This window comes from Myxococcus eversor, from assembly GCF_010894455.1.
GTDB classification, from domain to species: domain Bacteria; phylum Myxococcota; class Myxococcia; order Myxococcales; family Myxococcaceae; genus Myxococcus; species Myxococcus eversor.
In genome coordinates, this window is sequence record NZ_JAAIXY010000020.1 from 114,807 (window position 1) to 213,022 (window position 98,216).

Sequence of the window (98,216 nt, forward strand, 5' to 3'; positions counted from 1 at the left end):
ATCCGGCGTCCGCGTCGCGAGCCGGAGTTCGTCTTCCGGCGGCGGGCGCATGACATGGAGGCCAAGCAGGTGCTCGGACAGGTCATCCCCGCGCGCGGTGGCGAGGCGGATGGAGAGAAGGTGTTGGACCTGCTCGCGCGGCACCCGGCGACCGCGCGTCACCTCGCGACGAAGCTGGCGCGGCGCTTCGTCTCGGACACGCCGCCGCCGGCGCTGGTGGACCGGTTGGCGAAGGTGTTCCTCTCCTCGGATGGGGACCTGCCCACGATGTACCGCGCGCTCATCGACTCGCCGGAGTTCTGGGCGCCCGAGGCACGCGGGGCGAAGGTGAAGACACCGTTCGAGTTCGTCGTGTCGGCGTTGCGCGCGACGGGGGCGCAGGTGGAGGTGCGTCCCAGGTTGGTGCAGGCGCTGGCGAGGATGGGGGAGCCGCTCTACCGCGCGCCCGCGCCCACGGGCTTTCCGGAAGTGGCGGCGCCGTGGGTGAACAGTGGCGCGCTGGTGGCCCGGCTCAACTTCAGTCTGGATTTGGTGTCGGGGCGAGTGCCAGGAGCGCGCGTGTCACTGGCGTCACTGGCCACGCCGTCGACGCCCACGGCGGAGGCCTGGGTGGACACGCTGGGGCGCGCGCTGTTGGGGACGACGCCCTCGGAGGAGACACGGGCCACGGTGCTCGCGGCGCTGTCCAAGCGCACCGAGGCCGCCAGCGCCGAAGGAGAGCCGAGCCCCGTGGATGTGCAACTCGTTGCCGGGTTGTTGCTCGGCTCGCCGGAGTTCCAGCGACAATAGATTGCTAAAGACACACGCTCATGAGCCGTGCCCTCGTGCGTTATCGAGACAGAAGGCACAGGGCGTCTGGACGGACCCGGGAGTCAGTCCTGGTGGAATGAGGTTAGACTTCCAGACATGGACAGAGTCGCCCTCTTCTTCTGGCTGTGGGTGCTGTTCCTCGCGGTCAACGTGATGTGGGCGCTGGCGCAAGCGGTGGTGGCGAGTGCCTTCGGGGCGCGCCCTCTCGCGGTGCGCATCGGCTACGGGCCCCAGTTGGTGGCGTGGCGCATGGCCGGCATCGGTTGGAGCCTGCACCCCATCACCCTGGGCAGCTCCGCGTCGTTCGTGCCTGAGGCGGAGGAAGGTTCGACGGAGACGCTCAAGAGCCGGCTGCTCGCGCTGCCACCCCCGCTGCATGCCCTGGCCCTGGCCGTGCCCTGGTACGTGCAGATTGGCGTCGCCATGGCGTGCCTGGGGCCCGCGGAGGGTTTCCATCAGTTCACCGAGGGCTTCCCCGCGGTGTTCAACCTCCCCGCGCTGCCGGGGCGCGTGGAGCGCTTCGTCGGGTTGCTCCGTGACGGAGAGCTGGTGCGGGCGTGGGGCATCATGAGCGCGCGGATGGCGTCCCTGAACCTGCTCCCCATTCCCTCGCTGGCGGGCGGCTACCTGATGCTCTTGCCCTGGCGCGAAAAGTCGCCGACGCCGACGTGGGTGCGCCCGGTCGCCGCCGTCCTGCTCGCCATTTCACTCCTCTGGGCCGTGTGGGTCTCATCTCTCTTCGTCAGGGCCATTCTCTAGGCAGCCATCTGGAGGGGACATGGCGCTCGACCTGAAGCTGCGCGTCACCGAGTCCGGCGGAAGAGCCGGGCCGAAGGGTGCGGAGCCTGTTCCCGCCCGGAACCGGACGATGCAGGTCAGGCTGGAGCGGGACTGGCTTCGCTATCGCGAAGCTTCAGGGACGGACGTCCTCCTGGATTTCGCGCGCCGCCGTCGCATCGTGCTGGATGAGGCCGCGAGGACGTACCGGGAGGAGTCGCTGTTCGCGACCGTGGGCTTTCGTCACATGGAGCTGGCCAACCGTGAGCTGGGTCGGTCCGTGATTGCCGCCGGAAAGGGCGACACGGCGGAGCTCGAGCCCGTCATGGTGGAACATCACCTCTCGGCGCTCGACAAGTCGCGAGGGCGGACGATTGACAGCGAGACTCCTTGGAGCGGCGGGCTCCGTGGCTTCTTCCGGTCCGTCATCGGTGGGTCGACGCGGAGCGATATCTCGGTCGTGTCGGAGCGGGGGCACACCGTGTTCGCCACCGCCGCGGGACGTCGGCTGTTCTCGTTCTCCGACGAAGGGACGGATGCTCCGCCCGAGCAGGTCCGACAGTTCGTCCAGTTCCTGCGGTACGTCTATCAGGGCCACCCACTTGTCCTGGAGCGACTGGCCTCTGGGGACCGCATTCCTCGCGACATCCATTATTTCGCGCGGCAGCCATTCGAGTCCCCGGCACATGAAGTCTCGCTGCGCGTCCACGCTGTCGACGTCGTGCCCGATGTCGCGCTTCCGCTCATAGGACTTCGCCGGGTGCTTCGCCCCCATGAGGACAGCCCCGTCAACGCCTCTATCGAGCGTGTGCTCCTGGGGGAGGTGCCTGACAACCAGGAGGTGGTGACGCGACGGATGGCGGAGGCGAAGCAATCCCTCCAGGCCGGTCGCGGGCTCGAAGGGACGCTCGCGCTGATGGAGCTGAGCCTGGAGACCGATGTGTCGCCGTCGGAACTCGGGGCCCTCCTTCAGCAGGAGACCGACGTGCACGTGCGGAGGCTGCGAGAGGCCCTCACGCAGCCTCCTCGCAACGAAGCGGAGGCCCGGGCCGTGGTCGCCACTTATGTCGAGCTGAGAGGGCCCGCCGGAAACAAGGCACACGTCCTCAATACGTTCCAGGCCAGCACCCACCGCGCGCTCCAGGAGGATGAGGAGGCACGCGGACTGCTGCTCGACGCCATCGAGGTCAACCCGTTCCTCGCGGGGGCCTACAAGGACCTGGGTGACATCTACTTGAGCGAATACGCGACGGGGGATGCCTGGATGTGCTGGGAGGCGGCCCGGAAGCTCGCGCCGGACCATCGGTTGTTGAAGGACGTCAACGAGTGGGAAGCCACGCTGGTGGCCGACCATCCGGAGTATTTTGAAGGGGGACGGGCGCTCGGCTTCGACACGCGCCTGCACTGAGCCCTCCGCGAGTGTCTGGAAGAGGGGGACAGGGCCCCCTGAATCGCGGTTCGTAACTTCCGGCGGGGTCCGGTGTTGTGTCGCTGGACGGAGCCTGTCTCCACTCGCCGGAGCTTCACGGAAACCATGAGCCTGCTGCTGTCCCGACGCCTCCTGCTGCGCGCCCTGGGCCTCTCCGGTGTGGGGCTGGCCTTCGCCCCCTCGCTCTCCAACCGGGCACTCGCTTCACCTGCCTCGCGTCGCACCCTGGTGACGGTGTTCCTGCGGGGAGGCGTGGATGGCCTCTCCCTGGTTCCTCCCGTGGAGGACGCGGCCTACCACCGCGCGCGGCCCACGCTGGCGCTGCGAGCGACGGGCGAAGGCGCCGCGCTGAAGCTGTCGGGTCCGTTCGGCCTGCATCCCCAGCTGGCTCCCTTGATGTCACTGTGGAACGAGGGCCACCTCGCGGTGCTGCACGGCGTCGGGCTGCCCACGCCGGTGCGCTCGCACTTCGACGCACAGGACTTCGTGGAGTCGGGGACGCCGGGCCGCAAGTCGACGCCGGACGGTTGGCTCAACCGCGCCCTCTCCGCCGAGGAGTCCGCCGCGCCGCTGCGCGCCGTGGCCCTGCAAGCCACGCTGCCTCGCGCGCTGTTCGGTGACGCGGGCGCGCTGGCGATGGGTCGCCTGGAGGAGTTCCGCCTCCGCGCGGGAAAGCGGGGCGCCGAGGCGACGCGGGGCTTCGCGGCGCTCTACGCGGGTGCGGTGGACCAGGCATTGCGCACCACGGGCCAGGGCGCCTTCGATGCGCTCTCCCAGTTGGACGAGCAGCACCTGGCGCGGCTGCCTCCCACCTCGGGCGTGGAGTATCCGCGCGGCCCGCTGGGGCAGCGGCTCGCCGATATCGCTCGGCTCATCCGCGGCGACGTGGGCCTGGAAGTAGCGGCGACGGAGATGGGCGGCTGGGACACGCACGCGGCGCAGGGCGCGGCCACGGGCACCTTCGCCAACCGGTGCACGGAGCTCGCGGGCGCGCTGTCCGCCTTCGCGCGGGACGTGGGTCCGCTCCTGGGGCGGGTGACGGTGGTGGTGCTGACGGAGTTCGGCCGCACGGTGCGGGAGAACGGCAGCCGGGGAACGGACCACGGCGTGGGCAGCGCGATGCTGGTGCTCGGCGGCGGAGTGAAGGGTGGCCGCGTCTACGGGCGCTTCGAGTCGCTCACCCCGGACCGGCTCCAGGACGGCCGGGACGTGCCCGCGTGGACGGACGTGCGCGCGCCACTGGCCGAGGTGCTGAGTGCCTGCCGTCCTGGCGTGGACCTGACGCGGGTGTTCCCAGGCTTCACCCCGGGCCCGTCGCTGGGCCTCTTCGCGTAGCGCGGGCCAGGATGGGGCAGACTGGAGGGACTCTCATGGTCCGGCCACGTCGCGTGCTCCTCATCGTCCTCTCCGTCTTCGCGGTGGTGTACCTGGGCCTGTGTGTCGCGGCCTTCGCGCTCCAGCGTCCGTTGCTCTACCCGGCGCCCAAGGCGCCCATACCGCTGCCAGCGCAGCTCGGCTTCCGGCGCCTGCCGTTGACGGGTGAGGCATACGTGGACGTGCTCCAGCTCCCAGGGCCTCCTGGGGCGCCGACAGTGGTGCACTTCCATGGCAACGGAGAGCAGCTGCTGGACCAGCTCGACCTGGGCACGGTGATGAACCAGAACGGCCTGGGCTTCCTGGCCGTCGAGTACCCGGGTTATGGCGCGTCGCCCGGACAACCCTCGGAGCAGGGCATCTACGCGGCTGCCGAGGCGGCGCTGGCGATGCTGCGAGGGCAGGGCGTGCCGTCGGAGCGCACCGTGCTCAGTGGCCGCAGTCTGGGCACGGGCGTGGCGGTGGAGATGGCGCGTCGGGGCCACGGCGCGCGCATCATGTTGGTGGCGCCCTACACCTCCATCTGGGAGGTGGCGGGGCTGGCCTTTCCATTCCTCCCCGCGTCCCTGCTGATGAGGGACCGCTTCGACTCCACGTCGAAGGCGCCGGATATCACCCTGCCGGTGCTCATCATCCATGGGGAGCAGGACACGCTCATTCCGGTGGAGATGGGGCGCAGGCTGGGCGCGCGCTTCCCTCACGCCACCGTGGAGACGGTGCCCGGAGCGGGCCACAACGATGTGCTGGAGCAGTCGGGGCTGGAACGCGTGCGCCGCATGGCCGTGTTCGCCCTGGGCGGAAGCTGAAGCGGGCCCCGGGGCGCGGGTGTCGTTGTCGCGCGCCCCGAGGGGGTGTCTTCGATTCAGTGGACCTGCGAGGGGGACTCGGAGTCGACGGACACCTCGCGCATCAGCTCCGCGGTCTCCTCCGCGCCCAACTGCTTCACCAGGTCCGCCTGCGCCACCATGCCGCAGACGGAGCCTTCGTCATCGAGCACCACCATGCGACGGACCTGGCTCTGCTCCATCAACTCCAGGCAGTCCTCCAGGCTGGTGTCGCGATACACGGTGGCCGCGGGAGTGGACATCGCATCGCTCACGTTGAGCATGTAGGGGTCCTTCCCCTTGGCGATGATGCGACAGGTGATGTCCCTGTCAGTGATGACGCCGATGGGCCTGTTGTCCACGTCGATGATGGGCAGGGCCCCGCAGTCGCATTCCACCATCCACCGCGCCGCCTGCTCGATGCCGGTGTCCGGCAGGCAGGTGACGGGGTTCTCGGACATGACTTCTTCGACGTTCATGGCGGCCTCCCGGGGCGTATGACTCTCCCCGGGAAGGTGGACCTCTTCGCGGAAGGCGACAGGGTGAGTCCAGAGCGTCCGCCGTTCGGTCGGCCCGGGATGCGGGGGCGTGGTTCGAGGACTGGCCAGCGACGGGGCGAGGGGCGTCAGTCGTGGGGAAGTCGCTGCTCGTACTCGGCTTCGAGTCGGGCATGCGTGGACCAGAAGCCCCGAGGCTCCCGACCGGAGAGACGGTCGTCGAGGATGCCCAGGTGCGTGTCCCAGCCGCTGGCGACGTTGACCCGGTCGGCGCGAGTGACGAGCCGGCGGTGCGTGAGGACGAGCAGCACCTCGGTGCCGCGCTCGCTCAGCTCGAACGTCACCTCGGAGGGAGCGCCCGTCTGCTCGGCCCAGGTGTAGCTCAGCGCGTGGGGAGGCTCGTAGCGGGTGACGTGACCGATGTGCCGGTGGCCATCGCGCATGACCTCGTAGCGCTTGGGCACGGGCTCGTGGGAGAGCGTGGAGTGGAGGAAGCGCAGCTCGACGCGGCCTCCCTCGCGCGGCTCCAGCGCTCCTGCCGCCAGCCACTGACCGCGCTTCTCCGAGTCCGTGAGGAACTCCCAGACGCGTTCGATGGGCCCGGGCAACACGCGCTCCAGGCGCACCGTCTGCGGCTCGGTGACGGCTCCGTACTCAGCCATGGTGCGACTCCTGAGGGACGAGCGCGCGGGTGAGGGCGGTGAGCATGGTGGCCCAGCCCGCCTGCGTGCGGTCGGCGTACTCGGCCCACTTGGAGGACATGACGTGGGTCAGCGTCAGCTCGCAGCCCGTGCCCTGGGGACGGAAGTCCAGACTCACTCGGCTGATGTCCTCTTCCGTCATGACGTCCTCGCGAATGGCCCAGGTGAAGACGAGGCGGCGCGGACGGTCGACCTCCAGGTACGTGCCGATGTGGTCGATGTCCGTCTCCCCTCGACGCACGAGGAAGGAGAACGTGCCGCCCACGCGAGCGTCGACGTGGAGGTGGAGGACCTGCTCGGTGCGGACGCGCGGGCCGAACATCCACTGGCCCAGGAGCTTCGCGTCGACCCAGGCGTCGAAGACGCGCTCGGCGGGCGTGTCGAAGTGGCGGACGAGCTGGACCTGGATGGAGGTGTCGGTGCTCATCGCGAGCGTCCTTTCTTGCGAGGGGATGCAGCGGGGGAAGGTGTGTCTGCTCGAAGGAGCGCCTCCAGGGCGTCCAGGCTCTCGCTCCAGAAGCGCTCGTAGTAGTGGAGCCAGTCGCGCACCTCCGACAGGGGTTTCGCGTCCAGTCGGCACACGTGCGTGCGGCCCTTCACCTCGCGGCGCACCAGCCCCGCGCGCTCCAGCACCTTGATGTGCTTGGAGGCGGCGGCCAGGGACATCCGGAAGGGGGCCGCCAACTCGCCCACGCTGCGCTCGTGCGAGGACAGGCTGCGCAGCATCGCCCGTCGGGTCGGGTCCGACAGCGCGTGGAAGGTATTGTCGAGCTGGGTGGCATGTTGTTCAACCATAAGGTTGAATATAAACCCGCGCTCGGGACTGTCAACCGGCGAAGCTGGGGCCCCGGGTGGGGAGGCTGGTACGCTGGGCGCGCCTTTCATTATCGGGAGACGCGCCCATGTCCCATGCCTCGACACCCGTCATCGGCATCATCGGTGGCAGCGGCCTGTACCAGATTGACGGTTTGAAGGACGTCACCTGGAAGAAGGTGGCCTCTCCGTTTGGCGAGCCGTCCGACGAGCTGTGCTTCGGCACGCTGGAGGGGCAGCGCGTCGTCTTCCTGCCGCGCCATGGCCGGGGCCACCGAATCGCCCCGAGCGACATCAACTTCCGGGCGAACGTCGACGCGCTCAAGCGCAGCGGGGTGACGGACCTGCTCTCGCTGTCCGCCGTGGGCAGCCTGCGCGAGGACCTGCCGCCGGGCGTCTTCGTGGTGGTGGACCAGTTCATCGACCGGACCTTCGCGCGGGAGAAGAGCTTCTTCGGCACGGGGCTCGTGGCGCACGTGTCCATGGCGAAGCCGGTGTGCTCGCGGCTGGGAGACGCGGTGATGTCCGCGTGCGAGACGCTGGGCGTGGCCGCTCGGCGGGGCGGCACCTACCTGGCGATGGAGGGGCCGCAGTTCTCCTCGCTGGCGGAGAGCCGGCTGTACCGGACGTGGGGCTGTGACGTCATCGGCATGACGAACATGCCGGAGGCGAAGCTCGCCCGGGAAGCGGAGCTCTGTTACGCGACGGTGGCCATGGTGACGGACTTCGATTGCTGGCATCCGGACCATGACGCCGTCACCGTGGACCAGGTGGTGTCCGTACTGCTGGGCAACGCGGGCAAGGCGCGCGGGCTGGTGAAGCAGGTGGCCCCGCTGCTCGGCGGGCACGAGGGGCCCTGTCGCCAGGGTTGCCAGCGCGCCCTGGACCACGCGCTCATCACCGCGCCCGAGGCTCGGGATTCCGCGCTCGTACAGAAGCTGTCCGCCGTGGCCGGCCGGGTGCTGAGCCGATGAAGGTCCAGGGCAAGCCCACGCGCTCCCTCTGGCTGGAGCCCGACGGGCAGGCGGTGGGCATCATCGACCAGACGCGCCTGCCCCATGCCTTCGTCACCGCGCGACTCGTCACGTTGGAAGAGGCCGCGCACGCCATCCGCGAGATGCGGGTGCGAGGCGCTCCGCTCATCGGCGCCACCGCCGCGTATGGCGTCTGGCTGGCGCTGCGCGAGGACGCGTCGGACGCGGCGCTGAGCCGGGCCCTCTCCGTCCTGGGCGCGACGCGTCCCACCGCCGTCAACCTGCACTGGGCGCTGGAGCAGATGCGCCGGCTGCTGGAGCCGCTGCCCGTCTCCGAGCGAGAGGGCGCCGCGAAGAAGCGCGCGGCCGAGCTGTGCGACGAGGACGTGGCCATCAACCGCGCCATGGGCGGGCACGGCCTGAAGCTGCTGGAGGCCGCCTGGGCGCGGAAGGGCCGTCGGGGACGGCTGGACGTGCTCACGCACTGCAACGCCGGGTGGCTGGCGACGGTGGACTGGGGCACGGCGCTGTCGCCCATCTACCTGGCGCACGACGCGGGGCTGCCCGTGCATGTCTGGGTGGACGAGACGCGTCCTCGCAACCAGGGCGCGGGGCTGACGGCCTGGGAGCTGGGCCAGCACGGCGTCCCGCACACCGTCATCGCCGACAACGTGGGAGGCCACCTGATGCAGCACGGACAGGTGGACCTCTGCATCGTCGGCACGGACCGCACCACGGCGCACGGGGACGTGGCGAACAAGATTGGCACCTACCTGAAGGCGCTGGCGGCGAAGGACAACGGCGTGCCCTTCTACGTGGCGCTGCCCTCGCCCACCATCGACTGGAGCCTGAGGGACGGCGTGCGGGAGATTCCGATTGAGCAGCGCGACGGCCGGGAGCTGAGCGACGTCACCGGGCGGCTGGCGTCGGGTGAAGTGGCCACGGTGCGGGTGACGCCGGAGGGCAGCCCTTCCGCCAACTACGCGTTCGACGTGACTCCAGCGCGGCTGGTGACGGCGCTCATCACCGAGCGGGGCGTGTGTCCCGCCACCGAGGAGGGGCTGCGCTCGCTCTTCCCGGAGCGCGCGAGGGGTGTGTCGTGAGCGGCCGGGATGACCGCGCCTCGCGCGAGGCGATGATTGCCACCTGCCGGAAGATGAACGCGTCGGGGCTCAACCAGGGGACATCCGGCAACCTGAGCCTGCGCGTGGAGGAGGGCTTCCTGCTGACGCCCACCGGCATGGACTACGACGCACTGACGCCGGAAGACATCGTCCTCATGCGCATGGACGGGAGCCACGAGGGACGCAGGCGCCCCTCGTCGGAGTGGCAGCTCCACCGGGACATCCTGGTGGCGCGTCCGGAGGTGGGCGCGGTGCTGCACGCGCACTCCATGTTCTGCACCACGCTGGCGTGTCTGCGCCGGGGCATTCCCGCCTTCCACTACATGGTCTGCGCGGCGGGAGGCGTGGACGTGCGCTGCGCGGCCTATGCGACGTTCGGCACCGATGCGCTGGCGCGTCACGTGCTGGAGGCGCTGGAGGGCCGCAAGGCCTGCCTGATGGCGAACCACGGCATGCTCGCGCTGGGGAGCAATCTGGCCGGAGCCTTCAAGCTGGCGGTGGAGGTGGAGACGCTCGCGGCCATGTACTGGCGGGCGCTTCAAGTGGGCGAGCCCGTGCTGCTCGACGACGCGGAGATGGCGCGGGTGCTGGAGAAGTTCAAGACGTACGGGCAGCAGTCGCCGCCCGTGGCGTCCTGAAAAAAGCCTACGCCGCGCGCAGCGTGAGCACCGTCACCTCGGGCGGGACGCCCAATCGGAAGGGCAGCCAGTGGCCGGTGCCGCCGGACACATAGAGCTGATGGTCCCCTCGGCGATAGCGGCCGAGCATGTACTGGAAGGCGAACCAGAACGCGGGCACGCCGAAGAACGCCACCTGGCCGCCGTGGGTGTGGCCGGCGAGGGTGAGCCGCGCACCGCGCTCCGCGGCGTTGTTGAAGAAGTCGGGGTGGTGGGACAGGCAGAGGATGACTTCGTCGGGGGAGGTGCCCTGGAAGGCCTTCTCGGCGGACTGGAGCATGCGCTCGGCCTTCACGCGGTGGCTGCGGCCGGACATGGGGTAGTCCACGCCGACGACGCGCACGCGCTGACCGCCGTGCTCGATGACGTGTGACGAGTCCACCAGCAGCCGCACCGGGCCGCCGCGCGCCTGGGACTGCGCATAGGCCCGCACGACTTCGTCGAGGCCGCGCCAGTGCTCGTGGTTGCCGAGCACCGCCAGCATGCCGTGACGGGCCTTGCACGACTCCAGCGCGGCCATGGTGCCGTCGAGCTGGTCCAGGTCGTCGATGAGGTCCCCCGTCATCACCTGGAGGTCCACCTGGGCCTCGTTCATCGCCGCCACGGTGTCCCGGAGGTACTGGGTGTCGATGAAGGTGCCGACGTGTACGTCGGTAATCTGGCCGATGCGAAACCCGTCCAGCGCGGGGGGCAGCCCAGGCAGGCGCACCTCCACCGACTTCACGGTGAAGCCCGAGGAGCCGCCCGCGACTCCCATCGTGCTCGTTCCCGCCGCGAACACCGGCACCGCGCGCCCCGCGTGGGTCAGCAGGGTGCGGCGGCTCATCCCACCCAGGGCGGGGGGCGGGGTGATGGGGGCAATCACGTCGGAGTCGAGCGGGACGGAGGGCGCGAGCACCGCGTTCTTCCGGTCCACCCACTTTCGCAGCAGGGCGAGGGGTGAGCCGATGAGCAGGACGATGATGGCGGAGACGGACCACCCCACGGTGAACATCCGGAGCGCGGCGGGCACCTCGACCTGGGGTCCCGCCAGCAGGGGGACCAGCCACACGACGAGCGAGCCCACCGAGCCGCCCAGCAGCACCCACCGCCGCCATCCACGCAGCAGGTCGGGCCAGAGCGCCCGCAGCACGCCCCAGGCGCCCACATAGACCAAGAGGAGAAGCAACGGCCTGCCCATCCACACACTCCCACGCGCTGGAGAGCCCGAGTCATAGCGGCGAATCGTCGGCCCCGCCGCACGAAGTGGCTCGATGTAGGAGAGAGCAGGGCCCTGGGGCTCGGCCAGGAGCGGCGGAGCGCCGGGCCGTCCTCCCTACGCTGGAGCCCGACGCGACATTCCCGCCGAGGGCGAATCAGCCCCGGGCGCCGGGGCTGGCCATGCGCAGGTGCGCGTGCAGCGTCTCCGTGCGCAGGTAGAGGAACTGGGCATCGCCGAAACCCAGCGCGTCTCCATCCGTGAGGAGGACCTCCTGCTCCGGGGTGAGCGACGCGGTGTTGACCCACGTCCCGTTCATCGAGCCCACGTCCTTCACGGAGCAGTCCCCGCGTGACGCGTGCCACTTCAGCGTGGCGTGGTGCTTGGAGACCGACGGGTCCGGGACGAGCAGCGTGCAGCCCTCAATCCTCCCCACCGTCAGCTCCTGGCCATCGACGACCGGACGCAGGAAGTGGACCTCCAGCGCATCGAAGCCGCGGAGCATGACGAAGAGGCGGTCCACCAGCCGGCTGCGATGGGCCATGCCCACGGTGCGCGCCTCGCCCAGCCGCATCGCCACCTGCTGGAAGACGGGTTCGGGCGGCTGCTGGACGAGGACCACGGGCCCGGAAGCATCGAGGAAGGCTTCCAGGGTTGCCAGGGCGAACGGGCGAAGTTGCTTCACGGACGGCATGGTGGCCGCAACTTAACCCGGAGCCGCTGGCGGACGCTCGCGACGTCGGCGCGCCCCCGGCTGTCGTCCACCAGATGACGCTCCCATGCGAGCACACGAGGACGCCCGGGCCCAGGATGGACGGAAGGTTTCATGTCGAGCGTTCCAGGGCTCAATCCATGCGCAGTGGTTGCGGCGGACTGTAATCCCAGACTTGAGACGGGCCTGAAAACATTTCAGATAGTGGCAATCAACGATAGAGGCGAAAAGACAATCATTGCATATGGGTAGCGGGGCTCAGGTCGGTGAGTCCCATCACCCAGGAGAACCATATGAAGGCGCTGTCATTCATGGTGGTCGCGGGGCTCGCTGTCGGAATGCTCACGGGGTGTGGACCCGAGGCGTCCTCGCCCGAGGCTGTCTCTGGAGAGCTGGGCCCGCGCTACGAGGCCACGCGCAGCGACGGCACGCCCGTGACGGTGCGGGATGCCTCGGGAGAGAGCAGCGTGAGCGCGCAGGCCATCGAGGGAGACCGGACTGTCACCCAGGCCGCGTGCTGGGTGACGCTCCAGTGGTGTAGCGAGCCGGGGACCGGCGACATCGTCTGCACCCAGAACGGCGGCTGCACCACCGCGCAGTTCATCTCGGCGTGCATCTCGCTGGCCGAGGATATCTGCGGAATCTGAAACATCCGTGGATAGACAGCGTCAGCCTGGAGCTCGGGCTGACGCTGTCGCACTGCTTGCCTGATTCCTCTCACTCTCCGTGGAGCCCGAGCCGGCTCCGGGGAGACGTGGGTGTGCGACATTGGACAACCATGCGCGGGGCCTCGCACGCGGGGCGTGTCGTGGCTGTGCGTGGTGCGCCGCGTCGTGAGACAAGGCTTTGTTCAGGTGACGTCGCAGGTTACATCCTCGTGACACAAACATCTGTGTTCGCACGAGGAGTCCTCGGACCATGTGGGAGCGAATGAAGAAGCGCGGCGCGTGGGTGCTGGCGTTGTCGTTGCTGGCGATGACCGCGTGCTCGGATTCAGAGGATGACGCGTCGCCGGACGCAGGGCAGGAGCAGCCCGACGGCGGAGGTACGCCCGACGCGGGGCCTCCGGACGCGGGGCCTCCACTGCCCGCGCTGGAGGTGCCGGAGGGCTGCAACCCGCTGGCGTCGGAGCATGACTGTCTGTTGCCGTATCCGTCGAACTACTTCCTGCAGGAGGATGCGGCGCTGCCCTCGGGCCACCGCGTGAAGCTGAGCACGGCGGCGAAGTTGAAGATGAAGGACGGGACGCCCTTCGACTTCACGGACCTGCATCCCGCGGATGGCTATTCGCATGGGACGCAGATGCTCGCGCTCTTCCCGGGGGGCGTGGACGCGACGAACCTGCCGACGGTGACGCAGCCCATGGCGGCGACGTCGGGGACCACGGTGGTGCTGGACGCGGAGGCGCGCACGGGGGTGCTGCACTTCGCGGAGTTGGATCCACGCGCGCCGGACGACGCGCACCGGGCGTTGCTGCTGCGGCCGGTGGTGCGGCTGCGCGGTGGGGCTCGCTACATCGTCGCGTTGCGCGGGCTGAAGGCGAAGGACGGGACGGCGGTGCCCGTGCCGGAGGGCTTCCGCCGCATCCGGGATGGACAGACGGCGGGAGACCCGCTGCTGGCGCCCCTGGCCGCGCGGTACGAGGCGGACATCTTCCCGGCGCTGGAGGCCGCGGGCGTGGCGCGCTCCGAGTTGCAGCTCGCGTGGGACTTCACCACGGAGACGGAGGAGAACGTCACCCGGGACATGCTGGAGGTGCGCCGACTGGCGATGGAGGCCATGGAGGCCACGCCGCCCGTCGTCACGGTGACGGAGGTGAAGGACGAGGTGGACGCGAACATCTTCCGCCGCATCAAGGGGACGTTGCGGGTGCCGCTCTTCATGGAGACTGCGCAGGCGGGTGCGCTGCTGGCGCGTGACGAGCAGGGCCGGGTGCGGCGCAATGGCGAGGCGGAGGTGCCCTTCACGCTCCAGATTCCCCGGAGTGTCTGGGGGCAGGCGGTGGCGCCGGTGCGCTTCCTCCAGTTCGGGCATGGCTTCTTCGGCAGTCAGGGGGAGTCGGATGGCTCGTTCGTCCGGCCCTTCGTGCAGGCGACGAAGATGGTGGTGATGACGGTGGACTGGTGGGGAATGTCGCAGGCGGATGCGCCGGGGGTGATTGGCGCGATGTCGCAGCAGCCCGCGCAGACGCTGCGCTTCACCGACCGGGTGCACCAGGGCATGGTGAACCAGATGGCTGTCACCTACGCGGCGCGGACGACGCTGAAGGAGGTGGCGGAGCTGAAGGACAACGGGGTGCTCGTGTATGACCCGGACCAGACGTACTTCTACGGCATCAGCCAGGGGCACATCCTGGGTGGGACGTACGTGGCGCTGTCGCCGCACATCTCCCGGGCGGTGTTCAGCGTGGGTGGAGCGGACTTCTCGCTGATGATGTTCCGCGCGAAGCCGTTCGCGATGTTCCTCCAGGCGATCGCGGCGGCGGTGCCGGATGCGTTGGACCAGCAGAAGTTCGCGGCGCTGACGCAGACGAGCTTCGACCGCATCGACCCGATTACCTACGCGCCACACGTGCTGACGACGCCGTACACGGGTGGACCGGCGTCGCGTCGGGTGCTGGTGCAGTACGGGCTGGGGGATGCGCAGGTGCCCAACGTGGCCACGGAGCTTCACGCGCGGGCGATGGGCCTGACGCAGCAGCTCCCGGCGACGTGGAGGGTGCCGGAGCTGCCGGTGTTCGAGGGCGCCATCGAAGGCGCGGCGCTGGTGCAGTTCGACTTCGGGCTGCCCTCGCCGCTTCCGGGCACGGTGGCGGACCTGCCCGCGCAGGACAACCCGGTGCACGAGGGCGTGCGGCGCAACGTGAAGGGCCGCGAGCAGGTGGACCTCTTCCTGCAACCGGATGGCAAGGTGGAGACCACCTGCGGCGGCGTCTGCCTCGGCGCCAACTGACGTCAGGACCCGCCTGAGAAGGGCGTGTTGCTTGCAGGAATCGCGGTCCGCGCCCACTCGACGGGCGCGGACCGTCCAACCTGTGAGACTGCATGCGCCCCTCTATCGAAGCGACTTCCCCGGCCCGTCCTCCTCCGATTCCACGAACTCCGGTAGGCAGTAGACGCCGCGACCTGGAGGGTGAGAAACAGGGCTCGGACCTCGCGCCTGTGCGGGCCCCCGTTCGTCGGGGTGGTGCACGGCCTCGTCAGGGAGGATGCATGACACGGTACTGGCTCTCGTTCGACCTGGGGCTTCGAGGCAACTACGACGACCTCTACAGGTGGCTGGCGAAGCTGGAAGCGCGCGAGTGCGGTGATGGCATGGCGACCTTCACGACGGCGCTGACGCCCACGCAGCTCAAGCGCGCCCTCAAGCCCATCATCGGGAAGAAGGGTCGGGCCTATCTGATTGGGCCCGACAAGGATGGGAAGTGGAGCGGGAAGTGGCTGTTCGGCAGCCGGCGTCCGGCCTCCTGGGTCGGCTACACCGAGGTCGCTGGAGAGGAGCAGGACGACGCATGAAGGTCTGCGTCGATGCTTGTTTCCTCATCGCGATGTACGACTCGCGGGACGGGTCTGCACGGTGTCGCGGAGGCCCTCTTCGAGAAGCTCTTCGACTCGGCCACGCATGAGCTCGTCGTCCCCTGGCCCATCCTCTATGAAACGGTGTCGACCCGGATGGCCCGGCGCAGTGACTCGCTGGGGCTGATGGAGCGGGACTTGAAACGCCTGCGGCAGCGCAACCGGCTGTCGATGTTGTTCGACCGCAAGATGCGGGAGCAGGCGCTGGGCGAGTGCTTCGAGGAGCTGAAGAGGCAAGGAGGCAGCTACCGCGCCTTGAGTCTGGTGGACCGGGTGGTGCGGCTGATGCTGCTCAACCCGAAGAACCGGTTGCACGGTCTCATCACCTTCAACCGGGGTGACTTCGAGGATGTGTGCCGGAGCCGGAAGATTCAGCTCATCGACCAGTACGGTTGACGCCCGGACCCACCGCCTCACCACGAGGACGACGGGCCCGGATGTCCGATGGACTCACCCAGCGGCGCTGGGCGCGCTCTTGAGCAGGTGGTCGCCGTAATCCTCGCGCAGCTTCGTCTTGAGGAACTTGCCCGTGGACGTGCGCGGAATCTGGCCGATGAAGAGGTAGTCGTCCGGCAGCCAGAATTTGGCGAACTGCTTCGCCAGGTGCTCGGCCAGCTCCTCCTTCGTCGCCGTCTGTCCCGGCTTCAGCACCACCGCCGCCAGTGGACGCTCGTCCCAGCGCGCGTGCCGCCCGGCGAACACCGCCGCCTCCAGCACCGCCGGGTGACTCATCAGCGCGTTCTCCAACGCCACCGACGAAATCCACTCGCCACCCGACTTGATGACGTCCTTGCTCCGGTCGCAGATGCGGACATACCCATCCGCGTCCAGCGTCACCACGTCACCCGTCTTGAACCAGCCGTCCGCCGTGAAGCGGTCCTGCCCCTCGCCGCCGTAGTACGAGCCCGCCACCCACGGCCCGCGCACCTCCAGCTCGCCCATCGTCGAGCCATCCCACGGCAACGGCTTGCCCTCCTCGCTCATCACCCGCGTCTCCACGAACGGAAGCGCGAAGCCCTGCGAGCCCTGCGCCGCGAGCTGCGTCTTCGCGTCCGCGTGGCGAAGCTCCTGCTTCACCTTCGCCATGGTGCCCACCGGGTTCATCTCCGTCATGCCCCACGCGTGCGTCACCTCCAGCCCGTGCCGCTGACGGAAGCCATCAATCATCGCCGGAGGCGCCGCCGAGCCACCAATCAACATGGTGCGCACCGCGCTCAGGTCCCACTTCTTCGGGTCCTGGTCCAACAGCGCCAGAATCCCCAGCCAGATGGTCGGCACCCCGCCCGCAATCGTCACCTTCTCCGCCGCCATCAAGTCCAACAGCGACGGCGGGTCCAGGTGCGGCCCCGGCATCACCATGCGCGCGCCCGTGAGCAGCGCGTCGAACGGCAGGCCCCACGCCGCCGCGTGGAACATGGGCACCACCGGCAGCACCGAGTCCGCCTCGCCAATGCCCGTCAAATCCTTCATGCAACACACCAGCGTGTGCAACACGATGGAGCGGTGGCTGAACAGCACCCCCTTCGGGTTGCCCGTCGTCCCCGACGTGTAGCAGAGCATCGCCGCGCTGTTCTCATCCAGCGTCGGGAAGTCGAAGTCCACCGACTCCTTCGCCAGCAACTGCTCGTAGTCCAGCATCCCCTCGGGCGCCGGCCCCGCGTCCGGGATGACGATGACGTGGCGGATGCTCGGCACCTGCGCCGCGAACTTCTCGAACAGCGGCAACAACGAGCGGTCCACCAGCACCACCGTGTCCTCCGCGTGCCGCGCGATGTACGCCAAATCATTCGGGTGCAGGCGCAGGTTCAGCGTGTGCACCACCGCGCCCATCGCCGGAATGCCGAAGTACGCCTCCAGGTGCCGGTAGTGGTTCCAGCTCAGCGTCGCCACCCGGTCGCCTGCCTTCACCCCCAGCCGCGTCAGCGCATTCATCAGCTGACACGTGCGCCGGTGGAAGTCCGCATAGGTATAGCGGTGCGTCGTCTTGTCCGGATTGCGGCTGACGATTTCCGAGCGCGGGAAGTACGTCCGCGCGCGCTCCAGGAAATGCGTCAGGGTGAGCGGGAAGTCCATCATGCGTCCTGGAAGCATCGGCACCGTCCCTTCACGGCGAGGGTAGGCCACCGATGCTACCGGATGCGCACACGAGCCAGCGCCCCGCGTCATGTGGCTCGTTTGTTATCGCACTGCGTCAGCCGAAGAAGACCTGGGCGACCTCGAAGAACTCCTTGGGCACCTTCTTGAGTTCCTTCGTCGCGGCGGACAGGTCCACGCTGATGATTTCGTTGCCCTTGAGCGCGGCCATCATCCCGAACTCGCCGCGGGCCACCATGTCGCAGGCGTGGACGCCGTAGCGGGTGGCGAGCACGCGGTCATGCGCGGTGGGCGCGCCGCCGCGCTGGATGTGGCCCAGCACGGACACGCGCGTCTCGAAGCCAGTGCGTCGCTCGATTTCGTGCGCGACGATGTTGCCCACGCCGCCCAGGCGCGGCCGGCCTGCCTCGTCCAGCGAGCCGCTGGTGACGAGCTGCTCGTTCTGGTCCGCCGCCAGCTTGATGCGCGTGCCCTCGGCGACGACGACGATGGAGAAGGTGCGCCCGCCCGCGTGGCGGCGCTGGATGTGCTCGGCCACGCGCTCCAGGTCGGCCGGAATCTCCGGGACGAGGATGACGTCCGCGCCGCCGGCGATGCCCGCGTAGGTGGCAATCCAGCCCACGTGTCGGCCCATGACCTCGCAGACGATGACGCGCTTGTGGGACTCGGCGGTGGAGTGCAGCCGGTCCACGGCCTCCGTCGCAATCGACACGGCGGTGTCGAAGCCGAAGGTGAAGTCCGTGCCGTTGAGGTCGTTGTCGATGGTCTTCGGCACGCCGACGATGCGCAGGCCCTCTTGCGACATGCGCGTGGCGGCGGACAGCGTGCCCTCGCCGCCGATGGCGATGACGGCGTGGATGCCATTGCGCTCAATGGCGCGCTTGACCTTCTCCAGCCCGTTCTCGACCTTGAAGGGGTTGACGCGCGAGGTGCCGAGGATGGTGCCGCCCCGGTGGAGGATGCCGGAGGTGGTCTCCCGCGTGAGGCGGAAGTGGTTGTCCTCGAGCAGGCCCTTCCACCCGTCTCGAAGGCCCATCATCTCGAAACCGTGGGCGTTGGCGCGGCGGACGATGGCGCGGATGACGGCGTTCAGGCCGGGGCAGTCACCCCCGCCGGTGAGCACGGCGACTTTCATGGGGAGGGTTCTATCGCGCCCGGCGGCACGCGTGCTCGCGAAGTTTGCCCGAGCGCTCTCCGACGGACGTGGCGACCCCTAGCCGAACACCGCGGGGCGCCTGTGAGTCCAGGGGTGCGCCGACTCGAGCTGAGAGGCCAGTCGGAAGAGGGTGGCCTCGTCGCCGTGGCGGGCGATGAACTGGACGCCCACGGGCAGCCCCTCCGGGCTCCAGTGGAGGGGGACGCTCATGGCCGGGTTGCCCGCCATGTTGGCCATGGGGCAGTAGGGCGTGAAGGCCGCCGCGCGGAACAGCGGCCCGAGCGGCTCGTCGGGCGGGGCGGCGAACGTGCCGAGCAGGGGCGCGGGCTCGGTGACGGTGGGCAAGAGCCACACGTCCACGTCGGTGAAGCGCCGGGCGAAGGCGCGGCCGAAGCGCAGACCCTCGGCCTGGGCGTGCAGGTAGGCCGACAGGCCCTGGCTCAGGCCGAACTGGTAGAGCGCCCAGGTGAAGGGCTCGAAGTCCTCGGGTGACGGGGCGCGGCGCATGCGCCGGCCCAGGCCCTCGATGCTGTTCACCACGCTGGCGGCCCAGGCGGTCATGAAGTGCTGCCCCAGCTCCTCGTCGCCCGGTATCTGCAAGCTGCCTTCGAGGACGGAGTGGCCCAGGCCCTCCAGCAATCGCGCGGTGGCGACGACGGCGGCCAGGCACTCGGGGTGGACGGGGGCGCCCACGGCGTTGCGCAGCGTCAGGCCGACGCGCAGGCGGCCAGGCGGTGCGCCGACCTCCATGAGGTAAGGCCGCGTCTTCGGCGGGGCGACGTAGGGCGCGCCCACGTCGGGGCCCTCGGTGGCGTCCAGCAGGGCGGCGCTGTCCCTCACCGTGCGGGTGAGTGCATGCTCGCCCACCAGCCAGTGGACGCCGTCCGCCAGCTCCGGGCCCGTGGGGTTGCGGCCCCGGCTGGGCTTGAGGCCGAACAGGCCGCAGGCCGACGCGGGGATGCGGATGGAGCCGCCGCCGTCCGACGCGTGCGCGAAGGGCACCATGCCGCTGGCCACCGCCGCCGCCGCGCCGCCACTGGAGCCTCCTGGAGAGCGCGTCACGTCCCACGGGTTGCGACAGGGGCCGTGCAGCGTGCCCTCCGTCGTCGGCAACAGGCCCAGCTCCGGCGTGTTCGTGGTGCCCAGCATGACGAGCCCCGCGCGCAGGTGGCGCTTGACGAGCTCGCTGTCGTGCTCGGGGATGAAGTCCTTCGTGAAGCGCGAGCCGAAGCGCAGCGGGGAGCCCTCCTGCGCGGCGAGCAGGTCCTTGAGCAGGAAGGGCACGCCGGTGAAGGGGCCCTGGGGCAGGGGCGTCTTCGCCCGCGCGCGCGCCGTGTCGAACTGCGTGTGCACGACGGCGTTGAGCTTCGGGTTGTGGCGCTCGATGCGAGCGATGGCCGCGTCCACCAGCTCCAGTGGCGTGACTTCCCCACCGCGGACGAGCTCGGCCTGGGCGGTGGCGTCGAGGCTGACGAAGGGGTCCATCCGTCGACTCTACCGCCGTTCCGCGCTGACGCCCGCGCGCGCGAAGCCCGCGGCATGACGCGTTGCGTTTGTGCATTATCGGAAAGTGACAGTTGCCACATCTGTCACAGACGTGCCGCACGGTGAACGCGTTCCCGACTCGGGGCTCGTGTTGAAGGTGTGGCTTCTATGCTCGTGTGCGCGCCTTCTTCGCGAGCGGGAGCCTCCTTGAACCTTCGAGTCTTCGAGTCCGAGCAGGAAGCGGCCATCGCCTGCGCCGCGCGCGTCGCGGAGGCGGTGACGTCTCATCCGTCGCTGGTGTTGGGGCTGCCCACGGGGCGCTCGCCGCTCAACGTGTACCGGGAGCTGGTGGCGTTGCACGAGCGAAGGGCGCTGGACTGGTCTCGTGCGCGGACGTTCAACCTGGACGAGCTGCTCGGGGTGTCGGGCGAGGACGGAGGCAGCTTTCGCGCGTACATGGAGCGGCACTTCTTCCGGAAGGTGAACCTGTCGGAGGAGCGCATCCACTTCCTCGACGGCGCGGCGCCGGACGCGGAGGTCGAGTGCGCACGCTACGAGGCGGAGCTTGTCGCCGAGGGTGGGCTGGGATTGGTGTTGCTGGGCATTGGCGCCAACGGGCACCTGGCCTTCAACGAGCCGGCCGACCACCTGTTGGCGCGGTGTCACCGGACGCGGCTGAGTCGGGCGACGCGCGAGGCGAATGCGATGCTCTTCGGCGATGACCCGAGCCGCGTGCCGCTGGAGGCGCTGACCCTGGGCATGGGAGCGCTCATCCAGTCGCGGCGCGCGATGTTGCTGGCGTTTGGCGAGGGCAAGGCGGAGGCGGTGAAGGCCATGGCGGAGGGCCCCGTGACTCCGCGCTGCCCCGCCTCCTTCCTGCAACTGCACCGCGACGTGGAGGTGTGGTTGGACCGGGACGCGGCGAGCGCGCTGTCGTCGCGGACTCAGTAGGTGTTCGAGTTGGCGACGCGGGGTGACATCAGCGCGCGCAGCTTGCCGAGCAGGGTGAGGAACTCCGCGCGGTCTTCCTGACCGTCCACCGCGTCCTCCGCGAGCGAGTGGATGCGCGAGAAGCCCCGGTCATCGGTGGGCGCGGTGCCGCGCAGAAGGTCCGCGGTGCCAGCGACGGCGACGGCGAAGCGCAGGTCGGAGGATGCCCTCGTCAGGGATTCACGCACCCGGTTGCGCGGGAGGGCGAAGCGCTGCTCGGAGACCTCGGAGTCGCCGGGCTTCTTGGCGCGCACGCGGACGGTGGCGACGGTGGAGCCTTCGCCCGTCAAGTCGAGTTCGTACAGCGCGGTGACGGTGTGGCCCGCGCCGATTTCGCCCGCGTCGACGGCGTCCTCGCGGAAGTCCTTGTCGGCGATGGCGCGGTTCTCGTAGCCGAGCAGCCGGTAGCCGCGCACGGCGGCCGGGTCGAACTCCACCTGGATTTTGACGTCCTGGGCGATGACCTCCATGGTGCCGCCGAGCTGCTCCTGGAAGACGCGGCGGGCCTCGCGCTCGGAGTCGATGTAGAAACAGTTGCCGTTGCCCTTGTTGGCCAGACGCTCCATCAGGTCATCGCGGTAGTTGCCCATGCCGAAGCCGATGGTGGAGAGGGTGACGCCTTCCTTCACGTAGCGGCTGATGCTCTCCAGCATGGAGTCCGCCGTCTGATTGCGGCCGAGGTTGGTGTCGCCGTCGGTGAGGACGACGACGCGCGAGACGCGGTTGGCGCCGGCCATGCGCACGGCGTGCTGATAGGCCAGCTCCAGGCCGCTGCCCATGGCGGTGCCGCCGCCCGAGGAGAGCTCGTCGATGACGGACTCGATGTGCTTGCGTTGGCTCGCGGGGGTGGTGTCGAGCACGGTGCGCACGTCGCCCGCGTAGGTGGAGATGGTGACGGTGTCGGTGGGGTTGAGGCCGGCGACGGCGAGCTTCATCGACGTCTTGGCGAGCTCCAGTCGGTCCGTGCCGGACATGGAGCCGCTGGTGTCCACGAGGAACACGAGGTGCGTGGACTTGCGCTGGGCCTGGGCGACGTGGCGGCCCTGGAGGCTCACCTTGAGGATGTGCTGGCTCGGGGTGAAGGGGGAGGGCGCGGCCTCCAGCGCGACGTGGAAGGCGCCTTCGCCGGGGGCGGGCTCGGGGACGCGGTAGCGGAAGTAGTTGACCCATTCCTCGACGCGGACGGTGTGGGCGGAGGGCAGCCGGTTGTTTTGCACGGCGCGGCGGAAGAGGGCGTAGGAGGCGGTGTCCACGTCCACGGCGAAGGTGGAGAGCGCGTCATCTGCGGTGCGGGTGTAGGCGTTGGGGGCGAGGCGCTCCACGGGATAGGATGGGGAGATCGCCGGCTCCGAGGCGCCCGGGTTGAAGTGCTGCATCGACTTGCGGGGCAGGGATGGCGAGGAGGACGCGCCGTCATATTCGGAGTTCGCTCCGAAGCTGCGCAGGGTCTTCTGGCGCGCCACCACGTCCGGGCTGCCGGCGAGCGCCCCGCAGGTCGCGCCGAAGTGCTTGCGGATGTTGTCGCCGAACAGCGTGACTCCGGCCACAAAGGCGAGCGCCGCCGACAGCAGGGTGAAGGTGACCTTCAAGGACTTGCTCATGGAGCCTCGGGGCGTGGAAGGAGTCGTCATGCGTGAGCTACTCGTCGCACGAGTGCTTCACGCCGCGCGTCCGTCATTCGCCCGAGGTCGGTCAACGGGAGGAGGTCGGTCATCCGCCCGATGCGGCCTCGCGCTCACGCCGAGTTCACCTTCGTCTTGGCTCCTCGGGTGGGAGGCGGCGCAGGCGCCACACGTTCCAGGCCTCCAGGGCCGTCGTGGCCGTGAAGAAGAGAGCCAGGGCCCCTGTGATTTTCGCGGCCCATGTCACGCTGAAGAGCATCGCGCACAGCCACAGGGCCAACATGAACAGGACCAGTCGGGTGCCGCTGCGGAAGGCGACCTCGGACTGACGGATGCGGGTGGCTCGCTTCATGGTCGACCCGGGACTCGTTTCATTGCACCTCGGGTTGTCGAGCCTGTCACGAAACCAGGGCTCGCCTACGATGCCATCGAGCAGTTGGTTCCCGTCGACGAATGACGTTGGTGGAATCTCGAATGGCCAAGGCCACCTGTTCGAGGGCCTTGATGGTGGGGCTCTCCCGCGACAACTCGGGAGGCCTCAACCCGGGCGCGTGTTCACCGTGACGGAGGGCTTCGCCTGCGTCGCACGAGTCGGCGCCTTCGCGGGAGCAGCCTCTGTCTTCGGCTTCGCCTTGGGGGCCACCGGCTTGGCGACGACCGTGGTGCGCGCTGGCGCCGCCACTGGCTTCGCAACGGCCTTGGGCCACACAGGCGCCACGGGCTTCGCCGCCACCTTGGCCACCGTCTTCTTGCTCACAGCCGCCACGGCGGGCCGCACAGGCGCCACGGGCTTCGCCACCGCAGCCACCACGGGCCGAGCACGGGCCGCAACCACCGGCACAGGACGCGGCGGCTCCGGCGGCCTCGTCTGCACCCACGCCGTGAGCACCTTGGGCACGTAGTACTCCGTCTCCCCGTTCCTCGGCACGCGCCCATTCACGGAACCGGGCCCCGCGTTGTACGCGGCCACCGCGAGCTTCACGTCCCGAAACCTTCGAAGCTGCTCGGCCAGATACCGCGCGCTTCCATCCAACGCCGGCTCCGGGTCGAACGGGTCAGCCACCCCCAGCATCACCGCCGTGGTGGGCATCAACTGCCCGGGCCCCATCGCTCCCGCCGGAGAGATGCGGTGCACCCGCCCCTCCGACTCCACCAGCACCAGCGCCTGCAACAACCCCGGAGGCAGCCCGTGCCGCCGCTCCGCCCGCGCGATGAGCGGCTCCAGCGGCTCGTGCCCATCCCACAGACACGACGGCCGGTGCGCCACATACGTGCCCAGCGCGTTCACCTTCATCTCCAGGAACGACAGCGACAACGGCGACACATGCGTGTCACCCAGCCACGAGATGGCCCCGTTGATGAGGACCACCGGCACGACGGCCGCCAGCCCCACCCACGCCCACCACGGAATGCTGAAGCCACCCAGGGCCCGCTTGCGCGCCACACTCCACCCTTAAGTGCGCCTGGCCCCTCCGTCCAACTTCCGGCGCCCCTCCCGTGTCCCAGGCGGCACTCGCAGCCCATCCAACACCAGCGTCGTCAGCGCATCCGGCAACTCCAGCGGATTGCCGATGTCCTCCTCACTCAACACCGCGAGCAACAACCGCTCCACCGCCCCCACCACCGCGAGCCCGCTCACCGCCGGCCGTATCGGCCGCAACAGCCCATGCGTGTGCGCCTTCTGGGTGATGTCCACCGCGTGCCGCGACACCTCCCGCGCCAGCTCCGCCACCTTCTGCCGCGCCCCCACCGCCGGCCCCCGACTCTCCTGGAGGTACAGCCGCACCACCCCCGGGTACTGCAACAACGCGCTCGCGATGACAGCCGCCATCGCCCGGTACGCCTCGAACATCGCCTCCACGCCGCGCGCCTTCCCGAGCGCCTGGCCGCACGCCTCCAACCCCGAGAGCAGCTCGCCCCGCACCGGCTCCAACAGCGCCTCCACCAGCCCCGCCTTGTCGACGAAGTACCGGTAGAACGTCCCCTTGGCCACGCCCGCCGCCTGGGTGATGTCGTCGATGGTCACCGCGTCCAGCCCCCGCTCCACGAAGAGCTTCAGCGCCGCGTCCTCCAACTCCTTCGTCCGCTCCCGCCGCGCAGTCTCCCTCGGGCCACCCGGCCTCCCCGGCCGCTTGTCCGCCTCCACGCCCCTGTCTCTCGTGCCGTCGCGGCTCACCATCGTGCGCTCCGACTCATTGCGTGATAGATAAAGAGTGACCAAATAGTCATGATATTGAGGGTGGGGTGTCGGCCGGGCGCCCCCCTGGAGAGCGACGATGATCGGCATCCCTCTGGGCTGGGCGTACTCCAATTTCGGTGAATGGGCGCTGCACAAGTACGTGCTGCATGGCCTGGGACGACGCCGGGGAAGCTTCTGGGGCTTCCACTGGCACGAGCACCACCAGGCGTCCCGCAAGCACGACATGCTGGATGACCAGTACCTGCGTTCGCTGTGGACGTGGTCCGCGCAGACGAAGGAGCTGCTCGGGCTGGCCGCCGTGGCCCTGGCGCACGCGCCGCTGTTCCCGGTGGCGCCCTTCTTCGTGGGCACCGTGTGGGCCTGCGCGGTGAACTACTACCGAGTCCACCGCCGCGCGCACCTGGAGCCCCAGTGGGCCCGGGAGCACCTGCCCTGGCACTATGACCACCACCTGGGCTCGGACCAGAACGCGAACTGGTGCGTGACGCACCCGTTCTTCGACAACGTGCTGGGCACTCGGCGCGAGTACCTGGGCGTGCAGCCCTCGGCCTCCGCGGTACCGGTGGTGCCCATTGGCACGGGGGAGCGCCTGACGTCCGCGTCCCCCGCGCACCCGTGACGCGGGTCTAGAAGACCAGGTCGAAGTAGTTCGCCTTGGCGCGCACGCCCGCGCACGCCTCCAGCCGCGCGTTCCAGTCCCGCGTGGGCAGCGAGCCGCGGGCATCGAAGACCAGCTCCAGCGAGTCCTCGCGGGCCATGTCCAGCAGGTTCACCGCGCCGCTGCCGGTGAGCCGGATGGACTGCGTGGGCGACGTGTTGGCGCGGCGGTACTCGCCGATGAGGATGCTCTCGCTGGTGCCCGGACGGACCACCGAGACGCTCGCGCGCTCGATTCCGCTCAGGTCCGTGCTGGACGTCACCTCGAAGACCTTGAGGCGCAGCTCCGTCTCCACGTCGGTGTCCTGCGGGAGCACCTCGTCGAAGTCACCCAGGGGGAAGTCGAGCGAGTACTGGAGGCTGAGGGTGCCGGGGAGGGCGGCGGGGAAGTCGACGTCGGGCTCGGCCTTGCAGATCTCCTCGGCCTCCGCCTCGATGAAGAAGAGGGAGTCGCAGCCGGTGGCGGCCAGCGCACAGGTGGAGAGCACCAGGGCGCGGAAGGTATTCGTTCGCATGGTGTGTCTCCAGACTCAGAAGAAATAGAAGAGGAAGCCCACCTTCACGGAGGGGATGGTGGCGCGCACGGTGAGGTTGCGCGCGGTGATGTCCGACTCGCCCGTGGCGTCTTCGATGAGCGCGCTCGCGTCGTCCACGCCCATGCGCACGTAGCTCAGGCCCAGGTGCAGGAAGAAGTTGAAGCGGCTGGAGGCGCCGATTTCGAGCCCCACGCTGCCGGCGACGTAGTCGTAGCTGATGTCGCGGATGGAGGACGTGGCCGACGTGGGCGTGGCCCCCAGCCAGTCCACCACGTCGTTGTAGTCGGAGCCGAGGTAGTGCCCGCCCTCCACGTTGATGGAAGGGGAGATGAACGTCTGCATCGGCAGGATGCTGAGGCCGCCGCGCAGGCCCAGGCTCAGCGTGTTGGTGGTGGGGCCCGCCTGCAGTCGCAGCCAGGGCAAGGGCTTGAAGACCGCGGACACGCCGATGCCATGGGGCGCGCCCGCATCCACCAGCAGTCCCAGGCGGTAGTGCTCCGAGCCCCCCGTCTCCTGTGCGTGCGCGGCGCCGCCGGTGGCGACCGCCACGAGGCCAGCCAGGGCCGCGCCATGTCGTCGGAGGAATGCCGCACGTCGTCTCGTCGAAGGTGTTGCCGTCGTCATGTGCTGTTCCACGAAGGATGTCCGGCCCGGCGACCATCATTCGGCGGCACGCGCTGAAACGGAAGTCGCGTGGACGAAAATGATGTGCCCTCGTGTCCGAGGCGGGGAAAGCCCTGGCTTTCCCGCGCGGGTTTTCCCGGCGGAGCGGAGCGCTGCCGTGACATGCGGGGCAGGCGGGCGCGAGCCACCCACGCGCTCCGACTTCTCAACGCGGAGACTCGCACGCGCGGTGAAGAAGCGGTTAGAGTTCAGCTTCCAACAGAGCTCCAGGGGGCGAGGATGTCTCACAACAAGGTCACCGCGCGGAAGCTCACGTCGGGCCTCGGGTTGCCGACGGGTGAGGCCCACACCCTGGTCCTCAAGCGCCGCGCGGCCGTCGTGGTGGAGCTGGACGACCTCAACTTCCACTCCGGCAGCGCCGTGCTCCTACCCGCGCCCCATGCGCGCGAGAACTGGCGCGAGGGCCACACGGGGGGACTGACGTGTGTCATCCGCGCGCTCGAGTACGCGCTGGAGAAGAAGCAGACGCTGCTCGTCGCCGGGCACACCGACAGCGTCGGAGGGGATGGCTCCAACCGCGCCCTGTCGAAGGCCCGCGCCGAGAACGTCCACCACTTCCTCACGGGCGACAAGGCGGGCTGGGCGGCCTCCTGCGCCGAGCACACCGTGCAGGACTATCAGACGGTCCTCACCTGGGTGGCGGACGAGTACGGCTGGAGCTGCGACCCGGGTGGCATCGATGGGCGGCACGGCTCGCGCACCACGGCGGCGCTCACCGCGTTCCGCAAGGGCGTGGAGGCCGCGCACGGCTCGAAGCCGCCGGACTCCCGTGCGCCGGGCGTGGAGGACTGGAAGGCCGTCTTCCAGCTCTATGAGACGTATGTCGCCGGCCGCGTGGACCTGAAGGCCGCGAGGGGCGCGCTGAGCTTCGCCACGCCCGCGGTGCTCGGGTGCGGCGAGGACTGGCCCATCGAAGGGCAGGGCCAGGACAACCTGCGCTCGCAGGTCAACCGACGCGTGGAGCTGGTCTTCTTCGAGGAGCCGCCGCCGGACTTCTCCCGCCAGAGTCCTCCGGGCGCGCAGCTCTACGGTGCCCAGGCCGGCTACCAGCGCAGCTATCTGCCCATCACCCCGCGCCACACCTTCTTCTTCTCCGTCTGAGGCGCTTGTCGCGCCGTCACCTCGCGTGGAGCCACCATGCCCGTTCCGGAAGTCCTGAGACTCTACGGACGTACCGACGTGTTGACCGCGGTGGGAGACCAGCAGCCGCCCACCAGCGCCCCGGCGTGGAACGCGGCGACGCGCCACCGCGACGTCACGCGGACCATCACCCTGCACTACACCCACGGCTGGGTGGCGGGGAACTGGCAGGCGCCCTCCACGGACTGGTACGGCGCCACCTTCAACATCGACCTGGATGGGACGCTGTTCCAGTGCGAGGAGATGATTGTCCGCACCAACCACGTGGGCGGTGCGCCCGACTTCTCCGGGCAGTACAGCTTCGTCAACCTCACGTCCATCGGCGTGGAGCTGGCGCGCTTCGGCAAGATTCAGCAGGGCCCCGCGCTCTACAGCGTCAATGGCTATCCTGGCATCGACTTCCAGACGGTGGCCACCTTCCCGGACGAGTGCGACTACAGCATGCATCCGGGCTCGAAGACGGGCGGCACGCGCCGCTTCAAGCTGGGCAAAATCAATGGCGGGACGGTGCTCCAGAGCACCAGCGCCAACCGCGCCTACTACTACATCAAAGTCGCCACGTTCGACGACGCGCGCAATGACAACCGCGCCACGTACCCGCTGGACGTGCTCTTCACCGAGGAGCAGTACCAGACGCTGGTGAAGTGGGCGAAGTGCATGTGCGAGATGAATCGCATCCCCAAGGCCTTCCTGCTGCATCCGGCCACCGGCGTCGAGCAGCCCTGGATTGACGTCCAGGACCTCATCGAGCTCAACACTCCCGCGGTGCTCCAGAACAAGGAGCGGGTGCGCTCCTTCCAGGGAATCATCGGGCACAACAACATCCAGGCGGACCGCTCGGACCCGGGCGCGTCCATGGACTTCTACCGGCTCAAGCGCGGCGTCAGCGACGAGTGGTGGTACCCCGTCAACCTGGACGACACGACGCGGGCGCTGAACTACCTGGAGACGGCGCGCTCCGCCGACTACATCGCGATGACGGCGTACAACGTCGCCAGCCGTCGCGAGGACTACTTCACCGCCTGCGAGGGCACGGGCGGCGGCTACTTCCCGGTGGGCCTCAATCGCCTGTGGCACGGCGGCGTCCACCTGGCTTCGGGGGAGAACGCGCGGCCCGTCTACGCCATGGCCAATGGCCGCATCGTCGCCGCGCGCGTCGCCAACGGGCTGGTGCAGGGAGTCGAGCCTCGCTACAGCCGCTGCTTCGTGCTCGTGCGCCACGAGGTGCACGTGCGCGAGGACGCGAACCGCGCGGGGGAAATCGACTACGGGGCCGACTCCACCGAGACGGTCTATTCGCTCTACATGCACCTGCGGCCGAACGTGATTGCGCGGAGCGATGTGGGGGCGCCGGTGGTGGACTACGCGGCGCATCCGGACTGGCTCAATCACTACCTCATCGACCATCCGACGGACCGGGCGCCCGACAACGGCGACATCTTCTATCCCGACCAGACCGTGCTGCTCAGTGACCTGGTGGGCCACTCGGGCACGTACATCACCGGACTGGATGCCACCGGGCCCGTGTATGGGCCCACGGTGCACGTGGAGGTCTTCACCACCGCGGACGTGTCCCGGTTCGCCGACAGCCCGTGGGTGGAAGCCGCCAACCGGATGGAGGACACCACCGAGGACCTGGTCTGTGATTTGCCCGCGTTGGATGACTGGCTCCAGGGGCGGGGCTATCCGCCCATCACCCAGGTCGATGTCCGCACCGCGGTGAGCGACTTGCGCCAGGTGGCCGTGCGCTTCCGCAGCGAGTGGAGCCTGGAGACGCGGGAGCAGCTCACGCAGACCATCGTCGTGGGGCAGCCGGCCGTCGAGGTGGCGCTGACGCAGGCGCTCACCAACGAGCAGTGGGAGGCGAACATCCGTCCCCTGTGCTTCCACACGGACATGCAGGCAGCCGCCACCGAGGCCGTCATCGGGCCCTTCCTGGGCGACTCGCACGTCTGGCACCTGCACCCGCTCGTATTCATGCAGTGGATGAACGAGCGCGTCGCGCGGCACGAGCAGATTCTGCGCTCCCAGGACAAGACGCGCGGACAGGTGGCGAGCACCATCGCCGTGGAGAACGGGTACGTGGTGCGCTTCGTGAATCCCGTGCCCTCCGTGGCGCCGGCGCAGGGGTACGCGGAGGTCCGGTGGAATGACAACCTCTATGAAGTCACGGTGGACCGTCTCTGTGATTTGACGGCGCTGGCCGCGGCGCCGCAGCAGACGACGCGCTTCCGGATGCGCCTGTTGGATGCGCTGGAGATGATCAACGACCGTCAGCACGGCGTCACGGTGCTGCTGAGCCATGTGGCGGTGGAGGTCAACGCGCTGAGTGCCCGGGCGGGACAGCACCTCGCGGGGAACGCCGTGGATGTGCGCCCCGGCAATGGCACCACGGTGGCGAACTGGTTCGAGTTCTTCCAGACGGTGCAGCGCGTGGTGACGTACCTGAACAACCGCGAGGGCGCGGGCTCCGTCGTGCTGGAGATGTTGCAGGACGCCGACGGGACGGTTCGAGCCCAGGTGGACGCGACGGCGAACAGCCGGGAGTGGCTGACGCGGCTGCGCGCGGCGACGGCCGCCACGGATGCGCTCCTGACGGCCGTCACCCCCGAGTCCGCCACGCTCCAGGCCGAGCTGGGACAGATGCGCCTCCACCTGCACGCACCCTGAGGTCGGTGCCAAGATGGTCCCCATGCGCGCGAGCGACGAACGTCAACGGTCCAAGTGGTGTCCGCCTGGGAGGCTCGTCATGGCGAGCGGATTCGTGACGGAGGGCCGACGCAATCCCGCGCTGCTCGGGAGTCGCGGGAGGTCGTCCATGGGGCGTCGGGTGAGCGTGGTTCCTTCGCGAGGGGCCGGAGCCCGAGGCGGGGCAGTGTCGTCCTGGCGAACGTCGGAGGGCGTGGTGTGGCGTCTGGCGCTCGGGTGGATGGTGGTGGTGCTTCCGCTGCTGACCGGTGCCTGTCGGCAGGCGGTCGCCGCCGAGTCGTCCCCGCCCGCGCCTGTCCTCCAACAGCGGTCCTCGGTGGCGACGCCTGGCACCCCACCGTCCTCGACCGGACCCGTTCCTCCGCCACAGGCCGTGGGGACGCCACCCGCCACCGCGTCCGCTCAAGTCCCGCTGTTGCTCGGCGTGGACCCCACCCAGGCCATCCAGGACACGGAGTCGGCGTTGCAGTCCGTGCGCGCCGCCGTCGGACGCAAGGACTTCGCCTCGGCGGCACGGGACATCGAAGCACTCCTCCAGGCCGACCTCCCGCGCTTCGCCTCCCTCTGGACGAATGACGCCGGGCTCGCGCCGCTGCGTGACAGCGAGCCCGGACGGGCGTTGGCGGCGCGACTGCCTCGGCTCGAGGCCTCCTGGCGCACGGCGCTGAACCAGGGCCTTCCCCTGGTGTGGTGGAAGCCCGCCGCGCCACGGAGCGAGGAGGGCGACGACTCGGAGGCGTTCACGACGCCGCCTCCCGCGTTGCTCCGCGCGGGTGTCTATCTGCCCAAGCAGCGTCGCTTCCTGCCGGCGGGGCCCCAGGAACCCGGCGTCATCCTCGCGCGTCTGTCGGTCGACCGCGCGAGTGTGCTGCTCGTCCGGGGAACCCTGGGGTTGGGCCTGACGTCGATGCTCACGGACCTGGAGGTGAGCATCCGTGATGCCGTGACAGGCAACCCGATGACTCCCGTGCGGAGCCCCGCTCCGGACTATCGCGGCCCGGAGGCGCTCCAGTGGAGCGAGGCCCGAGGCAAGTGGGCCTTCCGCGTCCAGAACGGCGACCAGACGAATCCCACGCTGCCCCAGTTCAGTGGATGGCGCGACGTGGCCACCGACGGCAAGTGGAGCATTCGCTCGGTGTCGGCCCACGGAGAGCTCATCTCCGAGGGCTCGGTGCTGCTCGGGCTCCCCGATGGCTGGGTGAGGGATGGGAAGATGCTCGTCGAGGAGTCGACGCGTCGGAGCATTCCGCACAACACCGAGCCGGCGAAGCACCGCTTCCTCCAGGCCGTGATGGTGGGCGACACGCTCTGGTTGTCGGCCGTGGAGTCCTGGTGCGACGCCTCGACGCCGGAGCCGACGAGCATCCTCCGCCATGTTGTGGAGCGCATCACCCGCGACAACAAGCGCGTGCGCGTCCATGAAGGGCCCGGCGGCGCTTCGCTCATGTCGCTGGGGGAAGGAGGCCTCATCGTGCAGGTCGACAAGGAGGCCCGGCGGTTTCTCGCGAGCGTGACGACATGGAAGGAAGCGACGGCCCTGCCGGAGGGCGTGCTGCTGACCACGCCCCTCCAGCCCAAGGTCTGTCACTCGCTCTGACGCTGTCCATCCTCCACGCGAGTCCCTGGCTCAGGGCCGCGTGGGTGCTGTCGGCTCGCGCCACAGGGGCAGGGTGATGCGGCTGCCTCCGAGCCAGGTGATGTCGAGCGGCACTTTCGCGTCGGCGATGGACTCGCTGCTGACGTCCTTGCCGGTGCCGTCATTGAGTTGCGCCTGCTTGTTGATGGCGAGCATGTCGGGGCATGGAGGCTCGGCGAGAGGGTCGCGAAGATGACGCTCGAGCGGGCGCTTCTTGTGGCTTCGTGTGCGGAGAGCGCTTCACGGACATGCGCGTCCACCGGAGCCGCGCGCGGTGGAGGTGTGCGGGGGGCGCACCCGTTCGGTTCACGAGTTCGCGTTGGCTCTGTGCTCCGTCCGACGAAGCACGTGTCACGCGCGCCAGCGTGTTGAGCCCGCGACGGCGGCTCCGTCCTTCGGACCAATTACCGCGGCCCGCAGCCGATGCCACCTTGCCTGCCCGGACGTCACTGGCGATGCAGGCACGTGAGCACCGGCCCAGGACCTCGGGGGACCGGATGATCGACGAAGTCGATCTGCGTTTGAAGTCGTGGGCAGGCCGAATCGCTGGCGATGCACCCGTGCATCTGGGGGCACCGGACCGTGAGGCCGTTGAGCGCGGCGTGTGTCTGTACCTGCTGGAGCTGGGGCCCGCGCCTCCCGCTCGAGGCGGGCGCCGGGTGCCGCTGCAGATCTCCGTCTGCTACCTGGTCACCGCGGGCGCGGAGTCACCCGAGCTCGCCCACCGCCTGTTGGGGGAGCTGGTCTTCTCGGCCATGGAGGAGTCGGAGTTCGAGGTGGACCTCACGCCCGTGCCCGCCACCGTCTGGGCGGGGCTGCGCATCCCTCCGCGTCCCGGCTTCCGGGTGCGCCTGCCCGTGCGCCGCGAGCGTCCGCAGCCCATCGTCCACCGCGTGCGCTTCCCCGTCATCACCCAGGCGGTGCCCGCCGAGGCGCTGCTCGGCTGTGTCGTCGGGCCCGGTGACGTGCCCATCCCCGGTGCGTTGGTGGAATTGCCCGGGCTGAGCCTGGTCACTCGCACCGACGACAAGGGCTGCTTTCGTTTTCCCCGCGTGCCGCCAGTGGCCACGCTGGGGCGGCTGGAGGTGCGAGCGAAGGGGGAGTTGCTCGCGCTGGGGCCGGAGGCGCTCGCCTCCGAGCCTCAACCACTGCTCATTCGCCTGCCGCTGAAGGAGGACTGACGTGCCGACGAGCTACCTGACGCCTGGCGTCTATGTGGAGGAGGTTCCCAGCGGAACACGCTCCATCCAGGGCGTGGGCACCACCACCGCCGCCTTCGTGGGCCGGGCGCCCGCTCACGGCGCCCGGCTGAATCAGGCGGTGCCCGTCAATGGCTGGGCGCAGTTCGTGAAGGAGTTCGCGCCTCCCGGCACGCCAGGCACGGCCCTGGCCCGCGCGGTGTATGGCTTCTTCGAGAACGGTGGCCGGCGCTGCTTCATCGTCAACATCGGCGACAGCGAGAGCATCGTCGGCGACGCGCGCAAGCGGCAGGGCGTGGCGGTGTTGGAAGAGGTCAGCGAGGTGGCCATGGTGGCCGCGCCCGGCTTCACGAACCCCGCGGCGTGGGACGCGCTCCTGTCCCACTGCGAAAAGATGAGAGACCGCATCGCCATCCTCGACGCGCCCGAGGACGTCGAGGAGGTGGAGCGCCTCACGAAAATCTACTCGGGCGACGAGGGCGCCGGCATCCGCTGCCGCATGTCCGACCAGGGCTACGGCGCCTTCTACTACCCGTGGTTCTCCACGCCGGACCCGCTCGGCGACGGGAAGACCATGGTCAACGTGCCGCCGTCCGGGCACATCGCGGGCATCTACGCGCGCACGGACGTCACCCGGGGCGTGCACAAGGCGCCCGCCAACGAGGTGGTGCGCGGGGCGATGCGGCTGGTGCGCGACGTGACGCCGGAGGAGCAGGGCGAGCTGAACCAGATGGGCGTCAACTGCATCCGCTACTTCCCGCGCGGCGGCATCCGCGTGTGGGGCGCGCGCACGGTGGCGGACGCCGCCAGCGAGTGGCGCTACGTCAACGTGCGCAGGCTCTTCAACTTCGTGGAGGAGTCCATCGCGCTGGGCACCAACTGGACGGTGTTCGAGCCGAACGACCCCACGCTGTGGAAGTCCATCCACCGCGACGTGAGCGCGTTCCTGCTGCGGCTGTGGCGCGACGGCGCGCTGATGGGCCGCACCAAGGAAGAGGCGTTCTTCGTGCAGTGCGACGAGCAGACGAACACGCAGGAGACCATCGACGAGGGCCAGGTCATCGCCGTCATCGGCCTGGCACCGGTGAAGCCCGCGGAGTTCATCATCTTCCGAATCGGCCAGCATGCGGGCGGGGCGGAAGTGGAGGAGGTGTCCAATGGCTGAAGCCAAGGCTCCCGAGGCGGCCCCGCCGGAGCAGGAGGCGGGCGCGCAGCCCGGCGCGCGCGCGGACCCGTTCCGCGCGTACAACTTCAAGCTGCTCATCGACGGGGTGAACGAGGGGCACTTCACCCAGTGCACCGGCCTGGAGGTCGAAGTCGCCGCGCTGCACTACCGCGAGGGCGGCGCGGGACCGGTGACGCGCAGGCTGGCGGGGCCCGTCACGCACGGCGACATGACGCTGCGCTATGGCGTCACCCAGTCGCCGGAGCTGTGGAACTGGTTCCTCGCGTCGATGAACGGCGTGCCGCAGTGCAAGAACGTGTCGGTGCTGCTCTTGGACATGGATGGGGTGACGGAGAGGCTGCGCTGGAACCTCAACGATGCCTGGCCGAAGAAGTGGCGGGCGGCGCCGCTGGATGCGCTCGGCCAGCAGATCGCCATCGACTCACTCACCCTCGTCTTCGAGTCCATCACCCGTGGCTGAGCCCGCGCGCGGACCCGTGCCCGGCGCGTGGCTGCGCGCCGTTGCCCGGAAGATGAAGGCGTGGGCGGAGTCCGTCCTCTCCGAGGAGGAGAGCGACTTCGCCGCCGCGCTCGCCCAGGCGCGCGTGCCGCCCGAGCTCGCGAGCCCCTCTTCCATCGACGGTGCCTCCACCGCCTCCACGCCCGTCACGGTGACGGCGCCTCCCACGGGGCTGAGTCCGCCGGAGCACTGGATCCGCGATGTCCAGGGGCGGCGCACCCAGACGCCTCCCGCGGACTGGGTGGCCCGGGTGCGCAAGGTCGCGCCCCATCTCGTGGAGGGACTGGCGGAGCCGGAGGCGCCGCTCCCGGTGAGTGAGTCCCACCAGTCGTTCCGGGCGCGGATGCTGCGCGCGAGCGAGCCCGACAAGTCCGCCTCCGCGCGGCCCGCGCCGGTTCGCGACGCCTCGCGGCCCGCCGTGCTCCCCGCGCCCTCCTCCCGCCGCGTCGCGCCGGGTGCTCCCGTGGAGCCTGTTGCCCCGGTGTCGATGCGGCGCGAGGTCAGCGGCCAGGGCCCCGTGAGCGCTCATCACGAAGAGCCGTCGCGGGCCTCGAAGCTGAAGCCCCTGGCGCCGGCGCATCCCTTCTCATCGCCTCCCGCGACACCTGCTCCCGTGGTGTCGGGGCGGTCCTCCAGTGAGGGGCCCGTCACTCCCGTCCCCACGCCGATGATGGGAGGGCCGCCCTTCGCCAATCCGGTGATGGTGGCCGCCTCGCCCGCGTCTCCCTGCGAGGTGTGCGTGCCTCCGCTGGGTGAAGAGGACCGAGAGCGGAGCCTGTGCGCCTCCGGATTTCACCAGGGCATCTCCGCGTCCCAGGCGCTGGAGTTGCAACGCGAGGGCACGAGCGGAATGTCCTTGCCTCCGCCGCGTGCCTTGCCCCGGTCCACGGGCGAGCCGTGGCGTGTGCGTCGAGGCCCGGACGAAGTCCAGGCGCGGGAGGCCGAGGCGGTGCGCCGGGATGTGTCCCACGAACCCACGCCTCCGTTCGCGCCACGCACCTGGACGGATGCGGAGGAGCACTCCGCCTCGCGCTTCGCCACCCCGGTGGGAGATGAGCCACATGGAGCCTCCGAGGATGCCGCCCCGTCCGAGCACGCCTCCTGGCCGGAGCTCCCCACCGCCCTGACTCCGGAGTCTCCGGACGTCGCCGAGGAGATTCGGCTGTGGACGCGGCTGCGCCGGCTCGAGCGCGAGCAGCGGGGTGACTGATGGAGCGCGTGGCCTTCCTCATCGAGCCGAGCGGTGAGCGCATCGGGTGTCTGCTCAACCCGGAGACGCTCGTCCTGCGCCGGGAGGCGGGCCTGCGTCCGAGGCGCGCGCTGGGCGGCTCGTTGCCATGGGGTGGGCCCGGGGATGACCCGCTGCTCTTCACCGGAGGAGGCACCACCGAGCTGACGTTGGACCTGCTCTTCGACGTCTCGCTGTCCGGCTCCACGTTGGAGACGGCGGACGTGCGTGACTTGACCGAGCCCTTGTGGCGGCTGGCGGAGAACGGCCTGCGCGAGGACGGTGGCATGCGGCCGTCGCTGGCGCGGGTGGTGTGGGGCAAGCGGACCCAGTTCCTGGGCGTGGTGGCCGCGATCGCCGAACGCCTGGAGCACTTCACCGCGACGGGAGCACCGCGTCGCTCGTGGCTGCGCCTGCGAATGGTGCGCGTGGAGGACGAGACAGGTGTGCGGCAGCCGGTGACGAGCGGCGAGCCTCCGGACCCGGACGTGGTGGCCGCGGCCCTGACACCGGAGGACTACGAGGCGCACACGGTGCTCGGGGCCCAGGAGGGCGAGGACGGCACGCCCGCCTCGGGACAGCGCCTGGATGAAATCGCATACCAACGCTACGGCGACCCGTCGATGTGGCGCCTCATCGCCGGGCTCAATGGCATCGCCGACCCCTCGCGCGTTCCTCCTGGACAGGTGCTGCGCCTGCCCACTCCAGAGGCGCTCCGGAGGGTGCTGTGAGCCAGGTGCGGGGGCTGCCCGAGCTGCGCATCGAGGTGGGCGGCGCGCCGCTGCCGACGGGGGACTTGCGCTCCCTCGCGTCCATCCAGGTGTCGCAGCGACTGGCGCTGCCCACGCAGTGCGAGCTGACCTTCACCGACCCGCGCGGCGTGCTCGCCACGTCGGGCCTTCCTCCGGGAACCTCGCTGCGCGTGGCGGCCTCGTCCTCGCTGGAGGACCTCTTCCTGGGAGAGGTGACGGCCGTCGAGTTCTCCCATGCGCGGGGCGGAGCGCGCGAGGTGCGGGTGCGCGGCTATGACGTCCTGCACCGCCTGCGCAAGCGGCAGCCGGTGCGCGCGCACGTGCAGGTGACGTTGGAGGACCTGGCGAAAGAACTCGTCTCGGGGCTGGGCCTCTCCGTGAAGGCGGCGTCACCCGGGCCGCTGTGGCGCTACCTCATCCAGCATGGCCAATCCGATTTGGAATTGCTGGTGGAGTACGCGGACCGCTGTGGCCTGTTCCCGGTGCTCCATGGCGACACGCTGCGGTTGATGACGCTGGAGGGCGAGGGCGCGCCCGTGTCGCTGCTCCTGGGCGAGTCGCTGCTGGAGGCGTCCATCGAGATGAATGGCGACGCGGCCTGCCGCGAGGTGTCCGCCGAGGGTTGGGACGTGCTGCGCGCGGAGGCGCACGCGGGGCGCGCGGATGTACCTCGCGTGGGGCGGGACGTGGAGGCGGGAGTCTCGCCAGAGTGCGTGGGCGGAGAGTCGCGTCGCTCGCTGGTGGACGAGGCGGCGGAGGGTATCCCCCACGTCGAGGCCGCGGCGCAGGCGGAGCTGGACCACCGGGGCGCACGCGAGGTGGTGCTCACCGCCCTGGCCGAGGGCGACGCTCGGCTGCGGCCGGGCACGCGGGTGGACGTGGCGGGTGTGGCCGCGCTGGTGGCGGGCCGCTACGTGCTCACCAGCGTCATGCATCGCATCGACGCGCGGCAGGGCTTCGTCTCGGAGCTGTCCTCCGCGCCGCCTCCGCGAAGGCCTCGGGCTCGCGCCTCCGCGGTGACGCTGGGCGTGGTGAGCCGGGTGGATGACCCGGATGGACGGGGCCGCGTGCGCGCGACGCTGCCCGCATACGGAGGCGTGGAGACGGACTGGATGCAGGTGCTGGCGGCGGGCGGCGGCTCCGGCAAGGGGCTGATGCTGCTGCCCGACGTGGGAGACACGGTGCTGCTCGCCTTGGGCGGCGAGGACCCGGCGCGCGGCGTGGTGGTGGGCGGGCTGTACGGAGGCGGGGGGCCTCCGGACGCGGGCGTCGAGGGCGGTTCGGTGAGGCGCTACACGCTGCTGACGACGGGCGGGCACCGGCTGAAGCTGGACGACGAGAGCCGCACGCTGCGCCTGGAGGACGGCACCGGCAGCTACCTGGAGTTGTCACCGAAGGGGGTGCGGCTGCACTCGAAGGTGGCGATGGAGTTGGAGGCACCCGGGCAGGACGTGGTCATCCGTGGACGGTCCATTGACTTCCGGAGGGGCTGAATGCGCCTGCTGACCGTGGACGCGCTGGTGGTGTGTGCCCATGAGCTGGGGCGCGTGGGGCTGGTGAACTCGCAGCCCTGGGTGACGGTGGAGCGCCGGCCGCTGCTCGTGCGCGCGGACCCGGAGGGCCGTCCCATTGGCGGGTGTCCCAACATCGGCCCCACCATCAAGCCCTGCACCACCACGTTGAAGGTGCAACAGGGTTACTCAACGCTCGTCACCATCGACGGCAAGCCCGTCTGCCTGGACACGTTGATGGGGCTGACGGACGGCACCCCGCCCGGCATCGTGAAGTACAAGGTCAACGCGCCCGGCCAGACGCTGGTGACGGAGGAGCGATGAGCGGGCCTCGCTTCCGCACCTGGCGCTTCGCGCACCCGGACTTCGAGATGGCGGAGAAGTCCGGCCTGCGCGTGGCTCCCACCGGCCGCGTGGAGATGGTGGAGGAGCACGCCTCCATCCGTCAGGCCGTGCTGCTGCTGCTCACCACGGTGCCAGGGGAGCGGGTGATGCGCCCGGACTATGGCTGTGAGCTGCACAAGCTGCTCTTCGCCAACAACGACGACACCACGGCGGGGCTCGCCATCCACTACGTGCGCCGCGCCCTGGACCGGTGGGAGCCGCGCATCCAGGTGCTGCACCTGGACGCCACCCGGAGCGCGGAGGACGGCTTCCGCCTGGACGTGTCCGTGGAGTACCGCGTGCGCTCCACCGGCCGCACGGAGCGGCTGGCGTATCCCTACTCGCTCTCGGGAGGCCCGACATGACGTCGTTGCCGACACCCCGGCTCGACGACCGGAGCTTCGCGCAGCTCGTGGAGCAGGCGCGCTCGCGCATCCTCGCCCTGTGTCCCGAGTGGACGGACCTCACGCCGCACGACCCGGGCATGGTGCTGGTGGAGGTCTTCTCCCACCTCACCGAGACGATGCTCTACCGGCTCAACCGGCTGCCGGAGAAGGCGTACGTGGAGTTCCTCCGGCTGCTCGGCGTGCGCCTCCAGCCGCCCGCCGCCGCGTCGGTGCGCCTGCGCTTCTCCCTGGCCCGCGCCTCCGAGCGCCCCACGGAGATTCCGCGCAACACGCCCGTCACCCTGTCGCGCGCCGGCGCGGGCGTGGAGCCCGTCGTCTTCCACACGGCGGACGCGGTGACGATTCCGCCCGGTGCCACCCAGGTGGAGGTGCTCGCCTACCACTGCGACCCGGTGGACGGAGAGAAGGTGGGCGTGGGCACGGGCCTGCCGGGCCTCACCGTGCAGGTGAAGCGTCCGCCCATCGTCGCGCCCACTGGGGACTCGCTGGACCTCGTCGTGGGCGTGGAGGCGGGACCCGGCGAGCTGGATGCGCGAGCGCCGGCCCGTCGCCATGACGGCCGCACCTTCCGCATCTGGCGCGAGGTGGAGAACTTCGCGGCGCTGGGCCCGGACGAGCCGGCCTATGTCGCGGACCGGATGACGGGCACCCTCACCTTCGCGTCCTCGGTGCGACTGGCGAACGAGGCGGGCGAGCTGAACGAGCCGCGCACGCTGGCGGCGGTGCCCGGCGTGGGGCGGGAGATTCGCGTCTGGTACCGGCGCGGGGGTGGCGCCTCGGGCAACGTGGCGGCGGGCACGCTGGAGGTGCTCAAGGCGCCCCTTCCGGGCTTGAAGGTCACCAACCCCCGCCCCGCCACGGGCGGTCGGGTGGCGGAGACGCTGGAGAACGCGCTCCTGCGCGGGCCCCAGGAATTGCACTCGCTGCGGCGCGCCGTCACCGCCGGGGACTTCGAGCTGCTGGCGCTGCGCAGCTCCGGCGCGGTGGCGCGCGCCAGGGCCGTCACGCTGGCGCAGCTCTGGTCGCATGCCCCCGCGGGCACGGTGGAGGTGTTGCTCGTCCCGCATCTGCCGCCGGAGGTGCGCGGCGCTTCGGGCGAGGGAATCACCGAGGCGGCGCTGCGCGAGCACGAGACGGAGGAGGCCCGCGCGCGCATCCACACGGAGCTCGATTTGCGCCGTCCGCTGGGCACCACCTGCCATGTGGAGTGGGCGCGCTACAAGACGGTGCGCGTGCAGGCGCGAGTGGTGGCGCACCGCGAGGAGGACACGGCGGCGCTGCGCTCGCGCCTCACCGAGCGGCTCCACCAGGTGCTCACGCCGCTGCCCTCGGCGCTGCAGCCGGAGGGCTGGCGCTTCGGCCAGGCTCTGCGGGCCTCGCACGTATACGACGCGCTCCTGGCCGAGCCGGGCGTCAGCTACCTCGACAAGGTGCGCCTGCTGGTGGACGAGGTGCCCCGCGAGGTGCGCACGCTCGCCGCCGACAGCTTCCAGCCGGGCACCTTCTACGCGGGCGGCGGCGAGACGTTGTTCCGCACGGTGAACGACGCGGACGGCTGGGAGCGGGCGGGCCTCTTCCCCGGCGAGGACGTGGACGCGGTGGAGGCGCATCCCCAGCGCGCGGGCCTCGTCGCCGCGTGCGCGCGGCTCGTCTCCGACTCGAAGCGCTCCCGCATCCACATGTCCTACGACTGCGGCGAGACGTGGGACGACACCACGCACACGCTGGACGCGGTGGAGGACCTGACGTGGGCGGAGCGCGACGGCGTGCCGGTGCTGCTGCTGGCCACGCGCGTGGGTCTGTTCGAGCTGGTGTCGCGTCCGGGGGCCACGCCCATCCAGGTGCTGGTGGACCCCGCCAATCAAGACCTGGGCTTCTACGCGGTGGCCGCGACGACGGACGTGCGCGGCGCGGTGAACGTCGCGGTGGCGGCCATGGGCACGCGGGGCGTCTTCCTGTCGAGCGGCGGTGGACGCGGAGGCACCTTCCGTCCCATCGGCCCCAAGGGCCAGGACGTGCGCGTGCTGGAGGTCCAGAAGGACGGGCCTCGCTCCTTCCTCTGGGCGGGCCTGGCCGCGGCCAGTGGCGCGGACCCGGGCAAGGGCGCGCTCTGCTGGGAGCTGATGGGCAGCGCGGACCCTCCGGATGGGTGGCGCCCCTTCGACAGGAACTGGGATGGCGGAAGCTGTCTGGCGCTCGCGTTCAGCGGCTCCACGGTGTACGCGGGCAGCCACCGCGTGGGCGTGTTGTGGGTGGACTCGAGTCGCCCGGGCGCTTCCTGGCGGCGTCCCGACGTGGGCTGCGGCCTGCCGCTGCGCGAGGCGGAGCGCCTGTTCCAGCCCGTGTTCGCGCTGGCGGCCTCGCCCACGGGTGCGCCGCTGCTCGCGGGAGGACCGGACGGCGTCTTCCGGCGTCCCCGGGGCAGCGAGCGCTATGAGCCCGTCTCCACGCGCGAGTTCACCGAGAAGGTGACGCTGCCGCCCACGTGGCTCCTCAGCTCCGGCGCGCATACGCTGGAAGTGGTGACGGACGATGCGGAGCCCTGACATCCAGCGGCTCCTGCCGGGCGTCTTCCAGCGCACCGTGCTTTCGGGCTCGCCGCTCACCGCGCTCCTGGCGGTGATGGAGGCGCTGCACGCGCCCAGCGAGGACGTGCTCATGCGGTTGGAGTCCCACTTCGACCCGCGTCGGGCGCCGGACCGCTTCGTGCCGTTCCTCGCCCGTTGGGTGGGCATGGACCTGCCCGTGTCGACGGGCCTGGGGCGGCTGCGCGAGCTGGTGGCGCAGGCGGTGGAGATATCGCGCTGGCGCGGCACCGCGCGCGGCCTGCGGTTGTTCCTCACCACCGCCACCGGCCGCACCGACTTCCAGGTGGACGACGCGGTGCCCGGCGCCGACGGCAGGCCCCGGCCCTTCCACGTGCTGGTGCTCGCGCCCTCGGCGGTGGCCACCCACCGGCTGCTGCTGGAACGAATCATCGAGCGGGAGAAGCCCGCGTACGTCACCTATGAGCTGCGCTTCGCGCAGCCGCCTCAAGGAGCCCGTTGATGCCCCGCGCCTTCGACATCACCGCCGTGACGGACTCCGTCCGTCTGAACGCGACGGGACAAGGGGAGGTGGCCTTCACGGTGTCCAACGCGCTGCGTGCCCCCGTCCGCGCGCGGGCGTCCGTCGTCCCAGGCCCCGGCGCGAAGGCGGAGTGGGCCACCATCGCGAACGGCGACGAGCGGGACTTCGCGCCGGACGGCACCCAGCAGCTCAACGTGCAGCTGCGCGTCCCGCCAGGGACACCGCCGGGCCGCTTCACCTTCCACCTGCTGGTGGTGGACGTGACGAACCCGGACGAGCGCTACGCGGAGGGGCCCGCCACCGCCTTCGAAGTCGTCGCCGCGCCACCGCCCAAGAAGCCCTTCCCGTGGATGTGGGTCGCGCTGGCGGCGGGCGTCATCCTGATTCTGGGGACGGTGATTGGCCTCCTCTCGGGGGGCGGCGCGAAGCTGAACGAGCCCTGCCCGGATGGGGAATGCGACAAGGGGCTCACGTGCACGAGTCCGGATGGCGGCGCGTGCCTGGTGTCCGCGGGCAAGGCCTGTGACGGCGGCGCGATGTGCTCCACCGGCTTCTGCGACAGGCGGGGCGAGTGCCAGCTGGCGCTGGGCCAGACGTGCGCGAGTCAGGGTGACTGCCCGGGACCGCTGAAGTGCACGGAGGTGCCCGGCTCCCGGCTGTGTCTGCTCGAGTCCCAGCAGGACTGCGAGCGCGACAGCGACTGCTCCAGCTTCTACTGCCGCGCCGACGGCAAGTGCAGTCGGGATGACGGGCGCTGCGAGAGCAACGTGGACTGCCGCCAACCGGCGATTTGCGGCACCACGAAGCTCTGCCAGCTCCCGGATGGCCAGCCGTGCCGGTCCAACGAGGTCTGCCTCTCCGGCTTCTGCGCGGGCACCTGCCAGGTCGCCCCGCTGGGCTTCCAATGCCCGGGCCCGTGCCCCAACTTCACCGTCTGCAGCAATGGCCAGTGTGTCTTCATCCGAGGCCAGGTCCTCAACCAGGAGATGCTGCAGGTGTCCCCCCAGAATGCGGAAATCATGCGGCAGATGCAGCGACAACAGCGTCTGCAACAGGAGCTGCGCCAGCCGCAGGTCCAATAAGCCCGCGCCATGCCCGAGCTGAAGCCCATCCATGTCGTGCTCATCCTGGCCATCGTCGCCATCGTCGCGCTCTATGTCCTGGGTGTGGGCCTGGGCGCGAGGGATGAGTCCGCGAGCCGCGAGAGTCCCACGAAGAGCGCGCAGGAGCTCCGGGCTCGGTTCATCAAGCCCAAGCCCGTGGACGCCGCGGAGCTGGCCGCGACGTGTCCCCTCCAGGAGGGCGTGTTGACGCTGCCAAGCGGCGGCGGCTGTCGGGTGGACGTGAAGGCGTCCGACACGCGGCTGCGCACCCTGGAGCTGGTGCTCCGGCCTCCCGGCGTGGTCAGGGTGGAGCTGGTGTCCCGGGGCAAGCCGTCCGTGCCGGCGAAGTTCGATCCGCTCAAGGAGTCGAAGAAGCTGGATGTCATGCAGGAGGGCGCGGACCTCCAGGTGACGTGCCTGGGGGCTCCGCCACAGCGCCCCATCTGCGAGCTGGGCCTGCGGTGAGCCTCGGGTGCTTCAGGCCGGCGCCGCGCGCTTGAGGCGCAGCACCTTGACGATGGACACCAGCGCGCCCACCAGCAGCAGCACGGCCCAGATGAGGCCGAGGATGGCGACGATGATGGCGCCCACCGCGTCGGTGATGCTGACGAGGATGATGGGCACCAGCCCGTGGAGGAAGGACACCACGGCGTTGGCCAGGAGCGACGTGAGGTAGAGCAGCACCAGGCCCTTGTTCTGGAGGAAGCGCTGGTGCGCGAGCACCAGGCACACGCCCGCGGCGAGCTTGAGGAACATCAAGAATCCCAGCGTGCCGGCCGCGCCTCCCCGGTTGAAGAATCCCCACACGGCCAGATAGGCCAGCGTGCCGAAGGGCACCGAGGCCACGAGCGTTATCATCGTGAGCGTCAGCGCGATGGCGGCCAGCAGCAGGCCGAAGCCGGTGAGCAGCGCCACGACTGCGCCGATGAGCGTGGCCAGGCCCTGCACGCGTCCCTGCACCCGCTCGGGGATGATGAGGCTCGCGCCCATGAGGGCGAGCGTGAGCAAGAGGAGCGCGTCCACCAGGGCCAGATAGGGAATGCCCAGGCCCGGCGTGGGCGGGTTCTCCTTCTGCGTGCGCACCACGTCGGAGGGGTCCACGTCCTCGCCGTCGCAGATGGCGGCGTGCAGGGGACGGCAGTCCTCCGGGAGCCCGGGAATGGAAGCGCAGGGCTTCGTGCCGCTCAGCGCCGAGCAGTCCGGCGACTTCTGGGGCAGCAGGATGGGCGAGCCCACTTCCACGAGCACGCAGAGCGCCAGCAACACCAGCGAGGCGATGAGGAAGGGTCTTCGCATGCGGTCCATGCCGCGCCCCCCGGCAAGGCGCGCCCCGAGCGGCGCGTGAGCGCGAGCCTAGGCATGGTGGATGGGGATTCCCTCGTGTCGCCGTCGGGACTGTCCTGGGTCGCACGGGCCCTGCTCCCGGGGGGAGGGCCCGGCGGGCTATGCTGCGAGGGCAATGTCCGAACGCAACCGAATCGGCGCGGTGACGACCGAGTCGCGCCCGTCCGAGGGGGACCTGCGCCGCCGCCTGGAGGGGCGCGTGGAGTTGATTGAGTCCGCCCTCCACCGCTATCGCCTGCTCCACGGGACACTGGCCTCGCGCGGCTGGTGGCGGACGCTGCGGGAAGACCCCTCGCTGATTCAGGGCGTCCTGGATGTGGAGCCGACGCTGCTGGAGGCGCTGGAGCGCACCGAGCGGCGCGGCGGACAGGAGGGCTGGCTGGAGGGCTCGTCGATTCCGAGGACCGTGGGTCAGGTGCGCGAGGTCCGCGAGCGACTGACGCTGCGCGTGCGGAGCGTGCTGTTGCGCCGGAGCCTCGCGCCGGAGTCCCTGTCGCTGGAGGATGGGCTGCGAAAGCTGGAGGAGGTCAGCTCCCAGGAGGTCTCCCTCAAGCGGATGCCGGGAGAGCCCTTCTCGCTGCGCATCGGCGCGCCGGACGGGTCGTCGCAGTCCGTGGCGTCCCTCGTCCTGGCCCTGGGCTGGTTGGTCCTCCTGGTGGGGATGTTCGTGCTGCTGGTGCTCGGCGAGAGGGGCGTGGCGCTGGTGGGTGGCGGACCGGCGCTGGGCGGGTTGTTGATAGCGACGGTGGTGTTGCAGCGAAGGAGTGCCCCGGGCGTCGTCTGGCTCACGCCGGAGCGCCTGGTGTGGATTGCGCCTGGAAACGAGCCCCCGGCGGCCGTGCGGTTGGACTCGCTGGCGGACAATGGAGTCATGCTGGATGGACCCGAGGGAACGGTCTGCGTGCGCGGAGACCAGTTCATCCGGTTGAAGGGGTTCACTGTCGCGGGCGCCAGTCGGCTGCGCGTCCTGCTGGAACTGTTTCGCGATGCCCGCATCCGGGAGCAAGCGTCCCGGGTGGACCGGCAGGTGGAGCTGGTGTCCTTCGAGGCGCGGCTGCGTCGCGACGGGGCGTGGCTCTCGGGCCGCGCCGTGTTGCTGGGCCGTGGCGTCTTCTTCCTCCGGGACTTCGACCAAGGCGCGGTCTTGTTTCACGCGGCAACGGGACGGAATCTGCCGTTTCATTTCGACTTGGGGTTGGTTCTGGAGGGACTGAGCTGGCAGCCCGAGGCGGAGCTGGATGCGTACCTCGCGAGGGCCGCGGCGGCGACGGGGGGCGCGGCCTGGTCCTCGGGGGATGCACGGGTGGCCCAGGACACTCCTTTGGAGCAGCAGGTTCACATCACCCGGGGCGCGGAGGTCCTCGTCGGCCGGTTGGCGCCATCGGATCTGGAGAGCGGCTATCGTCTGGTGCGTGCCTGGCGCGAGGGCCGCCAGGGTTCGAGCGATGAGGACCGGCGCAAGGTGGGCAGCGGCTCATGAGCGAAGGTATCCGCACCCGGGCGGAGTCGTCGGAAGGACCCACACCCGAGGATGTTCGCGTCCAGCTCGAGGGCCGCGCGGAGGTGTTGGAGGCGGCGCTGCGGCGCGACGCCCTTCTGGAGTCGGTGCTGAGCGGCCCGGGGTGGAAGCGGCGGTGGCGCGAGCAGCCCATGCTCGTCCCGGAGTGGCTGGAGCAGGAGTCCACCGTCGAGGAGGCGCTGGAGCGAACGAGTCGGCGCGCGCGGGTGGAAGGCTGGGCCGACACGCTGCCGGTGATGAAGGGGCTGCGGAAGCTGGAGGCTCGCCGGGAGCGACTGCGGACGCTGGTGCGCAAGCGACTGTCCCGGCTGGTGTCCGTGGCCGGTGCCCCCGTGCTGAAGGTGGAGCTGGCGCGGCTGGACGGGTTGGTGCGCAAGCGGACGATGCTGTCGCTCGGACCCGGAGAGGTGCTGCTGTTCCAGTCGGCCCGGTCCTCGCCGATCTCCCTGGGGCAGACGGTCCCGCGCTCCCTGGCCCTGCTGTATTCGCTCGTGTGTGTGCTCCTCCTGCCGCTGCTGGGGAAGGGCTGGGCGATGGTGGCGCTGGTCGCGCTCATCCTTTCTCCGGTGTTCTGGCTGTGGGCCCGGTCGGGTCGCGTCTGGATGACGAGCAAGCGGCTGTTGTGGATGCCGACGCTCGGAGAGGCGGTCTCCGTCCCCCTGTCCACGATTGCTCCCGGAGGTGTCCACCTGGGGAAGGGCCCCGCGTTCGATTTGAAGGTGGACGGTGAGCCACGGTTCCAGATGTCAGAGCTCGCGGACTCGGAGGCGCTCGCGACGCTCCTGGAGCTGCACAGCCAGCCACCCCTGCGCGGGCTGGTGCGCTCCGGGGTGCGGCTCGGGGATGTGGTGGTCTTCTTCGGTTCGCTGGAGGAGGAGGGGAAGGTGGCCCGCCCCGGGTGGGCCGTGTTGCGTCCTGGCGGGGTGAGCTTCCTTCCGGATGAAGCGGGTCGTCAGGTGCTCTCGGTGGTGACGGGGCGGGAGTCCGCGCTGGAGGCGGAGGTGGGCCAGGTGGTGGAGCAGCTCCGCTGGTTGTCCGGCGAGGAGTTCGACGCCTGGCTGACGAAGCTGGTGACGTCCACTGGGGGCGTGAGCTGGTCGGCCCAGGACTCCTTGTTGAAGCGGGACAACACACCCCTGACTCAGGTGTTCCGCGTCAGCCGCGGCTCGCAGGTCCTGAAAGGGGAGGTGGAGTGGTCCGCGCAATCCAACGCCGAGTGGATTCTCCGCACCTGGCCGGACGCCGCCACACGAGAGCAGAAGAGCGCCCGGAAGTGAGTGCATCCCCTTCCGGGGCGCCCAGGCGCGCGAGGGCTCAGCGCGTGACGGCGTACTGGAGCAGCACGACGCCGGTCTGGTAGACCTTGGTCGACAGCAGCTCCAGATTGACGTGCGAGCCCAGCCGCGAGACGAGGGGGATGCCCGCGCCGAGCAGCACCGGGTTCAGCTTGACGAGGACCTCGTCGACGAGGCCCTCGGTGAGCAGTTGAGCGGCAAGGGTTCGCCTGTCGTCAGCGCGCGGGAATGCGAATCACATCCCCAGGATGAGCCCCACCTGGAGGTCGTCCTCCGCGTCCACGTTCACCTCCGGGTCGCTGTCGTCCACGTCGTAGCCGTGGAGGGACATTCCCGGAGGCAGCGCCGCGCCGAGGCACGGAATCTGTCGAGGCTCCGCGCCCACGCCGTCGCCATCCAGGTCCGGATAGAGAACCACCCAGCGCGAGCGCTCCACGTCCGCGTCGTCGCAGTCGTTGCCCGTGGCCTTCGTGAAGTAGGGCGCGGGCAGGGTGTCCGCCGCGCAGAGTCCACCCTGTTCGGGTGTCGTGGCGCCATCTTCATCGCGGTCCACATGGGCGTAGGCGTGCTGCCGCCAGCGCGTGGCATCGTCATCCGCGCAGTCAGTCCCCAAAGCCGACCCAGGGGCGGGTACCTGGCCGTTGGTGCACAGCGACTCGGGCTCTCCAGCGCCCACGCCGTCTCCATCCTCGTCACTCCAGGACTGGACCAGGGTGTGTCGCGCGGCGCTCGTGTCGTCGCAGTCCCGGCGTTGCTCGAACACCTGGTAGCCCGGAGGCAGCGCCGCGCCCGTGCAGAGTTCTCCCGACTGGGGCACCGTGTAGCCGTCCCCATCCGCGTCGCGATGCGCGTACGTCAGCCGCTGCCAGTCGCTGGGGACCGTGGGAGCGCAGTCCGTGTCCACCGTCGAGTAGCCCGCCGGCACCGTCATTCCCGCGCACACCGTCACCCGCGCGCCCGCGCCCACGGTGTCCCCATCCTCGTCGGGGTGGACGCTCCAACTCACCCGGACGGAGGCGTCGTGGTCGTCACAGTCGAGTCCGTTCGGCCAGAGGGCGTAACCCGTGGGCAGGGCCGCCCCGCTGCACCGCACGCCATTCTCCGGCACGGTGTCCCCATCTCCGTCCGCGTCCCGGTGCGCGTAGCCCCGCCACTGCCAGAGCGTCCTGTCCTCCGGGGCGCAGTCCTCGCCCTGGAGTGAATGGTCCGGGGGAAGCCGGGCACCCAGGCACTGGAACGACAAGGGCCCGGCGCCGAAGCCGTCGCCATCCGTGTCCACGAAGACGCCGCGCTCCTGCCACGTCGACGGGTCCATGTCATCGCAGTCCGCACCTTGAGGTTGGGTGGAGTAACCCGAGGGCAGGGGCTGTCGGTCGCCCAGGCACAGCGTCCCCGAGGACTCCACGGTGTGGCCGTCTCCGTCATTGTCCACGTACGCGTAGGCGCGGAGCACGGAGCGCGTGGCATCAAGAGGCGCGCAGTCCCCCTCCACGAGCGAGAAGCCGGTGGGCGCGGGCCTGCCAGCACAGGCGACGACGCGAGGTCCTTCTCCGACGTCGTCCCCATCCGGGTCGGGCCAGGCCCAGGTGGCCGCCTGGAACCGTCCATCCTGGTCGTCACAGTCCGAGGGCCCCGCCTGCTGGAGGTATCCGGAGAGGGCCGCTCCCGCGCAGACGTCCACGGGGCCCGGGGCGGTGGCCCCGTCGCCATCCAGGTCCGGGTACAGGCCCGTGAGCAGCAACCACCGGCTGGCATCCGCCGGAGCGCAGTCCCCGGTCCGTGGGGCCCAACCCGGAGGCAGGACATTGGGCGCGCACACCGTCTGCGCGGGGCCTTCGCCCCAGCCATCACCGTCCGTGTCCTGGAAGGCCGACACCTCGCGCCAGCGCATCCTGTCCTCCGGGGCGCAGTCCTTGTCGTCCGGGACGTTGTCCCGGTCCCGGTCTGGTTGCTCCGCGCCGCCGCCCAGGCCATCGCCGCAGCCAGCCTGAAGGCCGGCCATGGCCAGCGCGAGCGCCAGCCAGACTCCTCGCATCGTGTCCATGGAGAAGACCGTCTTCCGTCAGGGTGCCGGCGTCGCGGCCCGGCGAGTCAGCTTGCAAGTGACCATCTGCCCCCGGAGCTTGAGCGTCATCTCGAGGAGGTAGGCCCCGGGCTTGTTCATCACCAGCAAGGCCATCCGGTCACAGCGGGAGATGTGCTGGCTGTTGTCGTAGTTGCTGGGCGAGTAGGGGAAGCTGAACTCCAGCGTCCGGGGGGCGCTCTCTCCCTGGAGGACGCCGGTCACCTGGATGGTGTCCGCGTGGACGACCTCGTAGCTGTCCACCGTCTCGAAGACGTAGGGCAGGTCGAACTGGGGCTCCTCGGCCGCCGCCAGCGCGGAGGGCGTCAACGTCAGGGTGGCGAGCAGCAGGGTGGCGGCGCGGAGGACTCGGCTCGGGTGCATCTTCGGGAATCCTGAAGGTGGGTGGGATACGGGGACGCCCCGGCAGTCCGACAGGCGTCGCCTGCGTATACGCAGCGAGCCCATTTTCCTGGGCCGTCCGGGGTGATTTCCGGGCGACCTCCCACGCGCCGGGGCCCTCGCCGCACCTTGTCACGGGGTGGGACCTGCAATACGCCTGGGGCATGTCCAGCGCCTCGCTCCCCGCCGACTTCCTCCGCGCTCTCTCCGAGGGCTTTCCCGCCGACTTCCTCACCCAGGACGCGGAGGAGTTGAAGGAGTACGGGCGCGACTGGACGCGCGTATACGCCCCGGCCCCCAGCGCGGTGGCGCTGCCCCGCACCACGGACGAGGTCGCCCGACTGCTCGCCCTGTGCCACCAGCACGCCGTGGCGGTGGTGCCCTCCGGCGGGCGCACGGGCCTGGCGGGCGGCGCGGTGGCGGCGAAGGGCGAGGTGGTGCTGTCGCTCCAGCGCATGGCGCGCCTGGGCCCGGTGGACCTGCTCGGCAACACGGTCCGCGTGCAGGCGGGCGCGGTGACGGAGGCGGTGCACCGCCACTGCGCCGAGCATGGCCTGACGTGGCCGGTGGACTTCGCCTCCAAGGGCTCCAGCACGGTGGGCGGCAACATCGCCACCAACGCGGGTGGGGTGAAGGTCATCCGCTACGGCCTCACCCGCAACTGGGTGTTGGGCCTCCAGGTGGTGACGGCGGACGGCCGCGTGCTCGAGCTCAACGGCGCGCTGGAGAAGAACAACACCGGCCTGGATTTGCGCCAGCTCTTCATCGGCAGCGAGGGCACGCTGGGCGTCATCACCGAGGCCACCCTCAAGCTGACGCAGTTGCCCGGCAAGCAGGACGTCTTCCTCTTCGCCGTGCCGGACGTGGCCTCCGTGCTGCGGCTGTTCCGGGACGCGCGCCAGCAGACGGCCTTCCTCATCTCCGCCTACGAGTTCTTCACGGACCGGTGCCTTTCGCGCGTGCAGCGCCACCGCAAGCTGCGCTCCCCCTTCGAAGCGCCCAGCGGCTGCTACGTGCTGCTGGAGGCGGAGCCCCGCGACGCGGCGGCGGTGGAGGCGTGGCTGGGCTCGCTCTTCGAGCGGGGGCTGGTGACGGACGGCACGCAGGCGCAGGGCGCGGCCCAGGCCGCGGAGCTGTGGGCGCTGCGCGAGGGCATCAGCGAGAGCCTGTCCGCCACGGGCCTGCCCCACAAGAACGACATCTCCCTGCCCGTCGCGGGCCTGGAGGCGTTCTGCGCGGAGCTGGAGGCCGTCTTCCAGTCGCGCTACCCGGGGTGGGAGATCTGCCTCTTCGGCCACATCGGCGACGGCAACCTGCACGTCAACGTGATGAAGCCGGACGCGCTGGACAAGGCGGAGTTCCTGGCCCACACGAAGCAGGCGGACCCCACCATGTTCGAGCTGGTGCGCAAGCACGCGGGCAGCATCTCCGCGGAGCACGGCATCGGCCTGTTGAAGAAGGACTACCTGGGCTACTCGCGCTCCGAGGAGGAGCTGGCCCTCTTGCGCGCGCTCAAGCGGACCCTGGACCCCCGGGGCGTGCTCAACCCCGGCAAAATCCTGGACGCCTGAGCGCGCCTGCGGGCTCGCGTCACGTCAGGAGACGATGCGCGTCTTGATGTCCGTCGTCAGGCCGGCGATGGCGTCACAGACGGGGCGCGACACGTCCTGGTCCAGGTCCATGACCAGGTAGCCGATGTTCGCGTCCGTGCTGAGGACCTGCGCGTGGATGTTGGCGTTCAAGTCGGAGACGATGCGGTTGATGTCGCGCAGCACGCCGGGGATGTTCCGGTGCACGTTGAGGATGCGGTGGGTGCCGGGGATGAGCGGCGCCTCCACCATGGGGAAGTTCACCGAGCCCGTCGTCGCGCCCGTCCGGAAGAACTTGGAGAGGCTGACGGCCACCTCCCTGCCGATGGACGCCTGTGCCTCCTCCGTGGAGCCGCCGATGTGCGGCGTCAGGATGACGTTGGGCAGGTTCTGCAACTCGGTAACGAATCCATCCGAGTTGCCCTCGGGCTCCTCCGGGTAGACGTCCACCGCGGCGCCGCCCAGGTGCTTGGAGCGCAGCGCCGCCGCGAGCGCGGGGATGTCCACCACCGTGCCCCGGCTGGCGTTGATGAGGCAGGCGCCCTGCTTCATCTTCGCGAGCTGCTCGGCGCCCATCATCATGTGCGTGGACGTCAGCGCCGGGACATGGAGCGTGACGAAGTCGGATTCGGCGAGCAGCTCGTCCAGCGTGCCCACCGCGCGCGAGTTGCCCAGGGGCAGCTTCGTCATGACATCGAAGTAGAGCACCCGCAGGCCCAGGGACTCCGCGAGCACGCCGAGCTGCGAGCCGATGTGGCCATAGCCGATGATGCCCAGCGTCTTGCCGCGCACCTCGTGGCTGCCGGTGGCGACCTTGCGCCACTGGCCCGTGTGCACCTCGCGGCTGCGGTCGAAGAGCTGCCGCGTCAGGGCGATGATTTCGGCGATGACCATCTCCGCCACGCTGCGCGTGTTGCTGAACGGCGCGTTGAAGACGGGGATGCCGTGCGTGTTGGCGGACGTCAGGTCCACCTGGTTGGTGCCGATGCAGAAGGCGCCGATGGCGAGCAGCTCGTCCGCGTGCACCAGCGACTCCGCCGGCACCGTCGTCTTGCTGCGGATGCCCAACAGGTGCACGCCCTTGAGGCGCTCGGCCAGCTCCGCCGGCTTGAGCGCGGAGGACGTGCGCTCCACCACGAAGCCCTCGGCGGCCAGCAGCACCTCGGCCGAGGGGTGGATGTTCTCCAGCAGCAGGGCGCGGAACGGACCCTCGTTGAGAATCGGGCGCGTCGGGGACGGCGGGAACCGGGCAGTGCTCATGTCGCCGTGCGTTAGACCCCGGCCCCCAGGCTGTCAAGCGCGGGGTGAGGGGGCTGGAGGACCCTGTGTCGAAGGCCGGGAAGGTGGGCGGCCCGCCGTGCGCGACGTGGGGGGTGGGGTGTCCGGAAAAAGAAAGCGGGCGGCCCGGCTTCCCGGACCGCCCGCGAGGGACTGTGTGCGTCAGGACCCCGGAGCTACTGGACGGTCCACGCCACGGTGCCGGTGCAGGAGGTGCTGCCGTAGCAGCCCGCGCGGACCTGGTAGGTGCCGCCCGCGCCCGCGGGCACGGTGTAGTTGGCGTAGGACAGCGCGCCGCAGGAGTCGTCGTTGCTCGTCACCTGCTGGCCCGCGCTGTTGTACAGGCGCAGGTAGGTGTCGCCGGTGCCGGTGGAGCCCGCCACGGTGCAGGTGCCGAAGGAGATGCTCTGGCCAGCGGCCACGGTGATGTCCCGGTTCGTGGTGCCCGTCTGCGCGCTGTTGGTGGCGCTGCCGGTGTACGTGAAGGAGCCGTTCGACGGCGTCGGGCCGGTGCCGCCGCCCTCGAGCGTCCAGGCCACCGTGCCGGAGCAGGCGCCGGAGGAGTAGCAGCCCGCGCGGACCTCGAAAGTCCCCGCAGCCGTCGCGGTGAAGGTCAGCTTCGAGCCCCGGCCGCCGCACTCGTCATCGTTGCTGGCGACCTCGCCCCCGCTGGGGCCGAACAGGCGCAGGAAGGAGTCACCCGTCACGGAGGCGCCGGTGACGCCGCAGGTGCCCAGGGTGATTTTCTGGCCGGCCGTCAGGGCCACCGTCTTGTTGGCGGTGTTGGTGGTGGCGCTGGCGGTGTTGCTGGCGGAGAAGGTGAAGCTGCTGCCGCCCGTGGGCGGCGGGCCGGAGCCGCACAGCCGCGTGCTGGTGGACGCCTGGCACAGCGCGGTGATGGCGTTGTTCACGTAGGTGATTTCCTCGCCGCCGCAGCCCGTCTCCGAGCAGGTGTTCACGACGTAGCAGCTCCCGCTGCGCACGTAGTCCGTGTCGCCGCGCACGAGGATGCCCGCCAGGGTGTGGCCCGCCGTCTCGTACACGCCCGAGCCGGAGTTGCCGGCGAAGGTGTCCGTCGTCGCGACGAAGTAGTCCAGCGTGGTGGCGTTGGGCGTGCGCACCGAGCCGCCGGAGTCAATCTTGAAGGGGATGCCGCTGCCGGAGCCGATGACGGCCACGTTGGCGCCAGAAGCCAGCGCCGTGTTGCCAGCGCGCACGGGCGCGGGCGTGAAGCGCGGCGCCGCGGAGCGGTCCAGCTTGAGGATGGCGAAGTCCAAGTCGCGGCCGCCCGTCGTCTCCAGCTTCTGCACGACGATGGACTGGCAGGAGAAGATGTCCGCGGTCGTCACCGTCTTCAGCGCGGTGGCGGACGTACGGTAGTAGTTGAAGACGAAGCGCGTGTTGCGGCAGTCCGCCGCCGTCTCCACGCAGTGGCCGGCCGTCAGCACCAGGTCATCGTCGATGAGGGTGCCCGAGCACCACGCCGCCGTGGGGTCCGTCCGGAAGCGCTGGTTGGTGCAGAGGTTCTCGTACGTGCCCAGGTTCGGGCCGTTGAAGGTGACGTTGTTGGGGTTGGTCGCGTTGAAGTCCGACGGGGACATCAGCGCCACGGTGGCCTGCTCGGCCCGGGCCCTCAGCGTGGCGTCGGTGTGCTCGAACACGTCCTTGCGGTCATCGTTGCCGTAGACCACGGGCTGCTCGCCGGTCTCCGTCTCAGGAGTCTGCGGAGCCTCCTCGCCAGGCGAGGCCTCGGGGCCCGGCTGACAGGCGGTGAAGGCGAAGGTACACAGCAGCGCGCCAAGGAACTTCCGGGCGGCGCCATTCCGGGTGTTGGACATGTGAAGACGACTCCTGATGGGGGACCGATGCCCGCCGCGGGGACAGGCAGGTCGCCACTATAAAGGAGCCGGCCAGCGGAAGGGCAGCCGCCCTCCGAGGTGATTGCTCAGTCCGCGTCGGGATTGCGCAGCCACTCCAGGGCATCCTGCCGCGTCTCGAAGGTGCGCGTGGGGATGGTCAGCATGGCCCGCTTCGTCATGCGCCAGGCCTGCAGGCCGGAGGGGGCGTCAGTGACGACCCGCGCCGAGCGCTGCATCCCATGCAACTGCGCGTACGCATTGAGCCCCGCCATGGAGGCCACGACGTCCGTGGGCATCACCCTCAACTGGGACTGGTCCACCAGCGCGGACCACTCCCCCGCGAACGCGACAATCGCCTTCTTCACCTCCGTCAGGTACTCGGCCAGGTCGGCGGAGGTGACCTGGGGGGGATAGACGACCTCGAGGATGCGGTCCTGCGCGTGAACGTTGATCTGGAATGGCATGAGTGGTGACGGCTCCGAAGGCCCGGCATCCTAGCCTCAGCCGGTGACACTCCGATACCCGACGCTTCCAATGTCCTGGGGGGAGGTAGGTCCTCCCGCCCTGTCCGGAAGCGCCCGGAATGTCAGACCCCCCGGCTAATGACGTCCCTGCCGCCGACCCGGTATGGCCGCGCTGAAGGCGTGGCCCCGGGTTCCCAGGTGTCGCGTCGTGTTGTCGGGGCCGTCACGGGCGCTCGACGTCGTCGTGACGAGCGCCTGGGAGTGTTCCGAGGAGATTCCGCCATGCAGACCGAGCACCCCACCCCTTCGCAGGCATCCCCTCCGTGGGGCGTGGACCCGCTCGTGGGCGGGGAGCTGCATGGCCGCTTCCAGGTGCTGGAGGCGGTGAGCGAAAGCGCCTCCACGCCGCTGTACCGGGCCCTCCAGCTCCCGCTGGAGCGGGAAGTGGCGCTCCGGGTGCTGACGGCGCCGTCCGAGGACCTGGAGGCACGGCAGCGCTTCTTCCAGGAGGCCCGTGACGCCGCCAGGCTGGGCCACCCCAACACCGTCACCGTGCTCGACGCGGGCAGCACGGACGTGGGTACGCCCTACGTCGCCCTGGAGTGGCTGGAGGGGCGCACGCTGGCCCAGGTGCTCGCCTCGGGGCCGCTGCCGTGGGCGCGCGCGGTGGAGCTGGCCCGTGGCATGGGGCGCTCGCTGCGACAGGCGCACCAGCGGGGCGTGGTGCACGGGGACGTGACGCCGGCCCACGTCACGCTGGTGACGGATGCGTCCGGGCGCGAGTCCTCGCATGTGAAGGTGCGCGGGTTCGGTCGGCTGCGGCCCGTCGCCGCGGAGTCGAAGCGGCTCTCGGTGCCGGAAATCACCGTGAGCGGCTCGTTCCATGGCGCGCACGCGTACATGGCGCCAGAGCGGGCCCGTGGCGTCGCCGACGCGCGCGGGGACATCTATTCGCTGGGCGTCGTCCTCTTCCAGATGCTGGTGGGGCGCGCGCCCTTCGAGTCGGAGGACCCGCTGGAGCTGGTCTTCGCCCACCACAAGGAGCCGGTGCCGGCCTTCCGTGAAGTGCGGCCGGAGCTGTCCATCCCACAGGCCGTGGAGGCGGTGGTGCGCCGCTGCCTGGAGAAGCGGCCCGAAGAGCGCTTCGCCTCCATGGACGCGGTGCTGGAGGCGCTGCGGGACGTCGGAGGGGAAGAGGAGGTGGCGGAGCCGGTGCGCGCCCCTTCGAGCGCGCACCGGACGCGGACGGCTCAGTTCGTCGGGGCGTTCGCGGGCTTCTTCAGGTACTGGTCCAGGAACGCGCGGGTGCGGGAGTAGGCCTCCGCCTCGTTCTTCTTCTTGGTGAAGCCGTGGCCCTCGTCGGGGAAGAGGACGTACTCGACGGGGACCTTGCTCTTCTGCACGGCCTGGACGATTTCGTCCGACTCCGCCTTCAGCACGCGCGGGTCATTGGCGCCCTGGATGACGAGCAGGGGCTTGCGAATCTTCTCCGCGTGGAACAGCGGGGAGACCTCGCGCAGCATCGCCTCCTGCGTCTCCGGGTTGCCGACCTCCTGGTAGAGCGCCTGACGCCGTGACTCCCAGTGGGCGGGCATGCTCTTGAGCGTGCGCAGCCAGTTGGACACGCCGAAGATGTCCACGCCCACGTTGAAGACGTCCGGCTGGAAGGCCAGCGCGGCCAGCGTCATGTAGCCGCCGTAGCTGCCGCCGATGATGCCCACGCGCGAGCCGTCCACGTAGGGGAGGGTGGCCAGGTACTTTTTCGCCTCGACGCAGTCCTGGAGCGGCTCCTTGCCGTGCTTCTGGTCATCCGCGGTGAAGAACGTCTTGCCGTAGCCGGAGCTGCCCCGGTTGTTGATGGCCAGCACCACGTAGCCGTGGTTGACCAGGTACTGAATCATCGCGCTGTAGCCCTTGCGGGACTGGCCACCCGGGCCGCCGTGGACCCACACGAGCGCGGGCGCCTGCTGCTTCGCGGTGGCCTGGTGCGGCTTGAAGAGGATGTTCGGAATCTCCAGTCCGTCGAAGGACTTGAAGCGCATCACCTCCGCGTCCACCAGGTCCTTGGCGTCGATCTCCGGGTTGAGGTTGTCCGTCAGCCGGGTGACCTTCTTCGTGGCGAAGTCGAACACGTACAGGTTGCTGGGGGAGCGGTCCCCGTTGTGGTGGAAGGCCATGCGCTTCTCGCTGCGGCCCAGGGACACGCTGGTGATGTCGCCCTCGGGGAGCTTGGGCAAGTCGAGCTGTTTGCCGGCCTTCACGTCGTGCAACCGGATGGCGGTGCGGCCGTCCGCGTTGATGCCGGTGACGCGCAGCGCGCCGTTCTTGGAGAAGTACGTGTACATCACGTCCCAGTCCGTCTTCTCCACCTCCTCCATCTTCCCGGTGGCGAGCACGTAGCGCACCGCGCGGGAGAACTCGGTGCCCTCGTCGGTGATGAGGTACAGCGCGGAGGACGTCGGGTCGAAGGTCGCCGAGGACCAGGAGGCGATTCCCTTGTGGGCGGAGAGGTGCTTGCGCTCCTTGGTGGCGACGTTGAGGAGGAAGACGTCGCTGTCGGCGGTGGTGTTGGTCTGGTCCAGGGAGAGCCACTTCTCGTCCGGGGACACGTCGCCCACGTCCAGGCCGCTCTCGTTCTGGTACAGCAGCTTGCGCTCGAAGCTCTTGGCGTCGTAGCGGTACAGGTCCATGAAGCGCTCGTCGCGCTCGTTGGTGAGGACGTAGAAGGCGGACTCGTCCTGGCTCCAGCCGAAGAAGACCGCGCGGTGCTTGTCGCCCGGCGTGAGGTCCTTCTCCTGCCCGTCCGGCGTGCGCACGTAGAGGTGGTGCAGCTCGTTGCCGCCCTGGTCCCGGGTGAAGAGGATGCGCTCGTCCTTGGGGAAGTAGCCCACGGCGAAGGTGCTGTCCGTGGTGGAGCGGGTGAGCTGGGTGGGCTTGCCGCCCTTCGCCGGCGCGGAGAAGACGTTGTAGATGCCCGTCTGGTTGGACGAGTACAGCACCCGCTGCTCATCCGGGGAGAAGGACGCGCCCCGAATCAGGGTCGTCTTCATGAACTGCTCGATGGCGTAGTGCTTGGACGGGCGCGCCGTCTCCCGCGCGGCGCCCGGCTTCTTCTCGGCGCCGGTCGGCTCCGGCTTGGGCGCGGCCAGCGCGAGAGTGGGGACGAGAGCCACGGCGGCCAGCGCTCGTGACAGGGAAGACCAGGTCGGCATGACGGCTCCGGGGGAAGTGGGGTGCGCAGGGGAGACACTCGCGCGGTGGTGCTGGCGCGGTGTCCCGTGCCTTCTACACGAATGGCCCAGGGCGCCATTGCCTGGACGCCTCCCGCCGCGAGCCGCCTCGGGGCTGTCTCCAGGGGAGCGCGAGTCCAGGAGGGCTCCAGGGGCGCGCTCGGATGCCTGCTTCTGGGACCGGGCTGGCAAGAGGGCCTCGAAGCGGGAAGTGCATACATACCCCTCCCGGGTTGTGTTGGACGATGCACGACCCCCAGACGACGCCCCGCCTGCCGAGGCCAACGCCTGTCCCCTCACCTGTCCCCTCTGTCGAGCGCAACCAACTGGTCCTCCCCATCCCGGAGCGTCCAGCCCACGAAGCACTCGCGGAAGCCCGAGGGTGGCTCGATGGCATCCACGAGCGGATGATGGCCGCCGAGGACGAAGTGCTCCATCAGGACATGCACTCGCTCCACCTGGGCCTGCTCACCTTGCGGCGCCGCTGGAACGAGGAGGACTGGAAGTCCTTCTGCATGGACACCGCGCGAAAGCACCCGCTCCGCTCGTTCGTCCACCAGTGTCCCTTCACCCGGAGGGCCTTCGAACGCCCCCGGGGTTATGCGGGAGACGCGGCCCTCATCGACTACCTGTACATGGACCGGGCCGCCGACGAGCTTCACGCGGGCCGTGAGGTCTACCGGTACATGCATCAGCAACCCAGCGCGGTCAGCGTGCGCGAGCGACGTGAGCTGCTGGCGCGCGCCCTCGACGCGACGGCCGAGCGCGTTCCCCAGGGCGCGCGCATCCTCTCCGTCGCGTGTGGCCACCTGCGCGAGGCCGAGTCCTCCGCGGCGGTGCGCGAGCGCCGCGTTCAAGAACTCATCGCGTTCGACCAGGACCCGCTGAGCCTCGCTGAGATTTCGCACCACCAGCCGCTCGACGTGGTGCGCCCCCACTGCGGCTCGGTGCGCGCGCTGCTCGCCGGCAAGGTGGCCTTCAGCGAGTTGGACTTCGTCTACTCCGCGGGCCTCTACGACTACCTCTCCGCCTCCGTCGCCACGCGGCTCACCGGGCTGCTCTTCGGCATGCTGCGCTCGGGGGGACGGCTGCTGGTGGCCAACTTCGCGCGCTTTCCTCCGGAGACGGGCTACATGGAGGCCTTCATGGACTGGTGGCTCACCTACCGGGAGGAGGACGACATGCGCGCCCTGCTCGCCGAGGTGCCGCTGGAGTTGATCGACTCCGTGCGGCTGTTCCGCGACAGCCAGGACAACGTCATCTATCTGGAGCTGACCCGCCGCTGAGGCCTGGGGCTCGCTTTCAGTGCACGGGCGGCCCGGGTGGCTCGAGCTGCGAGGGTGGCCCGGAGCAGGGCAGGGTGACGGTGAAGGTGGAGCCTTCGCCCGGCGTGCTCTCCACGTCGATGGTGCCGCCCAGGGCCTGGACGATTTCCCGCACAATCCACAGGCCCAGGCCGAAGCCGCCGTAGTGGCGCACGGACACCGCGCGCTCGAAGCGGCCGAAGATGCGCGAGCGGTCCTCGTCGGCGATGCCGATGCCGAAGTCCCTGACCCGCAGTCGCGCGTGGCTGCCCCGCTGCTCCAGGGTGATTTCAATCGGCTGGCCGGCGCCGTACTTCATCGCGTTGGACAGGAGATTTCCCACCACCTGCTCCAGGCGCATGGCGTCCCAGTAGCCCGCGAGGCGGTGCTCGGGGGCGAGGAGTCGCACCGGGCACTCGGCGCGAGCGAGCGCCTCGCGGCTGCGCTCCAACTGCCCGTGGACGAGGGCCACCAGGTCCACCTCGGAGAGCTTGATGTGGAGCTGGCCCTGGGCGAGCCGGGAGATGTCCAGCAAGTCACTCACCAATCGCCCCAGGCGCTGCGTCTGGGCGGAGGCGGACTCCAGCTTGGCGGTGAGCTTCTCCGGCGGCAGGTGGCCGCCCGTGGCGCGGGCCTGGACCTGGAGGCCCTGGATGTGGAGCTGGAGCGAGGTGAGCGGCGTCTTCAGCTCGTGCGCGGCGATGGAGAGGAAGTCATCGCGGCGGCGCACCGCCTCCTGCTCGGCGCGGTACAGGCGGCCCTGCTCCTCGGAGAGCGCGGCGATGCGCGCGAAGTTCTCCGCGTTCTCCAGCGCGGCGCCGGCCAGCACCGTGACGAACTCCGCCAGGTGCTCCTCCAGCTCGCCGAACAGCGCGCCCACCTGCCGGTGCGTGGCGACGACGCACGCCACCGTCTTGCCGCGCACCTGGAGGGGGGCGCAGAGCAGCGAGCGCACGCCGAGCAGCTCCATGCTCTCGCTCACGCCTCCGGGCAGCCCCTGTCCGAGCACGGTGATTCGGCCCGTCTCCATCGCGCGAGCGAGGGCGGTGCGGCTGATGCCCACCGCGTCCGCGTCCTCGTCGTGGGGCAAATCCCGAGGGTCCACCACCGCGCAGTGCTCGGCGCGCAGCAACTCCAGCATGGACTGTCGGGCGGCCTCGAACACGGCCTCGCGCGAGAGGGCGGACGCGAGCCTGCGGCCAGCCTCCAGCACGCGCGGGAAGCGGTCCACCAGGGAGAGGGTGCGGGTGCCTCCCCGCGCGGCGACCTCCGGTGACAGGCCCTCCTCCATCTCCTCCAGCGCCCGGGTGGCCGTGGCCAGGTCCGCCGCCGCGTCGGCCTGGCCCAGCGCGCGGCCCAGCTCTCCGCGGGCCTTGAGGCTCTGGGCATGCTCGTGCCGCATCTGCTGGGCATCGGCCACTTGCAGAGACTGCTCCAGGAAGCGCCTGGCCGCGCGGGGCTGGCCTCGCAGGGCGGCCACCAGTCCCCGCTCGCGCAGCGCATGGGGGAGGTTGTTGCGGTAGGTGCGCGCCAGCGCATGGGCGCGTCGGGCCGTGTCGTCGGCGCGCTTGAGCAGGGCCTCGCGTCGCGCGGCGGCCAGGGGCGACGTGCTCTCCGCGAGTAGGCGCAGCGCCGTCGCCAGCAGCGGGCCGATGGGGGCCACGTACTCCTGACGCAGGTGTGCCTCGTCCACCAGACGCGAGGCGCGCTCCAGCACCTCCACCGCGCCCGCGGCATCGCCCTGACGCATCCGGCGCAGCGCCTCCGCTTGAAGCACGCCCGCGTAGCTCTGCGGGTCCGGCTGGTCGGAGTTGTTCAGCTCGCCGTCCAGCAGCGTGCCCGGAATCCTCCCGCCGGACGCCTTGGCCCACGCCTCCAGGCCCAGGCGCGCCGAGTAGCGGTCTCCCAGCGCAAGGGCGGCTGCGTGCAGCCGTTGGCTCGTCTCCAGCGACTCGCGCAGCCGGCCCAGCCGATAGAGCGCCATGGCCACCTGGAACGTGGCGTTGTTCACCTCCCACGGGTCGCCGGTGCGCTCCAGCAGTCGAATCGCCTCGTTGCACTTCTCGATGCAGTCGTGGAAGCGCGAGGCCGCGTAGCAGGCCAGCCCGTAGAAGTGCAGCGTCTGGCCCTGGCCCCACAAGTCACTCTGCTCCTGGCGCATCGCCAGGGACTTCTCCGCGTAGGCGAAGGCGCGCTGGAACCAGGGCACCGTGGTGAGCGCGGGCGAGTGCTCCGAGTACGCCTGCGCGAGCTCCGGCGTCGGCGGGTAGCGCTCCGCGAGGTTCAAGTCCCGCAGGTGCGCCCACAGCACCGCCATGCGTCCGCGCCGGTACCAGTAGCCATAGGCGAGCCGGCTGTAGAGGCGCACCGCCTGGAGGTCGCTCTCCCCGCCCGCGAGCGGCCTGCGGGAGAGGAACCTGCGCGGCGCCACCGTGTGCGCCGCCTGCGCCAGGATTTCCCAGACGGCGCTGGCGCCGGTGAGCACGCCCCCGGGAGGCACCCACCGCCCCATCAACTTGAGGCCCTGCTCCAGCGCGAGCGTCGCCTCACCGAAGTCGCCGCGCTTGAAGGCCAGCTCTCCCAGGTGGCCCAGGACGCGCGCCTGCTCCTGTTTGTCCCGCGCCAGGGCCTGGGCGCGCTCCAGTTGCTGGCGGGACTCCTCGTAGCGTCCGCGCAGCATGAGGACGTTGCCCAGTCCGGAGGCGACGCGGAAGCGCGTGCCCGCGTCCGCGCCCGCCGCGCCCCGTTCGGCGATGCGGTAGTTCAGCTCCGCCGTCTCCAGCGCGAAGCGCCTGCGCGCCAGCTCCGCGGCCACCAGCGCGTGGGGCAGCGCCTGTGCGTACTCACCCGCCGCGTCGAAGTGATAGGCCAGCTCGAACGAGTCCTGCGGCAACTGGCTCGCCGCGGAGCGCGCCGCAAGCCGATGCAGCTCCCGTCGCCGCTGCGGCGTCAGCATGTCCAGCAGCACCTCGCGCAGCTTGTCGTGCACGAAGGTGTAGCGCGTGCCTTCTCCCCACAACATGTGCCGGCGGCGAGGCTCCTCCAGCGCGGCGCCCAGCTCCTCCGGCGAGGTGCCCGACAGCGCCGCCACTCGCGCCAGCTCGAAGGACTTGCCCAGCACCGCGCCCACTGACAAGAGCCGCCGCGCCACCAGGGGAAGCAAACGCAAGCGGCGCACGAGGAAGGTGGCGGCCTGCCGCGACGAGCGCGCGTGCGCCATGGCCTCCGGCTGCACCTGCCACCCGGAGGTGCCGGACACGAGCACGCCGTCCTCCACCAGCCCGTGCAGCACCGCGCTGGCCATGAAGGGATTGCCCTCGGACAACCGCGCCACCAGCTCCGTCGCCTCCGGCGGCAGCGCGCCGGCCATGGACTCCGCCAGCCGCGTCACCTCCGCGGCGCCGAAGGAGGCCAGCTTCAGGTGCGCGGTGGGCGCGAGTCTGCGCAGCAGGTGCGTGGGGCCGATGTCCTCGCCGCGAAACGCGAGGACGACGAGCACGCGTCCCTTCCCCTGTCGCCGCGCCTGAGACCAGGCCTCCAACGCCCGCAGCGTCAGCTCATCCGCCCACTGGCAATCATCCAGCACCACCACGGTGGGCTCATCCCGTGTGCCCAGCGCGGACAGGAGCGCGGTGAGCGCCCAGATGCTCCGGCTCTCGCCCAGGGACTCCGGCCCCAGGCCTCGCGCGGGCGCGGCGGACCGCGCGCACAACACGGGCTCCAGTTGCGGCAGCACCGCGCACAGGCTGACCTCTTGTCCCGCGAGCCTCTCGCGTAAAGGTTCCGTGAGGGTCGGCCTCGACTGGAGGACCTGGGCGATGCCCGTGGCCACGCCGGCGAAGAGCTGGAACGGACGGCGCGCGGCCTGGTCCTGCGCCTGGCCCTGCAACACCCACGCATGGTGGCGGGCCGCCCTGGCCGCGAGTTCGTCGAGCAGCCGGCTCTTGCCTCCCCCCGACTCGGCCTCGACGAGGACGAGCCGTCCCGGCTCCGTCAGCGTCTGCTCCAGCTCCCGCTCCAGCGTGGCCACCTCTTCGTGACGGCCCACGAAGGACGGCTCGGCCAGGCTGCGTCGCGCATCCCTGGCGCCCGTGACGAGCGCGGGCTCCACCTGGCCCCGCGCGAGCGCCTCCTCCAACTCCATCAGGTCCGCGAGCGCGGAGCTGGCCGCCTGGTAGCGGTCCGACGGGTCCGTCTGCAGCAGCCGGGAGATGACCTCCTCGAGCGCGCGCGGCGCCTCCACGCCCACGGCGCGCAGTCGGGGCCGGGCCGCCAGATGCTGGCGCAGCACCTCGCCCACGGAGTCGCCCGCGAAGACGGGCCCTCCGGAGAGGGCCTCGAACAGGACGACGCCCGCCGAGTACAGGTCCGACGTGGCCTCCACCGGTCGATGCAGCAGGCCGGCCTGCTCCGGCGACAGATAGCGCGCGGTGCCCACCGGCAAATCCCTCAGCGAAGGGTCCAACCGCTCGCTGCGCGCGAGACCGAAGTCAATCAACGTGGCGCTGGAGAGCGGATGGCCGGAGACGATGAGGTTGGTGGGCTTCACGTCCCGATGCAGGACGCCATGGCGGTGGGCCTCGGCCAGCGCGGACAGCAAGTCGCGACCCAGCGCGAGTGCTTCCGGGACGCTCAGGACACCGCGCGACAGGCGTGCCTCCAGCGTCTCTCCCTGGAGCCAGGGCGTCACCAGATAGAGCCAGTCCCCGGAGGTGCCCAGGTGCCGCACGGGGACGATGAAGGGACTGTCCAGGTGGGCGAGGACCGCGGCCTCGTGCTCCAGCCGGTGCCGCGCCGCCGGGACGAGCGCCGTGGACGACGTCACCTTGACGGCGATGCGCTCCCCGGTGCGGAGGTCCACCCCATCCCAGGTGGAGATTCCACGTCCGGCCTTCAGGCGTTGGGCCAGCTCGAACCGGTTGCCCAGTCGGCGGCCGGACTGTGGCTCTCCTGGAACGGCGCCGGCGTATTGGAAGCCTTCAGCCATTCAGTGTCCTCGAGCTCCACCTCCGCAGCGCCCCTGCGATGCGGTTGGCCGCGCGTTCCGTCCTTCCGGCAAGGTTGGGTGTCGGACGGGACGCCGCCAAGGGGAGGGGCCGACGCACGTCCCCCGTGTGCCGACTCAGCCTTCAACAGCCGCGCGCGCTCCGTTTCCCTCCTGCTCGACGAGCGTGCGGGGAAGCCTGCCCGTCCAGCGGCCGACGAGGCGAGCGCGCGGTCTTCCGACACGTGGGGGGCACATGCTACGCCGGCGAGTGAACTTCCGTGCCCCTTCGCTCCTGCTCGAGGTCCCACCGATGAAGCTCTCGCAGACGTTCCTGGCCGTGCTCGCGCTGTCCGTGCTGCTCCCCGTCTCTTCCGCGCGCGCCTCCGACTATCCGCCCGACTACCCCATCTGCAGCGTGTACGACTCCGCGACGACGGGGCCCTTCGAGGTCATCCGCCACACGCGCCGGCTGCCCGGCCGCCTGGCGACGCTCACCGTCGCGTACCGGGGCTACCTGCGCGGCCTGTACCCGGACAATCAAATCTCCATCTACATCCAGCTCAACGGTCGTCAGCAGACGCTGGCCGCCAGCGCGGGCACGAACAACGATGCCTATGTCTTCCTGAACGCGGGGCCGCGCGCCTGCATCAAGTGCATGCAGTACCAGAACCTGCCCCAGTGCGCTGAGCACTTCGCCAACGGTGGCCAGGACGGCGTCTGGGTGTGCCAGCAGCCCACGGCGGTGGAGAGCGACCTCTTCTTCTACGCCTTCAACTCCAACGGGAATCAGAACGCGTGGGACATCTCCCTGGCGGCGACGTCCCATGGCCAGTGGGACAGCAACCTGGGCAACAACTACTTCGCGCAGCTGCCGGCACGCTCCAGCTGCTGGTAGATTTCCGCCGCGAGCGGTCCGCATTTTCTGAGCGGCCTGGACAGGACTTCGCTTCACGGGCCGCCATGGGGACACTTTTTTCGCGCCGTGACGATTGCCGCGGCGCATTCGCGCCCTGTGCTTGACACCCTGGGGGCCCCGGCGGAAAAGCCGAGCACATGAGGCGGCCCCCGCTGTTTCCACCGGGCCGCGGGGAGCCCGGGATTGAAGCTCGCGACGCTCAAGGATGGAACCCGTGACGGGCGGCTCATCGTCGTCAAGCGGGACAACTCGGCCTATGCGCTGGCCACCAACGTCGCCCTGACGCTGCAGGCGGCGCTGGACGACTGGGACACGAAGGAGCCGCTGCTCCGCGCGCTCGCCACGCAATTGGAGGCTGGCGCGGTGCAGAGCCGCCCGTTGGACCAGTCGGCCCTGCATGCGCCGCTGCCGCGCGCCTACGAGTGGATTGATGGCAGTGCCTACATCAACCACGTCCTGCTGGTGCGCAAGGCGCGCAACGCGGAGCCGCCGGCCACGCTGAAGACGGACCCGCTGGTGTACCAGGGTGGCTCCGGCGAGTTCCTGGCGCCCACCGCGGACATTCCCCTGCCGGACGAGGCGTGGGGCCTGGATTTCGAGAGCGAGGTCTGCGTCATCCTGGGCGACACGCCTCGGGGCACGAAGGCCGCGGACGCGGACAAGCACGTCAAGCTGCTGATGCTGGCCAACGACGTGTCGCTGCGCAACCTCATCCCGGACGAGCTGGCCAAGGGCTTCGGCTTCTTCCAGAGCAAGCCCGCCACGGCCTTCAGTCCGTTCGCGGTGACGCCGGACGAGATTGGACCGGCCTGGCGCGAGGGCCGCATCCACCTGCGCCTGCGCTCGGTGCTCAACGGCGTCCAGGTGGGTGACACCGACGCGGGCCCGGAGATGCACTTCTCCTTCTTCGAGCTCATCCAGCACCTGTGCAAGACGCGCGGCTACACGGCGGGCACCATCCTGGGCAGCGGCACCGTGTCCAACGTGGACCGCGCCCGGGGCATCTCCTGCCTCGCCGAGCAGCGCATGATTGAGACGATTGAAGAGGGCAAGCCGAAGACGCCCTTCATGAAGCCCGGCGACACCATCGACATCGAGATGACGGGCGAGGACGGGCAGAGCGTCTTCGGTCGCATCTCCCAGAAGGTGGTGAAGCCGTCATGAAGGCCCCTCGGCTGCACAACTACTGGCGCTCCTCCGCCTCGTGGCGGGTGCGGCTGGGCCTGCGCCTCAAGGGCGTGGACTTCGAGTACGTGCCGGTGCACCTGCTCCAGGATGGTGGCCAGCAGCACTCGGATGCGTACCGCGCGCTCAACCCGATGCGGACGGTGCCCACGCTGGAGTGGACGGAGGCCGATGGCACCGTGCGCCGGCTGTCCCAGTCGCTGGCCATCCTCGACTACCTCCAGGAGACCTTCCCGTCGCCGTCGTTCTTCCCGGAGGACACGTACCTGCGCGCCCGCGCGCGGATGCTGGCCGAGTACGTCAACTCCGGCATCCAGCCCCTGCACAACCTGGGCGTGCTCCAGCGCGTCAAGCACGAGCTCAACGGCGATGACAAGGCGTGGGGCGCGCACTGGTGCACCCGAGGTTTGGAGGCGCTGGAGAAGATGGTGCAGCCCACCGTCGGGCGCTATTGCGTGGGTGACACGGTGACGCTGGCGGACGTGTGCCTCGTCCCCCAGTTGTACGGCGCGCGCCGGTTCGCGCTGGACATGACGCCGTACCCCACGCTGCTGCGAATCGAAGCGGCCTGTGCCGAGCTTCCCGCGTTCCAGGCGTCTCACCCGGACCGGCAGCCCGACGCGGCGCCGGCCTGAGCTTCGCTCGACTCCTCCAGGCCCGCGAGCCTGGGGGCACGTCGTCAATGAGCGGCGGGGCGGCCGTCTCTCACTGACGACGTGAAGCGCGGACTCACTCGTCGCGCAGGGCGATGATGGGGTCCACGCGGATGGCGTGACGGACGGGAATCAGCGTGGCCAGCAGCGCCACGATGACGAGGAAGAGGGCCATGCCCGCGAAGAGCACGGGCTCGAAGGCGCTCACGCCGTAGAGCAGCCCGGACATGGCCCGAGCCGCGCCGATGGCGCCGACCAGTCCCAGCCCCACTCCGATGAGGGTGGGTTGCAGGCCCTGGCGCAGCACCAGCCACACCACGTCCGACTGCTTGGCGCCCAGCGCCATCCGGACGCCAATCTCGTGCGTGCGCTGGCTGACGCTGTACGAGATGACGCCGTAGACGCCCACCGCGCTGAGCGCGAGCGCCACGCCCGCGAAGACGAGCAGCAGCACCACCGCGAGGCGGGGGGCCAGCAGCGTCTCGCTGACGACCTGGGTCATCGGCTTCACGTTGGTCATCGGCAGTTCCCCGTCCATCTCCGACAGCAGGCGGCGCACCGCGGGGGTGAGCGCCGTGGGGTCTCCCGCCGTGCGCACGGCCAGGTACATGTCCCGCGTCGTCTCCTGGCGCTGCGGCAGGTACACCGCCGCGAAGTCACCCGCGCCGCTGCCGAACGTCGCCACCTGCACGTCACCCACCACGCCCGTCACCGTGCGCCAGACGGGCTTGCCGTCCACGTCGTTCATGGAGATGCGTCGGCCCACCGCGCTCCCGTCCGGGAAGTGGCGTTGTGCCAGGGCCTGGCTGAGCAGGACGACGGGAGGCGCGCCCGGCCCATCCTGCGGCGTGAAGAAGTTGCCCTCGCGCAGGGGAATGGACATGACGCGGAAGTAGTCCTCCGTCACCACCTGGAAGAAGACGTAGCGCACGTTGCCCTGGGCCAGCGGCGCCTCGCCCTCCACCTGCAGCGTGCCCCGGCTCCAACTGGGGCCCAGGGGGAGGTTGTTCGTCGCGGCCACGCCCTGCACGCCGGGGAGGGTGGCGACCTTCGCCAGCGCCTCGTCCTGGAAGCGCACCACCGACGCGAGGTCCGTGTAGCGCTGCTCGTTCATGCCGAACTTCAGCGTCAAGAGCCGCTCACGGTCGAAGCCCGCGGGCGCCTCCATCATCGCGCCGAAGCTGCGCGCGTTGAGCGCCGCGCACACGGTGAGCACCAGGGCGAACGCCAACTGCGCGGCCACCAGCATCTGCCGCAGCCGCTGCCGGCCCGCGCCACCGCCACGTCCCTCGCGGCGCAGCGCATCCGCGGGCTGCACCTTGGAGGCGCGCAGCGCGGGGGCCAGTCCGAAGGCCAGCGTGGCGATGACAGCCGCCGCCAGCGTGAAGGCGAGCACCCGTCCATCCATGCCCACCTTGTGCCAGCCGGGCACGAAGCGCCCCACGTCCGCGGGAACACCCGCCCGCATCAGGCCGATGCCCCACAGCGCCAGGAGCAGGCCACCTCCGGCTCCGAGCAGCGCCAACAGCAAACTCTCCGTGAGCAACTGCCTCGTGAGCCGAGCCTGCCCCGCGCCGAGCGCGCCACGGATGGCCATCTCCTGGGCCCTGCGCGCCGCTCGGGCCAGCAGCATGCCCGCCACGTTGGCGCACGCGACGCCCAGCACCAGCGCGGTGGCAGCCATCAGCACCCAGAGCATCAACCGGATGGGCCCGTCGCCGTACTCCCTCAACGGAATCGCGGACACCCGATGGCCCGGGTCCAGCTCCGCCATGCGCGGCTCCAGCAGCGCCAGTTGCGAGCGCGCCGACTGCACCGACAGGCCTTCCTTGAGTCGACCCACGGCTTGATAGGAGTGCTCGCTCCACATCGTCTGCGCGTTGGCGGGCAGCGCGGTGGGCACCCATAGCTGCGCGGCCTTGGGGAAGCGGAAGTCGGAGGGCATCACTCCCACCACCGTGTAGGGCTCCCCATCCAGCGTCACCGAGCGGCCCACCATGCCGGGGTCCGCGCCGAAGCGCCGCTCCCACAGCGCGTAGCTCAGCACCACCACCCGCTCGTGGCCGGGCTCGCCTTCGTCCGGTTGCAGCGTGCGGCCCTGGGCCGCACCCACGCCCAGCACGCCGAAGAAGTCGGACGTGACGCGGTAGCCGACGAGCCGCTCGGGCTCATTCGTCCCGGTGAGATTGAGGTCCCACGTCTGGAAGGCGGACACGCGCTCCAGGGACTGGGGGTTGCGGTGCAGTTCATCCACCACCGCGGCGGAGAGCTGGTTGCGCGCGTACCCCGGCGTGGCCTCGACGAGGAAGATGAGCCTGTCGAGTTGCGGGAAGTCGAAGGGCCGCAGCATCAGCGCGTCGAGGAAGCTGAAGATGACCGTGTTGGCGCCGATGCCCAGGGCCAGCGTCAGCACCGCCACCAGCGTGAAGGCCCTGTCGCGCACGAGCCCGCGCACCGCGTACCGCATGTCCTGAAGGAAGGTGTCCATGGTCAGTGTCTTGGGCCTGTCACGCCGTCAGGAGGGAGCTGACGGGCACCGGAGTCCGGCGGGCGGACGCCTTCCGGGGAAGCGTGGGTTGCGGAGAACTTGAGGATAGCAGTGGTGCGCGGTGAAGTCGTCGAAGCCCGGTGCACGTCAGCGCCGCTCGTCGAGGGTGACTTTGCCGTCGAAGAGGCTGACCGTGCGAGTGGCGACGCGCGCATGCGCCGGGTCGTGCGTCACCATGCAGATGGTGGCTCCGCCCTTGTGCAGCTCGGACAGCAACTGCATCACCGCCTCGCCATTCTTGGAATCGAGGTTACCGGTGGGCTCGTCCGCCAGGAGGATGAGCGGGTCTCCGGCCACGGCGCGCGCCACGGCGACACGCTGCTGTTGACCGCCGGAGAGCTGCCCCGGCATGTGCCGCGCGCGGTGCGCCATGCCGACCTTGTCCAGCGCGCGCTCGACCCGCTGCTTGCGCTCGGCGGCGGGCATTCCCCGGTACGTCAGGGGAAGCTCCACGTTCTCGAACACCGTCAAATCGCCGATGAGGTTGAAGCTCTGGAAGATGAAGCCGATGTGCCGGTTGCGCACCAGCGCGCGGTCCGACGCGGACAAGTCGAGCACGCTCTTGCCGTCGAGCAGGTACGTGCCCCGCGTCGTCGTGTCGAGCAACCCCAGCACGGCGAGCAGCGTGGACTTGCCGGAGCCCGAGGGGCCGACAATCGCCACCCACTCACCCTGGCGGATGTCGAGGTGGATGTTGGAGAGCGCGTGCGTCTCCACCTCCTCCGTCTCGAACACCTTCGTCAGCCCGTCCAGCGTGATGAGGGACTTGCCCGTGTCCACGCCAGGGGTGCCCGCCAGGAAGCCTGCTTCCGGGGCACTGGGGGGCTGCGTACCGCTCGCCGTCGTCGTCATTCCATCCTCCGAAAACTCTCGCGGGTCGCCTGGAGCGACTTCGCCACCCACGCTCACCGTCGCGCGCCTCGCGGCGCTTCCATCATCAGCACCGAGGGTACTCGATGGGGCTCGGCCAGGCGCAGCAGTGCGTAGCCGGTTCCAGAAAGCCCCACCATGAACCCAGGTGTCTCCACACCCAGGGGGACGCCGGAGAGCCAGCCATGCTTCCTGGCGCTCGCCAACAGCGTGGCGCCCCAGCGCCCCAATTCGTCGTCCGTCGCCGCGTCCCCACCCGCCGCCTCGCGCGAGGCCAGGAGCAGCTCCAGGCTGCCCGGGTCGCCATGGCACAGCGAGTGGTCGCGTCCCATGCCCAGCGCCCGGGTGTCCCGGAGCGCGGCGGCGAGCTCCTCGCGAGCCACCTTGTCCTCCATGCGTCGCAGGGACGCGAGCCGTCCCAGGCCGATGCCCGTGGAGCCATGGCACCAGGACGTCTTGAAGCGCGGCGTCTCGGGCCGGCCCCGCAGGTCGAGCCAGTTGTCCTTCTCGTGCACGAAGCACGAGCGCTCGTAGGCCAGCGCCTGTCGCGCCGTCTCCAGGAAGCGCGCCTCGCCGGTGAGCGCATGCAGCTCCACCAGCGCCAGGGCGATGCCCGCGGTGCCATGAGCGAAGCCCGTCAGTGCCGCGTCCGGCTCCAGTCGCGAGTGCCAGCCCACGCCCACCTTCTGCGCGCGGGCGCTCGCCACCAGGTGCTCACCGCAGCGTCGGGCCACCGTCAGCACGCGCTCGGAGGGCGCCGCGCGGTGCAGCGCCGCGAGCGCCAGGATGCACCCGGCCGCGCCATCCAGGATGTCGAAGTTCGCGTCCTGCTCGATGAGCGGCTCCAACTGAGCCATGCACGTCGCCGCGTGGTCCAGCAGGTCCGGCCGCTGCCACAGCGTGCCCAACTGCGTGTACGTGTAGAGCAGTCCGCCCCATCCGAGGAAGCCGCCCACCGACGCCGGTTGATGTCGGGGCTCGCCGTGCTTGCGCTCCATGGTGCGGACGGCGCCCCAGGCCAGCTCCGTGTAGCGGGCCTCGCCCGTCACCTCGCCCAGGGTCGCCAGGAAGAGCGCGACGCCGGGCAGTCCGCCGTAGAGGTCCAACCCCAGGGGGCTCAGCCGCCACTGCCGGTTCCACCCCAGCGTCAGGCCGAACCAGGAGCACTCCTCGCGGCCGCCCACCGCGAGCACCTCCAGCCGGTCACCCAATGCGCGAGCCGCGTCGAGCAACTGCTCGCGGGTGAGCGGAGTGGTGCCCGGGACGGGCTCGTGGCGCGCGAGTCGGAGCGGGTCCGCTTCGATTCCCAGCGTGGCGAAGGAGGCGCGGATGGCCCAGACCTGCTTCTCGAAGTCCTGCTCGCCCAGCCGGTCCACCTGCTTCTTCAGTCGCTCCAGTCCCCGCTCGTCGAAGACGCCGGGAATCTCCTCGCCGGGCTCGCCCCAGACGCTCGTGCTGTCCGGCACCGTGGTGAAGAGCGGCACGTCGCCGCGCTCCAGGGACTGGCGCTCCGCTTGATTCACCTGCGTGAGGAACGGGAAGCGGTCCGTGTCGAGCCACAGCCGCTCGAAGAAACGGTCGCGGTCCAGCGCGTTGCGAAGGAGGTCCGGGTGGTGGCTCTCCATGAGCATCGTCTTGTAGACGAACGTGGGCCGCAGCAGCGTGCGCACCTCCACGTGCGCGAAGCGCGTCAACAGGCCCCACTCGCCCAGCAGCGAGTCCTTGTGCTGGCGCAAGAGCGAGTAGACCTCCGAGAAGCCGCGCACGACGCTGTCCTGGTAGTGGAACAGGTCCACGTCCTCGCCGTTGAGGGTGGGGCGGTTGAGGCCTCGGCGGAAGGCGCGGGGCTTGCGCGTGTAGTGCAGTTCGTCCGTGCCGGCGCCCTCCATCGTCGGGGCGTTGCGGTTACCCGCGTGGCCCTCTGGGTTGCCCATGCCGCTGATGTCCACGCCCGCGGTGCGCGCGTCCTCCCACGCCCGGCCCGGCAGGAGCCCCACGCGCAGCACGGAGGCGAACACCTCCTGCTCGCGCAAGAGCAGGTCCGCCTGCTCCGTCAGCCGCAGGGGCGGATGCAGCAGTGACTCCAGGTCGATGAGCACCGGGTGCTCACCGGCGGCGATGACGTTCTCGAAGTGGAAGTCCGTGCCGTCCAGCAGGTACAGCAGCGCCAGGTAGCCGCCGTGGCGCTGGTAGAAGCGGTGGACCTGCGCCTCGTCGGTGCACGTCTCGGCCTCCACGCACTGGACCCAGCCGTAGCCGTCGCGCTCGACGCGAGGGGTGAGCGGGAAGGGCGTGGAGACACCGCGCGCGTTCACCCACTCCAGCAGCGCGTGGAAGTGGTGGTCCGTCGCCAGCGAGCGAGGCTTGTAGATGACGGTGAGCCCGGAGGAGAACGTGACGCGCGCCACCGAGTGGCCGCCCCGGTGGATGTCTCCCAGCCCCGCCTTCAGCTCGGTGAGTTGCCCCAGTTCCTTGCCGGAATGGAGCATCTGTCGCAGTGATTCCTGGTCCGCGCACAGCCGCTGGAGGAACTCCAGGCTCGTGTCGGCCCACAGGGTAACACGTGTCACCAGGTTGCGAGCCAGCACCGGGTACTCGCGGTACAGCGCGGCGAGGACGTCGGGCTGTCGCAGCCGCTTCACGAAGGACTGGAAGCGCTCCGGCGGCGTCTGGCCGTCGAGCAGCTCCGACAGGCGGGCCACGTGCAGCTCCAACACGAGCGTGCGGCTCAGCAGGTCCAACACGGTGGGAGGCAGCGAGGCGAAGAGCACCCCGCCCACCGTCTCCGGGTCGAAGGGCAGCGCCGCTCCCGAGGCGACGAGCGCCGAGATTCCTGCCTGGAGCCGCTCGAAGCCCTGACGCAGGAAGGGCTCCGCGGCGACGATGAGCGCCGCGTTCGGGCTGTTCACATACGACGCGGGGTAGGGCAGGCGCGTGGTGGGGGCGGGCCGCGCCAGGGCCGCCTCCACGTCATGCATCCACGCGGGCGCGACGGGGACGCGGGCGCGCACGGCCTCGATGGGCTCACCGAGCAACTGGCGCAGCGTGTCCTCGGAGATTCCCGCGGAGGCCAGCCGCTGCGCGAAGAGGGCGTCGTCGGAGAGCGGAGGCTTCTCGCGCCAGCGCTTGAGCCGGCGCTCCGCCAGGGCCGCGTCCACCGAGCCGCCCGGCGTGTCCGGGTGGGCACGCAGGGAGGCGATGCGCTCGGTGAGCGTGAGGGCGTGGTACCAGGCGAGGTCGGGCGGCGGCTGGGACATGATGGGGGTCGTCGAGGAGTGCCGCGTCCGGTGGGGGCCACCTGGGTGGCACCGCGCCGGTCGTCAGGTGGCCAGCGGGCGGGAGGGGTTGCGCAACCAGTAGTGCCGGAAGGCGAGATAGGCCTTCACCTGGAGCGGCTGCCCCGGTTGGTGGATGAGCTTCACGTGGTTGATGCGGCGGGCGAAGCCGCTGTGCTGGCCGGGCATCCGCTCGCTGGCGCGCACCAGGTTCTCTGGCCACTGTCCCTCGTGGGTGAGGGAGCTCTGCACACCCGCCCAGGTCAGCAGCGCATCGCGCTTGAGCGGCGTGCACAGCCCCTGCGCCACCAGCGTGTCCAACCACCGTTGCCAGCGGGCCGGGCTGGGGTCCTGGTCCAGGATGCACTCCAGGCCGAGCTTGGGGTGGATGCCCTCACCCACGTCGATGTCGAGCGTGAAGTCGTCCACGAAGGGCCGCGTCTCCTCCAGGAGCGCGTCCAGGACATCGGCCTCGCCCGGCCAACCCGCGTCGCGCAGCGCGGTGCCCAGGCCCTGATGGGGCAGCCCGCGGATGCACAGCCGCAGCGCGTCCGTGTGCCGGGAGAACATCATCCCCACCTGCTCGATGCGCGGCGGGCCGGGCAGCAGCTCCAGACAGCGCAGCATCGCCGGGGGGATGTCCGCGCGCCCGGGGCCGCGCAGCAACTCCAGGCTGCCGCGCACGGTGTCGAGCAGGTCCTCCGGGGGCTGCTCCGGCCCGAAGAAGACACCGGGGATGGGGACCTCGCCCTCCAGCTCCTGAAGGTCGAACTCCAGCCACATGTCCCTCACGCGCTTGTGCAGAGGGGAGGTAGGACTGGCCCACGTCCGGCAGTAGTCGCGCACGCGCTGCCAGACGGGGCTGTGCAGGAACGCGTCGGGTGGGTGGTAGTCGGGGTGGTGTCCCGCGAAGGCGGCGCGGGTGCCATCGGCGGCGAGCAGGTTGATGAGGAAGTCCCCCACTGGCGCGTCGTCACCCAGCCTGCACTCGAAGCCGCTGCTCGCGCACGGGGGGAGCTGACGGGCGATTCCGAGGATGGGCCGCAGCGCCTCGGGCGAGACGAGCGCTGGCGGGACGAACGGCACGGCGAGCCGCAGATAGTCTTCCATGGACAGACGCAGGGGGAGCCTCTCTTCGTTGCGTGTCGGGGATGGAGCTCAGCCGCTGAGCCGCTGGGAGTGAGGGGGGAGCTCGGCGGCCCCCTTGCTGGGGGCGTCTTCCGAGAGCTGCTTGCGCACCAGCTCCACGTAGTGGCCCTCGCGGCCCATCAGCTCCACGTGGGTGCCCCGCTCGACGAGCTTGCCGCCGTCCAGCACGAGGATGAGGTCCGCGTCACGCACGGTGCTGAGCCGGTGGGCGATGAGGATGCGCGTGCAGGACAGCGCCCCCAGGTTGTCGTCCAACGTGCTCTCGGTGAGCACGTCGAGCTGGCTGGTGGCCTCGTCCAACAGCAGCAGCGCGGGCTTGCGCACCAGCGCCCGGGCCACCGCGAGCCGCTGCCGCTGTCCACCCGAAAGTCCGGAGCCGCCCGAGCCGGAGATGACCGTCTCGTAGCCCATGGGCATCTTCTCGATGTCGTCATGGATGACGGCGAGCTTCGCGGCCTCCATGACCTGCTCCAGCGGCAGGGACGGGTCGCTGAAGGTGATGTTCTCCCGGAGCGAGCCGCTGAAGAGGAACGGCTCCTGGAGCACCGCGCCGAACTGCCCGCGCAGCATGACGTAGTCCAGCGACTGCATCGGCTGGCCGTCGTAGAGGATTTCGCCCGTGGAGGGCTCGTGCAGGCCGAGCAGCAGCATGGCCAGCGTCGTCTTGCCGGAGCCGCTGCGTCCCACCAGCGCCACCTTCTGCCCGGGCTGGATGCTCAGCGAAATCCCGTCGAGGACAACGGGTCCCTCGGGCGAGTAGCGGAAGCTGACGTCCTTGAGCTCCACCTGGCCGGACAGCTTGTCGATGGGCTTCACGTCCGGCAGCGACTGCTCCGGCGTGGCCTCCAGGATGTCGATGAGGCGGTTGAGGTGCGCGCCCACCATCTGGAGCTGCTGACCGGTGGCGGTGAGAGACGCGAGCGGCTGGATGCAGGAGACGGCCAGCGCGTTGAGCGCGAGCATGGTGCCCAGCGACATCTCCCCCGCGAGCACCTGGCGCGCGCCCAGCCACAAGAGCAGCAGCGGAGCCAAGGTGCGCAGCGTGAGCAGCGCGGAGTCCAGCACCGATGACAGGTGGTTGCGGCGCACCGTCACGTTCAGGTGCTTCATCAGGAGGTTGGACCAGTGGTCCAGCACCCGCTGCTCGGCGCCCGAGGCCTTGAGCGTGGCCACGCCAATCAGCGCCTCGGTGAGGTAGTTCTGCGACTCCGACTGCGCCGTCAGGCTCTCCTGGGTGAGGCCATGGATGCGCTGGTTGGTGCTCAAGAGCAGCGCCACTTGGATGGCGCCGATGATGATGGAGACGATGCCGAACAGCGGCGCCTGGAACAGCAGGATGGTGAAGTAGACGAGCACCAGCAGGCCGTCGAGCACCACGGACAGCGTGCGGCTGGTGAGCGCCTCGCGGATGGCCACGTTGCTGCCCAACCGCGTGAGCAGATCGCCCGTGGTGCGCTGCTGGAAGAAGCGCAGCGGAAGCGTGAGCAGGTGGCCGAACAGCCCCAGCATCATCCGCGAGTCCAGGCGGGCGTACAGGTAGATGATGACGGCCGAGCGCAGGTAGCTCGTCAACCCCTGCGCCACCACGAGCACCGCCATCCCCAGCCCGAGCACCGTCATCAAATCCACGGCGCGATACGGCAGGACGCGGTCCACGACGACTTGAGTGAGCAGCGGCAGCGACAGGCCGATGCCCTGCATCATCAGCGAGGCGGCGAAAATCTGTCCCAGGAACGCGCCGAAGCGCGGCACGCCCACCACGTAGGACAGCACCGTGCGCCAGGACGAATCGCCCGAGTGCTTGCGGCGCTGGAACTGGAGGCTCGGCTCGAACGACAGGGCCAGGCCCGTGAAGCCCGCGTCGAACTCCGAGGGCGTCAGCCGGCGACGTCCGCGCGCCGGGTCGACGACATCCACGTGGGACGGCGTCCAGCGCTCCACCACGAGGAAGTGGTTGAACTCCCAGAAGACGATGGCGGGCAGGGGGATGCGGTGGAAGTTGGCCAGCGTGACGGAGTAGCGCCGCGCGATGAGGCCGTGTGTCCGGGCCGCGCGGACGATGGCGAGCGCGGAGGCGCCGTCACGGCCGGTGTCCAGGCACTCGCGACAGTCGGCCGCGGCGGTGCGGCGTCCGTAATACGAGAGCACCATGGCCAGGCACGCGCCACCGCACTCCCGCGTGCTGAGCTGGAGGATGACGGGCACGCGCCGACGGCGGAACCACAGCACCAGCGGCCACAGCAGGCGCATCACCCGGTCCAACAGCCGGGGCGACGGCGTGGGGGAATCCGGGGGCGATGCGGTGGGCTCCTGGGGCGCCGTGGCCGAAGCCGAGGACTGCGCGGTGGACTCCGAGGACGGCGCGGCGGGCCTGGTCGGAAGGCTCATCGACCGTGGCTCCGCGCGGCGTCACGGTTGAACGCGAGCAGCTCGATGAGTCGCTGCGAGCCCACGCGGACGCTCACCGGAAAGGTGCCGCCCAGGAAGTCGGAAGGCGACGGGCCCTCGGGCGATGCGCTCAGCCGCGCGACGAGGACAGCGGAGGGAGCCGCGCCGAGCTGGGACGGCACCAGGTCCACGCCGAAGCGCTCCCGCGCGGCCTTGGGGCTCAGGAGCTGAGGCTCCACGGTGAGGACCTCCGCGCGCAGGCGGGCGGCGGGGGACGAGGGCTCCACGACGAGCGGCTGTTGGGGCTGGAGCGCGGGGAGCGACTGGTGCGACAGGAAGACGAGCAGCAGCGGCTCACCCGGCCGGGCCAGGGGGCTGACGCGCGTGCCCTCCACGACGATGGCCACGCCGGACTCGAAGCGGGGAACCCGGGCGCTCCAGGCGAGCGCGCCGCAGCCCAGCACCAGCACGAGCGCCAACCACATCAGGGCCTGGGCGCGCGGTGCGACGAACGCGGGGAGCACCAACTGGGAGCGTCCCTGGACGAAGCGCTCCAAGGCGCCGGTGCGGAAGATGGAGGAGGGGGGCGCGCTCATGAATGGCCCTTCGCCAAGGTGGCTCCCGCCAGGGGTGTGGGCACTGGAGGCACTGTGAGAACGCTACACATCTCAGGCGGCTCCACTGCCTTGTGGGCAGTGAAGCACGGTCCTGATTGAGACTAGCAGCTGCACCAGTCGCAGCTGGCCGCGGCCAGACCGCCCGAGGCAACGCCGAGGACTTCGTCGGTCAGCTCCAGGATGCCGGCCGGGTTCGCGGGGATGAGGTCCCGCTCGGACTCGGACAGGTTGTTGCGGAACTCCTCGTCCTTCCACGCACGGATGATCTCAGACTTGACGGAATCAGACATGGGCTTCTCCTTTACAACGGGAGTACAGCGAGGGACCTGCGGCAACGCACCCGGGATTCGCCTGTCAGCACGCCTCCCGAGAAAGCCCAGTATGAGTTGACTAACGAACCGCCGGCAAGACGGGGGTATCATTTTTCACTGATACTTGAATGTATTGCCGGAATTCAGCGAGTTCTCGTCATAAAAGTTCATGAGCGAGGGGTTGCGTCCGCGTGCGAAGAATGGGGCGCCGCTCGACGGCGAGCCGCTCCAGCAGGGACGCGGCGCCAGCGCTTCCCGGGGCCTGGGCGAAGGCGTGTTGGAGCCGCCGCGCATGATGTCTCAAGGAGGCGTTGTCTCTCAGCGCTTCCACCTGCTCGCCGAGCCGGGCGACGGTGACATCCTCGGGGCGCAGGTGCACGGCGACGCCCGCGGCCAGACAGCGGAGGGTCAAGTCAGACTGCTCTCCACCGCCGCCGCCTGGAATGAGGAACAGGGGCAGTCCATGGGTGAGCGCGCCGAGCACGGCGGCCGTGGTGCTGCTGGAGATGATGCCCTGGGCAAAGGGCAGCACCGTGGCCTGGGGGACATGGGGCCGCACGAAGAAGTTGGCGGGCACGCGCCCCACGTCGCGGTCCAACCGGCCGGTGGAGGCCGCCACCCGGATGGGTTTGTCTCCGAGCGCGTCGCGCAATTCCTCCCAGAAGCCGGGAGAGTTGAACACGCGTCCGGGCTGGGCATAGAGGATGGGTTCTCCCGAGGCGCGCGCCTCCGTCAGCCATTGCTCCAGCTCCGGGTTCGGCTCGATGAAGTCCCAGCCGAGGCTGCCCACCAGGTGGGTGACTTCAGGCAGCACGTCCAGCGGACCCTCGAGCTCCTCGACAGTCTGAAGCAGGTGCAGGTCTCCCAGCAGCGGTGACTGGCTGGAGGGGACGTCCCGCTTGGGCAGCCAGAACATCTCGCTGCCCAAATCGTAGGACTCCATCAGCCGCGCGTAGCGGTCCTTGAGGAACTCGTCATAGGGGAGCGTGCCGGCGAGCCGGTGGACCTGGTAGGCGCGGAACTCGGGGGACATCCGCTCCAGCATGGCGTCGGTGGGCAGGATGCTGGCGGCCAGGCCGATGACCGCCGAGGGAATCTGGTGCCGGGCGCCCGCGAGCACCGCGCCGAAGGCCATGGCCTGTCCCACCAGCACGTCGGCGGGGAACTCGGTGAGGGCGTATTCGATGTGTTTCACCTGCCGGGCCTGCTCCAGCGGGTTGGCGGTGCGCTCGACGACGAAGCTGGGGCCGTCCTCCTTGCCGCGAGGAATGCGTCGCAGGCCCACCCGTTCCAGGAGCGGGCTCATGGTGGGGCCGGTGGCGAAGGCCACCTCATGGCCGTGCTTGCGCAGCTCCAGTGCCACGGAGATGGCGGGACCGAGGGAGCCGTAGCTGGTGAGGGACGTGAAGAGAAAGCGCATCGCCTGTCCTTCGGGGCGCCCGTGGCGCTCAGGTGCACTGCCAGCGACTGTAACAGCTTCTTGTTTCGCTGCTTTCACGGTGGCCTGTCTGTCTCGCCCCAACCTGGGTCATGATTCGGCCGAGCGCCGTGGCGGCGGGTGCGCGACGCGGGGTTCTTCCGGAGTGTGAAGCATGGAGATGTCGGCGGCAGAGAAGGACGCACTCGTGAAGGCGCTCGGCGCCGGCGTCAGACAACCCATCCTTTCTTCACCGTTGGAGCTGCGGCCCTACAGCCACGACTTCGGCGGCATCCAGCAGCGGCATCCGGCCGTGGTGGTGCGTACCTGGAGCGAGCAGGACCTGGTCCACACGCTGAGGGTGGCGCGCGAGCGCGGTGTCTCCGTCACCGTCCGAGGCTCGGGCCACTCGCTGCGAGCGCAGTCGCTCAGCGACGGCGGCATCGTCGTGGAGAACGTGGGGGGCGAGCCCGACATCCTGGTGAACGAGGATGGCACGGTGGAAGTCACCACGCGCACGCGCTGGGGCGAGCTGGAGGCGGCGCTCAACATGGTGGGCCGCACCGCGCCCGTGCTCACGGACCACATGGCCACGGCGCTGGGTGGCACGCTGTCCGTCGCGGGTTATGGCGCGCGCTCGCTGCAGTACGGCGCGCACCTGGACCAGGTGGAGCGGCTGCGCCTCATCCTGCCGGATGGCTCCGCGCGCTGGTGCTCGCGGACCGAGGACGGTGAGCTGTTCCAGTACGCGCTCGGGGGCTTCGGGCAGGTGGGCGTCATCGAGCGCGTCGTCATGCGGACGCATCCGTATCGTCCGGCGGTGCGCGTGCAGATCAACGAGTTCGACTCGTTGGGCGCGCTGGTGGAGTCCCTGGCATGGACCGCGGACTTCGACGGGGCCTCACCGGACCACTTCTTCGGACAGCAGAAGCGCGGGCAGGTGCAGAGCGTCTTCGGCGCCAGCCACGAGGACGAGGCGAAGGCCGCGTCCACGCCGATTCCGGGGCCACTGGAGAAGCAGGCGCAGCGGCGCACGCACCTGCTCGTCCGTCCGGGCTACTTCATCCAGGCGCGGACGCGGGCCGACGGCCCCCTGGACACGTTGCCCCGCCAGTATTGGAGCGACTACTGCTTCGACTACGAGGGCCTGAAGGCCTTCGTGCAATACCTGGAGGCCGGTCCACGCGAGCGCGTCTGGGACGACAACTGTCTGGTGCGGATGCTGGCGTTGAAGCGGGGCGAGGTGCGCTGGCCGTTCGACATCCGCTCGATTGGGACGACGGCGTCGAGGCTCTACGGCATCGGCGTCTACTACCGCATCGAACCCGGCGAGGACGCGAAGGCGGAGCTGGCCCGGCAGGCGCACCGCGACTTCCTGGCGCGCTGCCTGGAGCTGGGTGGCCGGCCGTATCTCTACGGCTGCAACGAGCTGACGCCAGAGTTGATGCAGCGCTTCTACGGCGACGCGTATGCGCGACTGAAAGTGCTGCGACGGGAGCTGGACCCGGACGGGCTGCTCAATCCGGGCGGGCTCCCCTGACGCCTACTCGGGGCGGAGCAGGCCCCGGGCCACGAGCACCTTGAGGACCTCGTGGGCCTGCTCGAGACGGAGGCCGCCCGTCCACATCTCCACTTCGGCCAGGGAGAAGCGCTGTCGCTCGGAGAGGGCGCGTATCAGGGGCAGCGCGTCTCCACCGAGGGCGACCTCCGTGTTCGCGCCATAGACATACACCATCGACATCGCGGCGCCCGGCGTGGCGGGGCGCGCGGCGTAGACGAGGGGATATGGCTCGGTGCGCACCAGGACGACGTCGGGCTGGAGCGGTGTCTCCGCCGTCTGGCGGGCCGGGGCTGGCTGGGGACTGGTGGTGGTGGCGCGTCTCCACAGGCGCTCCAGCTCCGTGTCATCCGCCGCCAGCTTTCCGAGCAGTGATTGCAACTCCTCCAGGCGGGTGGAGATGAACCGCCGCACCTCGGGGGGCATGGCACCACCCGTGGTGGGCGAGGCGAGCGAGGCGGGGACGAGGGCGCGCCACTCCACGCGGCCCTGGAGCACCCGCTCCAGCTCCGGTCCGAGGATGCCGAAGAAGCCCACCGTCTCGCAGGCCATGTTCATCGCGAGGGAGGACTCGGTATTGGCCTTCGCGTCGTGCCAGCAGCCCGGCGGGAGGTAGAGCAGGTCGCCCGGCTCCAGCAGCACCTCCTCGAACTGGCTCGCATCCGGGGTGGCCACGTCCTTGATGGGCTTGCCGTCGCTCTGCCGGACGCGGCCGTCCTGCTCGACGATGGCGTTGCGCAGCGGGTAGTTCATGGCGGGCTGGCGCGAGTACCGCCACTGCTTGCGGCCCTCAATCTGGATGACCATCGCGTGGCGCGCGTCGTAGTGCGTGTCCAGGCCCTCGCCCGGCGGGGACAGGTAGCAGTTGAAGCGGACGGGGCTCGTCAACTGGAGCTGGCGTTTGATATCGGCCGCGAAGCGCGCGAGCCCCGGGTCTCCCGCGCCGATGTCGTTGACGCAGACGGTGGTGCGCGAGGTGAGCGCCTCGCGGACCTGCTGCGGCTCAATCTGGATGGCGGCGTACTGGTCGTGACGGTTGCGCCAGAAGGAGTGGATGCCGAAGGACGCGGGGGCTCGCTTGTCGAAGCCCGCGTGGAGGATGGCCCTGTCGAACCGCTCGCGGTCGAACAGCCCCTTGAACTTCCCGGGCGTGCCCCGGACGAAGAGCGCCTTCTTCTCCCAGTACTCGGCGAGGAAATCCTCGGGAGTGATGGGATGCAGCAGCTCCGCGAGTTCACGGCCGGTACCACCGAGCATCGGAAGACCCCTTGCACGAGTTGGCGATGTCTCAACGGTAGTCGCGAGACATGGCGCGCGTCGAGACACCCTCCGTTTCGCCCGGGTCAGGGCGCTGGTGCGAACGTGGTTTGGATGTCCAGGGCTCGGGACAGCGTGAGCGTCACGGGCGTCTTGGCGGCGATTTCGAGCAGGCGGGCGCGCTGCTCCTCGCTCACGGTGGGGCCCACGGAGAGCACGCGCTCCACGCGCTCGGTGCCGTTCTCGCGGAAGAGCTTGAGCTTCACGGTGAGGGGCCCCAGGTCCCAGCCCTTGCGCGCGGCGTACATCTTCAAGGTGATGGCGGTGCACGCGCCCAATGAGCCCATCAGCAGTTGATAGGGCGCCGGGCCCTGGTCCGCGCCACCAAGGGCTGTGGGCTCGTCAGCCTGGAAGTGGTGCTTGCCGGTGCGAATCGACTGCGTGTAGCCGGCCTGGCTCTCGACGACGGCCGCCGCGAGCAGCGTGGAGTCTGGGGTGGTCATGCCGGGCATGAATCCAGGACGCGGCCCGCGTGACAAGGACCGTGCATGGGTGGGAAGTCGCTTGGTTGTTTCAGCGGCGCATCCCTCTTCCTGGGGTAGCTTTTCGTGGAGATGCCTTCCCTGGAGCCCGCGAGCCCCACGTCTTCCTCGCCGAGCGACCGAGCCGCCGTGCTCCGGGAGCTGGCGTTGCTGTTCCTCCGGCTGGGCACCACGGCCTTCGGTGGACCCGCCGCGCACATCGCGCTCATGGAGGACGAGGTGGTGCGCCGTCGGCGCTGGCTCACGCGCGAGGAGTTCGTGGACCTGCTCGGCGCGGCGAACCTCATCCCCGGTCCCAACTCCACGGAGCTGGCCATCCACATCGGCCACCGGCGCGGCGGCTGGCCCGGCCTGCTGGTCGCCGGGGTCTGCTTCATCCTCCCGGCGTTCCTCATCGTCACCAGCTTCGCCTGGGCCTACTCACGCTTCGGCACCCTGCCGGACGTGAGCGCGCTCTTGTCCGGGGTGAAGGCCGTCATCATCGCCGTGGTGCTGCAAGCGCTGTGGGGGCTGTCGCTCACCGTGGTGAAGACGAAGCTCGCCGCCGTCGTGGCCTTGTGCTCCGTCTCGGCGGCGTTCCTCGGCGTCAACGAGCTGCTGCTCCTGTTGCTGTCGGGGCTCGGGGTGCTCGCGTGGCGCGCGGTGGAGCACCGCCGGGCGCGGGGGCCCTCGTCGAACTCCATGGTGTCGCCATGGGCGCTGATGCTTCCCCTGGGCGGGGCCAGCGCGGCCGTGCCCTTCACGCAGCAGGGCCTGTTCCTCTTCTTCCTGAAGGTGGGTTCGGTGCTGTACGGCAGCGGTTACGTGCTGCTGGCCTTCCTGCGCGCTGATTTGGTGGAGAGGCTGGGCTGGCTGTCGGAGGCGCAGTTGCTGGACGCGGTGGCGGTGGGGCAGGTGACGCCCGGTCCTGTCTTCACCACGGCCACGTTCATCGGCTACGTGCTCGGGGGAATGACGGGAGCGGTGGTGGCCACGGTGGGCATCTTCCTGCCCGCGTTCTTCTTCGTCGCGCTCAGCGGGCCGCTGGTGCCGCGATTGCGCGCCTCCTGGGCGGCGGGAGCGTTCCTGGATGGTGTCAACGCGGCGTCGCTGGCGCTGATGGCCGTGGTGACGTGGCAACTCAGCCGGGCGGCGCTGGTGGACGCGTGGACGGTGGGGCTCGCCATCGCGTCCGCTGTGTTGTTGCTTCGCTTCCGCGTCAACTCCGCCTGGCTGGTGCTGGGCGGAGGCGCGGTGGGGTGGCTGGTGAAGAGCCTCAGCGCGGGGTGAGCGTCGCCTCGCAGCGGGCCACTTCGTCTCCGGACAGGTCGCTGCGCCGGTCGATGCACGTCAGGCGCAGCTTGTCGCCCTCGAGCGTGTTCTCGCAGTGTCGGTTGGCGTCGATGGTCGTCGTGGAGCCCGCGTCCGCTCGCACGACACCGCCATCCGCGCCCAGGTGCACGGTGTGGTTGCGGTCATGCAGCGACCATTCGCCCTTGGGAATGTCCAGGGAGTCCTGGGTCGAATCGCCGAAGGCGGGGAACCCCAGCGCCTCCGCGCCCTGCGTGGTGACTTCGCACGAGTCCTCATCCGAAAGGACGCGGAAGGTGCCATTGGTGCCGCAGGTGTTGCCGCTGACGTCGAAGGCGACATTGAGCGCGCCGTGCTCGCAGCGGCGCGACGAGTCGGCGACGAGCAGCAGCCCGGTGGTGGCCAGTGCGGCGACGGTGGCGAGGTTTCTCAGCAAGGGCTTCATGACAAGGCTCCGGGGGGAGTGAGGGACGTGGCCGGCGTCTGGGAGAGCAGCGTGGCGCGGCCGTACAGCATCGCCACCGCGATGAAGGGCAGGGTGAGCAGGTCCGTGGGGTCGGCCACCGCGCGGAAGCCGGTGAGTCCGAACGGTGCGCCCAGGGGACGCAGCCATTGACAGAAGAGGTCCGCGAGCGGCTGCGACACCTTGAGCGCGGTGAACAGCACGGCGGTCAGCGCCGCGCCCACTCCCAGCCGGACACCTCGCGGCCAGCGAGTCGCGAGGGCCAGCAGCGCGGACACGTAGAGCGGCAGGAAGAAGCAGATGGCCACATCCGACAGCTTGCCGGTGAGCGTGTTGTGAAAGGCGGGCTTGAGCCAGCGGTCATTCACCGCCATCAACGCCACGGCCGCCAGGGGCAGTGGGGCGAAGAACTCTGGCAGGCGAGGCAGGGCCTTCACCGCAGCCCCTCCGGCCGCACCAGTGCACGCAGGAGGATGGCGTCGGTGAGCAGCTCCACCGGAGCCCGGTCATCCGTCAGGGGCTCCCCCGAGGCCACCGCGCGCAGCTCTCCGACGACACGCGTCGCCAGCGGGCGCAGCGAGAGTGGGAGCCGCTCCGTCCTCGCGGCCAGCCGCTCCGCCATGCCCTCCTCGCCCGCGAAGAAGAGCGTGTTGCTGTGGTTGCGCGCATCCGCGGCGAGCACTCGGGGGAACACGGACGCCAGCGTGCCGCCCACCGCGTCCACCACCCCTCGCTCCTCGCGGAAACGGCCCACGTTGAAGCACGCCACTCCGCCAGGAACGAGGTGCTCCGCCACGCTCCGCGCGAACTCACGGGTCGTCAGATGGAAGGGCACATAGGGGAAGCGGAACGCGTCGACGATGATGACGTCGTAGCGCCGCCAGTCCGACTCCAGGAACGCGCGTGCATCCCCGACGTGCACCTCCACCTCGGCCCCCAGTCCGAAGTGCGTCCGCGCCAGCCGCACCACCGCCGCGTCCAGCTCCACGCCCACCACCCGCGCCCCCAGATACGTCTCGCGCAGCCCGCGCGCGCTGGTGCCCGCCCCCAACCCCAGCAGCAACACGCGAGGCGCCCGAGGCTCCGCGCGCGCCATCGCCGGCGTCAACAGGTAGTGCGCGAAGACCTCTTCCCGCACCGGCTGCCCGGGCAACCACGTGCTCTGCACCGCGAAGCCCTCGTCGAACACCAGGCTCCGAGTCCCCTCGGGAGACTCCAGCACCTGCACGAAGGCATGGGGGGACTCGGCCACCTCCAGCGCTCGCGGATGTCGCGGCAGTGCATGGATTCCGAACGCCAGCGCCACCACCGGCACGCCCACCGCCACCACCCGCCACCTCCACCCGAGCCCGTGTGCCGCCGTCAGCCCGAGCAGCCCCGCGAAACACGCCATCGCCCGCGCGGTGCCCAGCCACGGCAGCACCACGAAGGCCGCCAGCAGCGTCCCGGCGATGCTCCCCAGTGTGGACGCCGAGGACAGCCGCCCCGCATGCGCCCCCGCCGACGCCACGCCGCCCAGCCCCACCCGCAACAGGAACGGCCCCACCGCGCCCAGCGCCAGCAGCGGCGGCACCGCCACCAGCACCACCAACGCCACGCGCCCCATGGCCTCCAGTGGACGCCCCGTCATCACCGCCGTCGTGGCCCCCGGCAAGAGGGCCCTCGCCAGGAAGGGCAGGGCCGCCAGGAGCAGCGCCGCGACACACAGCGCCATGCGCAGCGGCTCCAGTCGCTCCGCGCGGTCTGCCCATCGCCCGCCCAGGTGCGCCCCCAGCGCAAGCCCTCCCAGCACCAGGGAGATGAGCGCCGCCCACACCGGCGTGCTGCTCCCGAAGTAGGGGGCCACCAGTCGCGAGGCGGCCATCTCCGACGCCATCACCGTGGCGCCAGAGAGGAAGGACAACCACGTCAGTGAAGAGGGCTTCATGAGCGGGGGCCCGGATGAGCAAGGCCCGTTCCATACTCAACAGCCCGTAACTCCACGGCCCCAGGGGAGGAACCCCGAGGTGCGGGCGACAAGGCTGTCAGTGACTCACGGCTCCACTGACAGCGGTGTCACGCTCACGCCTTGAAGGGCAGGGGGGCCACCTTCACGGTGTCGGGGCCCCCCGCCAGCGTCAGCTCGGTGCCGGGCTCCAGCGAGTCCCGGTGCACGTAGCCCAGGGCCACGCGCTGTCCCTGGGCCGGCGAGCGCACCACGCTGGTGAGCCAGCCCACCTTCTTCTCGCCCCGGCGCAGCTCCGTGCCCGGCGCGGCGTCGAGCTCGCCCAAGAGCAGGCCCGTCAGCTTGCGGTTCATGTGGCCGCGGAAGGTGGCCCGGGCGATGACCTCCTGCCCGATGTAGCAACCCTTGTTGTAGGAGATGGCCCCGGTGAGGTTGGCCTCCATGGGGATGGTGGTGTCCACCATGTCCTGCCCGTAGCGGGGGACCCCGGCCTCCACGCGCAACAGCTCCAGGCCCTCGAAGCCCAGCGGCTTGAGGCCGAGCTCGGCGCCCGCCTGGCTCAAGGCCCGCCACGCGGCCTCCAGGCCCGCGCGCGGCACCCACACATCGACGCCATGGGGCTCCACCGAGGTGTTGCCCACCAGGAGGACCTCCTGCCCGGCGAGCGTCATCGCCCGGGTGGCCTGGTGCGCCAGGGGAGCGAACCCTTCGCCCAGCACCCCCGCCGTCCGGGGGCCGAGCAGCCGGAGGATGCCGTACTCGCCCGTCGCGTCGTGCAGCTCGGCGTCCTCGGAGATGAGGTATTTCTCCAGGAACTCCCGGACCTTGGCGCCGTGGCCCGGCTCCACATCCATCAAGAGGTCCGCCTCCCGCTTGAGGATGCGGGCATCCGCCACCATGGCCCCCTTCACATTCACCAGGGCGGCGTACGTGGCGGCTCCGACGGGGAGGTTGTTCACCTCCTGGGTCACCATTCCATGTAGGAAGGAGGCCCTGTCCTCCCCCGTTATCCGGAGGATTTCACGGTAGGAGGCATCGTGGAGGGCCACGGCCTCCACGGCGGCCCGGTAGCCGTCCTCGCCGTTGCCATACCCGGCCACGACTTCCCGGCCGCGCACATCGATGAAGCGGGCCCCCGCTTCTTCGTGAAGAAAATGCAGAGACAGCGGTTCCATGTCCGTCGCTATATAGAGGCGAAGGAGCGAATGCCACGATGGATGTGAAGCACCTGTCGTCCTTCCAGGATTTCTCCCCGGAGAAGCTCCGGAAGCTCAACGTCTTCCAGTCCGAGCGCTTCTTCCTCGACGTCTACTGTCTGGCGCCTGGCCAGGCCCAGAAGCCGCATCACCACGCCACCTCCGACAAGGTCTACGTCGTCCTGGAAGGCCGTTGCCGCTTCCGCGTCGGCGCCGAGGAGGAGGTCCACGGTGTGGGCGCGGCGGTTTTCGCCCCCTCGGGCGCGGAGCACGGTGTCGCCAACGATGGCCCCGACTCCGCCCGATTGCTTGTCTTGATGACCCCGCCCCCGGAGCACGCATGAGTCCGAAGTCCTCTCCCCAGAAGGCCGCCACCCCCGTCCCCTTCCGCGTCGGGGTGGTGTTGCTGGTGCTGGGCGTGGCCGCGAGCGTCCTGTCCGTCTTCCAGTGGAGCCAGTTGCTCACGCTGCGCGCCGGTGGTTCCACCGTGTGTGGCGTGTCCGACACGGTGAACTGCGAGACGGTGTGGAACTCGCCGTTCGCCACCCGCATGCATGAGCTGTTCGGCATCCCTGTCGCGGGCCTGGGGCTCGTGTGGGGCCTGACGGTGGTGGCGCTGTCGGCGCTGTACCTGGCGCGTGCGCGCTCGGGGAAGCCGGTGGGTCCGGCGGCCCAGGGGCTGCGGCTCGCGGCCATCGCGGGCGTGGTGTCGGTGCTCGTGTTCGCCTTCGCGAGCTTCCAGACGGGCGTGGTGTGCCCCACGTGTCTGGGGACGTACGCGCTGGTGGCGGCCATCGCCGGTGTCGCGTGGAAGGGGCTGCCGGCCGGTGCGGGCCAGTGGGTCCCCGGGCTCCAGTGGACGGTCGGCATCACCGTCGTCGTATTCGTTGCCGTGTTGCTGCCGGGCCGCTCGCTGTCCACGCCGCAGCCCAAGGTGGGGGAGCTGCTGCCCGTGGCCTCGTCGTCGACGACGGAGGCGGCCACGCCCGCGTCGCTGGAGGCGTACCTGCGCGGGCTGCCGATGGCGCAGCAGCAGTTCATCTCCAACGCGCTGGCGCAGTACCGGCACGGCGTGCCGCAGGCCGCCGCCGCGCCCGCGCGTCACCGCTATGGGCCGGTGGACGCGCCGGTGAAGATTGTCGAGTGGACGGACAGCAAGTGCCCCCACTGCAAGGCGTTGGTGGAGGAGCTGGCGGTGCTGAAGAAGCGCGTGCCGGAGGGCAGGCTGTCGTTGGAGGCGCGGCAGTTCCCGCTGGATGGCTCGTGCAATCCGGCGATGCCCAAGCGCGGGCCGGATGCGCCCACGGTGCGGTGCGTGGCGGCGAAGGCGCAAATCTGCCTGGAGGGCGCGCCGGACTTCTGGACGCTGCGGGAGAAGCTCTTCGCGGCGCAGGCGGTGTTGGACACGGAGCGGGTGATGGAGATTGCCTCCTCCGGTTCGGTGTCGCGGATGCAGTTGGATGCGTGCATCGCGAGCGCGGCGACGGCGGCGAAGATTCAGGAGGATACGGCGTATGCGCTGCGCTACCAGTTCACGGGCACGCCGCTGGTGGTGGTGAACGGGCGGCAGGCAATGCCGTCCGCGCCATTCCTGTACGCGCTGGTGATGGCGAACGGGAATCCGAGCGCGCCCGCGTTCGACGTGCTGCCTCCGCCGCGCGCGATGCCGCAGGACGACCACGCGGGCCACAACCACTGAGCGACGGCGGGCGTCTCGTCATGGGCAAGCGTGACAAGAAGGACGAGCCGGCGGCTCCGGTGGGGCCGTTCCACAATCCCTTCGCCGCGCTGGCGGCGAAGCGGGAGGCGCTGCCGGTGGGGCCCGCAGCGCCTGCCGCGGCACCGGTGCGCAAGCCCGAGCCGAAGGGCCCGGCGCGCGCGGTGGTGCGGATGGAGCGCAAGGGGCGGGGCGGCAAGGAAGTCACGGTGGTGGAACATCTGGAACTGCCCGTGCCCCAGCGCGAGGTGTGGCTCAAGGCGCTGAAGAACTCGCTGGGGTGCGGAGGCGTGGTGGAGGACGACACGCTGGTGCTCCAGGGTGACCAGCGTGAGCGGCTGCCCGCGCTCTTGGAGGCACGCGGCGTGCGCAAGGTGACGGTGGGCTGAGCGGGGGCTGGTGGTACTGGATGTACCCCCGTCAAATCGGACACGTGGGAGTGGCGCGGCAGACTGCGCGCCATGACAAACAAGAACAGGTGGCGCACCCGTCGTACTCGCTCAGTCTTGACGGCCGTGTTGCGCCACGCCGCATGTGCGGAGGGGCCCATTTCACGGCCGGATGCCGCAGTCCGGAAGTGGGTAGGCCCCGAGGTCAATGTGCCGGGCGGGGGGCAGTTTCGCACCGTCATCCACTACGGTCCGTGGCAGTGCAGCAACCAGCTCATGAACTACTGCCGGGAGAAGTGCGCGGGGAGTGGTCATGCACTCCAGGGCTGCATGTGGCTGGCTGATGTGAAGATGGATTTTCAGGGCACTGTCGTGCGAGCCGGAAGCCGCTTCGGAATGACGCACTGTTGCTGCAACTACTCGACAATCAGCGTCAGTGCGAATCAGTCATCGCGTGCCCAGTGGGACAACGTCCGTGACGGGTTCCGTGAACAGTGGGCAGCCCGCTTCGGTGCATGGCCCACCGATAAGACCGGGCTGGCCTATCCAGGGCACCACATCCGAGATTTGAAGCACGGTGGCAACCCGACCGACTGGGAGAACATCCTTCCATTCGCCAAGGACATTCACGACACGCTGAACGGGCTCTATAACCAGTGCTATGCGAACAGCCCTCCATGGACCCAGGTCGGGCCTGATTACCCCTATGGAGAGTAGCCCATGAGCATGGCCGAACTCCTTGCCGAGGTGTCGCGCCTCCACTCCCCCAACCCTCCTGCGACGCCCGAGCAAATCGAAGCGTTCGAGCAGAGAGTGGGGTGGAGCCTCGACCCGGACCTGCGTGCCTTCTACCTGCACTGCGATGGTGCCGACCTATTCGACCCCCGCGCCCCCACGTTCAGGGACCCCGCGTTCTCGTTCCTCCCCCTGTCGAGGATTCAGCGTGCGCGGGTGGTCATGAGCCAGGACGACACCGACAAGGCGGGTCCCGAGTCTTGGTACGCGGTGTGCGCGGTACGGGACAGCAATTACATCCTCCTCGACGTGAGCCACCAGGAGTCAGGTCGGTATTCTCTGCGCGATGGCTACCGCGAGGGTTTCCCGGACCCCGACTACTGCCTGCGGATTGCGGCCTCGTTCTCTGAGTTCCTCGCTGGTGCACTCCGCTCGAACGGGAGTTGGTACTGGCTCCCGCCAGCGTGAGTTGCTGCATCGCTGTTGGGGTCGTTCCACAATCCCTTCGCGAGTGGCTCGTGCGAGGCGTTGCATGAGGTGGTCTCGACCGTGGATGCGCGAGGGCCGATGGGCGGGCAACCGAGGGAGTGAGCGTGGCGGAGCGGACAGGGCCCGAGCCGTCGATGCGGGTCTTGGCGAACGGTCCACTGGAGACCGTTCGTGCGGGCGTCCCGCTTCATTTCCCACCCCTCCGAGGACACGGGACTAGATTGTCGTCCGATGCCCCTCGTCTTCCTTCCCGACGCCGAGACGCTGTTCCTCTGGGGCCGAGAGCCCCTGCCTCGCGCCTTCTCCGACCTGCGCGACGCGGGCGAGAGCGCCTCCGCCGTCCTTGTCACCCCCGAGGGGCTCCGGGAGTGCGCGGGCCGCGGGCTGCCGCTCGCCGCTACCGTCGAGCGGTTCGCGGTGGCGCCCACTTCAGAGGTCGAGTCCTTCCCCGGCTCACTCGCCCTCTGGACGCTCGCCAGCAAGCTGGCGTTGGAGTTGCTCGCGCGCGAGCGCGTGGTGCCCACCCTCCTGAGAAGGAGCGAGCGCATCGAGGCGCGCTGGGCCGCGGCCCTCTCCGCCTCCGAGGACTCCAGCCGCGTCGTCGCTCTCGCCCGGAGCATGCCCGCCGCCGCGCACGCCGTCCCCGTGCACCCCGAACGAGGCTCTGCCGTCTGGGCCCCGGAGGCGCTGCTGCGCGCCTTCCTCGACGCCACCGTCGATGCCTTCGTTCGCGCCGCGCGCGGCGGGCCCTCCCTGTCTCCCCGCTCCTCCTCTCGTCGACCGGCGTCCTGGGACGAGCGCTGGCGCGCGGCGCTCTCGGGCGCGCGCCGTGACTTCGCCCCCGAGGGCTTCGCCGAGCGCTCCGTCGTCGACGAGCTGACGCGCTGGAGCGAGCCCGCGCTCGGCGCCAGGGACAGACTGCGCGCCTGCTTCCGGCTGGAGCCCCCGAAGGAGGACCGCGAGCCCTTCGTGCTGAGCTTCCACCTCCAGGCGCCCGATGACCCGAGCCTGCTCGTGTCCGCCACCGACGTCTGGAAGTCCCGCGGGCACCGCCTGGAGAAGCTCGGCCGCGCCTTCCGCGACCCGCAGGAGTCACTGCTCGAGGCGCTCGGTCGCGCGTCCCGGCTCTTCGCGCCCATCGCCCTCGTGCTGGAGAGCCCCCGCCCCGAGGCCCTCCTGCTCGAACCCGACGACGCCTGGGCGTTCCTCTCCGAGGGCGCGCGCGGGCTCGCCGACGCGGGCTTCGGCGTCATCGTCCCCGGGGAACTCACCACCTCGGGCCGGCGCCGCCTGCGGCTTCGAATGCGCGTGGGCGCGAACGCGAAGGTTGCCGGCGTCGTCGATGGTGCCGCGGGCCTCGGGCTCGACGCGCTCCTGCGCGTGGACTGGGATGCCGTTCTGGGCGACACGCCGCTCACCCCGCGCGAGCTCGAGTTGCTCGCCCAGCGCAAGGCGCCTCTCGTGCGCTTCCGGGGCGAGTGGGTCGCCGTGGATCCCCACGAACTCGACGCCATCCAGCGCCACCTGGCCCAGGGGCCCGGCCAGATGTCGGCCAGCGAGGCGGTGCGCGTGGCCCTGCTCGGAGAGACGCGCCACGGCTCGCTCCCCGTCACCGTCCTCGCCACCGGCGTGCTCGAGGAGCGCCTGGGGCGGCTGCGGTCGGGCGGGGCCACGGCCCAGGCAACTCCCAGCGCCCTGAACGCCACGCTGCGGCCCTATCAGTCACGAGGGCTGCACTGGCTGGACACGCTGGCCTCGTTGGGGCTCGGCGCCTGCCTCGCGGATGACATGGGTCTGGGCAAGACGGTGCAGATGCTGGCCTTCCTGCTGCGACGGCTGGAGCGCGCGCCCCGCGATTCACGGCCCACGCTGCTGGTGGCGCCCACCTCCGTGGTGGGCAACTGGGAGCGCGAGGTGGCCCGCTTCGCGCCCTCGTTGCGCGTGACACCCCACTACGGCGCGGAGCGTGCCCGCGCGGCGCGTGATGTGCCTCGTGGACCGGGAGTGCTCGTGCTCACCACCTATGGCCTCCTGCGCCGCGACGCCGAGCTGCTCGCGAAGGTGGACTGGGCCACGGTGGTGCTCGACGAGGCGCAGAACATCAAGAACTCGGCCTCGGCCACCGCCCGCGCGGCCCGGGCGCTGCGCGCCAGCGAGCGCTTCGCCCTCACGGGCACGCCGGTGGAGAACCGCCTCGCGGAGCTGTGGTCCATCCTGGAGTTCGCCAACCCCGGCCTGCTCGGGCCCCTGGAGACCTTCCGGCGCGAGCTGGCGCTGCCCATCGAACGCCATGGCAGTCAGGAGGCCGCCACCCTGCTCAGGCGCATCATCGGCCCGTTCGTCCTGCGCCGCCTCAAGAGCGACCCGACCATCATCGCGGACCTGCCCGCCAAGAACGAGATGAAGGTCGTCTGCACGCTCACCCGCGAGCAGGCCTCGCTCTACAAGGCGGTGGTGGACGACGAGCTGCGCCGCATCGAGCAGTCCGACGGCATCGAGCGTCGGGGCCGGGTGCTCGCGCTGCTGCTGTTCACCAAGCAGATAGCGAACCACCCCGCGCAGTACCTCGGCGAGTCGGGGCCCCTGCCGGGGCGCTCGGGGAAGCTGGCGCGCGTGACGGAGATGCTCGAGGAGTCCCTGTCCGCGGGGGACAAGGCGCTCGTCTTCACCCAGTTCCGGGAGATGGGGGACAAGCTTGTGGCGCACCTGTCGGAGAGCCTGGGGCACGAGGTGCTGTACCTGCACGGCGGCACGTCCCGCAAGGCGCGCGACGAGGCGGTGCGGCGCTTCCAGGAGGAGCCCCATGGCCCGCGCATCTTCGTGCTGTCCGTCAAGGCCGGCGGCACGGGCCTGAACCTGACGGCCGCGAGCCATGTGTTCCATTACGACCGCTGGTGGAACCCCGCCGTCGAGGACCAGGCCACGGACCGCGCGTATCGCATCGGCCAGAAGCGCGCGGTGCAGGTCCACAAGCTGGTGTGCGCGGGCACCGTCGAGGAGAAGATTGACCGGCTGCTCGAGCAGAAGCGCCAGCTCGCCGAGAGCGTCGTGGGCGCGGGCGAGAGCTGGGTGACGGAGCTGGACACGGCCGCGCTGCGCGAGCTGTTCTCGCTGTCCGCGGGCGCCGTCGCGGACGAGGGCGAGGGCGAGGTGGAGGCCCCGCGGCGGAGCGCGTCCCGACGAGGGGCGCGTCGGCGGGAGGTGGGGTCATGAGTCGCTGGGGCGACTGGGGCTGGAAGTCGGCGCCGAAGAAGCCGCCGCCCGAGCACGGCATCAAGATGAAGAAGGCCGGCTCCACGTGGTGGGGCCAGCGCTGGCTGGAGGCGCTGGAGCGCGTGCTGGGGGGTGACTCGGGGCGGCTGGCCCGGGGGCGGACGTATGCGCGGGCAGGGCGGACGCATGACCTGGTCATCCGTGGCGGTGAAGTCACCGCGAAGGTGACGGGCTCACGGCCTCGGCCCTATGCCATCTCGCTGAAGCTCGGGCAGTTCAGCGACGCCGTCTGGGAGAAGGCCATCGCCGGGATGGCCGGCCAGGCACGGTACGCCGCGGAGCTGCTCGCGGGGACGATGCCGCAGGAGATCGACGCGGTGTTCCTCGCGGCGAAGGTGAGCCTGTTCCCCCAGAGCCGGAAGGACCTGACGACGAACTGCTCGTGTCCGGACTGGGGAGACCCGTGCAAGCACGTGGCCGCCACGCACTATGTGCTCGGCGAGGCGTTGGACGGCGACCCGTTCCTCCTGTTCGAGCTGCGCGGCAGGACGAAGGAGCAGGTGCTCGGCGGTCTGCGCGCCGCGCGCGTGGGCGAGACGCGTCCGGCCGCGACTTCGCCGTCGACTCCGGCGAAGCGGAGGCGGGGGACGCGGGCGGTGGCGGAGCCCGTGTCGGAGGCGCCGGGCGTGAAGCCTGGGAAGCTGACTCCGGCTGATTACGACGTGCCGCGCGCGCCGCTGCCGGCGCTGAGCTTCTCGTTCGATGCGCCGGTGGTGCATGGGGCGGTGCTGAGGCAGTTGGGGGCGCCGGCGTCGTGGGGAGCGGGGGAGGCGCCCGGGGAGGTGCTCGCGCCGCAGGTCCGCGCGGCGGCGGAGGTGGCGCGGCGCATCGCGCTCCAGGAGCCTGGGGAGGCGGGCGCGAAGAGGAAGGGGCGGCGCTCGAAGCAGGGAGGTCGCTGAGGCGAGGGGGCGTGGCTCGGCGGGAGGCGGGGAGAAATGTGTGAGGGGCCGCGAGGGATGCGCGCGGCGTTGGCGTCTTCCCCGTGGAGATGCGTGATGACCCCTGCTCCCCGAGTTTCGGACGTGCCTGGGCACCCTCCTGGGAGGGTGGGCCCGTGGCGTCGCGCCGCCGTTCGCGGGGCTGGCACCTCTGTGCCCTCGTCAGGGGTCTTGGCGAGGACTTCCCCCGTAGGATCGTCCCGCCGAGGCGGGGCCATCGAGGCTGAACATGTCAGTGATTGACCTCGTCTACCCCGCGCGAGGCGGTGGGGTTCCGTTGGACCATGGGTATGCGTTGTTCTCGGCGCTGTCGCACCGGCTGCCGGGGCTGCATGAGCGCCAGGACGTCGGCATCTTCAACCTGCGAGGGACTCGAGCGAGCGGGAAGAGTCTGCTCGTGGGGCATGGGACGTTGCGGGTGCGGTGTCCCGCGGAGACGCTGCCGGTGTGGCTGCCTTTGGGGGGCGCCGCGATTGAAGTGGGGGGAGGGGAGGTGGCGCTGGGGATGCCACGGGTGTTCCCGCTGGAGGCGCCGGTGTCCTTGTCCGCGCGGGTGGTGACGTTCAAGAACGCGGTGGATGACGCGAGCTTCCGCGGCGCGGTGAAGCGGGCCCTGGCGGAGCTGGGGTGCGAGGCCACGGTGCATGTGGGGCGGCGGCGCGTGGTGGGTATCGCGGGGAAGAAGGTGATTGGCTATGGGCTGATGCTGAGCAACCTGTCGCCGCGTGCGTCGGTGCTCTTGCAGGCGCGGGGGATGGGAGGGAGGCGGCACATGGGGTGCGGGCTGTTCCTGCCCACGCGCCTGCGCGTCGGCGTGGGGACCTGGCCGCGTGAGCAGCAGGGGGTGGCGGGCGCGGTGTAGGGGTTTGAGATGGGAGCAGGCGGGCCTGGGCGCGGAGACGCCCGGGCTTTGTTTGTTTCTGGGGGGCGGTGGAGTGCGGGCTCGTCGGGAGCGGGGTGTGAGGGATTGGACTTTCAAGCACCTCGGCGTGGCGGAGGTGGGGATGGGGGAAATGGGCGGAAGCCCTGGCGTGACGCGGGGTTGGGGCTCTTTGACAGGTGAATAGGTGCATGAATGGGGAAAAGGCTTGGAGATTCAGGAGGTTGGATGATGTGGGATGGCTCGCGGGTGGAGATGGCGCCGAGAAGGGTGGGGGTGCTTGAAAAGGGGGGGAGCCAAGATGCTGGAACTGCTTGGGATTCTGGTGCGGCTCCGCCACTCGCCGTGATGCCGGAAGGCGTTGAGCACCCGAAGTCACTGCACGGGGGGTTCGCCTGCACTGCCTCCGCTCGCCGTGATGCCGGAAGGCGTTGAGCACCGGCTGGTGAAGAACATGGAGAACTTGCGGATGCCGCCGCCGCTCGCCGTGATGCCGGAAGGCGTTGAGCACACTCAACCCCGTGCCAGACGAGGGGGAGGGCACCCCGCCGCTCGCCGTGATGCCGGAAGGCGTTGAGCACTGATATCATTGACCCACTGAAACACGCGGGCTTGCCGCCGCTCGCCGTGATGCCGGAAGGCGTTGAGCACCATTCGACGCCGTCGCACCCCGCGTCGAGGCACCCCGCCGCTCGCCGTGATGCCGGAAGGCGTTGAGCACCTGGTGGCCTGCTTCATCGCGTACCACGTCCGTCCCGCCGCTCGCCGTGATGCCGGAAGGCGTTGAGCACAATTCGCGTTCTGGTTTGGTTGCCATGGCGTCCTTGCCGCCGCTCGCCGTGATGCCGGAAGGCGTTGAGCACCGTCACACAACGCCTGCTGGACTCGGAGCTGCGCGCCGCCGCTCGCCGTGATGCCGGAAGGCGTTGAGCACACCTCCGAGACGACAGTGCCGCCGCCAGTCACCTGCCGCCGCTCGCCGTGATGCCGGAAGGCGTTGAGCACTTGACCTTCTCGTTGATGGCGCGTCGGCACTGGATCCCGCCGCTCGCCGTGATGCCGGAAGGCGTTGAGCACGTGAGGACCGCATCGACGTTGGCGTACGGGTGGGGGCCGCCGCTCGCCGTGATGCCGGAAGGCGTTGAGCACA

Annotated in this window: 85 protein-coding genes, 1 pseudogene and 1 CRISPR repeat array (1 of these 87 only partly in view); of the genes and pseudogenes, 47 read left to right on the plus strand and 39 right to left on the minus strand. The window is 70.1% G+C overall.

Annotated elements, in window-relative coordinates; genetic code table 11:
• The 5 genes from G4D83_RS33800 to G4D83_RS33820 form a co-directional block, all read left to right on the plus strand.
• Positions 1-789 carry the 3' portion of a DUF1800 domain-containing protein gene (locus tag G4D83_RS33800; RefSeq protein ID WP_163869001.1) on the plus strand. Its footprint begins 849 nt before the window's first position, so the window shows 789 of its 1,638 coding nt (coding positions 850-1,638); its start codon lies off the left edge, out of view; it ends in the stop codon at positions 787-789.
• A 117-nt stretch (positions 790-906) separates the two neighbouring features.
• Positions 907-1,569 (plus strand): hypothetical protein, encoded by a 663-nt coding sequence (locus G4D83_RS33805; protein WP_163869002.1) that lies wholly within the window; start codon positions 907-909, stop codon positions 1,567-1,569.
• A 19-nt stretch (positions 1,570-1,588) separates the two neighbouring features.
• Positions 1,589-2,995: a tetratricopeptide repeat protein gene (locus G4D83_RS33810; RefSeq protein WP_163869003.1), complete on the plus strand. Its 1,407-nt coding sequence runs from the start codon at positions 1,589-1,591 to the stop codon at positions 2,993-2,995.
• Positions 2,996-3,121: 126 nt separating this feature from the next.
• Entirely contained in the window at positions 3,122-4,351 is a 1,230-nt protein-coding gene (locus G4D83_RS33815; RefSeq protein ID WP_163869004.1) for a DUF1501 domain-containing protein, read from the plus strand.
• Positions 4,352-4,386: 35 nt separating this feature from the next.
• The gene (locus G4D83_RS33820; protein ID WP_163869005.1) at positions 4,387-5,196 is read left to right on the plus strand and encodes an alpha/beta hydrolase; all 810 of its coding nucleotides are present in this window, start codon (positions 4,387-4,389) and stop codon (positions 5,194-5,196) included.
• 56 nt (positions 5,197-5,252) lie between these two features.
• Here G4D83_RS33820 and G4D83_RS33825 read toward each other — a convergent pair whose 3' ends face one another.
• The 4 genes from G4D83_RS33825 to G4D83_RS33840 all read right to left on the minus strand — a co-directional run bounded on the left by G4D83_RS33825 (position 5,253) and on the right by G4D83_RS33840 (position 7,207).
• Complete coding sequence (locus G4D83_RS33825; RefSeq protein WP_205522781.1) at positions 5,253-5,693, minus strand: CBS domain-containing protein; 441 nt, start codon at positions 5,691-5,693, stop codon at positions 5,253-5,255.
• A gap of 146 nt (positions 5,694-5,839) precedes the next feature.
• Positions 5,840-6,373 (minus strand): SRPBCC family protein, encoded by a 534-nt coding sequence (locus G4D83_RS33830; RefSeq protein WP_163869006.1) that lies wholly within the window; start codon positions 6,371-6,373, stop codon positions 5,840-5,842.
• On the minus strand, positions 6,366-6,839 hold the full coding sequence (locus G4D83_RS33835) for an SRPBCC family protein (RefSeq protein WP_163869007.1): 474 nt from the start codon (positions 6,837-6,839) through the stop codon (positions 6,366-6,368). Before G4D83_RS33835 ends, G4D83_RS33830 begins: the two co-directional genes overlap by 8 nt.
• On the minus strand, positions 6,836-7,207 hold the full coding sequence (locus G4D83_RS33840; protein WP_176434277.1) for an ArsR/SmtB family transcription factor: 372 nt from the start codon (positions 7,205-7,207) through the stop codon (positions 6,836-6,838). The genes G4D83_RS33835 and G4D83_RS33840 overlap by 4 nt, the downstream gene beginning before the upstream one ends.
• A gap of 107 nt (positions 7,208-7,314) precedes the next feature.
• Between G4D83_RS33840 and G4D83_RS33845 the strand changes: the two genes are divergently transcribed.
• From G4D83_RS33845 to G4D83_RS33855, 3 genes are read left to right on the plus strand one after another with little or no spacing between them, the layout of a single operon-like run.
• Complete coding sequence (locus G4D83_RS33845) at positions 7,315-8,199, plus strand: S-methyl-5'-thioadenosine phosphorylase (RefSeq protein WP_163869008.1); 885 nt, start codon at positions 7,315-7,317, stop codon at positions 8,197-8,199.
• Positions 8,196-9,302 (plus strand): S-methyl-5-thioribose-1-phosphate isomerase, encoded by a 1,107-nt coding sequence (mtnA, locus tag G4D83_RS33850; RefSeq protein ID WP_163869009.1) that lies wholly within the window; start codon positions 8,196-8,198, stop codon positions 9,300-9,302. The genes G4D83_RS33845 and mtnA overlap by 4 nt, the downstream gene beginning before the upstream one ends.
• A 32-nt stretch (positions 9,303-9,334) precedes the next feature.
• Positions 9,335-9,961 (plus strand): class II aldolase/adducin family protein, encoded by a 627-nt coding sequence (locus G4D83_RS33855; protein ID WP_176434284.1) that lies wholly within the window; start codon positions 9,335-9,337, stop codon positions 9,959-9,961.
• Between the two features lie 7 nt (positions 9,962-9,968).
• Here G4D83_RS33855 and G4D83_RS33860 read toward each other — a convergent pair whose 3' ends face one another.
• Positions 9,969-11,180 carry a metallophosphoesterase gene (locus G4D83_RS33860; RefSeq protein ID WP_163869011.1) on the minus strand — a complete coding sequence of 404 codons (1,212 nt, stop codon included), beginning with the start codon at positions 11,178-11,180 and terminating at the stop codon, positions 9,969-9,971.
• Between the two features lie 175 nt (positions 11,181-11,355).
• Entirely contained in the window at positions 11,356-11,892 is a 537-nt protein-coding gene (locus G4D83_RS33865) for an FHA domain-containing protein (protein ID WP_163869012.1), read from the minus strand.
• 311 nt (positions 11,893-12,203) lie between these two features.
• Here G4D83_RS33865 and G4D83_RS33870 point away from each other — a divergent pair, with 311 nt between their 5' ends.
• From G4D83_RS33870 to G4D83_RS33885, 4 genes are all read left to right on the plus strand, one after another.
• Positions 12,204-12,557 (plus strand): hypothetical protein, encoded by a 354-nt coding sequence (locus G4D83_RS33870; RefSeq protein WP_163869013.1) that lies wholly within the window; start codon positions 12,204-12,206, stop codon positions 12,555-12,557.
• A gap of 271 nt (positions 12,558-12,828) precedes the next feature.
• On the plus strand, positions 12,829-14,862 hold the full coding sequence (locus G4D83_RS33875) for a hypothetical protein (RefSeq protein WP_163869014.1): 2,034 nt from the start codon (positions 12,829-12,831) through the stop codon (positions 14,860-14,862).
• Between the two features lie 260 nt (positions 14,863-15,122).
• On the plus strand, positions 15,123-15,425 hold the full coding sequence (locus G4D83_RS33880) for a hypothetical protein (RefSeq protein ID WP_163869015.1): 303 nt from the start codon (positions 15,123-15,125) through the stop codon (positions 15,423-15,425).
• A gap of 12 nt (positions 15,426-15,437) precedes the next feature.
• Positions 15,438-15,881, plus strand: a complete 444-nt coding sequence (locus tag G4D83_RS33885; protein WP_163869016.1) for a hypothetical protein — start codon at positions 15,438-15,440, stop codon at positions 15,879-15,881.
• Between the two features lie 54 nt (positions 15,882-15,935).
• Here the strand turns inward: G4D83_RS33885 and G4D83_RS33890 are convergent, their stop codons facing one another.
• The 3 genes from G4D83_RS33890 to G4D83_RS33900 all read right to left on the minus strand — a co-directional run bounded on the left by G4D83_RS33890 (position 15,936) and on the right by G4D83_RS33900 (position 20,220).
• Entirely contained in the window at positions 15,936-17,576 is a 1,641-nt protein-coding gene (locus G4D83_RS33890) for a long-chain fatty acid--CoA ligase (protein WP_163869017.1), read from the minus strand.
• 100 nt (positions 17,577-17,676) lie between these two features.
• Positions 17,677-18,714 carry a 6-phosphofructokinase gene (locus G4D83_RS33895; protein ID WP_163869018.1) on the minus strand — a complete coding sequence of 346 codons (1,038 nt, stop codon included), beginning with the start codon at positions 18,712-18,714 and terminating at the stop codon, positions 17,677-17,679.
• Positions 18,715-18,792: 78 nt separating this feature from the next.
• Positions 18,793-20,220 (minus strand): amidase, encoded by a 1,428-nt coding sequence (locus G4D83_RS33900; protein ID WP_163869019.1) that lies wholly within the window; start codon positions 20,218-20,220, stop codon positions 18,793-18,795.
• 207 nt (positions 20,221-20,427) lie between these two features.
• Here G4D83_RS33900 and G4D83_RS33905 point away from each other — a divergent pair, with 207 nt between their 5' ends.
• Positions 20,428-21,171 (plus strand): glucosamine-6-phosphate deaminase, encoded by a 744-nt coding sequence (locus G4D83_RS33905; RefSeq protein WP_163869020.1) that lies wholly within the window; start codon positions 20,428-20,430, stop codon positions 21,169-21,171.
• Here the strand turns inward: G4D83_RS33905 and G4D83_RS33910 are convergent.
• The 4 genes from G4D83_RS33910 to G4D83_RS33925 form a co-directional block, all read right to left on the minus strand.
• Entirely contained in the window at positions 21,165-22,841 is a 1,677-nt protein-coding gene (locus G4D83_RS33910) for a vWA domain-containing protein (RefSeq protein WP_240356902.1), read from the minus strand. The two genes, G4D83_RS33905 and G4D83_RS33910, sit on opposite strands and share 7 nt — an antisense overlap.
• Positions 22,842-22,956: 115 nt before the next feature.
• Positions 22,957-23,184 (minus strand): hypothetical protein, encoded by a 228-nt coding sequence (locus tag G4D83_RS33915; protein ID WP_163869021.1) that lies wholly within the window; start codon positions 23,182-23,184, stop codon positions 22,957-22,959.
• A 186-nt stretch (positions 23,185-23,370) separates the two neighbouring features.
• Positions 23,371-24,276: a lytic transglycosylase domain-containing protein gene (locus G4D83_RS33920; RefSeq protein ID WP_163869022.1), complete on the minus strand. Its 906-nt coding sequence runs from the start codon at positions 24,274-24,276 to the stop codon at positions 23,371-23,373.
• 9 nt (positions 24,277-24,285) lie between these two features.
• Positions 24,286-25,011, minus strand: coding sequence for a TetR/AcrR family transcriptional regulator (locus tag G4D83_RS33925; protein ID WP_163869023.1), 726 nt, complete (start codon positions 25,009-25,011; stop codon positions 24,286-24,288).
• A 97-nt stretch (positions 25,012-25,108) separates the two neighbouring features.
• Between G4D83_RS33925 and G4D83_RS33930 the strand changes: the two genes are divergently transcribed.
• Positions 25,109-25,651, plus strand: a complete 543-nt coding sequence (locus G4D83_RS33930; RefSeq protein ID WP_163869024.1) for a hypothetical protein — start codon at positions 25,109-25,111, stop codon at positions 25,649-25,651.
• Positions 25,652-25,658: 7 nt separating this feature from the next.
• Here G4D83_RS33930 and G4D83_RS33935 read toward each other — a convergent pair whose 3' ends face one another.
• Positions 25,659-26,204 (minus strand): hypothetical protein, encoded by a 546-nt coding sequence (locus G4D83_RS33935; protein WP_163869025.1) that lies wholly within the window; start codon positions 26,202-26,204, stop codon positions 25,659-25,661.
• Between the two features lie 15 nt (positions 26,205-26,219).
• Entirely contained in the window at positions 26,220-26,774 is a 555-nt protein-coding gene (locus tag G4D83_RS33940) for a hypothetical protein (protein WP_240356904.1), read from the minus strand.
• A gap of 354 nt (positions 26,775-27,128) precedes the next feature.
• On the opposite strand from G4D83_RS33940, the gene G4D83_RS33945 reads away from it, so the two are divergent.
• The 3 genes from G4D83_RS33945 (at position 27,129) to G4D83_RS33955 (ending at position 32,355) form a co-directional block, all read left to right on the plus strand.
• Positions 27,129-28,010: an OmpA family protein gene (locus G4D83_RS33945; protein ID WP_163869027.1), complete on the plus strand. Its 882-nt coding sequence runs from the start codon at positions 27,129-27,131 to the stop codon at positions 28,008-28,010.
• Between the two features lie 36 nt (positions 28,011-28,046).
• Positions 28,047-30,719: an N-acetylmuramoyl-L-alanine amidase gene (locus G4D83_RS33950; protein WP_163869028.1), complete on the plus strand. Its 2,673-nt coding sequence runs from the start codon at positions 28,047-28,049 to the stop codon at positions 30,717-30,719.
• 205 nt (positions 30,720-30,924) lie between these two features.
• Complete coding sequence (locus G4D83_RS33955; RefSeq protein ID WP_163869029.1) at positions 30,925-32,355, plus strand: hypothetical protein; 1,431 nt, start codon at positions 30,925-30,927, stop codon at positions 32,353-32,355.
• 30 nt (positions 32,356-32,385) lie between these two features.
• On the opposite strand, the gene G4D83_RS33960 is transcribed toward G4D83_RS33955, so the two are convergent.
• Positions 32,386-32,550: a hypothetical protein gene (locus G4D83_RS33960; protein WP_163869030.1), complete on the minus strand. Its 165-nt coding sequence runs from the start codon at positions 32,548-32,550 to the stop codon at positions 32,386-32,388.
• A 341-nt stretch (positions 32,551-32,891) separates the two neighbouring features.
• On the opposite strand from G4D83_RS33960, the gene G4D83_RS33965 reads away from it, so the two are divergent.
• The 12 genes from G4D83_RS33965 to G4D83_RS34020 are packed head-to-tail and all read left to right on the plus strand — an operon-like array spanning position 32,892 to position 44,197.
• Positions 32,892-33,575, plus strand: coding sequence for a carboxypeptidase-like regulatory domain-containing protein (locus tag G4D83_RS33965; protein WP_163869031.1), 684 nt, complete (start codon positions 32,892-32,894; stop codon positions 33,573-33,575).
• Position 33,576: 1 nt separating this feature from the next.
• Positions 33,577-34,758 (plus strand): phage tail sheath family protein, encoded by a 1,182-nt coding sequence (locus G4D83_RS33970; RefSeq protein WP_163869032.1) that lies wholly within the window; start codon positions 33,577-33,579, stop codon positions 34,756-34,758.
• Positions 34,751-35,239 (plus strand): phage tail protein, encoded by a 489-nt coding sequence (locus tag G4D83_RS33975; protein WP_163869033.1) that lies wholly within the window; start codon positions 34,751-34,753, stop codon positions 35,237-35,239. The genes G4D83_RS33970 and G4D83_RS33975 overlap by 8 nt, the downstream gene beginning before the upstream one ends.
• Positions 35,232-36,488, plus strand: coding sequence for a hypothetical protein (locus G4D83_RS33980; RefSeq protein ID WP_163869034.1), 1,257 nt, complete (start codon positions 35,232-35,234; stop codon positions 36,486-36,488). Before G4D83_RS33975 ends, G4D83_RS33980 begins: the two co-directional genes overlap by 8 nt.
• Positions 36,488-37,237 carry a CIS tube protein gene (locus tag G4D83_RS33985; RefSeq protein ID WP_163869035.1) on the plus strand — a complete coding sequence of 250 codons (750 nt, stop codon included), beginning with the start codon at positions 36,488-36,490 and terminating at the stop codon, positions 37,235-37,237. Before G4D83_RS33980 ends, G4D83_RS33985 begins: the two co-directional genes overlap by 1 nt.
• The gene (locus tag G4D83_RS33990; protein ID WP_163869036.1) at positions 37,234-38,751 is read left to right on the plus strand and encodes a phage baseplate assembly protein V; all 1,518 of its coding nucleotides are present in this window, start codon (positions 37,234-37,236) and stop codon (positions 38,749-38,751) included. The genes G4D83_RS33985 and G4D83_RS33990 overlap by 4 nt, the downstream gene beginning before the upstream one ends.
• Entirely contained in the window at positions 38,752-39,093 is a 342-nt protein-coding gene (locus G4D83_RS33995; RefSeq protein WP_163869037.1) for a hypothetical protein, read from the plus strand.
• The gene (locus G4D83_RS34000; protein WP_163869038.1) at positions 39,090-39,518 is read left to right on the plus strand and encodes a GPW/gp25 family protein; all 429 of its coding nucleotides are present in this window, start codon (positions 39,090-39,092) and stop codon (positions 39,516-39,518) included. The genes G4D83_RS33995 and G4D83_RS34000 overlap by 4 nt, the downstream gene beginning before the upstream one ends.
• On the plus strand, positions 39,515-42,106 hold the full coding sequence (locus G4D83_RS34005) for a putative baseplate assembly protein (RefSeq protein ID WP_163869039.1): 2,592 nt from the start codon (positions 39,515-39,517) through the stop codon (positions 42,104-42,106). The genes G4D83_RS34000 and G4D83_RS34005 overlap by 4 nt, the downstream gene beginning before the upstream one ends.
• Positions 42,093-42,608 carry a phage tail protein gene (locus tag G4D83_RS34010; RefSeq protein ID WP_163869040.1) on the plus strand — a complete coding sequence of 172 codons (516 nt, stop codon included), beginning with the start codon at positions 42,093-42,095 and terminating at the stop codon, positions 42,606-42,608. The genes G4D83_RS34005 and G4D83_RS34010 overlap by 14 nt, the downstream gene beginning before the upstream one ends.
• Positions 42,608-43,711, plus strand: coding sequence for a hypothetical protein (locus G4D83_RS34015; RefSeq protein ID WP_163869041.1), 1,104 nt, complete (start codon positions 42,608-42,610; stop codon positions 43,709-43,711). Before G4D83_RS34010 ends, G4D83_RS34015 begins: the two co-directional genes overlap by 1 nt.
• A gap of 9 nt (positions 43,712-43,720) precedes the next feature.
• On the plus strand, positions 43,721-44,197 hold the full coding sequence (locus tag G4D83_RS34020; protein WP_163869042.1) for a hypothetical protein: 477 nt from the start codon (positions 43,721-43,723) through the stop codon (positions 44,195-44,197).
• Positions 44,198-44,209: 12 nt separating this feature from the next.
• Here G4D83_RS34020 and G4D83_RS34025 read toward each other — a convergent pair whose 3' ends face one another.
• On the minus strand, positions 44,210-45,028 hold the full coding sequence (locus tag G4D83_RS34025; RefSeq protein WP_205522782.1) for a hypothetical protein: 819 nt from the start codon (positions 45,026-45,028) through the stop codon (positions 44,210-44,212).
• 163 nt (positions 45,029-45,191) lie between these two features.
• Between G4D83_RS34025 and G4D83_RS34030 the strand changes: the two genes are divergently transcribed.
• On the plus strand, positions 45,192-46,556 hold the full coding sequence (locus G4D83_RS34030; RefSeq protein ID WP_163869044.1) for a hypothetical protein: 1,365 nt from the start codon (positions 45,192-45,194) through the stop codon (positions 46,554-46,556).
• A complete protein-coding gene (locus G4D83_RS34035; protein ID WP_163869045.1) occupies positions 46,553-47,872 on the plus strand; it encodes a hypothetical protein in 1,320 nt (439 codons plus the stop codon). Before G4D83_RS34030 ends, G4D83_RS34035 begins: the two co-directional genes overlap by 4 nt.
• Before the next feature lie 37 nt (positions 47,873-47,909).
• Here the strand turns inward: G4D83_RS34035 and G4D83_RS34040 are convergent.
• The 3 genes and pseudogenes from G4D83_RS34040 to G4D83_RS34050 form a co-directional block, all read right to left on the minus strand.
• Positions 47,910-48,083: pseudogene (locus tag G4D83_RS34040) on the minus strand (dihydrofolate reductase family protein); the annotation flags it as partial.
• 42 nt (positions 48,084-48,125) lie between these two features.
• The gene (locus G4D83_RS34045) at positions 48,126-49,934 is read right to left on the minus strand and encodes a hypothetical protein (protein ID WP_163869046.1); all 1,809 of its coding nucleotides are present in this window, start codon (positions 49,932-49,934) and stop codon (positions 48,126-48,128) included.
• 18 nt (positions 49,935-49,952) lie between these two features.
• The gene (locus G4D83_RS34050) at positions 49,953-50,336 is read right to left on the minus strand and encodes a hypothetical protein (protein ID WP_163869047.1); all 384 of its coding nucleotides are present in this window, start codon (positions 50,334-50,336) and stop codon (positions 49,953-49,955) included.
• Positions 50,337-50,518: 182 nt separating this feature from the next.
• Between G4D83_RS34050 and G4D83_RS34055 the strand changes: the two genes are divergently transcribed.
• Complete coding sequence (locus tag G4D83_RS34055) at positions 50,519-51,925, plus strand: FAD-binding oxidoreductase (RefSeq protein WP_163869048.1); 1,407 nt, start codon at positions 50,519-50,521, stop codon at positions 51,923-51,925.
• Between the two features lie 24 nt (positions 51,926-51,949).
• On the opposite strand, the gene serA is transcribed toward G4D83_RS34055, so the two are convergent.
• The 3 genes from serA to G4D83_RS34070 all read right to left on the minus strand — a co-directional run bounded on the left by serA (position 51,950) and on the right by G4D83_RS34070 (position 55,544).
• Positions 51,950-53,203: a phosphoglycerate dehydrogenase gene (gene serA, locus G4D83_RS34060; protein WP_163869049.1), complete on the minus strand. Its 1,254-nt coding sequence runs from the start codon at positions 53,201-53,203 to the stop codon at positions 51,950-51,952.
• Positions 53,204-53,397: 194 nt separating this feature from the next.
• Positions 53,398-55,059 carry a serine protease gene (locus G4D83_RS34065; protein WP_163869050.1) on the minus strand — a complete coding sequence of 554 codons (1,662 nt, stop codon included), beginning with the start codon at positions 55,057-55,059 and terminating at the stop codon, positions 53,398-53,400.
• A 107-nt stretch (positions 55,060-55,166) separates the two neighbouring features.
• Positions 55,167-55,544, minus strand: a complete 378-nt coding sequence (locus G4D83_RS34070; protein ID WP_163869051.1) for a SpoIIAA family protein — start codon at positions 55,542-55,544, stop codon at positions 55,167-55,169.
• A 282-nt stretch (positions 55,545-55,826) separates the two neighbouring features.
• On the opposite strand from G4D83_RS34070, the gene G4D83_RS34075 reads away from it, so the two are divergent.
• On the plus strand, positions 55,827-56,861 hold the full coding sequence (locus G4D83_RS34075; RefSeq protein WP_163869052.1) for a serine/threonine-protein kinase: 1,035 nt from the start codon (positions 55,827-55,829) through the stop codon (positions 56,859-56,861).
• Here G4D83_RS34075 and G4D83_RS34080 read toward each other — a convergent pair.
• Positions 56,795-58,756, minus strand: a complete 1,962-nt coding sequence (locus tag G4D83_RS34080) for a S9 family peptidase (protein ID WP_163869053.1) — start codon at positions 58,754-58,756, stop codon at positions 56,795-56,797. The two genes, G4D83_RS34075 and G4D83_RS34080, sit on opposite strands and share 67 nt — an antisense overlap.
• Positions 58,757-59,019: 263 nt before the next feature.
• Between G4D83_RS34080 and G4D83_RS34085 the strand changes: the two genes are divergently transcribed.
• Positions 59,020-60,060, plus strand: a complete 1,041-nt coding sequence (locus G4D83_RS34085; RefSeq protein ID WP_205522783.1) for a class I SAM-dependent methyltransferase — start codon at positions 59,020-59,022, stop codon at positions 60,058-60,060.
• 16 nt (positions 60,061-60,076) lie between these two features.
• On the opposite strand, the gene G4D83_RS34090 is transcribed toward G4D83_RS34085, so the two are convergent.
• Positions 60,077-65,065 carry a protein kinase domain-containing protein gene (locus tag G4D83_RS34090; protein WP_163869054.1) on the minus strand — a complete coding sequence of 1,663 codons (4,989 nt, stop codon included), beginning with the start codon at positions 65,063-65,065 and terminating at the stop codon, positions 60,077-60,079.
• Positions 65,066-65,375: 310 nt separating this feature from the next.
• On the opposite strand from G4D83_RS34090, the gene G4D83_RS34095 reads away from it, so the two are divergent.
• The 3 genes from G4D83_RS34095 to maiA all read left to right on the plus strand — a co-directional run bounded on the left by G4D83_RS34095 (position 65,376) and on the right by maiA (position 67,801).
• Positions 65,376-65,960, plus strand: coding sequence for a hypothetical protein (locus G4D83_RS34095; protein WP_163869055.1), 585 nt, complete (start codon positions 65,376-65,378; stop codon positions 65,958-65,960).
• Positions 65,961-66,164: 204 nt separating this feature from the next.
• The gene (locus G4D83_RS34100; protein ID WP_163869056.1) at positions 66,165-67,145 is read left to right on the plus strand and encodes a fumarylacetoacetate hydrolase family protein; all 981 of its coding nucleotides are present in this window, start codon (positions 66,165-66,167) and stop codon (positions 67,143-67,145) included.
• Positions 67,142-67,801: a maleylacetoacetate isomerase gene (gene maiA / locus G4D83_RS34105; protein WP_163869057.1), complete on the plus strand. Its 660-nt coding sequence runs from the start codon at positions 67,142-67,144 to the stop codon at positions 67,799-67,801. Before G4D83_RS34100 ends, maiA begins: the two co-directional genes overlap by 4 nt.
• 94 nt (positions 67,802-67,895) lie before the next feature.
• On the opposite strand, the gene G4D83_RS34110 is transcribed toward maiA, so the two are convergent.
• The 8 genes from G4D83_RS34110 to G4D83_RS34145 form a co-directional block, all read right to left on the minus strand.
• Positions 67,896-70,307 carry an ABC transporter permease gene (locus G4D83_RS34110; RefSeq protein WP_163869058.1) on the minus strand — a complete coding sequence of 804 codons (2,412 nt, stop codon included), beginning with the start codon at positions 70,305-70,307 and terminating at the stop codon, positions 67,896-67,898.
• A 147-nt stretch (positions 70,308-70,454) separates the two neighbouring features.
• Positions 70,455-71,219: an ABC transporter ATP-binding protein gene (locus G4D83_RS34115; RefSeq protein ID WP_240356906.1), complete on the minus strand. Its 765-nt coding sequence runs from the start codon at positions 71,217-71,219 to the stop codon at positions 70,455-70,457.
• Between the two features lie 53 nt (positions 71,220-71,272).
• A complete protein-coding gene (locus G4D83_RS34120; protein ID WP_163869059.1) occupies positions 71,273-74,494 on the minus strand; it encodes a type 2 lanthipeptide synthetase LanM family protein in 3,222 nt (1,073 codons plus the stop codon).
• A 63-nt stretch (positions 74,495-74,557) separates the two neighbouring features.
• Positions 74,558-75,622, minus strand: a complete 1,065-nt coding sequence (locus tag G4D83_RS34125) for a hypothetical protein (protein WP_163869060.1) — start codon at positions 75,620-75,622, stop codon at positions 74,558-74,560.
• Between the two features lie 48 nt (positions 75,623-75,670).
• On the minus strand, positions 75,671-78,049 hold the full coding sequence (locus tag G4D83_RS34130) for a peptidase domain-containing ABC transporter (RefSeq protein ID WP_205522784.1): 2,379 nt from the start codon (positions 78,047-78,049) through the stop codon (positions 75,671-75,673).
• The gene (locus G4D83_RS34135; RefSeq protein WP_163869061.1) at positions 78,046-78,645 is read right to left on the minus strand and encodes a hypothetical protein; all 600 of its coding nucleotides are present in this window, start codon (positions 78,643-78,645) and stop codon (positions 78,046-78,048) included. Before G4D83_RS34135 ends, G4D83_RS34130 begins: the two co-directional genes overlap by 4 nt.
• Before the next feature lie 122 nt (positions 78,646-78,767).
• On the minus strand, positions 78,768-78,956 hold the full coding sequence (locus G4D83_RS34140; RefSeq protein WP_163869062.1) for a mersacidin/lichenicidin family type 2 lantibiotic: 189 nt from the start codon (positions 78,954-78,956) through the stop codon (positions 78,768-78,770).
• A 178-nt stretch (positions 78,957-79,134) separates the two neighbouring features.
• Positions 79,135-80,397 carry a glycosyltransferase gene (locus tag G4D83_RS34145; protein WP_163869063.1) on the minus strand — a complete coding sequence of 421 codons (1,263 nt, stop codon included), beginning with the start codon at positions 80,395-80,397 and terminating at the stop codon, positions 79,135-79,137.
• Positions 80,398-80,569: 172 nt separating this feature from the next.
• Here G4D83_RS34145 and G4D83_RS34150 point away from each other — a divergent pair, with 172 nt between their 5' ends.
• Complete coding sequence (locus G4D83_RS34150) at positions 80,570-81,934, plus strand: FAD-binding oxidoreductase (protein ID WP_163869064.1); 1,365 nt, start codon at positions 80,570-80,572, stop codon at positions 81,932-81,934.
• A gap of 3 nt (positions 81,935-81,937) precedes the next feature.
• On the opposite strand, the gene G4D83_RS34155 is transcribed toward G4D83_RS34150, so the two are convergent.
• Both G4D83_RS34155 and G4D83_RS34160 read right to left on the minus strand, forming a co-directional pair.
• The gene (locus G4D83_RS34155) at positions 81,938-83,209 is read right to left on the minus strand and encodes a JmjC domain-containing protein (protein WP_163869065.1); all 1,272 of its coding nucleotides are present in this window, start codon (positions 83,207-83,209) and stop codon (positions 81,938-81,940) included.
• A gap of 86 nt (positions 83,210-83,295) precedes the next feature.
• The gene (locus G4D83_RS34160) at positions 83,296-83,712 is read right to left on the minus strand and encodes an OsmC family protein (protein ID WP_163869066.1); all 417 of its coding nucleotides are present in this window, start codon (positions 83,710-83,712) and stop codon (positions 83,296-83,298) included.
• 111 nt (positions 83,713-83,823) lie between these two features.
• Here G4D83_RS34160 and chrA point away from each other — a divergent pair, with 111 nt between their 5' ends.
• Complete coding sequence (chrA, locus tag G4D83_RS34165) at positions 83,824-85,020, plus strand: chromate efflux transporter (RefSeq protein WP_163869088.1); 1,197 nt, start codon at positions 83,824-83,826, stop codon at positions 85,018-85,020.
• Here chrA and G4D83_RS34170 read toward each other — a convergent pair.
• The 4 genes from G4D83_RS34170 to ygfZ form a co-directional block, all read right to left on the minus strand.
• Positions 85,007-85,486, minus strand: coding sequence for a hypothetical protein (locus tag G4D83_RS34170; RefSeq protein ID WP_163869067.1), 480 nt, complete (start codon positions 85,484-85,486; stop codon positions 85,007-85,009). The two genes, chrA and G4D83_RS34170, sit on opposite strands and share 14 nt — an antisense overlap.
• Complete coding sequence (locus tag G4D83_RS34175) at positions 85,483-85,941, minus strand: hypothetical protein (protein WP_163869068.1); 459 nt, start codon at positions 85,939-85,941, stop codon at positions 85,483-85,485. Before G4D83_RS34175 ends, G4D83_RS34170 begins: the two co-directional genes overlap by 4 nt.
• Complete coding sequence (locus G4D83_RS34180) at positions 85,938-87,431, minus strand: fused MFS/spermidine synthase (protein WP_163869069.1); 1,494 nt, start codon at positions 87,429-87,431, stop codon at positions 85,938-85,940. Before G4D83_RS34180 ends, G4D83_RS34175 begins: the two co-directional genes overlap by 4 nt.
• A 134-nt stretch (positions 87,432-87,565) precedes the next feature.
• Positions 87,566-88,624 (minus strand): CAF17-like 4Fe-4S cluster assembly/insertion protein YgfZ, encoded by a 1,059-nt coding sequence (gene ygfZ, locus G4D83_RS34185; protein ID WP_163869070.1) that lies wholly within the window; start codon positions 88,622-88,624, stop codon positions 87,566-87,568.
• Between the two features lie 38 nt (positions 88,625-88,662).
• Between ygfZ and G4D83_RS34190 the strand changes: the two genes are divergently transcribed.
• From G4D83_RS34190 to cas6, 8 genes are all read left to right on the plus strand, one after another.
• A complete protein-coding gene (locus tag G4D83_RS34190; protein ID WP_163869071.1) occupies positions 88,663-88,989 on the plus strand; it encodes a cupin domain-containing protein in 327 nt (108 codons plus the stop codon).
• Entirely contained in the window at positions 88,986-90,344 is a 1,359-nt protein-coding gene (locus tag G4D83_RS34195) for a vitamin K epoxide reductase/DsbA family protein (protein ID WP_163869072.1), read from the plus strand. The genes G4D83_RS34190 and G4D83_RS34195 overlap by 4 nt, the downstream gene beginning before the upstream one ends.
• A gap of 20 nt (positions 90,345-90,364) precedes the next feature.
• Entirely contained in the window at positions 90,365-90,751 is a 387-nt protein-coding gene (locus tag G4D83_RS34200; RefSeq protein ID WP_163869073.1) for a translation initiation factor, read from the plus strand.
• A gap of 330 nt (positions 90,752-91,081) precedes the next feature.
• Entirely contained in the window at positions 91,082-91,468 is a 387-nt protein-coding gene (locus tag G4D83_RS34205) for a hypothetical protein (RefSeq protein WP_240356907.1), read from the plus strand.
• 3 nt (positions 91,469-91,471) lie between these two features.
• The gene (locus G4D83_RS34210) at positions 91,472-91,954 is read left to right on the plus strand and encodes an SMI1/KNR4 family protein (RefSeq protein ID WP_163869074.1); all 483 of its coding nucleotides are present in this window, start codon (positions 91,472-91,474) and stop codon (positions 91,952-91,954) included.
• A 252-nt stretch (positions 91,955-92,206) separates the two neighbouring features.
• Positions 92,207-95,188 (plus strand): DEAD/DEAH box helicase, encoded by a 2,982-nt coding sequence (locus G4D83_RS34215; protein WP_163869075.1) that lies wholly within the window; start codon positions 92,207-92,209, stop codon positions 95,186-95,188.
• Positions 95,185-96,147, plus strand: coding sequence for an SWIM zinc finger family protein (locus G4D83_RS34220; protein WP_163869076.1), 963 nt, complete (start codon positions 95,185-95,187; stop codon positions 96,145-96,147). Before G4D83_RS34215 ends, G4D83_RS34220 begins: the two co-directional genes overlap by 4 nt.
• A gap of 268 nt (positions 96,148-96,415) precedes the next feature.
• Entirely contained in the window at positions 96,416-97,048 is a 633-nt protein-coding gene (gene cas6 / locus G4D83_RS34225) for a type I-MYXAN CRISPR-associated protein Cas6/Cmx6 (RefSeq protein ID WP_163869077.1), read from the plus strand.
• A 351-nt stretch (positions 97,049-97,399) separates the two neighbouring features.
• Positions 97,400-98,215: a CRISPR direct-repeat array (repeat unit 36 nt; unit sequence CCGCCGCTCGCCGTGATGCCGGAAGGCGTTGAGCAC).
• The last annotated feature ends 1 nt before the right edge of the window (position 98,216 follow it).

Bases quoted from the DNA above. Each gene is read 5' to 3' on its own strand.
- G4D83_RS33805 (WP_163869002.1), top strand. From the start codon at position 907: ATGGACAGAGTCGCCCTCTTCTTCTGGCTGTGGGTGCTGTTCCTCGCG.
- G4D83_RS33810 (WP_163869003.1), top strand. From the start codon at position 1,589: ATGGCGCTCGACCTGAAGCTGCGCGTCACCGAGTCCGGCGGAAGAGCC.
- G4D83_RS33815 (WP_163869004.1), top strand. From the start codon at position 3,122: ATGAGCCTGCTGCTGTCCCGACGCCTCCTGCTGCGCGCCCTGGGCCTC.
- G4D83_RS33820 (WP_163869005.1), top strand. From the start codon at position 4,387: ATGGTCCGGCCACGTCGCGTGCTCCTCATCGTCCTCTCCGTCTTCGCG.
- G4D83_RS33825 (WP_205522781.1), bottom strand. From the start codon at position 5,693: ATGAACGTCGAAGAAGTCATGTCCGAGAACCCCGTCACCTGCCTGCCG.
- G4D83_RS33830 (WP_163869006.1), bottom strand. From the start codon at position 6,373: ATGGCTGAGTACGGAGCCGTCACCGAGCCGCAGACGGTGCGCCTGGAG.
- G4D83_RS33835 (WP_163869007.1), bottom strand. From the start codon at position 6,839: ATGAGCACCGACACCTCCATCCAGGTCCAGCTCGTCCGCCACTTCGAC.
- G4D83_RS33840 (WP_176434277.1), bottom strand. From the start codon at position 7,207: ATGGTTGAACAACATGCCACCCAGCTCGACAATACCTTCCACGCGCTG.
- G4D83_RS33845 (WP_163869008.1), top strand. From the start codon at position 7,315: ATGTCCCATGCCTCGACACCCGTCATCGGCATCATCGGTGGCAGCGGC.
- mtnA (WP_163869009.1), top strand. From the start codon at position 8,196: ATGAAGGTCCAGGGCAAGCCCACGCGCTCCCTCTGGCTGGAGCCCGAC.
- G4D83_RS33855 (WP_176434284.1), top strand. From the start codon at position 9,335: ATGATTGCCACCTGCCGGAAGATGAACGCGTCGGGGCTCAACCAGGGG.
- G4D83_RS33860 (WP_163869011.1), bottom strand. From the start codon at position 11,180: ATGGGCAGGCCGTTGCTTCTCCTCTTGGTCTATGTGGGCGCCTGGGGC.
- G4D83_RS33865 (WP_163869012.1), bottom strand. From the start codon at position 11,892: ATGCCGTCCGTGAAGCAACTTCGCCCGTTCGCCCTGGCAACCCTGGAA.
- G4D83_RS33870 (WP_163869013.1), top strand. From the start codon at position 12,204: ATGAAGGCGCTGTCATTCATGGTGGTCGCGGGGCTCGCTGTCGGAATG.
- G4D83_RS33875 (WP_163869014.1), top strand. From the start codon at position 12,829: ATGTGGGAGCGAATGAAGAAGCGCGGCGCGTGGGTGCTGGCGTTGTCG.
- G4D83_RS33880 (WP_163869015.1), top strand. From the start codon at position 15,123: ATGACACGGTACTGGCTCTCGTTCGACCTGGGGCTTCGAGGCAACTAC.
- G4D83_RS33885 (WP_163869016.1), top strand. From the start codon at position 15,438: ATGCTTGTTTCCTCATCGCGATGTACGACTCGCGGGACGGGTCTGCAC.
- G4D83_RS33890 (WP_163869017.1), bottom strand. From the start codon at position 17,576: ATGCTTCCAGGACGCATGATGGACTTCCCGCTCACCCTGACGCATTTC.
- G4D83_RS33895 (WP_163869018.1), bottom strand. From the start codon at position 18,714: ATGAAAGTCGCCGTGCTCACCGGCGGGGGTGACTGCCCCGGCCTGAAC.
- G4D83_RS33900 (WP_163869019.1), bottom strand. From the start codon at position 20,220: ATGGACCCCTTCGTCAGCCTCGACGCCACCGCCCAGGCCGAGCTCGTC.
- G4D83_RS33910 (WP_240356902.1), bottom strand. From the start codon at position 22,841: ATGACGACTCCTTCCACGCCCCGAGGCTCCATGAGCAAGTCCTTGAAG.
- G4D83_RS33915 (WP_163869021.1), bottom strand. From the start codon at position 23,184: ATGAAGCGAGCCACCCGCATCCGTCAGTCCGAGGTCGCCTTCCGCAGC.
- G4D83_RS33925 (WP_163869023.1), bottom strand. From the start codon at position 25,011: ATGGTGAGCCGCGACGGCACGAGAGACAGGGGCGTGGAGGCGGACAAG.
- G4D83_RS33930 (WP_163869024.1), top strand. From the start codon at position 25,109: ATGATCGGCATCCCTCTGGGCTGGGCGTACTCCAATTTCGGTGAATGG.
- G4D83_RS33935 (WP_163869025.1), bottom strand. From the start codon at position 26,204: ATGCGAACGAATACCTTCCGCGCCCTGGTGCTCTCCACCTGTGCGCTG.
- G4D83_RS33945 (WP_163869027.1), top strand. From the start codon at position 27,129: ATGTCTCACAACAAGGTCACCGCGCGGAAGCTCACGTCGGGCCTCGGG.
- G4D83_RS33950 (WP_163869028.1), top strand. From the start codon at position 28,047: ATGCCCGTTCCGGAAGTCCTGAGACTCTACGGACGTACCGACGTGTTG.
- G4D83_RS33960 (WP_163869030.1), bottom strand. From the start codon at position 32,550: ATGCTCGCCATCAACAAGCAGGCGCAACTCAATGACGGCACCGGCAAG.
- G4D83_RS33965 (WP_163869031.1), top strand. From the start codon at position 32,892: ATGATCGACGAAGTCGATCTGCGTTTGAAGTCGTGGGCAGGCCGAATC.
- G4D83_RS33975 (WP_163869033.1), top strand. From the start codon at position 34,751: ATGGCTGAAGCCAAGGCTCCCGAGGCGGCCCCGCCGGAGCAGGAGGCG.
- G4D83_RS33985 (WP_163869035.1), top strand. From the start codon at position 36,488: ATGGAGCGCGTGGCCTTCCTCATCGAGCCGAGCGGTGAGCGCATCGGG.
- G4D83_RS33995 (WP_163869037.1), top strand. From the start codon at position 38,752: ATGCGCCTGCTGACCGTGGACGCGCTGGTGGTGTGTGCCCATGAGCTG.
- G4D83_RS34000 (WP_163869038.1), top strand. From the start codon at position 39,090: ATGAGCGGGCCTCGCTTCCGCACCTGGCGCTTCGCGCACCCGGACTTC.
- G4D83_RS34005 (WP_163869039.1), top strand. From the start codon at position 39,515: ATGACGTCGTTGCCGACACCCCGGCTCGACGACCGGAGCTTCGCGCAG.
- G4D83_RS34010 (WP_163869040.1), top strand. From the start codon at position 42,093: ATGCGGAGCCCTGACATCCAGCGGCTCCTGCCGGGCGTCTTCCAGCGC.
- G4D83_RS34015 (WP_163869041.1), top strand. From the start codon at position 42,608: ATGCCCCGCGCCTTCGACATCACCGCCGTGACGGACTCCGTCCGTCTG.
- G4D83_RS34020 (WP_163869042.1), top strand. From the start codon at position 43,721: ATGCCCGAGCTGAAGCCCATCCATGTCGTGCTCATCCTGGCCATCGTC.
- G4D83_RS34025 (WP_205522782.1), bottom strand. From the start codon at position 45,028: ATGCGAAGACCCTTCCTCATCGCCTCGCTGGTGTTGCTGGCGCTCTGC.
- G4D83_RS34030 (WP_163869044.1), top strand. From the start codon at position 45,192: ATGTCCGAACGCAACCGAATCGGCGCGGTGACGACCGAGTCGCGCCCG.
- G4D83_RS34035 (WP_163869045.1), top strand. From the start codon at position 46,553: ATGAGCGAAGGTATCCGCACCCGGGCGGAGTCGTCGGAAGGACCCACA.
- G4D83_RS34045 (WP_163869046.1), bottom strand. From the start codon at position 49,934: ATGGACACGATGCGAGGAGTCTGGCTGGCGCTCGCGCTGGCCATGGCC.
- G4D83_RS34050 (WP_163869047.1), bottom strand. From the start codon at position 50,336: ATGCACCCGAGCCGAGTCCTCCGCGCCGCCACCCTGCTGCTCGCCACC.
- G4D83_RS34055 (WP_163869048.1), top strand. From the start codon at position 50,519: ATGTCCAGCGCCTCGCTCCCCGCCGACTTCCTCCGCGCTCTCTCCGAG.
- serA (WP_163869049.1), bottom strand. From the start codon at position 53,203: ATGAGCACTGCCCGGTTCCCGCCGTCCCCGACGCGCCCGATTCTCAAC.
- G4D83_RS34065 (WP_163869050.1), bottom strand. From the start codon at position 55,059: ATGTCCAACACCCGGAATGGCGCCGCCCGGAAGTTCCTTGGCGCGCTG.
- G4D83_RS34070 (WP_163869051.1), bottom strand. From the start codon at position 55,544: ATGCCATTCCAGATCAACGTTCACGCGCAGGACCGCATCCTCGAGGTC.
- G4D83_RS34075 (WP_163869052.1), top strand. From the start codon at position 55,827: ATGCAGACCGAGCACCCCACCCCTTCGCAGGCATCCCCTCCGTGGGGC.
- G4D83_RS34080 (WP_163869053.1), bottom strand. From the start codon at position 58,756: ATGCCGACCTGGTCTTCCCTGTCACGAGCGCTGGCCGCCGTGGCTCTC.
- G4D83_RS34085 (WP_205522783.1), top strand. From the start codon at position 59,020: ATGCACGACCCCCAGACGACGCCCCGCCTGCCGAGGCCAACGCCTGTC.
- G4D83_RS34090 (WP_163869054.1), bottom strand. From the start codon at position 65,065: ATGGCTGAAGGCTTCCAATACGCCGGCGCCGTTCCAGGAGAGCCACAG.
- G4D83_RS34095 (WP_163869055.1), top strand. From the start codon at position 65,376: ATGAAGCTCTCGCAGACGTTCCTGGCCGTGCTCGCGCTGTCCGTGCTG.
- maiA (WP_163869057.1), top strand. From the start codon at position 67,142: ATGAAGGCCCCTCGGCTGCACAACTACTGGCGCTCCTCCGCCTCGTGG.
- G4D83_RS34110 (WP_163869058.1), bottom strand. From the start codon at position 70,307: ATGGACACCTTCCTTCAGGACATGCGGTACGCGGTGCGCGGGCTCGTG.
- G4D83_RS34115 (WP_240356906.1), bottom strand. From the start codon at position 71,219: ATGACGACGACGGCGAGCGGTACGCAGCCCCCCAGTGCCCCGGAAGCA.
- G4D83_RS34120 (WP_163869059.1), bottom strand. From the start codon at position 74,494: ATGTCCCAGCCGCCGCCCGACCTCGCCTGGTACCACGCCCTCACGCTC.
- G4D83_RS34125 (WP_163869060.1), bottom strand. From the start codon at position 75,622: ATGGAAGACTATCTGCGGCTCGCCGTGCCGTTCGTCCCGCCAGCGCTC.
- G4D83_RS34130 (WP_205522784.1), bottom strand. From the start codon at position 78,049: ATGAGCCTTCCGACCAGGCCCGCCGCGCCGTCCTCGGAGTCCACCGCG.
- G4D83_RS34135 (WP_163869061.1), bottom strand. From the start codon at position 78,645: ATGAGCGCGCCCCCCTCCTCCATCTTCCGCACCGGCGCCTTGGAGCGC.
- G4D83_RS34140 (WP_163869062.1), bottom strand. From the start codon at position 78,956: ATGTCTGATTCCGTCAAGTCTGAGATCATCCGTGCGTGGAAGGACGAG.
- G4D83_RS34145 (WP_163869063.1), bottom strand. From the start codon at position 80,397: ATGCGCTTTCTCTTCACGTCCCTCACCAGCTACGGCTCCCTCGGTCCC.
- G4D83_RS34150 (WP_163869064.1), top strand. From the start codon at position 80,570: ATGGAGATGTCGGCGGCAGAGAAGGACGCACTCGTGAAGGCGCTCGGC.
- G4D83_RS34155 (WP_163869065.1), bottom strand. From the start codon at position 83,209: ATGCTCGGTGGTACCGGCCGTGAACTCGCGGAGCTGCTGCATCCCATC.
- G4D83_RS34160 (WP_163869066.1), bottom strand. From the start codon at position 83,712: ATGACCACCCCAGACTCCACGCTGCTCGCGGCGGCCGTCGTCGAGAGC.
- chrA (WP_163869088.1), top strand. From the start codon at position 83,824: ATGCCTTCCCTGGAGCCCGCGAGCCCCACGTCTTCCTCGCCGAGCGAC.
- G4D83_RS34170 (WP_163869067.1), bottom strand. From the start codon at position 85,486: ATGAAGCCCTTGCTGAGAAACCTCGCCACCGTCGCCGCACTGGCCACC.
- G4D83_RS34180 (WP_163869069.1), bottom strand. From the start codon at position 87,431: ATGAAGCCCTCTTCACTGACGTGGTTGTCCTTCCTCTCTGGCGCCACG.
- ygfZ (WP_163869070.1), bottom strand. From the start codon at position 88,624: ATGGAACCGCTGTCTCTGCATTTTCTTCACGAAGAAGCGGGGGCCCGC.
- G4D83_RS34190 (WP_163869071.1), top strand. From the start codon at position 88,663: ATGGATGTGAAGCACCTGTCGTCCTTCCAGGATTTCTCCCCGGAGAAG.
- G4D83_RS34195 (WP_163869072.1), top strand. From the start codon at position 88,986: ATGAGTCCGAAGTCCTCTCCCCAGAAGGCCGCCACCCCCGTCCCCTTC.
- G4D83_RS34200 (WP_163869073.1), top strand. From the start codon at position 90,365: ATGGGCAAGCGTGACAAGAAGGACGAGCCGGCGGCTCCGGTGGGGCCG.
- G4D83_RS34205 (WP_240356907.1), top strand. From the start codon at position 91,082: ATGTGGCTGGCTGATGTGAAGATGGATTTTCAGGGCACTGTCGTGCGA.
- G4D83_RS34210 (WP_163869074.1), top strand. From the start codon at position 91,472: ATGAGCATGGCCGAACTCCTTGCCGAGGTGTCGCGCCTCCACTCCCCC.
- G4D83_RS34215 (WP_163869075.1), top strand. From the start codon at position 92,207: ATGCCCCTCGTCTTCCTTCCCGACGCCGAGACGCTGTTCCTCTGGGGC.
- G4D83_RS34220 (WP_163869076.1), top strand. From the start codon at position 95,185: ATGAGTCGCTGGGGCGACTGGGGCTGGAAGTCGGCGCCGAAGAAGCCG.
- cas6 (WP_163869077.1), top strand. From the start codon at position 96,416: ATGTCAGTGATTGACCTCGTCTACCCCGCGCGAGGCGGTGGGGTTCCG.